Source organism: Cupriavidus sp. 2SB, assembly GCF_005503625.1.
GTDB lineage: Bacteria > Pseudomonadota > Gammaproteobacteria > Burkholderiales > Burkholderiaceae > Cupriavidus.
In genome coordinates this window covers 56629-156509 of record NZ_SCMX01000004.1, presented here as the reverse complement: position 1 = coordinate 156509, position 99881 = coordinate 56629, and the positions used below count along the sequence as shown (strand labels likewise).

The window sequence follows — 99881 nt, the reverse complement described above, 5'->3', positions numbered from 1 at the left end:
TTTCTCACGCGCCCCCACGCCCCACGCCCCATGACCGCCGAACTTCCGTCCACCGCCGACCTGCGGGTTTTTGTCCTCGTCGCACAGCAAGCCAGCTTCACGCAGGCGGCACTGCGCTTGCAGGTGCCGCGCTCCACCGTATCCACATCGATCAGCCGGCTGGAGAAGCAGCTCGGTGCGCGCCTGCTGCAGCGCACGACGCGTCGCGTAGTGCTGACGAGTGAGGGCCAGGAACTGCTCGGCCGCAGCGAACGGTTGCTGGAGGAATTCGAGGAACTGGCAACGCTGTTCAGCACAAGCCATCAGCAGGTGAGCGGCCTGCTGCGCGTGGATATGCCGCTCGGCATGGCTGCCGGTGTCGTCATGGCCGCGCTGCCTGAATTCATGGCGCGGCATCCCGCCTTGCAGATCGATGTCTGCAGCACGGATAGGCGGGTGGATGTCATTGCAGATGGGTTTGACTGTGTGGTCCGGGCCGGGAGTGTCGTGGACGAGTCACTGGCATGCCGGCCGATTGGCCAGATGCCGCTGGTCAACGTCGTCAGCCGCAGCTATGTGGCAGCGCACGGCGTGCCCGAGAAGTTGGACGATCTCGCCATGCACTGGCTGATCCATTACATGCCCAACCCGTCGAGCACGCCCATGGGATTCGAGTACGAGGAAGGCGGCGTGACCCGCAGCGTGCCGATGGCCCATCGGGTGACCGTGAACAACAGTGCCGCATACAGCGCGGCATGCCGGGCAGGATTCGGCCTGGCCCAGATTCCGCTTGCCACGGCGGCTCCCGATCTGGAGACGGGTTTGCTTGTCGAAGTGATGACGCGCCACGTACCCGCACCGATGCCGATCAACCTGCTGTATCCACATCGCCGTAATGTTCCGGCCCGTGTCCGTCAGTTCGGGGATTGGTTGAGCGAGAGGCTCGACAACTTGCTGTCCTGAGTGTTAAACCGGAAAGCAAAAACGCCCGCAGCATTGCGGGCGCCTTGTCATGGCGAGGTGGGTCAGGCGGCCTGACTCACACGCTCCGCCCCAGACAACTGGTTCGCATAGTCATGGTTGACATCCCTGTGCCCGACCTCATCGGCGCGCACTGCCAGGACCACATCGCCCGGATAGGGAGGAAAAGGGCAGGAAAATGCCCCGGCCATTCAGCCGGGGCGCCAGACTCACTCGGGCATGATGTCAGGCCGGTCGCGCGGGAACTGCGCGAGGGTTTCGGCGCTGATGTTCAGCGTCTGCATCACCATTTCCGGCGGCGTGTGGGCGAGCCAGTCGGACAGCGAGACTTCCGCGAAGTGATCGGCCTTGAAGACCTCGACGAAGATCAGGTCGGTATCGCCCACGTTCTGCACGTAGTGGCCCAGGCCCTTGCGGACATAGCCGATATCGCCCGCACGGAAGTCGGCAGTCATCGCCTTCGGGCCCGTATCGAACACGGTCACGCGGCCCTTGCCCTTGACGTAGTACTGCCATTCGTCGGCATTCGGATGCCAGTGCAGTTCGCGCAGCCCGCCGGGATGCACGGTGACCAGCGCCGCCGCGATGTTCTTCGAGATATGGAAGTTGCGGCTGTCTGCGATCTGCACCTGGCCGCTGCGGGTTTTGCGCACCGGCACGGAGTCAGAGAGCGAGAACGTCACGGGGAGCGCCGGCGGACCCTTCTTCGACGACGCCGCGCGCTGGGCCGCGGCAAGGGGGCCGGGCTGCGTGCCCTGGAAGATCCACAGGTTATCGACCGGGATGTTCTTGAACGCTTCCACGGGCACGCCGAAGTTGGCGGCCAGGATCTCGGGCGGTGTGTGCGCAACCCAGTCTGTGAGCAGCAGCGTGTTGAATTCCGATGCCATGCCGCTATCGAACGCGATCAGGAACTCGGCGCCCGTGGTGCCCGCCCCTTGCAGCGAATGGGGGAGTCCGGGTGGGAAATACCAGAGGTCGCCGGCCTTCACGTCCTGCACGGAAGGACGGCCTTCCTCGTCGAGCGTGGTGATGCGGCATTTGCCGTCGAGCATGATGGCCCACTCGGCTTGCTGGTGCCAGTGCATCTCACGAATGCCACCTGCGGAGAGCCGCATGTTGACGCCGGAGATGTCCTTGGAAATCGCAAAGTCCTCCTGCGTGACCTCCCGCGCCCAGCCGCCGTTCTGCACGCGCTTGTGCGCGTTGTTGAACGACGCCCAGAACTGCGGCATGCCGTTGACATCGGTAGGCGGCGCGTTCTGCGCGGACGGGAACTGATCCGCCAGCGCGCGGTTCTGCGGGCCTGGGTCAGTGAGGTCCTGCGGATTGCGTGCGTTGATCGCGCCTTCAGGCGGACGATCGGGGTTGCCGAATGTCGCGGCATGCGCCGTGGCGGCCGCGGCGAGCGCGGCGGCCGCCGCACCCATCATTACGTTGCGTCTGGCCAGGTTGGTCATGGTGTACCTCGCGGGAAAGTCAGAGGAGGACAGGAAGCCCTGCGCGGGCTGCGCCGATCAGGCCCCGTTGTAGTTGATCTTCAGCGTCTGGTCCTGCAGCGACTTCTTCACGTGCGTGGCCAGCTTCTGGCCAGGGGCCTTCTTGCAGGCTTCGACAACGTGTTCGACGGTGCGCGGCGTGTCCACCGTGATCTCGTCGTTCTCGCGCACGCCGAGCTTGTCCTTGCTGGCGATCCAGTACACCACGGCGGGCTTGTAGGCCTCGCTGACCGACAGGAATTCCTCGCAGGTCATCTTGAACGGCTTGACGGTCTTCACGTCTGCAGGGGCTGCGGCGCTGGCGATCAGCGGCGTGGCGAGCACGGCGGCGAGCAGGGAGGCGAGGATCGGAGTCGAGGCTTTCATTTGCAGTTCCTTGAAAGTGAATGAGGGAATCTTCGAAGGGAAGGGCATGTCTGCATGGCCATTCCTTGAGACCGATCATAGGAGCGGCGCCGCCACCGACATTGCCCCAATACATGAGCGATTGCCGAAACACATGGTGGTGCCGGGCACGAACCCTGCTATACCTGGCCAGACGTGATTTGATAGGCTGTGGCACGGGTATGTGCGCATTGCAGTGGTGCGCGAGCGCGATACCGTGTTGAAAACAATGACTGAACTGGCGCCGCCATGGCCGCCATCCGCCCCCGAATGGATACACCTGATCGCCTGCTTCGCTGTTTTCTTCGCATTGCCGAACTCAAATCGCTGTCACGGGCCGCCGAGGATCTGGATCAGACGCAATCGGGTGTCAGCAAGCAACTGTCCACACTGGAGGCGCAACTGGGCAAGCCCTTGTTCGTGCGCACCGGGCGCGGCGTGGCCTTGACGGAGGCCGGGCAGAAGCTGCAGGAGGCCATCGAGGGACCGTACCGCGCCATCGATCAGGCCGTCGATGCCATACGCCAGGCGCATGGCACCACGCAGGGCACGGTCAGGCTGGCCATCGTGCATACGGTCAGCTACTACTTCATCGCCGATGTGGTGGCGAGCTTCGTCAGCACGCATCCGAACGTGAACCTTTCGCTGATGGGGCGCAGTTCCGCCGATGTCGTGGCGTTGGTGGAGGGGGGCAAGGCGGATCTCGGCGTGGTCTACGACACGGCCGTGGACACCGCCGCGCTGACCGTGCATCCGCTCTTCGAGGACGAGATGTGCCTGGTGACGCGGCAACCTTCCCATGGCACACCGGCGGAAGACGGGGTGGACCTGCGGGACCATTCGCTGCGTCTCGTCGGTTTTCCGCAAGGCTATGCCTTGCGTCGAATGATCGAGAGCGCGGGGCTGCGGCCCGTGTACGTGACCGAGGCTGAGACCGTGGATGCGATGCTCAAACTGGTCTCCACCGGCGTGGGCGAGTGCATCCTGCCTTGCCGCCTGCCCGAGCGCCTGCTCAATGAATACGGGCTGCACAAGATGAAGATCCGCGCACCGCTGCTGCGCCGCCGCATGGTGGCGGTCACGCACGCCGCGCGCCACGCGCTGCCGCTGGCCGATACGCTGCTGGAATGCGCGCTGCAGGTCGCACGCTCGCTCGACACGCCGACGCAGCCGTGAAGGCTGCTGTGGTGAAAGCCATGACCAACCTGTGACCAGATGAGATAGCTGCTATGAACACCACGTCATAGCACGTGCGAGGTCTGGTTTTCATACTTCTTCCTGCATCGCCGGGTTTCATGCCGGCGAGCCCACCACGGAGAGAAGACATGAACGCCCCCCTCAGAGACAAATCCTATTTCGACACGCGCGCCACGACCGAAATGGCGCAGCACCTGCGCAACAAGCCGCGCACGATGCAGGAAACCATGGCCTATGCCTGCCGCATCCTGGCCATGACCGAGCAGGAAGCCGGCCTGGCCGGGCAGATCAGTGTACGTTCCGAACGTCCGGGCGCCTACTGGACGCTGCGCTTCGGACTCGGCTTCGACGAAGCCACGCCAGCCGATTTCATCGAAGTGGACCGCGATCTCAATACGCTGACCGGCGACGGCATGCCGAATCCGGCTACGCGTTTCCACCTGTGGGTCTATGACGCAAGGCCCGATGTCCATTCGATCATCCACACGCACTCGCCCTGGGCCTCGGCACTTGCCGCCGCGCGCCAGCCGCTGGTGATCGCGCAGATGGACATGACGCCGCTGCACGACGATTGCGCGTTCCTGGGCGAATGGCCCGGCGTGCCCATTGCCGACCAGGAAGGCGTGATCATCTCCGAGGCGCTGGGTGCCAAGCGCGCCATCATCCTCGCGCATCACGGCTACCTCACGGCAGGCAAGAGCTGCGAGGAAGCGACCTACCTCTCCGTCTACCTCGAACGCGCCGCGCGCATGCAGATCCGTGCGCAGGCATTCGGTGCGCTCACACCCGTCGACGACGCACTCGCTCGCGAGGCGCACGACTACCTGCTCAAACCATCCATCGTCAACGCCACGTTTGCGTACTGGGCACGGCAGACGCACGGCATTGCGCCGTTGCCTCCCGCCTGAACCGCCGCTGTTCACCCAGAATCCAAAAGGAGCGTCACGATGAACACCATACCGACCACGCGCTCACGTCGCGCGTATGTCACGGCGGGCCTCGCCAGCATGATGGGCACCACCATAGAGTGGTACGACTTTTTCCTGTACGGCACCGCTGCCGCACTGATTTTCAACAAGATCTTCTTTCCCGCATTCGATCCGCTGACCGGTACGCTGGCGGCCTTCGCCACGTACTCGGTGGGATTCTTCGCCCGGCCGCTCGGCGGCATCGTCTTTGGCCACTTCGGAGACAAGGTGGGCCGCAAGTCGATGCTGCTCATCACGCTGTTCATGATGGGCATTCCCACCATCCTGATCGGCCTGATCCCGTCGTACGAGAGCATCGGATACTGGGGCGCCGTGGCGCTGGTGCTGCTGCGCCTGCTGCAGGGCGTGGCAGTTGGCGGGGAGTGGGGCGGCGCCGTACTGATGGCCGTGGAGCACGCGCCGGAAGGCAAGAAGGGCTTCTTCGGCAGCCTGCCGCAGGCGGGCGTGGCGCCGGGACTCGTGCTGTCCTCGCTCGCGCTGGGCATGGTGGCGACGCTGCCGGAGAAGGACATGCTGACGTGGGGTTGGCGTATCCCGTTCCTGGCCAGCGTGGTGCTGTTGGCAGTGGGCTGGTTCATTCGCGCGAAGGTGGCCGAGTCGCCGGACTTCGAGCAGGTGCAGAAGAAGGGCGACAACGTGGAGATGCCAGCGCTGGTAGTGCTGCGCCGCTACCCGCGCCAGGTACTGACCGTGGTGGGCGGTCGGCTGGCCGAGGTGACGTGGTTCTACACGGTGGTCACGTTCTCGCTGGCCTATGCCACCGGCACGCTCGGTATCCCGAAGACCGTGATGCTCGATGCCACGGTATGGGGAGCCGCCATCGCGCTGTTCACCATGCCGCTGTTCGGCATGCTGGGTGACCGCATCGGTTTCAAATGGGTATTCATGGCGGGTACCGCTGGCATCCTGCTCTTCGCACCGCAGTTCTTCGCGCTGCTGCAGACACTCGATCCGCACAACATCACGATTGCGCTATCGATTGCCATCGGCCTGGTCTACGCTGCCTTGTACGCGCCGGAAGGCAGCCTGTTCTCGGCGCAGTTTCCGGCGGAGGTGCGCTACAGCGGGATTTCGATCGCAGTGCAGGTATCGGGCGCCATCGGCGGGGGTTTGGCGCCTATCGTGGCCACGTCATTGCTGGCATACGGCGGCGGCAATCCCACCTATATCGTGTGGTATCTCGGCATCCTGAGCGTCATCGCCTTCTTCAGCGCGGCCTGCATGCGTGGCTCGGATTTCGTCAGTGCGCCCATCGCGGCAGTCCCTGGGAGCAAGCGCGTATGAACCGGCCCGCCATCGACTATTACTTCTGGATGAATTCGGACTGGGCCTACCTGGGCGCGGACCGACTCGATGCACTGGCCCGTCGCCACGACGTGGAGATTCGCCACAAGCCCGTGGACCTGCCCGATGTGTATGCGCGCACTGGTGGCATGCTGCTGGGAAAGCGCTCTGCGGAACGGCAGCAGTATCGGGTGACCGAACTGGCACGCTGGTGCCGCAAGCTCGGTATCCCGGTCAATCCGCAGCCACGGTATATGTGTCCCAACGCCGATCTGGCATCGCGCATCGTCATCGCCGTGGACGCGCAGAAGCAACCCGTGCTGGAGTTGTACAAAGCGATCCTGCGTGCGGAGTGGTGCGAGGAACGTGACATCTCCTCGGAGCAGACGCTGCGCGAGGTGCTGGCCGATCAAGGCTTCGATGCGGATGCCTCGATTGCGCGCGCAAACCTGCCGGAAATCGAGGCAACGTATCGCCGCAACACGGACGAGGCCGTGGCTGCAGGGGTGTTTGGGTCGCCGTCTTACGTGTTCGAAGGCGAGTTGTTCTGGGGGCAGGATCGGCTGGAGATGCTGGAGGAAGCGGTGGTGGCGCGGGTTTGATGTCCTTGCTCACCGCTTGTGTTGCTCCCCTCTCCCGCATGCGGGAGAGGGGTTGGGGGAGAGGGCGAGCGGTGCAATCACCAACAGGTCGCAATTTGAACTGCATGCCCTCTCCCCCACCCCTCTCCCACTCGCGCGGGAGAGGGGAGCGCATAGCGGCGGGTGTTGGCTTATACGACGTACGCCCTTACCGTCCCCGCTCCAGGATCTTGTAAAGATGCGAGCGCGAGATACGTAGTTGTTCCGCGGCGCGCTTCTTGTTGCCGCCGTTGCGGGTGATGGCGTCGAGCACCGCCGCGTGGGCAACCTCGTTCATGTCCGTACCGATGATCTGCAACGCATCGGCAGGCGGCGTGATCTGCGGTTGCACGACCTCCGTCACAGCGACGTTCCGCGCTGCATCGCCTCGCGCAAAATCCGCAACCCGAAGTGTCTGTCCATCGCAGAACACCAGCGCTTCCTCGATGCGTTGCCGTAACTGCCGCACATTGCCGGGCCATGGTTGCCCCGCGAGGTGGCGTGCCACGTCGTGATCGATCTGCGGCGCCGGCATGCGGTTGCGCGTGCAGAACGCTTCCACGAAGTGCTGCAGCAGCGCCGGGATATCCTCGCGCCGTTGCCGCAGCGCCGGAATGCGCAACACCACGCCGCTGAGGCGGTAATACAGGTCGAGTCGAAAGCGCCCTGCGTCGATCAGTTCCGAGATATCGCGATTCGTGGCCGACACGAGCCGGAAATCCACGCGTTGCGCGCGGCGGCTGCCGAGCCGTTCCACCATATGGTCTTCCAGCACGCGCAGTAGCTTGACCTGCATTTCCATGGGGATGTCCGCGACTTCGTCGAGGAACACCGTACCGCCTGCTGCCTGTTCGAGCTTGCCCGCCTGTCCCTGCCGCTGGCTGCCCGTAAACGCACCGGGCGCATAGCCGAACAACTCCGATTCGATCAACGTGGCGGGCAGGGCGGCAAGGTTCAGACTGACCAGCGGACGCTCACCTTGCTGTGCGTCGTTGCCCGCCGCATGAATCGCACGCGCCACCAGTTCCTTGCCCGTACCGCTTTCTCCGAGGATCAGCACGGGCACATCGAGCCGTGCGACGGTCTGTATTTCTCGCCGCAGCCGCTGCATCGGCGCGCTCTCGCCGATCAGGCCGAGGGAGGGCGCATCGTTGCGCACGCCCGGCACGCTGGCGAGAACGTCGCGCAGCACGGTCTCCGGTTCCGCGCGATGCAACACGATCAGCCGGCAAGCGCTGTCTTCGAGACACACGCCAACGTAGCGTTGGTCGTTCACCGTGACGGAGAAAAGCGTGCGGCCATCCTCCGCGCGATCTGCAGTGCGGAATGCTGCTTCGGTGGCCGCCGCAACGGTGGCGTCTGCGCAGAGGCCCATGGCAAAGCGCGGCTGCTGCGGATCGAGGGGATAGGCAAGCACGCCAAGTGCCGGTGCGGCCTCCTGTGTCGATGTCTTCGGTGTAGTCAATGCGGACACCGTGTCTCCTGAAGCGTCCTGTGCGCGGACACTTTTCTGTCGTTGTGGCGGACATGGTAGCGGCGGCTGGCAGAAACCTCAATGAAATCAGCACACCGCACGCCTGGCATGACTCATGCGCTATATGGCAGACGGAAGATCGTGAAGACAGGGAGACACATGTGAGCTGGCAGCCTGAAGTCGATGAACTGGCCCACCGTAGGCGATTGGCCGCGCGCATGGGTGGGGAAGACAAGGTGCAGCGCCACCGTGAAGCCGGCAAGCTCACCGTGCGCGAGCGTATCGAGCAGTTGGCCGATGCAGAGTCGTTCCGCGAGGTAGGTGGACTGAGCGGCAGTGGACGTTATGACAGCAACGGCCGCCTCATGGACATGACCCCGTCGAACCTCGTCATGGGCCGTGCGTGCGTGGATGGGCGCCCCGTGGTGCTGGTGGGCGACGACTTCACCGTACGCGGCGGTGCCAACGACGGGGCCGTGGGCGACAAACTGGTTCACGCCGAGAAGATGGCGCACGACCTGCGGCTGCCGATGGTGCGGCTCGTCGATGGCACAGGTGGCGGCGGGTCGGTGCGTAACGTCGAGATCAAGGGCCATACGTTGATTCCGACCATGAAGGTGTGGCAGCACGTGGTGGAGAACATGGCGGTGGTGCCGGTGGTATCGCTCGCGCTGGGTTCCGTGGCGGGCATGGGTGCGGCGCGCGTGGCCGCCAGCCATTACTCGGTCATGGTCAAGGAGACCTCGCAGCTGTTCAACGAGGGGCCGCTGTCCGTGGAGGCGCGCGTGGGCCAGACCGTGACCAAGCATGAACTGGGCGGCAGCCAGGTGCATACGCGCAATGGCGTGGTCGATGACGAGGTGGCCACGGAGCAGGAGGCCTTTGCGCGGGCGCGGCGCTTTCTCTCGTACCTGCCGCCGTCGGTGCATGAACTGCCGCCGCGCGTGGCCGTCGAGGACAGTGCGACGCGTCGCGACGACTGGCTGCTGTCAGCCATTCCCCGCGACAGCCGCGCCGACTATGCGATTCGCCCGATCATCCAGGCACTGGTGGACCACGGATCGTTCTTTGAAATGGGGCGGCAGTGGGGCTGCGCCGTCGTGACCGGGCTCGCGCGCCTGGATGGCTGGCCCGTGGCCGTTATCGCCAGCGATCCTTCCTTCCATGGCGGCAGTTGGGATAGCGCCAGCGCAGACAAATTCACGCGCTTCGTCGATCTGGCGCAGACGTTCCACCTGCCCGTGGTGAACCTCGTCGATACGTTGGGGTTACAGGTCGGTCTGGAAGCGGAGATGGCAGGCGTGATGCGGCAGGGTGTGCGTGCGCTGGCCGCCGTCTACCAGACCACGGTGCCGTGGTGCTCCATCCTGCTGCGCCGTGCCTATGGCGTATCGGCCGCCGGCCACCAGCATATGGGCCGCTTCAACTTCCGTTACGCATGGCCATCTGCCAACTGGGGCGCGCTGCCCATCGAGGGTGGTCTCGACGTGGCCTACAAGGCCGAGATCGAAGGCGCCGATGATCCCGTGCAGAAGCGCGCAGAGATCGAGCAGCGCGTGCGCAGCCTGAGTTCGCCATTCCGCAGTGCAGAAGCCTTCGTCATCGAAGACATCATCGATCCGCGCGATACCCGCACGTTGCTATGCGAGTTCGCCAATCTTGCGGCGCCATTGCGCGAGGCCGGCGAGAGCCGCTTCGGCATCCGGCCCTGACACACACATTAGAAAAACGGAGACAACCGAATTGAAAAAACTCTTGATTGCCAATCGAGGGGAGATCGCCCTGCGCGTGATTCGCGCCGCGCGCGATCTCGATATCGCCACCGTGGCCATCTACTCGCAGGATGACGCCACGTCGCTGCACCGCATGCTGGCCGACGAGGCCGTGGCGCTGAACGCATCCGGGCCTGCGGCCTATATCGATATCGCAGCCGTTATCGCTGCGGCGGCATCCACGGGTTGCGACGCAGTGCATCCCGGTTACGGCTTCCTGAGCGAGCGCGCGGACTTTGCGCAGGCGTGCAAAGCCGCGGGCATCCGCTTCGTGGGTCCTGATGTCGAGCACCTGGCGCTGTTCGGTGACAAGGGACGTGCGCTGGAACTGGCTGCGCAGAACGATGTGCCGGTGATGCCGGCCACGCATGGCGGGGCATCGCTGGACGAGATCGAAACATTCTTCGATGCCCAGGGCGGTGCGGGTGTGGTGATCAAGGCCGTGGGCGGCGGCGGTGGCCGTGGCATGCGCGTGGTGCGCAAGCGCGAGGATCTCGCGGAAGCCTATGCACGCTGCCGTTCCGAGGCTGCATCCGCGTTCGGTGTGGAGGCGCTCTATGCAGAGCGCTTGGTGGTGCGTGCACGCCATATCGAAGTGCAGATCGCGGGTGATGGTGAACAGGTCATCGCACTGGGCGAGCGCGACTGCACATTGCAGCGGCGCTTCCAGAAACTCGTGGAAATCGCACCGAGCCCGGTACTGAAGCCGGCGTTGCGAGACGCCATCATCAAGGCGGCGTTGCGTCTGGCCCGTCGCGTGAACTACCGCAGCCTGGGCACGTTCGAGTTCCTGGTGGAAGAGACCGAGCGCGGCGAGCAGAAGGATTTTGTCTTTATCGAAGCGAATCCGCGCTTGCAGGTCGAGCATACGATCACCGAGCAGGTGACTGGCGTGGACCTCGTGGCGCTGCAACTTGCCATCGCCGCAGGCGGCACGCTGGCCGATGCGGGCCTCGATCCCGCTGCGCCGCCGCAACCGCGCGGCTTTGCGATTCAGGTGCGGATCAACGCCGAGACGACCGATGCGCAGGGATTGGCGCGTCCGGCGCACGGACGACTGGAGCGCTTTGACGCGCCTTCGGGTCCGGATGTGCGTGTCGATTCGCACGGTTATGCGGGCTATGCGCCGTCGCCGAACTTCGACACGCTGCTGGCCAAGCTCATCGTGCGTAGCGCCACGCCAAAGTTCGAAGCGGCCGTCCGGCGCCTGCAGCGCAGCCTTGCCGAGTTCCGTATTGCCGGTGTGCCGACCAACCTGGAGTTGCTGCGTGCGCTGGTGCAGCGCGATGACTTCCTCGCGCAGGATGTCCACACGCGGCATTTCGAGGCGATCCTGCCCGAACTGACCGCAGCCGCCGAAGCGATTGCCAATGCGGATCGCGCGCAGCATTCGCTGTTCAATGCCCCGGATCGCGCACAAGCGACGACGCACCACGCGCATCCCGAAGAGACCGTGGATGAAGGACTGGTCGCCGTCCGCGCGCCACTGACGGGCCGCGTGGTCGAGATCACGGTGCAGTGGAACGATGTGGTCAAGCCGGGCCAGACCGTCGCGGTGCTCGATGCGATGAAGATGGAACACGCGATCGTTGCCGAGGGCCATGGCCGCGTGGTGGATCTTCGGCTGGAGAAGGGCGCCATGGCGTCCGAGAACCAGATCCTGATCGTGCTGGAAGAGGCCGAAGGCGACGGCGTGGCCGTGGACGCCACGGGCAAAGTGGATCGCAATGCCATCCGCGCGGACTTGCAGCGCGTGCTGGATCGACACGCATGGCTCGACGATGCCAATCGTCCGCAAGCCGTGGCGCGTCGCCGCGCACGCGGGCAGCGCACTGCGCGCGAGAACGTGGCCGATCTCTGCGATGCGGATACGTTTGTCGAGTACGGTGGACTGGCGCTGGCTGCGCAGGCATCGCGCCGCAGCCATCAGGACCTTGTCGAGAACACGCCGGCCGATGGCCTGATCACCGGCATCGGCAATATCAACGGCGATCTCGTGGGACGCGAGAACGCGCGCAGTGCGGTGATGGCCTATGACGCCACGGTGCTGGCAGGCACGCAAGGCAAGCGCAACCATATCAAGACCGACCGTATCGTCGAGGTGGCATTGCGCGACGAACTGCCGCTCGTGCTGTTCGGCGAAGGTGGTGGCGGACGACCCGGCGACGTGGACTTTCCCTCGGTATCGGGCCTGTATCAACCTTCGTTCGCCGCGTTTGCCGAGTTGAGCGGCAACGTACCGGTGGTGGGCATCGTGTCGGGCCGCTGCTTCGCAGGTAACGCCGCATTCGTGGGCTGCTGCGACGTGATCATTGCCGACAAGTCCACGAACATCGGCATGGCAGGACCCGCGATGATCGAGGGCGGTGGTCTCGGTGTTTATCGTCCTGAGGACGTGGGGCCGGCTGCCGTGCAGTATGCAAACGGCGTGATCGACGTGCTTGTCGAGAATGAAGCCGAGGCGGTGCGCGTGGCGCGTCACTACCTGTCGATGTTCCAGGGACGCGTGGCGGACTGGAGCGCGCCGGACCCGATGGCATTGCGACACGTGGTGCCCGAGAACCGGCTGCGCGTGTATGACACGCGCAAGGCCATCGAAGGCATTGCCGACGTGGGCAGCGTGCTGATGCTGCGCGGTGGTTTCGGCGCGGGCATCCACACCGCGTTGGCGCGTGTGGAGGGGCAACCCGTTGGTGTCATCGCCAACAATCCGTACCACCTTGGCGGAGCCATCGACGCCGATGCGGCAGACAAGGCCGCGCGATTCATGCAACTGTGCGATGCCCATGGCCTGCCCATCGTGTCGCTGATCGATACACCGGGATTCATGGTGGGCCCGGATTGCGAGGCACAAGGCCAGGTGCGCCACGTATCGCGCATGTTCCTGACGGCGGCCAAGTTGCGCGTGGCGCTGCTGGCAGTGACGTTGCGCAAGGGCTACGGGCTGGGCGCGATGGCCATGGCGGGTGGCGGATTTCGCTCGGCGAGCTTCACGGTCTCGTGGCCGACGGGCGAGTTCGGGCCGATGGGATTGGAAGGTGCGGTGCGCCTCGGCTTCAAGAAGGAACTGGAAGCGGTACCGGACGGCCCGGAACGCAAGGCGCTGTTCGATCGATTGGTGGCGCAGTCTTATGAGCGCGGCCACGCAGTCAACACGGCGGCTGCCGTGGAGATCGATGCCGTGATCGATCCGGCCGAGACCCGCAAGTGGATTGCGCAGGGCATGGCATCGGCGGCATTGCGCGGCAAGCGGGAACGTCGCGGTTTTGTCGACGCCTGGTAAGCGGGGGCGATGCCATGACACATCAGGTTCCTGATCTGGATGCGCTCGCACTTGGCGGCCTGCGCGTGCTCGAAGTGGGCACCGGTCCCGCGCTGGCCTATGCGGGCAAGCTGTTCGCGGACTTCGGCGCCGAGGTCATCAAGGTGGAAAGCCCCGCCGGCGATGACTGGCGCGGCATGCCGCCGTTGATCGATATACCCGGTGCCCAGCCGCAGAGCGCGCTGTTTGCGTGGCTCAACACGAACAAACGGAGTGTCACGGCCGATGCGAAGGATCGCGCGTGGCTGGCGCAACTCGCGCAGACCTGTGATGTCGTGCTCGATGGTCGTGCGCTGGGCGAGGGCTTGCAGGTGCTGGCCGCGCCCGTTTGGTCGGACGCCGAAGCGGCGCCACCACGGCACACGCCAATCGACATCATCCTGACGTGGTTCGGGGAAACCGGACCCTACAGCGAGTACAAAGGCAGCGAAGCCATTTGCCGCGCGCTGGCGGGCGCGGTGCATGGCAGTGGTCCGGTGGAAGGGCCGCCGCATATGCCGCACGACATGCAGAGTGCGATCGTGTTCGGTCTCACGAGTTTCTCCGCTGCGGTGGCGGCGTTGATCGGGCGGGCCGATGGCAGCCGCCGCTACGTGTTGAGCGCGCACGAATCGATCTTCAGCGTTGTGGAGATGGAAGCGGGCATGGTGCAGGACAATCGCCACCCGCTGCGGCGTCTTGGCGTGAACCGTTTCTGCGGCACGCATCCGGCCGGCATCTACGAGACTGCCGAAGGGTGGATCGGCATCTTCACGCATACGTTGCCGCAATGGCAGGCGCTGTGCGAAGCCATCGGTCGTCCGGATCTGGCCGGCGACGAACGCTACAGCAACGGGCCGGAGCGCATGGCGCGCGCCGACGAGATCGATGCGCTGCTACGGCCTGCGATGTTGCATCGCACGGCCCGCGAGTGGTTCGAGATGCTTGGGGAGATGAAGCATCCGGCCGTACTCGTGCCGACCATGGCGGAACTGCTGCAGCAGCAAGTTCACAGGGAACGGGGCGCCTTTGTGCCGGTGGAGACTGGCGGCGTGGCGTTTGAAGGTCCGGTAGTGCCGCTGCGGCTCGACACGGCCGGTCCGCTGCCGGGTGGCAAGGTGCCGAAGCTGGGCGCTCACGACGCGCTGTATCGCGCCACGGGTCTGGATCACACCCCATTTGCTGCACTGCAACGCACGGCGGCCGGAAAGCTCCCGCTCGAAGGTATTCGCGTGATCGACCTGACGATGGGATGGGCGGGGCCGCTGGCATCGCGCACGCTGGCCGATTTCGGTGCCGAGGTCATCAAGGTGGAGAGCACGGGCTATCCGGACTGGTGGCGCGGCGCGCATTTCACCGAGGCGTTCTATCGCGACCGGCTTTACGAGAAGAACGGCAACTTCAACCTGATGAACCGCAACAAGCGGGGCATCACGCTGGATCTGACGCGTCCCGAAGGCAAGGCGCTGCTGCTCGACCTCGTGGCGCAGGCCGATGCGGTCATCGAAAACTACTCCGCCGAAGTGCTGCCGAAACTGGGCCTCGACTACGCCGCGCTGCGTGCGCGCAACGAGAGACTGGTGATGGTATCGATGCCCGCGTTCGGCCTGGGCAACGCGTGGAGCAATACGCGCGCCTACGGCGGCACACTGGAGCAGGCCAGCGGGTTGCCGCTCTATACGGGGCATCCGGATGGCCCGCCCGCGATGACGTCCTACGCTTATGGCGACCCGGTCGGCGGCCTCAATGCCGGCGCAGCCATCCTGCTGGCGCTGTTCGCGCAGCAGACCACGGGCAAGGGGCGGCACGTCAATCTGTCGCAGGTAGAAGCGATGCTGTCGATGGCAGCACCGTTTATCGTCGAGCAGTCGGTCACCGGGGGCGTCGCGCCGAGACAGGGCAATCGGCATCCGGTGAACGTGCCGCACGGTTGCTTCCGGACGGCTGGCGACGATGCATGGGTGGTCCTGAGTGTCACCGATGCGCAATGGCCCGCGCTGTGCGAGGTCATCGGTCGCGCCGATCTGGCGGCGGATGCTCGGCTGGCGAGCGCATCGCAAAGACGGGAAGCGGCACGCCGGATCGATGAAGCCATCGGTGCATGGTGCGGCACGCTCGGCGCCGATGCAGCCATGCAGCGCCTGCAAGGTGCCGGCGTGCCCGCTGGCGTAGTGCGGCCCATGTGGCAGGTGCTGCAGGACCCGCATCTGGTGGCGCGGGGCTTCTGGTGCGGGCTTGAACGCCAATACGGCGGCCCCTATGCGGCCAGCACCGCATGGTTTCGCGAGACGACCGAGGCCATGCCCGTGCGGAATCCGGCGCCGACGCTGGGCGAACACTCCGTCGAGGTGCTGGCACGCGTGCTTGGCCTGAATCCGGACCAATTGGCGGCACTCGACGCAAAGGGCATCACAGGCACGGCCGCGCGGCCCAAGGGCGCCCGTAACGCTTGATATCCGTATTGCACATAACAACGAAGGAGACAAAAGATGAGCGAGAAAGCACTGGCACGGAAGTGGGGCATGGCGATGGCATCGGCACTGGTGCTCGGCGGGATGATGCCGGGGGCAGTCATGGCGCAGCAAGCCGCCTGGCCCGGCAAGCCGATCCGGCTGATTGTGCCGTTTCCTGCGGGGTCGTTCACGGACACCGTGGCGCGCGTGGTGTCGGAGCGGCTGACGAAATCGCTTGGCCAGCCCGTGGTGGTGGAGAACAAGGCGGGCGCCAACGGACTGATCGGCGCCACCGAGGTGGCCCGTTCGGCGCCGGACGGGTACACGGTGATGGTGACCAATTCGAGCAGCGTCACGATCAATCCGCAGGTGTACAAGAAGGGCGGCTACAAGCCAAAGGACTTTGCACCGGTCACGCTGATCCTCGAAGCGCCGTTCATCCTGGTCACCAACCCGGACTGGGCGCAGAAGCATGGGGTGAACACGGTGCAGGACCTGGCGCGATACGCGGCGCAGCAGCCCGGCAAGATCAGCTACGGCTCGGCGGGGCCCGGCAACATCGCGCATCTGAGCTTTGCCATGCTCAACAACCGCGCGAAGATCCAGACCACGCACATTCCATACAAATCGGCGGCGCAGGCACAGATGGCGGTGATCAGTGGCGAACTGGACACCGCCTTCGATACCTGGAGCGCGCTGCCGCAGATCAAGGCCGGCAAGCTGAAGCCCATTGCGGTCAGCGGCGTGAAACGTATGGCGCAGCTTCCGGACGTGCCCACCGTGGAGGAAGCGGGCTACAAGCCCTTCGACGCCACGTTCTGGATCGGCCTGCTGGCCCCGGCCGGCACGCCGCCGCAGATCGTGCAGAAGCTTTACTCCTCAATGCAGGGCATTCTGGAGGATGAAAAGGCCCGCGCGGCCTTGAGCCAGCAGGGCGAAGTGGTGATGATCGATCCCGCCCGCTTTGCAAAACGCGTGGAGCAGGAGGAAGCCAGTTGGGGCGCCGTGATCCAGAAGGAGGGGATCACGCTGGATTAAGGCGCGGCTCCGCTGATCCATCCTCGATCGCCGCGCCAGTGTGCGAGAATGTGCGCGTCCTGGCGCTGGAGCATTGCCTCCGGGCGATTGAGAGAGGCGTTCGTGGAAGTATTTCGTTTTTTCCGCAGGAAGCGATCCAAGCCTGCACCCGTGTCCAAGCCCAGACCGGCAATCGTGCCGGCTGCTGGGACGGAGAGCCGTTCCCGGGATTTCCAGGACACGGCAGGCTCTTATGACCGCGTCTTTGCGCGGGTCATGGCCACGGTGGAGGGCATCTCCGAGGCCGAGTCGCAGGAAATCCTGGCGTTCGTGAAGAGTAGCGGTTCCGACGGCCTGAACCTTGCCGGCTACTTCGAGCAGGTCTATGCGCGCTATTTCAAGGGCCGCGCGTGGACCTGGATCGAGTACGACGACTGGGCGCGCATCTTTGCCCAGATGGGCCAGTTTCCCTCCACCTGGACGGATATCGACAAACCACGCAAGCCCAAGACCCGTGCCGAGGAACTGCTCGGGCAGCGCACGGCGGATATCCGGGCCTTCCTGGATGCCGAGGGCGTGCAGTACCTGCCGACGGCAAAGAAGGAACAGCTTGTTGCTATCGTGGAACTGACGCCGGCGCTGGCGGACTCTGCGCTCTGGCAAGCGGTGCTGGCGAAAAGACGCGAGGAGGCCGATGCCGCGCTGGAGCGACGGCCCCGCCTGCTCTACGACCTGCTTATGCGGACGATTGCCTATCGCGCCAAGAGCGAGCGGGAGCTGCAGCGCGCCAAGGCGGCCGGTGTCAAGCGCTTCGACGTCATGCTGGCCATCGAGGCGGACCGCAAGTTCGTGGAGATCGCCCGCCAGAAGGACCCCCTGGCCGTGCCCCCTTTCTATCCCAACGATTTCACCTTGCTGCGGCCCATCATCGATAACAACAATACCGGCCGATAGTTAGGTCCAATCGTTCGGCCCAACAGTTTTTTTACGTGATCGCGCCGAGCGTCACGCGTGTGGCAGTTACAATTTGGCGATGCATTGTTATCTCGCCGCCTCTCGCCTTACCTGCCCCCGCTGACACATGGATCACAACCTAAGCCTCATCACCACCCTCGCTGCCGGCTTCGGTATTGCACTCGTCCTGGGATTTCTCGCCGAGCGCATGAAGATTCCGGCCCTGGTCGGCTATCTTGTGTCCGGCATCATCATCGGCCCCGGCACGCCCGGTTTTGTCGCCGATGTCGACCTCGCTTCCCAACTTTCCGAAATCGGCGTGATGCTGCTGATGTTCGGCGTGGGCCTGCATTTCTCGTTGCGTGACCTGCTGGCCGTGAAGCGTATTGCGATTCCGGGTGCCGTGGTGCAAATGGGCATCGCCACCGCGCTGGGCATGCTGATTGCCTGGGCGTGGGGCTGGAGTTGGGGCACCGGGCTGATCTTCGGCCTGTCGCTATCGTGCGCCAGTACCGTGGTGCTGCTCAAGGCGTTGGAAACCCGCGGTGTGCTCGAAACGATGAACGGGCGCATTGCGGTGGGCTGGCTCGTGGTGGAGGATCTGGCCACGGTGCTGGTGCTGGTGTTGCTGCCGCCGCTGGCGGGGTTGCTGGGCGGATCGACGGAAGGGCATGCGCAGAGCACGCACGGGATCGGCATGACGATCGTGCTCACGCTGCTGCAGGTGGTGGCCTTTATCGCGCTGATGCTGATTGCTGGCCGACGCGTATTGCCGTGGCTGCTGTGGCAGATCGCCAAGACGGGCTCGCGCGAGCTGTTCACGCTGTCGGTTGTGGCGGCCGCCATCGGCATTGCCTTCGGCGCGGCGCAGATTTTCAGCGTGTCGTTTGCGCTAGGTGCATTCTTCGCGGGCATGGTGATGCGCGAATCGGAGTTCAGCCATCGGGCCGCCGAGGAATCTCTGCCGCTGCGTGACGCATTCTCGGTGCTGTTCTTCGTATCGGTCGGCATGCTGTTCAAGCCGGCGATCCTGCTGGAGCAGCCGCTGCATGTGCTGGCCGTGGTGGCCGTGATCATCGTGGGCAAGTCGCTGGCCGCGTTCGGTCTGGTGCTGGCCTTCCGCTATCCGCTGAATACGGCGCTGACCGTATCGGCCAGCCTGGCGCAAATCGGCGAGTTCTCCTTCATCCTGGCCGGCCTCGGCGTGGCGCTCAAGCTGATGCCGCCAGACGCCATGAGCCTGATCCTGGCCGGTGCGCTGATTTCGATTGCACTGAATCCGCTGCTGTTCGCGGCGATCGAGCCGGTACGGAACTGGATTCTCTCGCGCTCGGCCCTGGCGCGCGACCTCGAGCAGCGCGAAGACCCGTACGCTGAACTGCCGATGACAACCGAGCGCCGGTTCCTGGAAGGTCAGGTTGTGCTGGTGGGCTATGGCCGCGTAGGCAAGCGCATCGCCAAGGCCATGCAGGAGCGGGGCATTCCGTTCGTGATCGCCGATGAGAACCGCGAACGCGTGGAGGGCCTGCGCAAGGCCGGGTTTGCGGCAGTATCGGGCAATGCGGCGGACCCTGCCGTGCTGATCCAGGCTCACATCGCCAATGCCGCCATGCTGGTGGTGGCCGTGCCCGAGCCGCTCTATGTGCGGGCGATGGTGGAGACGGCGCGCACGCTGAACCCTGGTATCGAGATCGTGCTGCGCACGCACAGCGAGGATGAATCGGAGCTGCTGCGCAAGGAGAATCTCGGCGCGGTGTTCTATGGCGAGGAAGAACTCGCCAAAGGCATGACCAGCCATGTGCTGGGACGTTTCGTGCCCGCGGAAGCGGCGGCCGGCGCCCATTGAGGGACTGGCATCGAGCCTTCAACGATGACGGCGGCTGACGAATTCCGCCGTCATCACTCTCCTGTCATCTAAGTCGTTCACCATGTGCGCCCGTAGAACCAGCCTTGCCAGCGCGGCAGGACCGGCGGGCGACTGATGCGAGGGACCCCCTGGCCGAAGACGCGCGGCACTACGGGTCAATCAGAACTCAAGCATCAGGGAAGTCTCAATGCGTTACCTCAAGTCTGCAATCGGCATGGCAGCAGCCATGACCGTCGCCTTTGCGTTCTATGGCTGCAATGGCAGCGACGACAACACCAGCAGCAACAGCGGTACCACCACGCCGCCTGCAACCACCACGCCCACCCAGCCGACCAATCCGGCGCCCACGCCCGAAGTGACGGGCCGCTGGACCACGGGTGACCTGCACGTGCACACCACCCAGTCCGACGATGCGCGCAGCAAGCTCGTCACCGTGCTGGACGAGGCGCTGGTGAAGAACAGCCTGGACTGGACCGCAATCACCAATCACCTGCGCACGGCGCTGCGCGACGACAACGACGTGGCTATCGTAGGCGGCCCGGTGGCGTTCTCGAAGGCAATGGCCGATATCGAGATTCCCGCGGTGAAACAGTTGCAGGCCAACGGCAGCTATCCGAACAAGCTGATTTTCTCGGCGTTCGAATGGGACATGCCCACGCACGACCATATGAACGTGGGCATCTTCACGGGCGCGCCGCTGGCCACCGCCACGAAGGCCGCCAACCAGTTCGAGTACTACTTCACGAATCGTGCCGCTTCGTTCTTCAATGCCGCTGACGTCGCCGCCTGGGATGCCGCCGGCACGCGTGCCTACACCACGCATGCGGATGCGGTGAAGGCCGTGGCCTGGCTGCGCGACAACTATCCGGACACCAGCTACGCGCTGATCAACCACCCGTCGCGCAATACCGGCAAGTACACGGCGGCGGACTATCGCGAATTCAACGATGCCGCGCCGCGCGTGGCGTTCGCCGTGGAAGGCATGGTCGGCAACCAGATGGAGCCGGATCGCGGTGGCTACACCACAGCCTACGTGGATGCCAATCTCAAGAATCGCGTCTACGGTGGCGTCGATTACGTGGTGGCGCAGGTCGGCGGCATCTGGGATGCCCTGCTGGGCGATGGACGCCGTTTCTGGAACGTCGGCAACTCGGACCACCACTTCAAGACGGTGGGTACCAACAGCAGCGGCTATTTCCCGGGCGAGTACTCCAAGACCTATGTGTGGCTGGAAAACAAGTATTCGGGCGTGCAGGCTGTGTTGGAAGGCGTGCGCTCGGGCCGCATGTTCTCCGTCTACGGTGACCTGATCAATGCGCTGGACTTCAACGCTTCGGGTGCTGCAGGCAAGTCCGAGATGGGCGGTGAACTGAAGGCCAAGGCTGGCGAGACGGTCACCATCACCATCCGCTTCAAGAGCCCCGAGCGCAACAACTACCAGTATCCGATCGACAGCGGCATCAATGTCAACGTGAAGCCCACGGTAGACCACGTCGACCTGATCGCCGGCGATGTCACGCCGCGCGCGGCAGTGGGCACGCCAGGCTACAGCAAGGAGACCAATGATTCGACCAAGGTCATTGCCACCTTCACGTCTGCCGACTGGAAACTCGATAGCGAGGGGTACAACACGGTCACGTACACCTTCAAGGCAGCCAGGAATCAGTACTTCCGCCTGCGCGGCACGAACCTGGGCATGAACGTGGCCGGTGAAACGCTCAACGGCAATCCGCTGCCCGATGCCAAGGTAACGGTGGCCGAAGATCCCGCACGCTTCAACGCGATCAACGCGCGTAACTACAACGACCTGTGGTTCTATTCGAACCCGGTGTTCGTGAGCATCGGCTCGTAAGATCGAGTCTGACTGTTGGCGGCCCGTTCCGGTTGCACCGGGGCGGGCCGTTTTGCTTTCCACGACGCAATAAGCGAACGGCAACGGACCGCTTGCCAGTTTGCAACCCGCCTGGCGCCTCGTCCGCGCATCCTTGAAGCGTTGGCCCCCTCGCCGACGCATACCCATAACGACCACCGCATGGAAGTGGGCGCATTGCCCCTGCCATCGATCCGGGTCGAACATTCAAGGAGACATCCATGAGAGACCGACATGGTTGCGGGCTACGTGCGCGCGCCAGTTCCCGCGTGCGCCCGCTGCTCGCGTATTTCGCGATTTGCGTGCTGACCGTCGCGGTCAGCGCATGTGGCGGCGATGACAATAGCAGTAGTACATCGGGCACCAGTACTTCGACCGGATCGGATTCTGCCGGCACCACGACGACAGCCACGACGCTGGCGGTGGTCAAGCCCGTAGTGGACTGCGCGCAGCTTGCTGGCGTCGATCTCACAGGAATCGGTGGTGTGGGCAGCACGATCACGTCGGCCACGGTCACCACGGCCACGATCAACGGTGCGGCGGTGCAGTACTGCATGGTGAAGGGCACGCTGGCCCCTGCGAACACCTTCCAGGTGGCACTGCCGGTCAGTACGTGGACACAACGATTTGCGGCGCTGGGCTGCGGCGGCCTGTGCGGCAGCGTCAGCGATCCGAGCAAGGATACGTCGTTCAGCTTCAGCTACAAGTGCCCGCTGGTGCAGCAGGGCGGCTTCGTGACGGCGGCGACCGATATGGGGCATACCTCGTCCGATGCAACTTGGTCGTCCGATCCGCAGAAGCAGGCGGATTTCGCCTATCGCGGACAACACGTCACCACGCTTGCGGCCAAGAAGCTGATTCAGGCGTACTACGGCCAGGTGCAGAAATACGCGTACTTTGTGGGTTGCTCCGATGGCGGTCGCGAGGCACTGATGGCTGCGCAACGTTATCCGTCCGATTACAACGGCATCATCGCCGGTGCGCCGGCCGCCCACTTCCAGACGCAGAACTCGCTCTATCACGGCTGGAACGTGATCTCGAATAGCACGACCGGCGACAACACCGGTAATGTGGTGCTGTATGCCGACAAGGCCAAGGTGCTGCACCAGGCAGTGGTGGCAGCGTGTGGCGGCACGAGCGGTGCGCCGGACGGTCTGCTGGCAGACCCGCGCGTCTGCAACTTCAACCCCGTCTCGATCCAGTGCGCGGCGGGTGCAACGGATACCAGCAACTGCCTGACCGCGGCGGAAGTCACGACGGCCAGCCGCATCTATAGCGGTCCGCTTGACACCACCACGGGCAAGCGCATGCTGGCGGGCTCGCCGCAGTTCGGCTCGGAGGCGAACTGGATCGGCGTGGAAGTGCCGAACTCCAATTCGACTGCCGCAGCCGTACCGGTGACCGGCCTGTTCAGCAACATGATCGTGGCGGGTGCGTACAACCTGATCTTCACGGGTTCGCCGACGATGCCGAACATCAACACCTTCGGCTATCACGACGGGAATTTCTTCCTCGACTACCTGCAGGCGAACCACTCGCTCAACGATGCCACCAATCCGGACCTCTCGGCATTCAAGCAGGCGGGCGGCAAGCTGATCTTGTGGCACGGCTGGGCAGACCAGCACATCTCGCCGCTGTTCACGATTGCCTACTACGAGGCGATGCAGGGCGCCATGGGCACGTCGACGGTGGACGCGTTCACGCGGCTGTATCTCGTGCCGGGCGTCAGCCACTGTGGCGGCGGCGAAGGGCATCCGAACATCGACCTGGTATCGCGCATCACGGCATGGGTGGAGCAGGGCACCGCACCGAGCGATGTGATGACGTACCAGACCGATGCGACGAACGTTGTCACCGCATCGCGCCCGGTGTACCCGTATCCGGCCGTGGCGAAGTACAAGGGATCAGGCGATTGGCACGATGGTGCGAACTACGTCTCGGGAGCTGCGCTGTATAACGTGGCCACGGCAGCGTGGGCGGGTTCGAGTTTCTACACGCCGTACTCGGCGAAGACGCAGGGCGTGGCAGCGCCTTAATTGTTGGGCTTGTTTTTCTCCCTCTCCCGCTTGCGGGAGAGGGGCGGGGGAGAGGGCCAGCAGTGCAAGTTGCGACGATTTTGGCAAGCAGAGCCTCCGGCCCTCTCCCCCAGCCCCTCTCCCATTTCATGGGAGAGGGGAGCCCAACCCCAACCGCACCATCATCCCCGCAAGCACCAGCATCGTCACGCCGATCAGTCCATCCAGCACTCGCCATGCAGCGGGACGCGCAAACCAGGGCGCCATCCAGCGTGCGCCATATCCCAGTGCAGTGAACCACAGCACACTGCCGCTGCTCGCGCCCGCGATGAACCAGCCGCGCATTGCAGCGGGCTGCTGCGCACCGATGCTGCCCATGAGCAGCACGGTATCGAGATAGACGTGGGGATTCAGTAGCGTGAAGGCCGCCGCCTGTGCCAGCGCTGCGCCACGGCCGATCCGCTTGGCGCCGGATTCCGCAGTGGCCTGCATCGCCTGTGGCCGACGCGCGCGCCGGAGTGCCTGCCATCCATAGCACGCGAGAAATGCCGCGCCCGCGAACGCCAGTGCCCGCGCCAGCCCGGGCCGCTCTCCAAGAGCTGCCGCCATCCCCATCACCCCAGCCGCGATCAGCAAGGCATCGGCCACGGCACACCAGAGCACAACGCTTCCCACATGTTCGCGGCGCAGTCCCTGGCGCAGGACGAAGGCGTTCTGTGCACCGATGGCGATGATCAGGCCAAGGCTCAATACGAGCCCTTGCAACATCACGGCAGAGGCAGAAGGCAGGAAATCAGGCAAGTTCATGCCACGCAGCTTGCTGTGAGCATGCGCTTCAGTCCAGCGCCCGGTTTCGCGATTCCACATTGACCGCTGCCACCGCAACGGCTGCCGCCAGCAACATTGCCGAGATCATCGCCAGTGCCAGCGTGAAGTGGGTCGCCATCACAGGCGCGATGATCGACGGTGCGAACAGCCCGCCAAACCGCGCGACCGCGCCCGCCGTGCCCATGCCGGTTGCGCGCAAGGATGTGGGAAATACCTCGGGCGTGAATGCGTAGAGCCCGCCCCAGGTGCCCAGCAGCGCAAAGCTCATCAGCAGCGTGGAGCCGATGACCACCACGGGCGATGTACCGAGGCTGTACAGCAGGCAGCCCAGCGCACTGAGCAGCAGGAATCCGATCAGCGTGGGCTTGCGTCCCCAGCGTTCCACGCCATACGCCGCCAGCGCGTAACCCGGCAGTTGCGCCAGCGCCAGCACCACCAGGAAGACCTGTCCGCGCATGAACGCGAAACCCTGCGTGCTCAGTCGGATCGGCAGGTAGACGAATACGCCGTAATACGCGATGGAAATCAGCAGCCACGCCAGCGCGAGCGCAATCGTGCGGCGTCGCAGCGTCGTGGTGAACAGCGCGAATACCGATTGTTTGACGCTCGTATCAGCCTGCAGTGCCGGGATGTCTACCGTGCGTCCGTTCTCGCGGGCCACGCGTTCGAGCACGCTGCGCGCCTTGTCCGGTTGCCCATTGCGATTCAGGAACAGCGGCGATTCCGGCACGTGAATGCGCAGCACGATGCCGATCAGCGCGGGAATCCCGGTCACGAAGAAAATGATGCGCCACGCATCGTTGCCATAGTCGCTGGCCACCAGGGCGAGGACGGCGAGACAGATCGTGCCAAGTGCCCAGAATGCCTCCAGCAACACCAGCCAGCGTCCGCGCCGATCCTTCGGCAGAAACTCGGCCATCATCGTGTAGTCCACCGGCAGCGTGCCGCCCACGCCAATGCCGGTCAGCAACCGCAGCGCCAGCAGCCAGGTGAGATCCGGCGCGAAGGCCGATGCCACGCCACTTACCGCGTCGATGCAAACCGCAAGCAGCAGCGCAGGCCGGCGACCCACGCGATCGGCCAGTCGCCCGAACGCAAAGGCGCCCAGCACCATGCCGATAAAGAAGAACGTGCCAGTCTGAAGCGCCTGCGGCACCGTGATGCCGAATGTCTTGGCGATCGACGGCGCGCTGAAGCCGATGGAAAGCACCTGCATGGCGTCCGCCGCCCAGACGAGTCCGAAGATCACGAAGAGGCGGCGCTGGAATTTACCGACACCAGCGGTTTCAATGGCCTGGTCGAGGCCCATCAGGGTAGATGACATTGGAGGCGGCATGTCAGGTTGTTGCGGCAGGCAAACATTCTAACTCGCGCCCCTTACATCGGTTTCATCACCATCAACGCAAAGACAACCACCATGGCGATGAAGGCCGGATAGCCCAGCAGTTCCCAGCGGCGCGCGTAGCGCCAGTACAGATCGGGCAGTGCGGTACCCTGCGCGTGCGCCTCGACAGCCATGCGATGCATGCGGATCTGATACCAGACCACGGGCAGCCAGCAGATGCCAGCCAGTGCATACAGTGCGGCTGAAGCCACGATCCAGAACGCGTTCAGTGGATACCCGGCCAGATGAAGCATGTAGGCACCGGACAGCGGCTGGATGATGACGGCCGGCGTGGTGAACCACCAGTCGGCCCGCACCACGAGCCGTGAGACGACGGCAATGGCTTCCACGGATCGCGAGCGGTTGGCAAAGAACAGGTAGAACGCCGTGCCGAATCCCGTACCGACCAGCAGCACCGACGAAATGATGTGAACGACCTTGATGGCTAGGTATTCCATGATGGTTGCTCCGTGTAGAGGATCAGAAGGATGGCGAGGATCGGCAGGTTCTTGAGCACGGGTCCGAACGGGTGCCACAGGAACTCGGGCATTGCGATGGCGATCACGAGCGAGTAGCCCAGCACGATTGCCGCCTGCAGCGCCCAGAGTCCGCGGCCCCGATAGAAGAGACAGGCGATGCCCATCGCGGCGTCCACACCCACCGCGCCGTAAAGCGCCACGGTGGCTAACGTGCCGTCGAGTCCCACGGCGTGGAGCATCGCGAGGCTGTCTGCAATCGGATAGGCGAACAGCGTGACGAATGCGGTTGCCAGCCAGATCATCGCCATCACGGCGCGCAGCATCGGCAATCGCCACGCGGCCATAGCGTGCTGGCGCAGTGCCGGTGCGTCGTTGCACGATATGAATTGATCGATTGCCAGCGGCGGACGGCCGAGCGTTTGCGTCATCGGTGCAGCATCGGCATGACAGCCGTACTGCAGCATCCGCCAGTTGTCAGTTGTGAGCTTCGAGCCAGGTACGAATCCCGCCACGCGGGCTGCAATCGTCATGACGGGGCGCGGGATCGTGATCCAGCGCGCAGGCGGGAATTGCATGCCTGCGCGGTAGGCGTCGAGCATCGCGCGATAGGAAACCGGGTGCAGGCCTACGACGTCAATCGATGAGGCCGAGGCAGTTGAGGATGCAATCGCCAGCATCGCAGCGTCCACGACATCGTCCACATGGACCGGCTGGAACTTGGCATCGCCCAATGCGGGCACGGGAATCAACGGCAGGCTGGCAAGCGTGCGGAACATCCGCGCGGAGTCACCGTCTTCTGCGTAGACGAGCGAGGGATACAGGATGCGCGACGACACCGGCAACTGGCGCAGCACATCGTCGGCGGCGCGCTTGCTCTGGAAGTAGGGCGTGTCACCGTCGATTGCGCCAAGCGCCGACACCTGGACGATCCGTGTGACGCCGGCTTCGGCACTGGCACGAAACAGGGCGGCCGGTGCGCGGTGATGGATGGCGTCGAAGCGATTGGCGCCTGTCTCCACGATGATGCCCACGGCATTGACGACGACATCCATCCCTTTCACGCGCGGCAACCAGTCTTCGACGCTGAAGTCGCTGGTGTAGTCGATCGCTATGTCGTTCGCAAAGATCGGCGTCCGCATGCCGCGAAATACTTCATGACCGCTTGCTTCCAGGCGCGCACACAGTGCCCGACCAATGAGGCCCGTCGCCCCACACACCAGAATCCGAAGCCGTCCGTCCGTTGCCATGTTGGCTATCCCCTGAAAATACTGTTGTTTCTGTAAAGACAGAAATCTATCGACAAAAAGAAACGGGCTGACCATGCCCGTTACCGCTGTTTCCGTGTCTTCAGTTTCGTCTGCGTACCGCGTTGCTGATCTTCGCCGTCAGGCCCAGCGTCTTCATCAACGTCTCGGGTTTCAGACGCAGCATTTCGTCGGACAGCGTGCTCATGGTGTCGATGAACTTCAGCGTGTCCTCGATCCGCTCGCGCGTGCCGTCGTCTTCATCGGCCATGCCGGGATTGTCGAGACATTCACGCAACGCCACGGCAGTGGGATCGATTTCGCGCTGCCGGCGACCTGCCACGATCAGCTTGAACAACTCCCAGACATCCGTCGACGTCTCGAAAAAATCGCGCCGCTCACCCTTGATATGCACCACCTTGACCAGATGCCACGACTGCAACTCCTTGAGGCTCGTGCTGACATTGGAGCGCGCCACACCCAGCGTATCCGTGATTTCTTCGGCATCCATGGGACGCGCGGCCAGGTAGAGCAGGGCATGAACCTGCGCCACGGTGCGATTCACACCCCAGCGCGAACCCATCTCTCCCCAGTGCAGCACAAAGCGTTCGGCAATCGGTTTCAGTTCCATGTGCTGAAGTCTATACCTTCAGTTGTTTCTGTCAAGACTGAAATTACCAACTCCACCGCACCCCCAGATTCCCGCCGATGTTGTTGCGGCGTACGCCATCGCCGCTCGCTCAAGCGGTCACGCGTACCCGCCCATCCTCCGACCACAGCAGTTGCACGCGCTGTCCCGGGTAGAAACTGCCTTCCGATGCCGGCTGCGTGATGGCCTGCAGGCGGCCGTCGGGAAGCCGGACGGTGATTTCGTAGCCGGGATGACGATCCACGGCGGATTCGATTTCGTGCCCGGCGAGGCCGCCGGCGAGTCCACCCGCCACGCCTGCCAGCAGCGAACCATGGCCGTGACCGATGGCGCTGCCCGCGACCGCACCAAGCAGGCCGCCGCCGAGTTCGCCGACGAGGCTTGAGCCCTGGCTGCTGTCGTTGATCTGCACGCTGCGCACGCGTTCGACCGTGGCCATCGTCACGGTTTGGGGCAGCGAGGTTTGTCCCGCGCTGTAGACGCTGCCGGGCGGCGCGAATTCGGCGCAGCCTGTGGTGAGCAGCGCGCTTGCCACCAATGCGGCAGCAAGCGGCAGGTTCAATGATGCGAGGCGACGTGTGGAAGGCATGACCGGCTCCTATCCCGATGATCCGATGTTTGATAGGAACCACTCTACGGCGCGTCGTTGCGCCGACATTTCCGGAACGCCGGGGTTTTGCGCGTCTGCCGCATGCATGGCGATGCATCGGCAACAAAAAAACCCCGGCGCCAGGCCGGGGTCGGTACGACGGATTATCGGTGGATCAGGCGCGGCGTGCCGTCAGCCACTGGTTCGACGCCAGCGGCTCGGTGCACATGCGCACTTCACCGATCTGGCCGAGGAAGCCATTCGACGTCACGTTGTTGTAGACACCACCGCCAATCAGGAAGCGGCTTGCGGCGCTGACGGTGGCAATGCCGCGCGTGTTCGACGTATTGCGCAGCACAGGCGCACCTTCCACGTACATCACGGTCTCGTTGGTCGCGGGATCGTTGACCACGGCCACGTGTACCCATTTCTCGGCAATGATCTCGCCGGACCAGCTTGCCGCAGCGTTCCTGGTGCCTGCCGTGCTGGGCGTGACTTCCCACTGCACTTCGCGCAGGCTGGAAATCGCGAAGATCAGCGGGCTTTCGTCGCCATCGCCGCTGACGGAGCCGGCGATATCACCGCGCCGGCCTTCGCGCTCCATGATGTTCATCCACGCGTTGTTGCCGGCTGTCCACGAAGCGGGCACCTTGATGAAGGCTTCGATCGTGTAGCCGTTGTCGAAGGTCTGCGCGTTGAGCGCCGCAGTGGTCTGCGTGGCGAAGAAGCTCATCCGCTTGGGTGAGTTCGTCGAGTTGGCAAACTTCACGCTGCCCGGCGCCGCCGACAGGTAATGGTGGTCGTTGGACCACGTCATGTCGCCCAACTGGGCCGTGCCGCCGTTTGCCAGGGCTTCACGCGAGATCGGATTGGCACCCGTCTCGTCGTTGATGACCTGCCCCACCGGCACTGCTGCACCATCCGTGCCGCCGAAGAAGCGCCAGTGCGCCACGGTGGATGCCACAAGCGGGTAATCGCTGCTATCCGCAGGCGCTTTCTTGTCCGTGGTGCTGGGCTCCGTGTAGTTGGCCAGGATGGCGGCCTTGGCGCGATCGTTGATCGGATCGTTGCCGGCAGTCGGGGTGGTGAAGTCGGGGTTGAAGCGTGCGAAGCGCTTGCGGAAATCGAAGTCGATCTCGAACTGCTGGTTCTTGTCCGTCAGCACTGCCACGTCGAACTCGTTGAGCGTCTCGGTAGGTTTCTGCGGCACCCACGGCGAGAACGAGATCACCTTGATCTTGTTGTGGGTGAGATCGAATTCGTAGAGACGCATCAGGCCGTTGCCGCCCATGTACGCCATCTGGTAGTCCACCACCATTTCCTCGACGGGGTTGCCGAAGTCGTTGGTCTTCGTGAGATGCGCCGCGCCGTGGTAGTGGCCGTTCAGCGTCATGAAGATCTGGTCGTTGTCCTTGATGAGCTTGTCCCAGAGCATCAGGCCATAGGGCACTTCCAGCGGGCTGACGCCATCCGGACCGATGTTGAGCAACTGGTGCGTGGACAGGATCACCGGGACTTTCGGGTAACGCTTCAACACATTGCGTGCCCACGTGATGGCCGCATCGGAGGCGCGCCACGACATCGACAGCACCATGAAGCGGTTGCCGTCCACTTCGAAGAAGTGATATTCGTGGAAGCCCGACGGATCGCGGCCGCCGAAGGTAGCCTGACGCTGCGCGCGCGTGGTCGGGAAGGTCTTCAGGTACGGCTCGTTGGCGAGGTTGCGCTGTGCATCGGTGTTCGATGCCTGGCTGCCCGCGTTGACGTAGTCCACATCGGAGATCACGTCGTGGTTGCCGGCCAGGATCGAGTACGGCGCGCGAGCCGCCTCCATGACTTCCATGGCTTCGTCGGCAATCTGCCATTGCAACGGCTTGGACTGCTGGTCTACCACATCGCCCAGGTGAATCGTGAACGGGATACGCAGGGCAGAAGCGTTCTGCGTGATCCACTTGGTCTGCGCGAGGAACGGCGTGGAGCCGTATTTACGCTGGAACTGCAGGTTCTCGTCGGTGGTGGCGTAGCGCGAATAGAACTGGGTGTCCGGCAGCACGGCCAAGGCGAAGCTCGATACCTTGCCATTGGGTGCAGTGCCGCCCGGGGTCGTACCCGGCGTGGTGGCCGGCGTACCCGGTGCCGCATCGTCACCGCCGCCACACGCAGCCAGCAGTGCCGAGCCGCCGAGCGACAAGCCCAGACCCGCCCTCAGCAGCAGACGGCGCTGCCGGTCCGGAATGCCTTCGAGCGTTGCGGTATCGATGGCGGCGTGCTGCTTCCCCGTTGTCTTGCTTTGCATTTCAACTTCCCTGTTGACCCACGAAAACCGAAGATTCTGTGTGGCTTGCGTGACAGGGTGTTGATTGGAATGTGAAGGTTTGGTTGCGGTGGGCTTTCGGTTTGCTTGTGTTTGTTTCCCCTCTCCCGCGAGCGGGAGAGGGGTTAGGGGAGAGGGCAGGAGGTTCTGCTTGCCGACTTGTCGAAATTTGAACTGCTGGCCCTCTCCCCCGCCCCTCTCCCGCAAGGCGGGAGAGGGGAGCAAACAATCGGAGTACGAATATCACTCCGGCTGAATATTCGCCTCCTTCACAACCTTCCCCCACTTGTTCAGGTCCGACTGAATCAGCGCTGCATACTGCTGCGGCGTGCCGCCCTGAACCTCGATCCCGGCAGACTCCAGCTTCGCGCGGACTTCAGGCAGCTTCAGCGCAGCATTGATCTCGGTGTTCAGCTTCGCGACGATGTCCTTCGGTGTACCGGCCGGTGCGAGGAAGCCGCCGTTGGTGTTGGCATCGTAGCCCTTGAGACCCTGCTCTTCGGCGGTCGGAACGTTCGGCAGCGTCTTGGAACGATTGCGCGTGGAAACGGCCACGGCGCGTACGTGTCCGGCGCGTACCTGTTCCTGGATGGCGCTGATGGTGTCGATGTAGAGCACGGTGCGCCCCGCGATCAGGTCGGGATGCGCGGCGGACGAACCCTTGTACGGCACCAGCAGCGTGGGCGCGCCGCTGACCATGTGGAACATCTCGGCGGCCATTTCCTGTGCGCTGCCACGGCCCGACGTGGCGACCTTGGCCTCATTTGGATTGGCCTTCATCCACGTGACCAGTTCGGGCAGCGTCTTGGCGGGCAGCTTGTTGTAGACCGCGAACACGAGCGGAATCTCGTGCGTGTAGACAATCGGCTCGAAGCTCTTCTGGGGGTCCCAGCCCAGATTCTTGAACAGGAACTTGTTGATGTTGTGGCTGCCGCCGACGATGCCGATGGTGTACCCATCGGGCTTGGCATTGGCGAGCAGTGCAGTGCCCAGGTTGTTCGATGCGCCGGGGCGGTTATCCACCACGAACGGCTGGCCCATTTTCGTCGTCAGCTTCTCGGCTACCACGCGCGCAACGAGGTCGATGCCGCCGCCTGCCGGTGCGGGCACGATGATCGTGACGGGGCGGGTGGGATAGCTGCCTTGTGCTGACGCGATGCCAGCGGCCATGCACAGTGCGGCGGGCAGGGCCAGGGTCTTGATGAGGGGAAGGATTCGCATGGTTGTCTCCGATTGCGTACTGGTGTTCTGGTCAACTTGTGTCAACTCTGGTCTGCGCATCGGGCTCACCCGATGCGCATGAATAGGGGTGCGGTGCGTCAGCCGCGTCCGACGTAAGGCATGTGGCTCGCCATGACGGTCATGGTCAGCACATTGGCATCGAGCGGCAGCGATGCCATGTGGCGCACGGCGTTTGCGACATGGCGTGCATCCATCATCGGTTCCGGTGCTGTCGTGCCATTGGCTTGCAGCACACCGCGCGTCATGCGCTCGGACAACTCCGTCAATGCGTTGCCGATGTCGATCTGGCTGGCGACGATGTTGAACGCGCGGCCATCGAGCGCCAGCGCCTTGGTGATGCCGCTCACGGCGTGCTTGCTTGCGGTGTAGGGTGACGTGAACGGACGCGGCACATGGGCCGAGATCGATCCGTTGTTGATGATGCGGCCACCTTGTGGCGATTGCCGGCGCATCAGGCCGAACGCGGCGCGTGCGCACAGGAAGACGCCGGTGACGTTGGTGTCGATCACGCTGAACCATTTTTCCAGCGGCAGCTCGTCGATGGGTACGGCGGGTGCGTTGACGCCAGCGTTGTTGAACACCATGTCGAGCCGTCCGAATTCGCGTTCGATGGTGTCGAACAGTGCCTGCACGCTCTCGGGATTCGTGACATCGGCGGGCACAGCCATGGCGGTCTGGCCGCGCGTGGCGGCATCGGCCACCAGTGCCTGCAGCGGTTCCGCGCGACGGCCCGCCAATACGACGGTCCATCCATCGTCGAGCAGGGCCAGCGCGGTGAGCTTGCCAACGCCGCTGCCGGCGCCGGTAACGAGTGCGATCTTGCGAGGGGTGTTCAAGGGTGTCTCCTGAATTTGTTCTGGATGTTCTGCAAGGTTGTCAGTGGCCCACCGTCATCGACAGGTCGCCGATGCCTGCCACGCAGGCGGTGATCACATCGCCGGGTTCCAGCGCGGCCACGCCCGATGGCGTACCGGTGAAGATCAGATCGCCGGACATCAACGTCACGGAGCGCGACAGCATCGCCACGAGTTCGGGTATCGGGAACAGCAGTCCCGACAAGTCGCCGCGCTGACGCTCCACGCCATTGACCGCAAGCCGGATCGTCCGCTCGCGCGGATGTCCGCAGACGGCCGCGGGCACGATGGGGGTGCAGGGCGCCGAAGCATCGAATGCCTTCGAAGGCTCCCATGGGCCGCCAACTTGCTTGGCTTCGAGCTGCAGGTCGCGCCGCGTCATGTCGAGCCCCACGGCGTAGCCCCAGATATGGCGGGCTTCCACGTGCGAAGGATCGATGTCGCGTCCGCCCTCGCCAATCGCGACGACAAGTTCCACCTCGTGGCAGAACGATGTCGTCTCGGGCGGATAGGGCAGCGTGCCTTGCGCGGGCACGATGGCCGTGGCCGGTTTCATGAACCACGCAGGCATTGCCGTGGGTGCGGGTTCGTCGGGCTGCCAGCGGTAGTTGCGGCCGATGCAAAAGACGCGCGCCAGCGGAAAGCGCGCAGTGCTATCGGCCACGGGAAGCCAGGGCTGTGCGGCGGGCGGAAACACGAAGTCGGTCATGTTGATGTGTGCCGTGCGCGTCAACGTATCAAGTGGTCAGGCTCATGGCCGGACGCTCGCCCGCAAGCGCCTGCGCCACGCTGTCGAGCACCATCTGCGCCATGGCGCCGCGTGTTTCCCACGTGGCGCTGGCGCGGTGCGCCTGCAGCGTGGTGCGGTCGGAGTCGCGCAGCGTCTGCGGTACGCGCGGTTCGTCCACGAACACATCGAGACCGACACCGGCGATGCGGCCACCTTCGATGGCTGCCACCAGATCGGTTTCATTGACCAGTCGTCCACGTGCCACGTTGACGAGGAAGCCTTGCGGACCCAGTGCATCGAGCACGGCGGCATCGACGATGCCTTCGGCCTTGTCGGCGGCAGCGCATAGTACGAGTGCGTCGCTGGCACGGGCCAGCTCGCGCAGGTCGGCCACGAATTCGTACGAGAGATCGTCCATGCGACGCAGGTCGGTGTAGCGGATCGGGCAGCCAAAGGCTGCAGCGCGTGTGGCCACTGCACGGCCCACACGCCCCATGCCGACGATGCCGATGTTCATGCCGCTGAAGCGGCGCGCCAACGGAATCGCGCTCGGCTGAGGATGCAGTTCCCACTGACCGTCGCGCACGAATCGATCGCCCGCTGCGATGTTGCGGCACGCGGCAATCAGCAGGCCGATGGCGAGATCGGCCACGTCCTCGGTCAGCGCGCCCAATGTGGCAGTCACCGGCAGACCGCGCTCGCGGCAGTACGCCAGGTCCACCGCATCGGTGCCCACGCCGTTGACCGCCACCACCTTCAGGGCAGGCAATTGTTCGAGCATGGCCCGCTGGATACCCGTATGGCCGCCCGTGATCACGGCTTCGATGGCGCTGCCATGCTCGCGCAGCCACGCTGCCTGATCGGCGATCTCGAAAAACTTGTGGACGGTATAGCGCGCGGCCAGTTGTTCGTTGGCGGCCGGGATGAGGATGGGATTGAGCTGCAGTACCTGGGGCTTCATGTCTCTCTCGTGTGGATCGTGGCGTCTTGCACGTTGAGGGACATAGTAGTGATGACTTGATTTATGAGGCAATATTGATCTATAAAATCAACATAACTTTTTTTTGGCGAGTGATGGGATGAGTTCCTGGATTTCGATGGATGAGGTATGCAGCCGCCTGGGTGTGCGCCCGCAGACCATCTATGCGTATGTGAGTCGCGGCAAGCTCGAAGTGATGTCCGATCCATCTGATTCCCGCCGCAGCCTGTATCGTGCGGAGGATGTGGCGGGGCTCGCCAGGCGCAAGCAGGCGGGCCGCAAGCACGAGACGCTGGCAACCAATACGCTGTTCGGCGCGGAGCCGAGCATTCCCACCTCGATATCGACCTTCCTGCGTGAGCGGCTCTACTACCGGGGGCAGGATGCGGTGGCGCTGGCAAAGACGGCCAGCGTGGAAGAGGCGGCGCAACTGTTGTGGAGCGCGGGGCAGCCCGTGGATTTCTCGTGCGCGGATCGCGTCACTACGCCGGGACGCGTCGCTGCGTTCACGATGCTCGCGGGCCTCGCCGCGACGGGACATTCGACCCATGGCCGCATGACTCGGGTGCTCCATCAGGAGGCGCAGGGTCTGGTGGGGAAGATCGCCAATGCATTCGGCGCGGCAAAGGTCGCGCAGCCGCTGCATCTGCGATTCGCGCAAGGCTGGAAGCAACCGGCGAAAGTGGCCGAACTCCTGCGGACGGCCATGGTGCTGCTCGTCGATCACGAACTGACGAGTTCAGCGTTTGCATCGCGCATCGCGGCGTCTACGGGTGCCTCGCTCCCGGCGTGCTTGTTGTCGGGCATGACCACGCTCTCGGGTCCGTTGCATGGCGATGCCTCAGGGCGGGTCAAGGCATTGTTCGACGAGGTGGAGCGGCAGGGCGAGGATCACGTGATCGCGCATCACCTGTCCACAGGCGTGCCACTGGCCGGCTTCGGCCATCACCTCTATCCGGATGGCGATCCACGCGCCACGGCGCTACTGGCGATGATCGATTTGCCTGAAAACATTGCGCGCTTTATCGAGAAAGCCAGCGGCCTGACGGGCCTGCAACCCAATATCGACGTGGCACTGGCCGCGCTGGTCACGCACTACGGATTACCGGATGACGCGGCGTTCGCACTGTTTGCCACGGCGCGAAGCGTGGGGCTGCTGGCGCATAGCCTGGAGCAACTGGGCGTGGGGCAGGTGATACGGCCACGAGGGCGGTATGTGGGGGTGATGCCGGAGCGGTGAATGAGTAATGCGAGGAGGGGGTTTTGCTCCCCTCTCCCACTTCATGGGAGAGGGGAGCAAACCTGCAGCGGGGGCAAGCCTGCAGGTTCGCGCTATCAATATTTCGCCACAACTCCCAGCCTGAAACTACGCGGCGAACCATAAAACGCCGAGCCGGTGCTGGTGTAGTAGTTCTTGTCGAACAGGTTGTACAGGTTCAGCGTGACGGCCACCTTCTTGGTGATCGGATAGCGCGCCATCAGGTCGACGATGGAGTAGCTGCCTTGCGTGAAGCGCACCTTCTGCGGGCCCTGGTTGTTGGCGTAGATGCTGCTCTGCCAGCGCAGGCCGCCACCCACCGTCAGGCCATTGCCGATGGCGGCGATACGGTAGGTGGTGAACAGCTTGAACGAGTCTTGCGGAATCGTGGTGTTCAGCGGTGCGCCGTCGCGGTCTGACGAGATGTTGCGCGTGAAGCCGGCGGACGCTTGCCAGTTGGTGGCGAGGCGGCCCGACAGTTCCAACTCATAGCCCTTGGTCTTGGCGCCCGATGCCCCGTAATAGGCTTGCGAGCCGTCCGGTGCCAGCACGCCCGGCAATGCCACGGCCAGGTTGTCCTGCTTGACCAGGTACGCGGCGGCGCTGGCGTTCAGTGCGCCATCGAAGAAGCTGGCCTTCGTGCCGACTTCGTAGCCATTGCCGACGAGCGGATCGAGGAAGCCGCCGTTGACGTCGCGGTTCGACTGCGGCTTGAAGATGCTCGTATAGCTGGCGTATGCGGAGAAGTTCTTGTTGAAGTCGTAGACGATACCTACGTACGGCGTGATCTTGCCGCGCTCGGAGCGGTTGCTGTTTTCCGACGGCGAGCCGTCGAGGTACGACTGGGTCGTATCGTTCTTCCACGAAGTGATCCGCGTACCCAGCAGCACCGACAGCGAATCGGTCGGACGCAGACGCGCCGTGGCGTAGGCGCTGGCCGTCTGTTCGAAGAAGTCATAGGTGCCCTGGCGCGGGTTGTACGGAGCGGCCGGGTCCGTGCCATTCCACGTATAGATGTTCGGTACCGCGCTGCTCCAGTCATCGAAGAACCACGCGCCGAAGGTCGGCGCAGCAAACACGGTACGCGCCAGCGTCGTCCCCACCACCAGTTCATGCGTGCGGCCGAACAACTGGAACGGACCCGTGGCGTAGAGGTCGAGCGAGGTCTGTTCGGGTTTGCCCATCCAGCGCGATGCCCACAGGTTGACACCGGAGCCCGTGGCGCGGTCCGGATAGCCGCCGGCTGCGTAGCCGAGCACTTCGTCAAAGGTGTTGCGGTCGTGGCTCAGCGTGCCCTTGATGCGCCAGCCATTCGTGAAGCGATGTTCGAGCGAGCCGAAGAACGTCTGGTTCGAGCGGTACGAGTAAGCCCAGTCCGCGGCTGCCGATTTGGAGCGTGCCCAGTTGGTCGTGCCGCCATCGGCAAAGAACAGCGGCAGTCCGGAGCGTGCGTGGCCGGTCAGGTCGAAGCTCTGCCAGGAGAAGCCCACTGTGGCCAGCGTGCGCGGTGTCAGGTCGGCTTCCACTACGCCATAGAAAATTTCGCGACGTTCGTGCAGGCGCTCGATATAGCTGTTGTTCTCCTGATACGCGGCAACAAATCGGCCGCGTACGGAGCCGGACTTGTTCAGCGGCGTGGAGACGTCGGCCTCGGCGCGGCGGTAGTCCCATGATCCGCCTTCCACCGAAGCGGATGCCTCGAATGTCGACGTGGGTTTCTTGCGTACGAGGTTGATGGTAGCGGCGGGCGAGCCCAGGCCGTTCATCAGGCCCGTGGCGCCGCGCACCACTTCCACGTGATCGTAGATGGCCATGTCGGCCGACTGGAACAGCGAGTTGTAGTTGCTGTTCAGTTGCGGCACGCCATCGATCTGATAGTTCTCGACGGCAAAGCCGCGTGAATAAATGGCGCTCGAATCCGAACCCAGGTTGCCGCTCTGGTTGATGGTCAGGCCGGGCGTTTGCGCAACCACATCGGCCAGTTGCGTGAGGCCCTGGTCCTGCATCTGCTGGCTGGTGATGATGCTGATGGACTGCGGCGTTTCGCGCGGCGAGAGACCGAGCCGCGTAGCGGTGCTGGAATAGTCGCTGGTGTAGGAGCCGGTGCCCTCGGTTACGCCGTCGCGTAATCCCGCCGCGCTGACCGTCACGGGCGCGAGCATCACGCCACCTTCGCCGGACCCCGCACCCGCACTGGCATCCACGGCACCGCTTGCGGCTTCCGTGCGGCGCAGGCGATAGCCGCCGCTGGCGCCATGCACGGCCTCCAGTCGATGTCCAGCCAGCAACGCGGACAAACCGGCATCGACGGAATAGCTGCCCTGCAGCCCGCCGCTTTGCAGGCCCTGCGTGAGCGCGGGATCGACAGCGATCAGGATGCCGGCTTCCCGGCCGAAGCGTGTCAGCGTCTTGTCCAGCGGACCCGCCTCGATGGCGTACGAACGGGCGCTCGGCTGGGCGTCCTGGGCCATTGCCACGGCGGGCAGGAGCGCCGCGCCGCCAACGGGCATGGCCAGCAATGCCGCCTGCAAGGCGCGCACGATCGGCTTGCGGGCAAATCCGTGGCCGGGAAGTCGATGAAGCATGGTGCAGTGTTCCTCTGTGTTTGGGTGTCGGCGACCTGCGTGGCTCCGCAGAGAGGTCGCTATGTACTTGACCCGCGAATCGAAGAAACCTGCCGAAGAAAATGAAAAATTCTTGAACGCCGCCTAGCGCGGCAGCACCGTGACCCAATACCGCGTCACCGAACGCGTGCGCACGGGCAACGCTTCCTGCAGCAGCGCGAGCACTGCGTCGGTATCCTGCAGCGGAAACGCGCCCGATACCGTGAGGTCGGACAGCGCGGGATCGCAGCGCAAGATGCCACGGCGATAGCGTCCCAGTTCGGCGATAAAGCGCGGCAATGGCATGTCGCTGGCGACGATCATGTCGTCGAGCCATGCGGCGTTGGCGGGATCGAACGCTGCCGGAGGCTCCACGGCAGTCGCCGTGAAGCGCGTCTGCTGACCGGCTGGCAGGCGCAGTGTGGTGCCGCCGAGTTTGGGCGAAATGGCTACCGCACCTTCGGTCACGGCCACCAGCACGGGATTGTCGTGCGACTGGCCCGCGTCCTGGTTGACATCGCGCACAGTGAAGCGCGTGCCAAGCGGCGCGATGCGGCCGAGCCGGGTGGCCACTTCGAACGGACGCCCACGCGGATCGGGCGCAGTGACGATTTCGATTTCGCCCTCGCGCAGCACGAGCTGGCGTTGTGTGGCGCTGAAGCGGACATCGATTGCGGTTGCCGTATTCAGCGTGACGCGTGTGCCATCGGCCAGGGTAACAGTGCGCTGCTCCCCGGCGCGCGTGGCGTGATCGGCCATCATCTGCCCGAACGGCAGCGGGTCTGCCACCACCCATGCACCGGCGCCCGTCAACGTCAGCGCGCCGAGTCCGGCCAACGCTTTCATGGCCTGACGGCGCGATGCCTGGTTCTTGACGGCGCCCAGTGTCTGGCGCGCCATTGCGGGCGGGACGTGCCGGAGCCCGCTGCGAAGCTGTTCTCCCATCCCCGACATGCGTTGCCAGGCAAGTTCGTGCGACGGATCGGCTTCGCGCCAGCGCGCGCAAGCCGCTTCATCGTCAGCGGAGGCTTCGCCCGATTGCAGCACGGCCATCCAGTGCGCGGCCTGGGCGATAACGGTGGGGGCGGGTGCGTTCATCCGCTCAACCGTACACCGCGTGATAGCAGTGTTCGAATGCCTTGCCCATCGCCTTCTGCACCACGTTGACCGTGACGTCGAGCACTTCGGCAATTTCGCGATAGGTCATGCCATCGAGTTGCGACATCAGGAAGGCGTCGCGCGTGCGCGCCGGCAACTGGTCGAGCACGCAACTCACGGCGGTCAGCGCTTCGAGGACCAGCGCACGGGTCTCGGGGGATGGGGCAGTGGCTTCCGGTTGCAGCGCCAGCGCATCCAGGTAGGCACGTTCGAGCGCGAGCCGCCGGAAATGATGGGCGGCCAGGCGGCTCGATACGGTAGTCAGATAGGCGCGCGGTTCGCGCAGCGCCGAGGCATCGTTCGCGAGCAGCAGACGCGCGAAGGTGTCCTGCGCGAGATCTGCCGCATTGTCCACATTGCCGAGCTTGCGCCAGAGCATGTTCACCAGCCAGCTGTGGTGATTGCGGTAGATCGATGTGAAAGCATGCCCCGCGGATGGGGCGCTGAGGTCAGCCAAGGCCATGGCGCACGTAACGATACCGGCGTCAGGCGCCTGTCGTAATTGAGAATTATTTGCATTCTAATTCCATCGTTCCGATGCCACAAGCGCCGTGCAGCCGGTGTCGTAAGCAGGTGACAGACGCCATGTTTGTCTTGTTGCTTCAGACCGGACGCTGCCATCCGCCGCCAAGTGCCTTGTACAGCAGCACGGATGCCTGCAGAGCGGACAGACGCAACGTTGCAGCGGCATCCTCGGCATCGTGCAGCGTGCGCTGGGTGTCGAGCAGCGTCAGCAAGGTTTCGGCTCCGGCGCGGTAGCGATGCTCGGCCAGCACGAACGCGCGCTGTGCCTGCCTCAGTTCCTCGTCCTGCTTCTCGCGCTGTGCGGCGACCCCGTCGATCGTATTGAGCGCCAGTTCCACGTCGGCCGTGGCGGCGACGATGGCACCCCGGTAATCGGCGAGCAGTTCCTCGCGGCGAGCTTCGGCCCGATCCTTGCCCGCCGACAGCCGGCCGGCGTTGAAGATCGGCGCGAGCAGGCCAGCGGCGAGAGCGTAGGCCGGCTGGTCGAACATCATGCGCGGACGATCCGCAGAACCGGACGCGCTGGCCGTCAATGTCAGGCGCGGCAACATCAGCGCACGGGCCACGGCGATATCGGCCTGCGCCGAGGCCAGCCGTGCTTCGGCAGCCGCCAGGTCGGGACGGCGAGCCATCAAGGTGACCGGCAGGTCCGGCGAGACGAGCGGCGCGCGCAGACCATTCAGCGATGCGGTTTGCATCTCGATCTGCGTGACGGGACGGCCCAGCAGCGTGGCCAGTGCCACGAGGCTGTCGTTGGCGCGCTGCCGCAACAGCGCTTCCGAACGCGCCTGACGCGCCACGAAGCCACGCTGCTGCGCGAGTTCGAGCAACGTGGCTTGTCCTGCAGCGCGGCGCGCTTCGACGATACCGAGCACACGCTGCGCGTTTTCCGTCAGACGCTGGGCGATCACCACGCGTTCGCGCAGGCTCGCGGTTTGCAGCCATGCCAGTGCCACTTCACTGGTCAGCGCCAGATGCGTGGCGTCGCGGTCGAAGCCGCTGGCACGCCATGTTTCCAGCGCGGCAGTGCGACCCGCGCGCACGCCGCCCCAGAGATCCACTTCATAGCTGGCCGCCAGCCCCAGCCGGAAATCATTGGACGTGGTGCCCACGGCATCGGAGCGATAGTAGTTGCGACCCGCGCTGGCCTCGGCATTGAGTTCCGGCCAGAGCGGCGCGGCAGCGATGACCACGCCGGCGCGTGCCTGTCGCAGGCGCGCTTCGGCGGCGGCGAGTCCGGGATTATCGGCCAGGGCCTGCTGCACAAAGCCATCGAGTTCAGGGCTGCCGAGCGATTGCCACCACGCGGCGCTGAGTGCATCGCGTCCGCCTGCCGCACCAAAGCGCCAGGCGTCAGGCAGGGTGACGGGTAGCGGAGCAGGATCGGCAGCCTGCGTGGCACAGCCCGATACTGCCGAGAGGAGCGCGGCCATTGCCGCCGTCTTGCGCAGGAACATCATCATCAATCTTCAATCGCTGTTGAGTGCCTGCACGGGGTCCAACCGTGCGGCATTGCGGGCCGGCATGTAGCCAAACAGGAGTCCCGTGGCCACGGCGCAGCCGAACGCGCCGAGGATGGCCGTCAGGGAAAGGATGGCCGGAATGCCCGCCAGTCGTAGCGCGATGCCGACCAGTGTGCCGCCCACCACGCCGACCACGCCACCGATGACGGAGACCACCACGGCCTCGGTCATGAACTGGCGCAGGATGTCGCGCTGGCGCGCACCGGTGGCCATGCGGATGCCAATCTCGCGCGTGCGTTCGCGCACCGTCATCAGCATCACGTTCATGACGCCGATGCCGCCAACGAGCAGCGAGATCGCGGCGATCAGTCCGAGCATCATCGTCATCGTGCGTTCGGTCTCCGCGCTGGCGCGGATCGATTCCGCACGGTTGTAGACGCGCACATCGCGCTGGCCGCGCTGCACGGCCATGGCGTCGATGATCGCGTCTTCGGTCTGCTTGGCAAGCTGGAGCTTGCGAATGGCCACGGCCACCCACGTGGGATATGGCGTGCCGAAGATGCGCGCGCTGGCCGTGGAATAGGGCACCACCACGCGGTCGTCCTCGTCGGCGTTGCCGGCCAGCGCGCCTTTCTCCTGCAGCACGCCAATGACCTGGAAGGGCACGCTGTCCAGCAGGATGGTCTGGCCTACCGGATCGGTACCGTCTTCGAAGAGCGCTGTGCGAACGCGCTTGCCGATGATTGCCACCTTGGCCAGTGTGCGTTCGTCTTCGTCATCGAAGAACACGCCTGCGGCCAGGGGCCAGTCAAGTGCGGCCTCGAACTGCGTGGTCACGCCGCCCACCTCGGTGCGATGGTCGATATTGCCGCGACGCGCGATGGCGAAGCCTTCGAGATACGGCATGGCGATATCGACATTCGGTATCTCGCGCATGGTCTCCACATCGGCCAGCGACAGTGGCCCGGTGCGGTCGCGGCTCGTGGCCGGTGTGGCCGCCACGTACATCTTGTTGGCGCCGAACACCGCCATTTTCTTCATGACCTGGAACTGCGAACCGCTACCCACCGCCAGCATCACGATCACGGACGCCACGCCGATGATGATGCCGAGCAGCGTCAGGCCCGTGCGGAACGGGTTGATCCATAGCACGCGCCACGCCGCGCGCAGCGCTTCATGCAGGTCGCCAACCAGACCGGTGAAGCGTGTATCGGACTGGCCTGATGTACCAAACAGCGGCGGCCATGCCTCGGCGGCGCGTGCGGCGGTGTCGGCCACGGGCGCAGGGCCGGAGTCCGCAATGATCTCGCCGTCGCGGATCTCGATCACACGACGCGCCCGCGCGGCGATATCGCGGTCGTGCGTGATCAGGATGACGGTGTGGCCGGCATCGGCCAGTTCCACGAGCAACTGCATTACCTCGGCACTGCTGTGCGAATCGAGTGCGCCCGTTGGCTCGTCGGCCAGGATGATGCGGCCACCATTCATCAGCGCGCGAGCAATCGATACGCGTTGCTGCTGCCCGCCGGACAACTGGCCCGGACGATGATCGAGTCGCTGTCCCAGTCCCAGTCGCGCCAGCAGTGCGGTGGCGCGTGTCTCGCGTTCGGATGCGGGCGTTCCTGCGTAGAGCGCGGGAATTTCCACGTTTTCGCGCGCGGATTCCGTTGCGATCAGGTGATAGCCCTGGAACACGAAGCCGAATGCTTCGCGCCGCAACCACGCAAGCTGGTCCGCGTCGAGTGCAGCCACATCGCGGCCAGCTACCTGATATGTGCCGGAAGAAGGACGGTCCAGCGCGCCGAGCAGATGCATCAGCGTGGACTTGCCCGAGCCGGAGCTGCCGACAATGGCGACGAACTCGCCGGCATGGATATCGAGCGACACGCCGCGCAGCACTTCGGTGGCCGGCGCGCCATCGTGCCCGCCATAGTGCTTGCGCAGGCCGCGCAGCGACAGCAGGGGCGTGGAATCGGTATCGGTCACAGATTCGGTCACAGGCGGAACCCCGGCATGTCGTCGTCGGGCTGGCGCTCGCGTACCACGACCTTGTCGCCTTCGCGCAGGCCATCAATGATCTGCCCGTTCAGGCGATCGCGCACGCCCACGCGCACGGTGCGCTCCTGTGTGCGTCCGCTGGCATCCATGACGCGCGCGGTGAAGGTGTCTTCCTTGCCGGTGACAGGACGCAGCGCCACCATCGGCGCCACGGGCACGTCGCGCGCTTCGTTGACGACGAACGATACCTGCGCAGTCATCTGCGGCATCAGCGCGTCGTCGGCATTGTCCACATCGAAGAGGGCCGTGTAGAGCACCACCTTGCTGGCCGGCGTGGCGGGTTGCGAGGTCTGCGTGGAAGCGGCCGGTGTGGCGGTAAGCGGCGGGGCGGGCAACACCTGGCGCACGGTGCTTTCCCATTTGCGCGTGCTGGCGCCCAGCGTGTTGAAGCGTGCGCGCATGCCGGGCCGCACGCGGCGCACATCGGCTTCGGACACTTCGGTCCAGACGGTCATCGTGGAAAGATCGGCCACGCGCAGCAGCGTGGGCGTCTGGTACGTGGCGTTGAGCGTCTGGCCGAGGCGCGCTTCCAGTGTGACCACCGTGCCCGACATCGGCGCGTAGATGCGCGTATAGCCCAGCCGCGCAATGTCGCCGTTCAGCGTGGATTGTGTCTGCTCGATCTGCGCGCGCAGGCGGTCGATGCGTGCGGCGGTGGCGCGCATGTTGGCCGTGGCGGTCTGCACGTCTTCCTCGCGTGTGGCGTCGTGGCTGGCCAGGCTGCGCTGGCGCGTGTCCTGCTGCGTGGCCAGCCAGTGCAGCGCCTGCTGCTCGGCGAGTTGTGCCTTGAGTCCTGCAAGCTCGGCGCGGCCTGCATCCACCGTGGCGCGCGGCACGCTGGGATCGATCTCGGCCAGCAACTGGCCTTTCTTGACCTGATCGCCCACCTTGACGTGCAGTTGCGTGATCTGGCCGGAGACCTGCGCGCCCACATCGACATAACTCAGCGGATGCAGCGTGCCGATGGCGGTGACGCTTTGCGTGACGGTGCCCTTGGCGATGGTGGCGGTGTCGTAGCTGGTGCGTTGGCCGTTCTGCCACCACGCGAGCGCGCCGGCCGCTGCCAGCAACAATGCCGCGCCGAAGGCAAGGCGGACGGTCTTACGGGAGGTTCTGATGTTCTGCATGATGGGTAGCTAGGCGGCAAATACGGGCTGCAATTACGGGCGGCAAATTCGGATAACAGGCTCAGGCGGCTAACAGCCATCCGCCACAGCCCAGCGCCGCGGCCACGGCGCCAGTAAGCGGAACCAGGCGCGGCGTCCACGTGAGCAGCGAGGTAGCGGCGAGCGCGCCGAGGGACACGCTGCTCACCCAGACGATGGCGCCGATGCTCAGGCCCCATCCCTGCACGCAGGGCACCGCGAGCGCGGCCAGACAGGTCCATGCCGCCACCCGCAGGCCGCGAATGGTGGTGTCGGCGGGAGGTTGCCCATAGACGCGTTCGAAATGGCGGTCCATGGCCAGCGCGAAACAGACCATGCCGGCCACGGCGCCACTGAGTACGCTGACGATGTGAAGGGTGTTGGCGCTCATCGGCGGCCTCCGGTGGCAAGACGGGGTGCGGACGCGTCCGTACCCAGGCGGCGGCGCAGATACGTTGCGATCCACAGCAGCGCCACGCCGCACGCCAGCGCGCCGAGTTCCACGCCCGCAGCCCGCCAGTCTCCGTGATAGAGATAGCGTCCAAGATGCCACGGCGTGGTGATCGCGTTCAGCACGGGCAGTGCCACGCAGAGCAGGCCTGCGCCGCCGAGCTGGAGCCGCCACGCACGCGCGGGCGGCGTTACCGCAGCATGGAGCGCGGCGGCCAGCCAGATCGCGAAGAACGCGCCGATCTCCCACTCGTGACGTTCGTCGAGCGACACCGGCAACAGCCGGTTGGCCCAGAGAAAGCCGATGCACGCGATGCACAGGCTGGCCACGACGGCCACGTTCAGGCGGTCGATGGCGTCGTAGACACGTGCGCTGTGGCGGCCGAATTCTTCGAGTTTGCGATTGCGCCGCTTGACCGAGAACAGCAGCAGGCCGGTGGCCATCACGCCCGCACCCGCCAGGCCGCTCAGGAAGTAGAGCCAGTCCACCATCGTGCCGCCGAAGCGCGCCAGATGCAGCGATCGCAGTACGGAGCCGGCGATCAGCGGCGCTGGCGCGTCGCCGTTGCCCACCATCTCGTCGTCGAATTCGGCGGAGCGGAAGGCGCCGGTGGCGGCGTCGTAGTGATAGTGGCGCGCGGCGGCAAAGTCGATGCCGTCGTAGTGGTAGGGGCCGCTGAACTCCACTTCGGCATTGGCATGGCCCGGGTGCGTGATCGATACGCGCTCGATGCTGTCGTTGCCCTGGCTGTCACGCGAGAGCCTGGCTTGCGCGTCCGCGAGCATCGCCGGCAGATTCGGCAGCGTACCTGTCCGCGTGCCTGCGGATCTTGACGCGGCTTCTCGGAAGTGCGCGCCACCCATTTCGTCGAACAGGGCGCGCTGGTCGGTATAGAACATGCGCACGCCGGCCGGCATCGTGTCTGGCCACCAGATGATCAGGCCCGTGTACGAGATCACGAACAGGAAGGGCAGCACCAGCACGCCTAGCGCGTTATGGGCGTCGAGCCACGAACGCTGCCCCTTGCGCGGCCGGAACGTGAAGAAATCCGCAAAGAAGCGCTTGTGCGTGACGATGCCGCTGACCAGCGCCACGAGCAGCGCCATCGTGAAGAAGGCGACGATCCAGACGCCCACCATGCCGCTGTGCAGCTCGTAGTGGAAGGTGATGAAGTGGCGTCCGCCTGCCGTATCCCGGGCGGGCGGCAACAGTGCGCCCGAGTCCGGGTCCATACGGATCTCGGGGCCACGCTGGCCATCGTAGTGCAGGTGAACGGCGTAGTCCTCGTCGCCCGGCAACTCGATCTGCCAGTGCCCGGCATCGGCGGCGTTGAGTGCCAACAGGCGCTGGGCATTGGCCAGCGCGCGCGGGATATCGACGGCAGGGCGTGCCACCGTCTGGCGCTCGGGCTGCATCCAGTGCGTGATCGGTTCGTAGAACACGCTCAGGGCGCCGGTCAGGAATACGGCGAACAGCAGCCAGCCCATCCAGAGTCCGACCCACGTATGCAGCCACGCCATGCGCTGGCGGAAGCCGCCGGTCATGCCAGCCCCCGCGCGATCCAGGCCACGGCGGCAACAGCCAGCACCAATACCGATGGGGCCAGCACGCCGAACCAGGCGCCGCGCGTGGTGCGGGCGGCGAAGGCCCAGATCACCGCTGCGGTGTAGATGGCGTAGCTTGACAAGCTCGACGCCATCACGGCACTGGCGCGTTGGCCGGGTAGCAGCGCGGCGGAGGCAACGATAATCGACGAAGCCAGCAGATAGCCGCCGAATACAGCGGAAAATAGTCTGGAAATGACAGGAAACGCAGGGTTGGACGTCATCGCGGGAGTCAGGCGGCACCCGTCGATATGACGGGTCTCACCTTACATGACCCGCGAGATGGCGAAACCTGCCAACCGTTCTTGAAAAAAGTGGTGCCCGGCGCGCTCGGTGCGGTGTTCCTTCATTCCAGATTCAGCGCGTCCGGGTAACATTCGCGCTGACATAGATATCGGGGCCAACGTCCGTATCGATCCCGCACCCATGAAAATCCTTATCGTTGAAGACGACCCCATGCTTGGCGACGGCCTCCAGCGCGGGCTGAAGCTGATCGGGCATGCCGTGGACTGGTTCCGCACGGGTGCGGAAGCGGACAGTGCCATGGCGGTGATGCACTACGACGCGGTGGTGCTGGACCTCGGCCTGCCCGATGACGATGGCGTGGCGCTGCTGACACGCTGGCGCCGCCAGGGGCGCCTGACGCCGGTGCTGGTGCTGACGGCGCGTGACGCCGTGGCGAGCCGCATCGGCGGGCTGGACGCCGGCGCTGACGACTACCTGATCAAGCCGGTGGCGCTCGACGAACTGGCGGCACGCTTACGCGCGGTGAGCCGTCGGACGGCAGGAATGCCCGAGCCGGTCTGGAGCCATGGTCCGCTCGAATATCATCCGGCCGCGCGGCTGGCGCTCTGGCACGGCAAGTCGGTGGACCTGACGAGCCGGGAGTCTGAACTGCTGGAAATCCTGCTGAGTCATCCGAATCGTGTGCTGACCCGGGATTTCCTGCGCGACAAGCTCTATGCGTGGGACAAAGGTACGGAGAGCAATACGCTCGAAGTGCATATCCATCATCTGCGCCGCAAGATCCATCCGGCCATCGTCCGCACGCTGCGCGGCGCAGGCTACACGCTGGGCGCGCTCGATACGCTTGACGCGCCGCCAGCGGACCTTGCCGAGGGAGGCAAGACATGACGCTGCAGCGCCGGCTGATACTGGCCGTGCTGGCGGCGGTGGCCTTTGCATGGCTGCTGACGAGCGCGCTGGTCTACCTGAGTGCCCACGAGGAAATCAACGAGTTGTACGACACCGCCATGGTGCGCATGGCCCAGCAGATGCAGGCGGTACTGCCGTTGATGAACGCCAACGCGAAATCGCCGCTGCCATCGAGCGGGCCGCAACCAGGCGATACGGATCTTGGCGATCTGGGCGACGCGGGGCTGGGCGACCTCGCCATTGCCGCATGGCGCCCGGGCGGCGAAGCCCTGCACATCGATCCCGATGGCGACCGGCTGCCCCGCATGCCCGCGATTCACGGTTTCACCAACATGACGATCGATGGCGCGAAGTGGCGCCTGTATTACCTCGACGATCCCGTTGCCGGCTGGCGGGTGTGCGTGGGGCAGATCGTGGCCGAGCGCAACGAGCTGGTGGTGTCCTATGTGCAGGCGCAGGCCCTGCCATGGCTGTTCGGTCTGCCGCTGCTGACCACGCTGCTGGTCTGGGCGATCCGGCGCATGTTGCGTCCCCTCCTGGCGCTCTCCCACGCCATTGCCGCACGCACGCCGGGCGATCCCACGCCGATGTCGCTGGAGGGTGCGCCCCCCGAATTGACGCCATTGGTCCGCGCGATGAACACGCTGCTGGAGCGGGTTTCCACGCTGCTCGAACATGAGCGCCGCCTGACCGCCGATGCCGCGCACGAGATGCGCACACCGCTGGCCGCGCTGAAGGCGCAGTGGGAGGTGGCGCGCCGCTCGCCCGATGCGGAAGAACGTGCACGCGCTGCGGTCAATGTGGAAGTCGGCATCGAGCGGCTGAGCCATCTGGTGTCGCAGTTGCTCACCATGAGCCGGCTGGAGGACGAGGAAGCGCTGGCTGCGGGCGAAGCCGTGGATTGGCAGCAGATTTCGCAGCAGGTTTTCAGCGATTGCCTGCAGCTCTCCGACCGGCGCCATGTCGATATGGAAATCCTCTGGCCCGCGGATGGCGGCAAGCCGTTGGAAATCTGCGGCGATCCGGTGCTGCTGGGTACGATGCTGCGCAACCTGCTTGACAACGCGCTGCGCTACAGCCCGGCCGGGTCCGTGGTGACGCTGGCCTTCGGGACCGACCATATCGAGGTGGCGGACCACGGCCCGGGCGTGGCGCCCGAACATCTGGAGCGTCTCGGCAGCCGATTCTTCCGGGCTGCTGGCCAGCAAGAGCAGGGCAGCGGGCTGGGTATTTCGATTGCTCGGCGCGTGGCCTATCTGCATGGGCTGACTGTCGAACTGTCGAACCGGCCGGCTGCGGCGGGCACCGGGCTGGTGGTGCGCATACGCCGGCTACTCCCGGAAGCCACGTAACCGCTGTGCCTCCGGGCCGGCGGGTGCTCTCGATGTCCGTCAGTCCGGCTTGATACCCGCGCGTGCCACGATCGGCTTCCAGCGCTGCTGCTCGGCCGCAATGAATCGGGCGAATTCCTCGGGCGTGCTGCCTACCACCAGCGCTGCGTCGGCGCCCAGGCGCTCCACGGAAGACGGGCTCCTGACCGCCTTGATCGTGGCTTCGGCGAGCTTGGCGGCAGCCGGTTGCGGCAGCGTCGCGGGCGCCATCAGTCCATACCATTGCGTCATTTCAAAGCCGGGATACCCTTGCTCGGCCACGGTGGGCACGTCCGGCAGTTGCGGGATGCGCTGGGCCGTGCCCGTGGCGATGCATCGCACCTTGCCCGTCTTGATGAACTGGAGAATGGCCGGTGCACCGATGGCGGCGGCATCGAGCCGGCCCGAGAGCAGGTCGGTGATCTGCGGACCGCTGCCGCGATACGGCACGTGCGTGATAAACGTGCCCGTGGTTGCTTTCAGGTATTCGAACGCCAGGTGCCGGGCGCTGCCATTGCCCGCGGAGCCGTAGTTCAACTTGCCCGGCTTGCTCTTGGCGAGCGCGACGAACTCCTTGAGGTTTTTGGCCGGCACGTCCGGATGTACCACATACAGGCTTGGCACCTTCGACAGCAGCGAGATGGGCCGGAAATCCTTGACCGGGTCATAGGGCAGCTTCGGAAAAATGTACGGATTGACGGCGAGCGTGCCGATATGGCCGAGGATCAGCGTGTGGTTGTCGTCGGCGCGTGCGACTTCGCCCATGGCGATATTGCCTGCACCGCCCGGCTTGTTCTCGACGAACACGGACACGCCAAGCAGCTTGGTCAGTTCGGCGGCCGTGGAGCGCGCCACGATCTCTGAGCTGCCGCCCGGCGCGAACGGCACGACTAAGCGGATGGTCTTGGACGGCCACGCCTGCGCGCGGACCAGGGACGGGGCGAGGGCGCTGGCGCCAAAGGCGGCGAGCAGCGACAGCGCGTGCCGGCGATCGGACTGGAAATTGGACATGGTTGCTCTGCCAGGTTGTCTTACTCGGGTTTGACGTTGCCGTCCTTGATGACCTTCGCCCATTTCCGGGTCTGTGCGTCGATGAAGCGCGCGGCTTCGGCCGGAGGCGCGGCCACCACCTCTCCGCCGAGTTCGGCGACACGCTGCTTGATTTCCGGGCTGCCCATGACCTTGTGGAGCGCATCCGAGAGCTTCGCCACCACGGCATCGGGCGTGGCGCTGGGCAGGAACGCGGCGTTCCATTCGTAGACTTCGTAGCCGGCCACGCCGGCCTCCTGCATAGTCGGCACGGACGGCAGCGCGCTGGTGCGCGTGTCGCTGGTCACCGCGAGCGGGCGCAGTTTCCCGGCCTTGATGTGTTGCAGGCTCGAGGCCACGTTGGCAAAGAACAGCGGCACCTGGCCCGCGATCACGTCGGTCATCGCGGGACCGCCACCCTTGTACGGCACGTGTAGCAGATCCACGTTGGCGCGCTGCTCGAACAGCACGCCGGAAAGGTGCTGCGCCGATCCATTGCCCGACGATGCATACGCCACGGTGCCGGGCTTTTGCCGGGCCAGTGCGAGCACTTCCTTCACGCTGCTCGCGGGAAACGAGGGGTTGGCGACCAGCACGTTGGGATAGCGCGCGAGCACGCCTATCGCGCGGAATGCCTTGGCCGGATCGTAGGGCAGGCGCGGATAGAGGCTCGGATTCACCGCGTAGGACGACGCATCGACCATCAGCGTGTAGCCATCGGGCGCCGCCTTGGCTACGTAGGACGCGCCGATCTGGCCGCCCGCGCCGGGACGGTTCTCCACCACCACGGTCTGTCCCAGTTCGCGTCCCAGCGCAGGGGCGATCAGGCGCGCCATCAGGTCCGCACCACCGCCGGGTGGGTAAGTCACCACGATGGTGATGGGGCGCGCTGGCCATGGTGCGTCGGCGGCATGCAGCGGGGCAGCAGGCAGCGCCAGGCATGCGCCGCTGGCGAGCGCGAGGTGGGTGAAGTAACGCATGGTGTCTCCGTTGGTGTTCTGTAGTGCGGTGGGCGTCGGCGCGTCAGCGGATATCGGCCGTGTAGCGGAATGCGTAAGCGTCGCCTCGGGTCAACCGGTACTCGATGCATTGGCCCTGGATGTCATAGGCCTGCCGGGTCACGAGCGCGCAGGGGTGGCCGTCGGGCAAGGCGAGCGATGCGGCCTCTTCGGCGCCGAGCGGGCGGAACGTCACCTCGTCCATCGCGCGATGCACGGTGATGCCGCATTGCTGCCACAACAGCGGATAGAGCAGATCGCCCCAATCCGAGACGGGCAGGTCCTGCAAGCTGGCGCAACGCGGCAGCGGCAGCCAGATGGATTCGATCAGGCGCGGTTGCTCCGCCACCCAGCGCCGCCGCGAGATGGCCAGGCCACGCGCACCGGTCTCCAGCCCGAAGCGGCTGGCCATGGTCTTGTCGAGGCGCACCGCGCGGCACGACAGGATTTCCGAACGCGGGATGGCGGCGGATGCCGTTTCGGCTTCGCTGCGGAAACGGAAGAAGCGCATCATGCTCGCGCCACTGAGCCCCGTGCGCACGAAGGTGCCCTTGCCCTGCAAGCGTTCGAGCAGGCCCTCCTGCACCAGCACGGCGATGGCCTGGCGAATGGTGCCGAGTGCGATGCCGAACTCGGTGGCCAGCGCGCTTTCCGCAGGAATGGCCGCGCCGGGCATCCATTCGCCCGAGACGATCTTCTGCTGTAGCCGGGCAGCAATCTGCCCATAGCGGCTTAATCCGGCGGCAGGGGTGGCGAGGTCTGGCATAAGGTTGGCGTTGTGAAGTCTGGAGCGTCCGTGTTAGATTCGACTCCTATAGAGGACTAGAGTACCCGGATGGGCCATCGACGCCATATCAGGGCTTACCCGCACAGGAGATTTCCCCGTGTCCGAGACGAAAGACGCCACGCTGCTGGTGGATTGCCATTTCCATGTGTTCCACGCCGGCGTTGCCGTGGCAGGCGCGCGCTATCGCCCCCCCTATGGCGCTACGCTGCAGGGCTGGCAGGCGGCGATGGGTGGGCATGGCGACCTGCATGGGGTGGTGGTGCAGACCAGTTTTCTGGGTACCGACAATGCCGCCTTGCTTGCTGCGCTACGCAGCATGCCGGAGCGGTTGCGAGGCGTGGCAGTGGTCGATCCCGGCGTGGATGACGCGCAGTTGGCGGTGCTCGACGAGGCCGGAGTGCGAGGTATCCGGCTGAACCTGTACGGCGACGATGGCTGGCGACGCATCGCTACTGCGCCGTGGCACGCGTTGTTCGGCCGGATTGGCGAACTCGGCTGGCATGTGGAAATGCATACGGGCAATGGCGAGGGCGCCGCCGTGTTGTCCGCGCTCGATGCTGCATTGGGCGCGACGCGCGTACCGGTGGTGCTCGACCACTTTGGCCGGCCCGGTCCGGCGGGCGCGGATGACCCTGTGTTCGACGTGGCGGCTGACGTGCGCACGCGCCGCGCGCTGTGGGTCAAGATCAGCGCGCCCTATCGACTGGCGGATGTGCAAGGCTGGCCGATGCTGATCGGGCGATGGGCCGAGGTGGCCGGGACCAATCGTCTGCTATGGGGCAGCGACTGGCCGTGGACCAACCACGAAGCGCCGGCCCGCGCCGACGAATGCCGCGCCGTACTGGCGTGGATCGCCGCGCAGCCTGAACTGGTCGACGCACTGCGCTGGCGCAATGCCGCCGCGCTGTACGAATTTAGCGGATTGGCCGGATTTGCGCCGTGTGGGGAGGCGCAGCGCCTATAATGCGCCGGCTCCCCGATTCCCCTTCGCGCCATGCCTGATTTGCCCGTTTCTCCCATTCGCCATGATGGCGCCATCGTCATCGGTGGTGGCCCGGCTGGCCTCATGGCGGCCGAGATGCTCGCCGCGCAGGGCGTGTCGGTGGAGGTCTACGACGCCATGCCATCGGTGGGACGCAAGTTCCTGATGGCAGGGCGGGGCGGGATGAACATCACGCACGCCGAGGCTGCCGACGCCTTTCTTGGCCGCTACGGTGCACGCGTGGACCGGATCGCGCCGCTGCTGGAGACTTTCGGCGCCGACAAGCTGCGCGCCTGGGTGCATGACCTTGGCATCGACACCTTCGTCGGCAGTTCCGGGCGCGTGTTCCCCACCGACATGAAAGCAGCACCGCTGCTGCGCGCATGGCTGCATCGCCTGCGTGAAGCGGGCGTGGGCATTCATACGCGGCATCGCTGGATCGGGTTTGCGGATGCTGTCGATGGCTGGCACGTGCTGCGTTTTGCCAGCCGCGACGGCGAGATCGAAGTGCAGGCGCGCGCCGTGGTGCTCGCGCTGGGCGGCGGCAGTTGGGCCCGGCTCGGCTCCGACGGCGCATGGCTGCCGATGCTGGCCGCGCGTGGCGTGGATGTGGCACCGCTGCAGCCCGCCAACTGCGGCTTTGATATCGCGTGGTCCGAACTGCTCCGCACGCGGCATGCGGGCGAGCCGGTGAAGGCCGTGGCGATGGATGTGACGCTCGACGATGGTACGACGCTGCATCGGCAAGGCGAATTCGTGATCAGCGAATCGGGTATCGAAGGCAGTCTTGTCTACGCACTCTCCGCGCCGATCCGCGATCTCATCACGGCGCACGGTTCCGCCACCATCACGCTCGATCTCGCACCGGGACGATCCGCCGAGGCGGTAGCTGCCGAAGTGGCCCACCCGCGCGGATCGCGCTCGGTGTCGAGCCACTTGCAAAGCCGGCTGGGCATCACCGGCGTCAAGGCGAGCCTGCTGCGCGAGGTGCTGTCGAAAGAGGCCATGCACGATCCCGTGGCGCTGGCGGCCGCCATCAAGGCACTGCCCCTGCGGCTGCTGCGCGCACGGCCCATCGATGAAGTCATCAGTACGGCCGGTGGTGTTCGTTTCGAAGCGATGAACGACCAGTTGATGCTGACCGCGCTCCCCGGCGTGTTCTGCGCCGGAGAAATGCTCGATTGGGAAGCGCCGACTGGCGGCTACCTGCTGACTGCCTGCTTTGCGAGCGGGCGCGTGGCGGGGGCTGGGGCCGGACACTACCTGCGAGGGTGATGCCGACCCGCAGCCGTTAGCGCACCGGACGGAACGCTTTGCGCAGTTCCTCAGCGAACAGTTGCGGCTGCTCCCATGCCGCGAAGTGGCCGCCCTTGCTCACCTGGTTGTAATAGTTGAGCGAAGGGTAAGCCTGCTTGCTCCAGCTCTCCGGCGCCCGGTAGATTTCATGCGGGAAGACGGTGATGGCAACTGGCACCTTGATCTCGCGTGTCTTCTGCGCATCGGCGCTGAAATTGTTGTTGTTGTTCTCCCAATAGAAGCGCGACGACGCGGCGCCCGTGTTCGTGAGCCAGTACAGCGTGATGTCGTTCAGGATGGCATCGCGCGTCAGCACATTTTCCGGCACGCCGTTGCTGTCGCTCCAGGCGGCAATCTTTTCGTACGTGAACGATGCGAGGCCAGCCGGCGAGTCGGAGAGCGAATAGCCGATGGTCTGCGGACGCGTGACCATCATCGCGCCATACGCGGCGTTGCGGCCGAAGAACGTGCTCAGCGATTGGAAGGCGTCGCGCTCGGGTGCCGTCAGGCTAGCCGGCGCCGGATCGCCCGCGAGGATCGACTTCATCAGCGGGCCGGGCACGGTAGCCGGCATGTTCAGGTGAATCGCCAGCAGCCCCGGAGGCGCCAGACGCGCCAATGCATCGGAAACCACCGAGCCGTGATCGCCGCCCTGCGAGACGTAGCGCGTGTACTTGAGGCGCTTCATCAGCACGTCCCAGGCACGCGCGGTGCGATCCGGACCCCAGCCCAGTTCACGCGGAATGCCCGAGAAGCCGTAGCCCGGAATCGACGGGATGACCACATCGAACGCGTCTTCGGCTCGGCCACCATAGGCTGTCGGGTCCGTGAGCGGGCCGATCGTCTTGATGAACTCGAAGATGGAGCCGGGCCAGCCGTGCGTCAGGATCAGCGGCATGGCGTTGGGATGCTTCGAGCGGACGTGGATGAACTGGATATCCACGCCATCGATCCGCGTGACGAACTGGGGCAGTGCATTCAGTTGCGCCTCGGCCTTTCGCCAGTCGTAGTCCTTGCCCCAGTACTCCACGAGCGATTTGACCCGCGCAAGCTGGATACCCTGCGACTCGTCCGCAACGGTTTCCTGGTCAGGCCAGCGGGTGGCGGCGATGCGGCGGCGCAGATCGTCGAGCTGCGCTTGCGGGACATGAACCTTGAACGGGCGGATGCTTTCGTCGCCTGCCGCTACCTTGCTGGCGGGCGGCGTGGCCGAGTTGGCGGGCTCTGCCGCGTGAGCGTGCGGTGCGTGGGCAACCAGCGCCAGGCTGGCCAGTGCGGCGCTGACCGCGAGGGCAAAGCGGGTGGAAGACGTGCGAGGGATGCTGCGGATCGAGACGCGTGACATGGATGGGCTCCTTCCTGAACTGCGCGTTGTGTTGGTGTTGGTTTTCGACCGTTGGGATCGTTCACGAACTGTCGTGACGGACGGAGTCTAGGGAGCCAGTGGTTGTTGAACGTGTCGTGTTACGCACGATTTGAACCGCTGTGTATCTATCCGAGGCCGAGATACAGAGCGATACGGAAGTGCAATGGCAGGCGGTCGTTTCGCCATAGGGCAACGGGATTTGGCTTTTCGCAACGCTCTTGGATCTCCATCCTTTATCTGTAAATGAGAATCGGTTACATTGTCGGGACTTGTCTCAGGTTGTCCTGTCATGACCGCCATCGATCCCGGCGCGCACTCCCACGTTGAATCCCTGTACGGACGCCATCACCAATGGCTGCAAGGCTGGCTGCTGCGAAAGATTGGCAATGCCTGCGATGCGGCCGACCTGGCGCAGGACGTGTTCGTACGCGTGCTGCACCGGAAAGTGGCCGACATCCGCGAACCGCGCACCTATCTCGGCACCATCGCCAACGGGCTGGTGATCGATTTCTGGCGGCGGCGCGAACTGGAACAGGCATGGCTGGAAACACTGGCGCATCTGCCCGAGGCCCACGCGCCATCTCCCGAGAGCCGGCTGCATTTCCTTCAGACCCTGATGGAAATCGATCGCATGCTCGACACGCTGAAGCCGCGTGTCCGCACTGCCTTCCTGCTTGCACAACTGGATGGGCTGACTTGCCCGCAGATCGCCGAGCACATTGGCATGTCCTTGGCCACCGTCGAGCGCTATATCGGCCAGGCATTGCGCCGATGCTACGAACTGCGGTTCGGCAGCGAGTAGATGCCGGCTTCCCAGGCAGACCTTCCGTCGGAGATCGTCGATCAGGCCATCCAGTGGGCCGTGCGACTACTCTTCAATGATCCGAGTGATGACACGCGGCAGCGCTTCCTGGCATGGGAAGGCGCGGACCCTCGCCACAAGCTGGCGTGGCAGCGCGTGCAGTCACTGCGCGAAGATTTCCCGCGCATCCCCGCACCGCTCGCGCTGGAGACGCTCCAGACCGCCGATGCCATCCGTGGCCGCCGCCAGACCGGGCGCCGGCAGGCGCTCAAGGTGCTGGCACTCGGCGGTGTATCGGTACTGGGGCTGTCCACCGGCTACCACTACACGCCATGGCAACGCTGGCTGGCGGAAACCAGCACCGGCGTGGGCGAGCAGCGCACGCTAACGCTGGATGACGGCACGGTCATCGTGCTCAACACGGACACCGCAATCGATATCCGCTTCGATGCCGAACGGCGGGACGTCCTGCTCCGTCGCGGCGAAATCCTCGTCACCACCGGCCACGACGCCACGCGACCCTTCCGCGTCCGCACAGCGTTCGGCACAATGCGCGCGCTTGGTACACGCTTCACCGTAAGACTCGATGAGGACGTGGCGCGCGTGAGCGTGCAGGAAGGCGCCGTGGCATTGCATGACGGCACCGCTGCGAAGGCCGTTGCCCAGACAGGTACGACCTGGGACATGTCGCCGGTCACCAGCACGGAACGCCCCGCCTCCGCCATATCGCCCGATAGCTGGGCCAACGGCCAACTCTCCGGCAGCAACATGCGCCTGGCGGATGTGCTGGCCGAACTGGCGCGATACCGGCATGGCCGCATCGATTGCGATCCCTCGGTAGCAGACCTGACGGTGTCAGGCGCCTACCGCATCGACGACACGGACCGGACATTGCGCTTCCTGGAGAGGGCATTGCCGATCCGGGTGTCTTATTTCACGGGGTACTGGGTGCGGGTGGGGCGGTTGTGATGGCCGTCCGCATGGACCAACGCCTGTCGCCATGCGCTCCCCTCTCCCATGAAGTGGGAGAGGGGTGGGGGAGAGGGCAGGAGGTTCTGCTTGCCGACCACGTCGCAATTTTCATCGCTGGCCCTCTCCCCCAACCCCTCTCCCGCACGCGGGAAAGGGGAGCAAACAGGCAGGAAGCTCCAGCGTCGTTACAAATTTATTCGCTATGAATTGAGGGGATTGGCTTGGCTGTCCGGCTTGGTAGGTAGGAACACCCTTCAACCTGCCTGGACTCCGAACCATGTCGCAACCGCAATTCCGCCGTCAGCTTTCCCGTTTTCCTTCCTCATGCCGCTTTCCCCTGAAGCCTGTCACCGCCGCCGTGTATCAGGCGATGCTCTGCCTTGCCGTGGTCGCGGGTGCCGTGTCTTTCAATGCCTACGCGCAGACCACGGAAGCCACGCTGCCTACGGTCACAGTGAGCGCCACCGTGCCCAATGAGGCCAGCGAGTTGCCCGCACCCTATGCCGGTGGCCAGACCGCGCGCGGTGGCCGTCTTGGCATGCTGGGGAATCGGGGCAACATGGATACGCCGTTTTCCACAAGCAGCTATACCGCGCAGCGTATCGAGGACCAGCAGGCTGTGACGCTGGCCGATGTCCTGAATGCGGACCCGTCGATTCGATTCACCGGCCAGACCGGTGGCGTGACCGATTCGTTCATGATTCGCGGCTTCCCGATCAACGAGGGGAATCTGTCGGAGATTGCGTTCGATGGCGTGTATGGCGTCTCGCCGAACTATCACCTGTTCCCGGAATACATCGAGCGAGTGGAAGTGCTCAAGGGTCCGGCTGCGTTGCTCTATGGCATGTCGCCGAATAGCGGCGTGGGTGGCGTGGTGAACGTGGTGCCCAAGCGTGCCGGCGATGTCGATCTGAACCGCTTCACGCTCGACTATGGTTCGGATGCGCAGGTGGGCGGTGGTGTCGATCTGAGCCGTCGATGGGGCAAGGACAAGGAGTGGGGCGTGCGATTCAACGGCCTGCATCGGCAGGGCGGCACGGCGCTGGATAACCAGAAGTCGCGCAGTGAAGTGGCTGCCGTGGGGCTCGACTATCGTGGCGAACGCCTGCGAGCTTCGCTGGATCTGATCGAGCAGTATCAATGGATCGATGCACCGACGCGGCCGTTCCTCGTGGCGTCCGGCATCAAGGTTCCTGCGGCGCCGGACGGGCGGCGCAATGTCACCCAGCCGTGGACCTGGTGGAAATCCAACGATGTCTCCACGCTGCTGCGTGTCGAGTATGACGTGGCCGACAACGTGACTGTCTATGCCGATGCCGGCGGCACGCGCTCGGACGTCTCCCGTCTCTCGGATCAGACCCCGACCATCCTCAACGCCGCTGGCGATACGTCTGCAGCGGTGCAGAACTGGCGCTTCCAGATCAACCGGATGTCGTTCGATACCGGTGTGCGTGCGAAGTTCGATACGGGTCCGGTCAGGCATTCGTTCGCCGTGCAAGGCAATTTCTATTCAGACCGTATCGCCAATGCGAACGTGGCGGGCACGCCGGTCCAGTCGAACATCTACAACCCGGTGGTACGCCCGGCGCAGTCCATTGCGCCGCCGAAGTATGTGCCGAAGGTGTCGGACTCCACGCTGTCCGGCGTGGCGCTGGTGGATACGCTGAGCGCGCTCGACGACCGCGTCGCGCTGACGCTCGGCCTGCGCTATCAGCAGGTAGAGTCGAGCAACTACAACACGGCGACGGGCGCGAAATCCGCCAGCTACGATGAAAGCGCCGTGACGCCGCTGGCCGGCATCGTCTTCAAGCCGTGGCGCAATGTGTCGTTCTATGCGAACTACGTGGAAGGGCTGAGCAAGGGCGATATCGCACCGGCCACGGCGTCGAATGCCGGGCAGGTGTTCGCGCCGTACAAGACCAAGCAGCAGGAGGTGGGCGTCAAGGTGGATTCTGGCTCGCTGCTGGCAACCCTGTCTGCGTTCCGCATGACCAAGCCCAGCGGCCAGTTGTACGGCACCGTCTATGCGATCGACAGCGAGCAGCGCAATCAGGGTCTGGAGTTGACCGTGGCCGGTGAAGTGGTGCGCCGCGTTCGCCTGCTCGGTGGTGTGACGTGGATCGACGGCAAGCTGACGCAGACCAATAGCCCGACAACGCAGGGCAATCGTCCGGTCGGCGTGCCAAACGTCATGGCGAACCTCGGTGCCGAATGGGATCTGCCGTGGCTGCAAGGGCTGACGCTGACCAGCGCGATGAACTACACGGGCCGCGTCAACGTCAACCAGGCCAATACCCAGCAGGTGGCATCGTGGACGACGTTCGATTTCGGTGCGCGATACCGGACGAAGGTGGCGGGCAAGGCCACCACGTTCCGCGCCACGGTCATCAACGCCTTCGACAAGAACTACTGGGGCGGCGTGGCGTCGTACAGCACCATCTCGCAAGGCGCACCGCGTACGTTCCTGGGTTCGATCACGGTGGACTTCTGATGCAAGGTCCCTGTCGATGAGCTATCGCGCGGTCTTCGGCGCGATCGTTGCCACGATGCTCGTTGCCGTGGGCACGCCGGCATGCGCGGCTGCGGAATCCGTGCGCGACGGTGCAGCGGAGGTGCGCTTGTACGCGATACCGCCGGGGCCACTCGACAAAGTGCTGATCCAGTTTGCGTCGGCTTCGAAGATCGATCTGGTCTTCGAGGCTGACGCGCTGCCCAAGCGCCAGAGTGCCGGGCTGGCCGGGCGCTTCGGCGTGCTCGAAGGCATACGCAAGCTGCTGGAGGGCACGGATCTTGGTGTAGTCGATCTGCGCGACGGCGGTTATGCGATCCGCAGGAAGGCGGGTGCTTCCGCCAATGGTGTGGACGCACCCGTGATACTCCCTACCGTGACGGTGTTTGGCCGGCGCACGCCCGTGCGGGTTGTTGAAGGAGGCGAGGCTGGTCTGGGACTGCTGGGCAATGTCGATGCATTCGACGCGCCCGTCAGCACGCGCAGCTTCGATGCACGTGCCATCCAGGACCTCCAGGCGTACAGCGTTGCCGATGTGGTCGAGACTGATGCGTCGGTGCGCTCGGTCAGCAAACCAGGCGGCATTCTCGACGCCTTCACGATTCGCGGATTTCCCTATAGCAACGGGAATTTCGGGGAGATCGCTTTCGATGGGGTCTATGGCATCGCATCGAACTATCGCGTGGCCACCGGCTATGTCGAGCGCATCGAACTGATCAAGGGGCCGACCACGCTGCTGTACGGCATGTCGCCGGGCGGTGCCATCGGCGGAGCCATCAACATCGTGCCGAAGCGCGCGGAAGAAGATCGTACCGAAGTCGGCGTGGACTACGGCTCGGCCAATCAATTCGGCACCTCGGTCGATGTCAGCAAGCGGTTCGGTGACGATCGGGAAATCGGGGTGCGTGTGAATGGCGGGTATCGGGCGGGAGACACCGCGCTCGACAATCAGCATCGCAGTGCAGGCTCGGGAGCGCTGGCGCTCGACTATCGCGGCAGCCGCCTGAAAGCGAGTCTCGATGTGATCGGCCAGCACGAAACAATCTCGGCGCCGTTCCGGCTGGTGCATATCGTGCCCGGTATCGCAGTGCCGGCCGCGCCCGACGGACATCGCAATATCTCCCAGCCTTGGGAGACCTCGCGCATCAACGATGGCTCGGTGCTCGCCCGCGTGACCTACGACGTGGACGATCGCTTCCAGCTCTATGCCTATGCGGGCGGTGGCCGCACGCGCGTGGCCCGTGTGTTCCCTATCACGCCGACCATCCTCAACGGGACCGGCGATGTGTCGGTCTTCGATACGAATTACCGGTTCGAGGTGGATCGATCCAGCGCGGAGGCCGGTGGACGCTGGAACTTCGACACCGGCCCGCTGAATCATCGGCTCGCGCTCGCGCTGAGCGGCTACCGGGATCAGCTCAACCGGGGGCTGGTGAATTCATCGATCACCTCGCTCACCAACCTCTATGCGCCGGTTGCCTTGCCGCAGCAATTCATTCCCGAACCGGCCAGCGTCCCCAAGGTGTCTTCGACGTTGCTCACCGGCATCTCGCTGGCTGACACCATAGCCATGCTCCATGGCGCGTTGCAGTTCACGGCCGGTTTGCGCTACCAGCGGATACGGTCCGACAACTTTAGTCCGGATGGCGGCACCATCGCCCAGTACGACAAGGGCGCCATCTCGCCAATGTTCGGTATTGTGTTTTGGCCGAGCCAGTCGGTATCGCTCTATGCCAACCGCGTCGAGGGCCTGAGCAAAGGCGAAGTGGCGCCGACGAGTGCCTCGAATGCAGGAGAGGTGCTTGCCCCGTATCGCACGACGCAATACGAAATTGGCGTGCGGTTTGCGCGGCAGCAGTTGGCGGCCAGCTTGAGTGCGTTCCAGATCAGTCGGGTTAGCGGCGTGATGTCGGGCACGCGCTACGGTGCCGATGGAGAACAGCGTAATCGTGGACTGGAGTTCGCGGTGCGCGAAGAGTTGCTGCCCGGTGTGCGCCTTAGTGCCAGTGCCATGTGGGTGGATGCCGCGATTACCGAAAGCCCGGCATTGAGCGGGAAGCGCCCCATCGGCGTGCCGTCATGGCAAGCCAACGTTGGCGTGGAACTGGATGCGCCACCCGTTCCGGGACTGACCTTCACGACGTTCCTGACCTACAGCGGATCGCAGTATGTGGAAGCGTCCAATACGCAGCGCATCCCGTCGTGGACGCGATGGGATCTCGGCCTGAGATATCGGCTGGAAGGCGGGCGTTATCCCACTACGCTGCGCCTTGCCGTGCGCAATGTCATGAACCGGCGTGGATGGGTGGCCGTGGATGCGTATGGCGGGTTGGCGCAGGCTGATCCGAGGACGGTGTTGGCTTCGGTGACGGTGGGGTTTTGAGGTGGGTATTCAAACACTGCTGGTTTGCTCCCCTCTCCCATGTCATGGGAGAGGGGAGCAAACCGAGAGATGACGTCGAACGTCTTCTGGCGGAGCGCCGCGCGCAGCGGTCAAATGTCCAAAGTGTCCATACACGACATTTGTACCGTGCCGTTCAATTGCCCCCCACCAACGTCCGCGCTTCCACCACCTTGTCGCGATACGCTTCGAAGATCCGGCGCAGCGCCTGTTCCATGTTCAGTTCAGGCTTCCAGCCCAGTTCCTCGATGGTGTTGTCGATCTTCGGCACGCGGTGCTGCACGTCCTGGTATCCCTTGCCGTAGAACTCGCCCGACGAGGTTTCCACAATCCTGGTCTGCTGCGCGTACTCGGCGTACTCGGGGTATTCGGCAGCCATCGACAGCATCATCTCTGCCAGTTCGCGCACGGAGTGGATATTGGCCGGGTTGCCGATATTGAAGATCTTGCCGCTGGCCACGCCGTTCTTGTTCTCGATGATCTGCATCAGCGCCGAGATGCCGTCCGAGATATCGGCGAAAGCCCGCTTCTGGGCGCCACCATCGACGAGCTTGATTGGCTCGCCGCGCACGATGTGACCCAGGAACTGGGTGACCACGCGCGAGGAGCCTTCCTTCGATTCGAAGATCGAGTCCAGCCCGGCACCAATCCAGTTGAACGGACGGAACAGCGTGTAGTTCAGGCCCTGCTCCATGCCATAGGCGTGAATCACGCGGTCCATCAGTTGCTTGGAGCAGGCGTAGATCCAGCGCGGCTTGTTGATCGGGCCGTAGACCAGCGACGAGGCTTCGGGGTCGAACTCGTCGTCCGTGCACATGCCGTAGACCTCGGAGGTCGAGGGGAAGACCAGGTGCTTGCCGTACTTCACGGCGCTGCGCACGATGGGCAGGTTGGCTTCGAAGTCCAGCTCGAACACACGCAGCGGGTTACGCACGTAGGTGGCCGGGGTGGCGATGGCCACGAGCGGCAGGATGACATCGCACTTGCGGATGTTGTACTCGACCCACTCCTTGTTGATGGTGATGTCGCCCTCGGAGAAGTGCATGCGGGGGTGGTTCACCAGATCGCCAAGGCGGTCGGAGGCCATGTCCATGCCGTAGACCTCCCACGAGGTGGTTTCGAGGATGCGGCGCGTCAGATGGTGGCCGATGAAGCCATTGACGCCGAGGATCAGGACTCGCTTTTGCTGCATAAGAAATTCAAAAAAATGGAGTGAACAAAAAAGAATTCAGCGGGAGGGGAGCGGTACGGGCCTGTTGCTCACGACCACCCGGCGCCAGTCGCGGTCCACGACGTAGAAGCGCAAGGCTGGCGAGAGTTCCAGGTAGGTCTGGGGCGACATCACGGCGAGCGCCGGAGCCTTGCCGGCCCAGTCCTTCGCAAACGTGGCAATGTCAGGCACCGCACGTTGCGGTTCCATCTCGGTGCCGAAGGTCAGTTCGTCCGCCGAGCCCACCATCGTCAGCGGATGCCCCACATAGAACGGCAGCGTATGGTCGAGCATTTCCACAGCGTACAGCTTCATGCCGGGTCTCAGCACCTGCTTGATCTGTGGCGCGAGGCTGGCGCCGGACGCCGGGCCGCCGACCGTTTCATGGCCGAGCAGCGCCACGGTGAAGCCGACGTACATCCCGAGCGCGTACACGGCCACGCTGCGCAGCACGCCACGATGGAGCAAGAGGAACGAGACGGCGATGGACAACAGCATCAGCACAAATGCCAGCGCGGCCCAGATCGCATAGGCGCGCCAGAACATGTTGGGCGTGTGGTTGGCGTTGAGCGTGGCCACCACGGGGCTGGCCAGCAGGCCACAACTGGTCAGCACGGCCATGCCCATCAACTGCTTGCGCCATGCGCGGGCGTCGATCTTGTCGAGCGCCACGCCCGCCAGGATGCCCAGTGCCGGAAACACGGGCACGATATAGCCGGGCAGCTTGGAATGCGACAGGCTGAAGAACGTGAAGATCGCGATGGCCCAGACCCCGGCCATCAGGGCCGGGCGGAACGTTGTCCGGCGATGCGCGGCGGGCAGGCGGATGGCGGCCCAGATGCGCGGAAACAGGCCGACCCATGGCAGGAATCCACCAAGAATCAGGGGCACGAAGTACACGATCGGTCCGCCCCGCGCATGCAGGTTGGAGGTGTAGCGCTGCCAGTGCTCGTGGATGAAAAAGAAGTGCAGGAACTCGGGATTGCGGGTGGAAACCAGATAGAACCACGGCGCACTGATCGCCACCATGAGCGCGGCACCAGGAAGCAGGTACAGGCGTCGCCACAGGTTCCAGTCGCGCGTGATGCAGGTATAGACCACAAGGACCAGGCCCGGCAGTGCGATACCGACAAGACCCTTGGTCAGGATCGCCACCCCCATCGCCGCCCAGCTCGCCAGCATCCATGTCCTGCGTTGGGACGCGGTGTTATCGGGGTGCTGGGCGATCAGCATGCAGGCCAGGATGCATGACATGACGCCGGCCAGGGTCATGTCGAGCGTATTGAAGTGCGCCGCCACGCTCCACATGGGCGCGGCCAGCAGTGCCAGTCCCGCAAACGCTGCGGCACGCACGCCGAACCAGCGCCAGGTGGCAAGCATCGTCATGACAATGCCCAGCAGCCCGGCCAGTGCCACGGTCAGACGCGCCTGCCATTCGCCGATGCCGAACAGCGCGTAGGCGACCGCCGTTGCCCACATATGGAAGGGCGGCTTCTCGAAGTACTTGAGTGCGTTGTAGCGGATGGTCACCCAGTCGCCGGTGGTGAGCATCTCGCGCGAAATTTCTGCGTAGCGGCCTTCGTCCGGACCCACCAGATGGCGCAACCCCAGCGTGCCAAACCAGAGTACGAGCGCCACGCCGACAAACACCGCAATCCACATCAGATAGGCGTTGCCCGTTGCGAGCGGCCGATAACGGGGCAACGGTACGTCATGCGAAATAAGCGGGGGGCGCTGGGCCTCTCGTTGCAGCATCGATGCGTGTCAGGAAACGGTGATGTCGATCGCGACGGACCCGTGAGAACACAGGCCGGCACGTTTTTCCCGAGACTATCGAATGGACCTTAATCGAACATTAAGCTGTGTGGTTTCCAACACCAAAGCATCAGACCGTGACAGGAACGGCGCGCTTGCGTGCTCCCTGTACGGCGCCAGGCGCGTCGGCGCGGCATAGTAGTTAAGCTAGAATCGCGGGAAATGATTCTTATTTGTAAGTTCGAGGGGTATGGACGCGCGTCCCAGCATTCTGATCGTCGACGATCACATCAATATTCGTGACCCATTGGCCACATACTTCCGCCGCTTCGAGTTCGAAGTCGAGACCGTGGGCGACGGCAAGGCCATGCGGCAACGGCTGGAGGAACGTTCTTTCAGCCTGATCGTGCTGGACATCATGCTTCCCGGCGAAGACGGCCTGTCGTTGTGCCGCTTTGTGTCCGAGCGTGTGGGCACGCCAGTCATTCTGCTGACGGCGGTGGCCGAACAGGCCGATCGCATCGCAGGCCTGGAAATCGGCGCGTCCGACTATGTGGTGAAGCCTTTTGATCCGCGCGAGCTGGTGGCCCGGATTCGCAGTGTGCTCCGGCGCAATCGACCCGCGGAACATCGCGATATGGCGCTTCCTCCTGCGCAGCCCGAGTATCGATTCAGCTTTGGCGGATGGACGTTTGATACGCGATCCCGCGAACTCCGGAACCCCTCCGACACCGATGTGCCGATCAGCACCGCCGAATTCCACCTGCTCCGCGCGCTGGTGGAGAACGCCAATCGTGTGCTGAGTCGCAGCCAGTTGCTGAATCTCACGCAGCGGTCCGATACCGCCACATTCGATCGCAGCATCGACAGTCAGGTCAGCCGCCTGCGCAAGAAATTGGAGCCGGACCCCCGGCGTCCGGAAATGCTGAAGACGGTGCGCGGCGACGGCTACCTGCTGACGAGCCGGGTGCTGGCCGAGCCGGTATGAAGTGGTTGCCGCGCAGTTTGTCGGGGCAACTGATTGCCCTGTGGCTCCTCGCGCTCGTTGCCGCGCACGTGATTGCCGTGGTGGCGCTGACGTGGTGGCGCGCGGACAACGCGACTATCCATCCGCTATCGATTCGCACCATCGAAACACGCGTGCTGTCGGCCTATCGGGTAGCCGAGCGCTCTGCCGACGCCGAGGCCGTGCTCAAGGACATCAGCCTGCCCGATACCACGTTCACGCTGGCCATCCATCCCTTGGCCGGCTTTCCGGAGACTGGCGAACAGGAAGCGGCGATAGCCAAGCGACTGCGCACGTTGCTGGGGATATCGAACGATGTGCCGGTGTATGTGCGGCTGGAGCGGGTGGGGCCGGGCGCGCTCGAAGGCGGGCGTCCCGCGCACCGGAACGGGCTCGACCATGCGTTCCGGAGCGATCACGCATGGGGACTCGACATCGACGTCAGGCTGCCGAATGGTCAATGGCTGTTGAGCCGCAGTCTGCCGACGATGTTGCCTGCGCACTGGTCGCGCGTATTGAGTTTCTCGTTGCTCGTGGGCATGTTGCCCACCGCGCTGATCGCGCTGCTGTTTGGCCGTCGCATCATGCGTCCGCTCAGGAATCTGACGGAAGCATCGAAGCGCGTGAGTCGTGGCGAACAGGTCATCCTGCCCGCGCCTGACGGACTCAGCGGCATCCGCGAGATTACGCAGGCATTCAACGACATGCAGGCCAGTCTCACGCGCTTCGTGAACGGCCGCACGCAGATGGTGGCGGCCATCGGCCACGATCTGCGCACCCCGCTGACGTCTTTGCGCATTCGCGCGGAGTTCATCGATGATGAACCGCTGCGCGATGCCATGGTGCAGACGCTGGACGAGATGAGCATCATGGTCGAGGAAATCCTGGGCTTTGCGCGTGACGATGCCCTGCGCGAGCCGACGCAAGACGTGTGCTTCGAGGAACTGGTCCGAGAGGTAGTCGATCAGCAGACCATTCAGGGACGATCAGTGAGCTTCAAGAGCGAACTGGCCTCTGACGTGTTGTATCGCTGCCGCCCGGTGCATCTGAAGCGTGGACTGGGCAACATCATCGACAATGCGACGCGCTTTGGCGAAGTTCGCGTCAAGGTCCGGTCCGATGCGGTACCGGGAGCGTTGCGCATCGAGGTGGATGACAGCGGGCCGGGTATCGATCCCGAACATCTGGAGCAGGTCTTCGAGCCGTTTGCGCGGCTCGATGCGGCCCGCAGCACCGAGACCGGCGGTCTCGGCCTGGGCCTGGCGATTGCACGGTCGTGCATTCGCGCGCATGGCGGCGATGTCACGTTGCATAACAGGGAGACGGGCGGGCTGCGTGCCGTCATCGAACTGCCTGCCTAGTCCGGGTGGCGGCAACCGGACTGTGGCGAAAGCTGGCAGCCGTTCCCGTGCTGCCACACTTCGCCACAATTCAACAAATCCCAGCAACACCAAATAGTAATCATTCGCATTTTGACGGGTATGCCCGCTGTCTGGCGGCGTCGATTTGCGGTGATGACCTCTTTTGACGGGGAGGGTGATTGCTCCAGCGAAGGCTCGGCTGCACGTCAAGACCGAATGTCCTTCCTCTGGAGTTTTCCGTGCAGCAAAGAAAAATAGCCAATGCCATCCGCCTGCTGGTCTCGGGTGCGTCCGCCGGTCTCGTCCTGTTCCCGCTCGCCGTCCATGCCCAGTCCGCCACCGAATCGGTATCCGGCGCGGCCAGCGGCAACGTGCTGCCGCAGGTCACGGTCACCGGTCGTGGCATTGAAAACACGAACGATGCATCGCTCGGCATTTCGCGGCTGCCGGAAACGGTCAAGGAAACGCCCAAGACCATCAACGTGGTGCCGAGGGAAGTCATCGAGCAGCAGCACGCCACGTCGCTGGAGCAGATCCTCAAGAACGTGCCGGGCATCACGATCTCCACAGGCGAAGGCAACGGCGGCCAGAACGGCGACCAGTTCCGGATTCGCGGCCTCTCGGCCAAGGGCGATATCTACGTGGATGGCCTGCGCGATTTTGGCGCGTACAAGCGCGATGCGTTCAATACGGAAAGCGTCGAAGTCATCAAGGGGCCGTCGGGCGAGAGCTTCGGCGTGGGTAACGTGGGTGGCCTGATCAACCAGACCACCAAGAAAGCCAACCTCAACACCAGCACCAGCATCGATCAGGGTATCGGCTCCGATGCCACCTATCGCACGACGCTGGACAGCAACTTCAAGCTGAACGACACCTCGGCGCTGCGCATCAACGGCATGTTCCAGAACGGACGCGTGGCCGACCGCAACAACGTGGACGACGACCGTCGCGGCGTCGCCATCGACTTCGGTACGGGCCTGGGCACCAGCACGGAATGGCACCTGAACTATTCGTACCTGCATCGCAGTGGCGCGCCCGATTTCGGCGTGCCGCTGGCAGCGGGTGCCGATGGTGTATTGCGTCCGCTCACGCAGTACGGCATGCCGGGCATCTCGTCGTCCACCTCGTACGTGCGCAACACCGACCGCGATACCACCGATGCGCACATCGTCTCGTCGAACTTCTCGACCCGGCTCGATAACGGCATCACCATCAGCAATGACACGCGCTTCAGCTTCTACGAGCGCGATTTCTCGTCAACCAATCCGGCCTCGCTGACGTACGCCAACCTGCAGACGCTGCTGTCGGGACGCAACGTCGCGCTGCCGTATGGCGCGGGCGGAGGCACCACCTACCTGCAGCGCGGCTGGGGTGTGCAGAACGTGTTGAGCGCCAAGGGCGAGTTCATGACCGGCAGCATCCGCCACAAGGCGATGGTCGGTCTCGACACGATCTACCAGCGAGATCATCGTGACCAGGGTAGCTGGACGGGCCGCAACAACAACCAGACCGTGGTCAACTCGGTGTTCTACAACAGCCCGAATGCGACGGTTGCCTACAACAACACGCGCGACGCCAACGCCACCAACGTGGGCGTGTTCATGAGCGACCGCGTTTACTTCAACGACCAGGTCTCGCTGCTGGGCAGCTTGCGCTGGGACTACTTCCGCAGCGAATACGCCACCAGCGCATCGACGCTGGGCGGCAGCGCAGACTCGAAGAAGCTGAGCCCGGCCATCAGCGCCATCTGGGAGCCGACCAAGGACTACATGTTCTACACGTCGTTCTCGCGCACGTATCGTCCGGTGGGCACCGACATCGCCGTGGCAGTGGGCGGCGTGGGTTCCGAAGTGCCGCAGAACGGCTTCAGCAACGAGCCGGAACGCGCGGACACCATCGAAGTGGGCGCCAAGCTGGACTTCCTCGACAAGCGGCTCGGCCTGACCGGTGCGCTGTTCCAGACCAAGAAGAGCAATGCGTACACGGTGGACCCGGCCACCGGCGACATCACCAATGGCTTCTCCGATTCTGGCGAAGGCCGGCGTATTCGTGGCGTCGAGCTTGGCCTGAGTGGCCGTATCGTCGGTGGCTGGACGGCTAGCGTGGCGTATGCCTATCTGAACGGCGAAGTCACGTCGGCCTCCACGGCGACAACCGTCGGCAACACGGCGCCGGGCGTGTCGAAGCACAACATCACGCTGTGGACGGCGTATGACATTCCGCACACGCTGCTGCCGGTGCCTGGCCAACTGACGATCGGCGGTGGACTGCAGTACGCCACGGGCTACTGGGCGGATTCGGCGAACACCGCCAAGATGCCGGACAACTTCTCGCTCGACGCAATGATCGCGTACAGGCAGGGCAAGTACCGTATCTCGCTCAATGGCTACAACCTGACGAACCATCTGAACTATCAGTCGTCGTTTGGTGCCGTGCGTGCGGTTCCGACTTCACGTCGGACGGTGCTGCTGAACGTTGGCATGACGTTCTGATCACGGGCAACTGCGTGGCGATTGTCGGGCTTTGCGCAGACGCAAGGCCCGGGGGGGCGGAGCCGCTACCATACGGAGTCCGCGCCCCTCCACCTGCTTACCTCCGAACGCATCATGCTCGTACAGATTCCAGATGTCCTGACGCCCGAACAGATCCGCTATTGCAGGGAACGGCTTGAACGCTCGCCATGGGTGGACGGGCGCGTCACGGCGGGCGATCTCGCTGCCAAATCCAAACACAATCTCCAGTTGCCGGTGGACAGCGCCGAGGCCCGTGAACTCGGGGAACTGATCCTTACCGTGCTCGGTGGGAACGCCACGTATCACTCTGCGGCATTGCCGCTGCGCGTGTTGCCGCCGATGTTCAATCGCTACGACACCGCGATGACGTTCGGCAGTCACGTGGACAACGCGATCCGCACCGTGCCGGGCTCGGGCGGCATGCGTATCCGTGCCGATGTATCGAGCACGCTGTTTCTCTCCGATCCCGATGAATACGAGGGTGGCGAACTGGTCATCAAGGATCTCTATGGCTCGCACACCGTCAAGCTGCCGGCGGGGCACATGGTGGTCTATCCTTCGTCGTCGTTGCATGAGGTCACGCCCGTGACCAGAGGTGCGCGCTGGGCATCGTTCTTCTGGGCGCAGTCCATGGTCAAGGATGATGGGCAGCGCAGCATGCTCTACGAACTGGATCTCGCGATCATCGATATTCGCCAGCGGCTCGGCGATGACCAGGCATCCGTGCTGGCATTGGTCAACCACTATCACAACCTGCTGCGTCGCTGGGCCGAACTGTGAGCAGCATGCACATTCCCCCTGACACCGTTTCGCTGAACGACTACGAACGTCGCTTCCAAGAACGCGTGGACGCGCCGATACGGGCCTACATCTCGGGCGCCGCCGCCGATGGCGTGACGCAGCGCGACAACCGCACCGCGTTCGACCGGGTCAAGCTGATGCCGTGTGCGTTGGCCGATTTCTCCAATGCTTCCGCACGATCGATTCTGCTGGGTGAAGTCCTCGAATCGCCCATCCTGATTGCACCCACCGCGTATCACAAGCTGGTGTACCCGGCGGGCGAGCTGGCAACCGCGCAGGCCGCATCGCTGACGCGCACGTGGATGACGGTCAGTACGCAGGCCAGCACGCCGCTTGAGGAAGTGGCGCGCATCGGCAGTGCACCCGTCTGGTTCCAGCTCTATTTCCAGCCGCGATGGGAAGACACGCTGACACTGGTGAGACGGGCGGAAAACGCGGGATACAAGGCGCTGGTCCTGACCATCGACGCCACGATCAGCGGCGTGCGCAATATCGAACAACGCGCGGGCTTCCGGTTGCCGCCCGATGTCCGCCCCGTCAATCTCGATGGCATGGCGCCGATGCCGACATTCGATGCGCGCAACGGCAGTCCGGTCTTCAAGGGGTTGCTCGACAACGCGCCCACGTGGGCCACCCTGCAGGCGCTGTGCCGTGAAACCCGCTTGCCCGTGGTGGTGAAGGGCCTGCTCAATCCGCTGGATGTGCCGCGCGCCATCGAGGCTGGTGCGGCAGGCATCATCGTGTCGAATCATGGAGGCCGCACGCTCGATACCGTACCGGCGACGCTGGATTGCCTGCCGGGTGTGGTGGCGGCGGTCAACGGCGCAGTGCCTGTACTGCTCGATGGCGGTGTCCGACGCGGGACCGATGTGTTCAAGGCCATCGCGCTCGGCGCCTCCGCCGTTATGATCGGTCAGCCCGTGTTGCATGCACTGGCCGTGGGTGGCATGCCGGGCGTAGCCCACATGCTGACGTTGCTGCAAACCGAATTCGAAATCGCCATGGCCCTGATGGGTTGCGCGACGCTCGATGCCATCGATCGGTCGAAGGTCATCACGGCGCTGTAGGTCCTGCCATATGTCGATGCGATCGATGCAATAAAAAAACGCCAACCCGAGAAGGTTGGCGTTTTTCTTGGAACGTACTACCGGAACAGACGCGATCAGAACTGGTTCATCGTGTTGTCCTTGCCCGCTGCCTTCAGGGCGGCGTCGCCGCTGAAGTATTCCTTGTGGTCGTCACCGATGTCCGAGCCGGACATGTTCTGGTGCTTCACGCAGGCGATGCCCTGGCGGATTTCCTTGCGCTGCACGCCAGCCACGTAGCCCAGCATGCCCTGGTCGCCGAAGTATTCCTTGGCCAGGTTGTCCGTGGACAGTGCGGCGGTGTGGTACGTCGGCAGCGTGATCAGGTGGTGGAAGATGCCGGCTTCGCGTGCGGCATCGGCCTGGAACGTACGGATCTTCTCGTCGGCTTGCTTCGCCAGTTCCGTGTTGTCGTACTCCACGCTCATCAGTTGGCTGCGCTCGTAGGCCGACACATCCTTGCCTGCGGCTTGCATCGCGTCATAGGCTTGCTGGCGGAAGTTCAGGGTCCAGTTGAACGACGGGCTGTTGTTGTACACCAGCTTGGCGTTCGGGATCACCTTGCGGATTTCCTTGACCATGTTGCCGATCTGCGCGATGTGCGGCTTTTCGGTTTCGATCCACAGCAGGTCGGCGCCGTTCTGCAGCGCGGTGATGCTGTCCAGCACGCAACGTGCTTCGCCCGTACCGGCGCGGAACTGGAACAGGTTGCTCGGCAGGCGCTTCGGACGCAGCAGCTTGCCATCGCGCTTGATGATCACGTCACCGTTGCCCAGTTGGTCCGGGGTCAGTTCTTCGCAATCGAGGAACGAGTTGTACTGGTCGCCCAGGTCGCCCGGCGTGTGGGTCACGGCGATTTGCTTGGTCAGGCCGGCACCCAGCGAATCGGTACGCGACACGATGATGCCGTCGTCCACGCCCAGTTCCAGGAACGCGTAGCGAATGGCGCGGATCTTGGCCAGGAAGTCCTCGTGCGGCACGGTGACCTTGCCGTCCTGGTGGCCGCACTGCTTCTCGTCGGACACCTGGTTTTCAATCTGGATGCAGCAGGCGCCGGCTTCGATGAACTGCTTGGCCAGCAGGTAGGTAGCTTCTGCATTGCCGAAACCAGCGTCGATGTCGGCGATGATAGGCACCACATGCGTCACGTGGTTGTCGATCTTTTCCTGGATCGCAGCCTTGGCAGCGCCGGTGGCAGCGTCCAGTTCGCGGAACAGGCCACCCAGTTCGCGGGCATCGGCCTGGCGCAGGAACGTGTACAGCTCGCGGATCAGCGCGGTCACCGACGTCTTTTCGTGCATCGACTGGTCCGGCAGCGGGCCGAACTCCGAGCGCAGCGCAGCGACCATCCAGCCCGACAGGTACAGGTAACGGCGTTCGGTGCTCTTGAAGTGCTTCTTGATGGAGATCATCTTCTGCTGGCCGATGAAGCCGTGCCAGCAACCCAGCGACTGCGTGTACTTGGACGAGTCAGCATCGTAGGCGGCCATATCGGCGCGCATGATCTTGGCCGTGTACTTGGCAATGTCCAGACCCGTCTTGAACTTGTTCTGGGCGCGCATGCGTGCGGCGTATTCGGGATTGATGGCATCCCAAGCGCTGCCCTGCATTTCCTTCAAACCAGCAACTGCCTTGATGTCGTCTTGATATTGGGCCATGTGTCTCTCCTAAGGGCTTGAGCGCTTCCGCAAAAAGTTTTTGGGGGTGCTTCACGGTTTGTCGAAGCGAACCGCATGGACAAAATTGTAGTCCTCGCTTGATGCGTTGCAACAAGGTCTTATATAAGACATAAGACTTAATTTATCGTTATATTTCAACGGGATAGCTCTTGTATTTCGCGATGTGGAACGATTTTTCAGGCCACGAAAACATCGCGCCGGAGAAATCCGGCGCAAATCCCGCAATGTGAAACGTACTTTCAGGTGTCGAAGCGCGGAGGTCAGGCGGCCATGCGTTCGGTCACCTCGCAGGAAGGTCCGTCGGTAAGGGCGAGCTGGTCGGCCAGTTTGCGCAATTCGAGCGGATCGGGGCGAATCCGCAGCCAGAGTGAACGGCTGCGCGGCTAGTGAATGTGGCTGCGCACGAGGAACGATCCCCAGACCCAGCCTCCCTCGACGCGGCACCAGTCGTCGGCCTTGCATTCGTAGAGGCGCAGGATCTGGCCTTGTCTGAGGATGCCGATTACCCGACCGACGCCGCCTGGGATGTCATAGAGATCGACGTCCGAGATGATGGACGTGTTCGTCTGGGGCGAGGTGCTTCGGCCCAACGCCATCATCGGGGCCAGTCCCTGGATCGGTTTCGGCACGTTCTGCGCCAGCACGCCAGGTTCTGCGGCATTGAAATTTCCGGTCGGGTCATATTCGCAGGCCCAGAGCGTGCCTTGCGTCTGACCCTGCGAGCAGGTGTTCTTGGCGCAGCCCAGCTTCGTGGTCGCGCGCCATATCACCTGAGTAAAATGGCCAGTCACTTTCTTGGGGTTGTTCGCAGGGTTGCAGGCGTCTCCGAATACCGATCCCGAATCGTCTTCCCCCGCCAGTTTCGGGGAGGGGTTGTCGAAGTTGTAAACATTGCTCTCGCAATACCACTGCCGGGCAGCTTCCTTCGCGGTGCGGCTGGGCCAGCCGAACGAGAGATTCTCGCCATAACGATAATTGGGATCGGTCCCACATCCGCGCGGACTCTGGTGGCAGAAATACTCGTCGTTGTTGGCGTTCTTGGCCTTGTGACAGCCGGCCACCCATGCCTTCGCGTTATTGGCCAGTTCGGTCGACCACGTCAATGGCGCCACGCCGTGCCTGGCGCGATAGGTATTGTGCTCGGTGCACATTTCCAGGTCGTCGCCGGACAGGCCCGCGCATCCTGTTCCGGTCGACCCGGTTGATCCGGTCCCAGGTCCTGTACCGGGAACCACCTGCGCGAAAGTGCCGCAAATCAATCCCAACGCATTGACGTGCCGGCCGTATCGACCTTGCACACCGACGGCCGCCTCGCCGTTCGGGCACGGCTGAATCTCGGTGGGGAAACGGGAAAATCCCGGAGGCTCCTGACCGAGCCTGAAATTGCTGCGATCCGGGCCAGTGGTGGAGCGGCAATTCAGATCGATGGTCAGGACCTGACGATTCCCCTCAGTGAATAACATGCCGAGGCCCGACACGATTTTGCCGGCGCCGCACGTACCTTGAGAGGGGCCGCCCCCATTTCCGCCGCGCGTTGGCCCATTCGACTGCGTGCCGATCGAACCGTCAGGGTTGATGGCGCCGCAGGTAATCGACATCTGATCTATCCACGCACCCGAACGCACGCGCATGCCAATCAGGAACTGGCCGGCAGGGCATACATCCCGGGCACTGGAGTCGCCGCCTCCGCCCACCGGCGCATATTCCTTGGCGGCGAGGGCGGGAATGGAGTGGAAGGCCGTGAGCCAGACCAGAAGGATCATCGAAACGATCGCAATCCGGTTTGGCGAGGTGGTGTCTGCTGCCGTGCGCGTTGTCATCGCAGGCCCCCCATTTGTTGTTTCTTGTTCTTGCACGCGGGACATGTGGATGCGGGTCCGGGCAATGGCTCCAGCCTAGAAACGCGCGTTCGAAATGCAAATGCACTTCGCTTCCATCTGATCTGCAAGACGTTTCAACGATAGATATCTGTCGGGGTGTTGCTGTGCGGTGAACGGCGCATCAAATATCGTGCGGCGGTTCTGATACCGAATCATTCTGTGTAATATCGCCATTACTCAATTTCTGACCTGACCGGGGTATGGCGGATCTTTCAGGCGAATCGTCGCTGCTCGAGATCGCGGATCGTTCGATCCAGAATGTCTTCCTGGTAGATGCCTCCGGGAAGATTCAGTACGTCAACCGGAACTGCTCGGCCACGCTGGGTTTTGCGGCGTCCGACCTCATTGGTCTTCCCATCCTTGATCTCGTGGTCCCGGGCGATCGTACAAAGACGCTGAACGAGGCCCAACAAGTCCTGGCCGGCAAGCGTCGCGAGGGATTCGAAAACCGCTATCAGCACCGCAGTGGTGCCGATGTTCATTTCCGATGGTCCGCGCGATGGCTGGAAGCCAACCAGCTACGACTCGGCATCGCCCAGGATGTCACGGACCTGCACCACAATCGCTGCGGCTTGCTACTGCCCGATACCGTGGTGGACGCATTGGCGTCTTCCGAACGCGATGTGCTTTTTCTATTATTGACGTCGGCATCCGAAGCGCAGATTGCGGATCGGACAGGCATGAACCAGCGCGAGGTGCTGACGTGTGTTGCCAGCATCTATCGCACGCTCGGTGTCAGAGGCAGGCTGGGATTGTTCACGCTCTGCCTGGGCGGACTGGAGTCCGCGTCGCCGCATGGTGGCTAGCGTGATCGATGGTTGTGCTTCAGTAGTGACGCATTTGGCGGCCTGACGCATCAGGCAAATCAAGCGGACCGAACGCGGAAAGGCCATGTGTCCTGTCCCATCGCCGCACAGAAAGGATGGATATGGACTATCAACTTCAAGGCAAGTTGGCGCTGGTCAGCGGATCGAGCAAGGGTATCGGATTTGCCATCGCGGCAGGACTGGCACGCGAAGGCGCGGAAGTCATCCTGAACGGGCGATCGGATCGTTCCGTGGCCGAGGCGCTCGATAAACTGGCGGCCACGGTGCCCAACGCGCGCGTGCACGGCTATGCAGGCGACCTGTCGACCGTTGCAGGCGTGGAAGGTTTGGTCGCAAAGTTTCCCACGGTCGACATCCTCGTCAACAACCTCGGGATGTTCGACCCCAAGCCGTTCGAGGACATCCCCGACGCTGACTGGCAGATGTTCTTCGACGTCAATGTCATGTCTGGTGTACGGCTGTCGCGCGCCTACCTGCCTGCGATGAAGAAGAAAAACTGGGGACGCATCGTATTTATCAGCAGCGAGAGCGGCGTTCAGATTCCCGTCGAGATGATCCACTACGGCATGACCAAGACCGCACAGCTAGCCATCTCGCGCGGCTTGGCGGAATCGTGCGCGGGCACGGGTGTCACGGTGAATGCCGTGCTGCCAGGACCGACAAGCTCGGAAGGCGTCAGCGATTTTGTGGAGAAGCTGTCCGGTGGCCAGTCGTTCGAAGCCTTCCAGAAGCAGTTTTTCGAACAGGCTCGTCCCTCGTCGCTGCTGAAGCGCTTTATCACACCGGAGGAAGTGGCGAACCTGGTCGTCTATGTCTGCTCGCCCGCATCGGCGGCCACCAATGGCGCGGCATTGCGTGCCGATGGCGGGGTGGTGCGCTCGGCGTTCTGACGTTGGCCCGAGTCCGCGCCGAGGCCATCGGCGCGGGTTACCCCGCGGTGCGCTTCATGCGCGTGGTGACCGAGAACGTCTCTGCCGGATGGATCGTTACGGATACCTCGAACGTTTCACCGGCCTCATCGAAATAGCGACGCACGATCTTCAGGACCGGCGCGCCCAGTTCGAGCCCAAGCGCATCGCCAATGCGCGCATCCTGCAGCGTCGAGGCGCGCACCTCCTGTTCGATCTCCGCAATCGGGCGGCCATGACGTGATTCGATCAATGAGCTGACCAGCACGTCGGGTGTATCACGCACAGTGGCTCCGATATCGGCATAGCTGGCATCGACATAGATGTCGGTCCACGCCATCGGCGCAGCACTGTCACCATCGTCCAGCCGGACGCTGGAAATGCGCAGCCACTGCGTATCGGGTGCGCCGCCCAGGTCGGCTGCCACTTCGGCTGGCGCGGTCACAGTCTCCACCGACTGCACCACGCGGCGGTGCGCTTCACCAAACTGCATCAGGTCTTCCACCGACGCCAATGTCGGCTTGAACACGGCTTTCGGCCGGGTGGCCTCCACGCGCGTGCCCACGTTCTTGCGGCGCGACACCAGCCCCATGTCCTGCAACTCCTGCAACACCGCCCGAATCGTGTAGCGGCTGGCCTGGAATTGCTCGCATAGCTCGAACTCGGTAGGCAGCAGGGCGCCTACCGGGAAACGGCCCGTGGTGATGCCGTCCAGCAGCGCGCGGCTGATCTCTGCGGAATTTGTCTTGCTCATTGGCCCTTTCACTGCACGTGCACCATTTCAGGGTTAACACTGATTTCTCAAATATGTTCGAACATATTTAATGGCGTATATGTTCGAACATATACGAATTTCTGCACGATTGCCACAAGGTCGCACCATGCCCAACTACACGATTCCCGCCGCCAGCACCGTTGTCGATTCCGCGTTGTTCCGAGATGCCTTCGGCACCAAGGCCATGCGCGAGATTTTCTCGGACGGCGCGCTGGTCCAGCGATACATCGACGTCGAAGTCGCCCTGGCCAAGGCCGAGGCCCGCGTCGGCGTCATTCCCGCGGATGCCGCCGAAGCCATCGCCCGGGAATCGCGCATCGAGCGGATCGACTTCGACCACATGCGCGAGGAAACCGACATTGTCGGCTATCCGATCCTGCCGCTGGTGCATCAACTGGTGGAAATGTGCGGTGAAGCCGGTCGCTACGTCCACTGGGGTGCCACCACGCAGGACATCATGGACACCGCCGTGGCGCTGCAGGTGCGCGATGCGCTCGACAGCATCGATGCCGATATCCGCGAGCTGCGCCGCATCCTGGCCGACCTCGCCGTGAAGCATCGCGATACCCCGATGGCTGGCCGTACCCACTTGCAGCAAGCGCTGCCGGTGACGTTCGGCTACAAGGTGGCGATCTGGCTGGCGATGTTCGATCGCCATCAACAGCGACTGGCCGAACTGCGCCCGCGCGTGGCCGTGGTGGAGTTTGCCGGTGCTGCCGGCACGTTGGCGTCGCTGGGTGACAAGGGGTTCGACGTGCAGCGTGCGCTGGCTCAGGAACTGGATCTTGGGGTGCCGGCAACCACCTGGCACGTAGCACGTGACGGGTTTGCCGAAGCCGTGAACCTGCTGGCGCTGATCACCGGATCGCTCGGCAAGATTGCGCTCGACATCATGATCATGGCCTCCACGGAATTCGCGGAGGTCTACGAGCCTTTCGTGAAGGGGCGGGGCGCCAGCAGCACCATGCCGCAGAAGCGCAACCCGATTTCGAGCGAACTGATGCTTGCCGCATCCAAGGCCGTGCGCCAGCACGCCGGGCTGATGGTGGATGCCATGGTGCAGGACTTCGAGCGCGCCACCGGCCCGTGGCATGCCGAGTGGATCGCCATTCCCGAGAGTTTCATCCTGACTGCCGGCGCACTGCATCAAGCGAAATTCGCGCTGGGCGGCCTGATCGTCGATGTGCCGCGCATGGCGCAGAACCTCGGCATTTCCAAGGGTTTGATCGTGGCCGAGGCCGTGATGATGCGCATGGCGCCCCATATCGGCCGCCAGCAGGCGCACGACGTGGTCTACGACGCTTGCCGCACCGTGAACGAGAAGGGCGGCACGCTGGCCGAAGCACTGCTCGCATTGCCCGCTGTCACGCAGCACTTCGACCGTGCGGCCATCGAACACATGGTGGACCCGGTGAACTATCTGGGCCTGGCACCGCAAATGGTGGATCGCGCCATCGCGCTGTCTGGCGAAGTGGCCTGAGGGCCGGCATTCGGCTACCCGTCCAGAGGAGACAGACATGAATACCGCATCCACACAGATTCCAGACGTTCCAACACCCAGGCGCCTGCCCTGGTATCGCCGCCTTGGCATGCAGGTGCTGGTGTCGCTGATACTCGGCATCGCGGTGGGCTTCGCGTTTCCGGCATTCGCGGCCAAGCTCAAGCTGCTGGGCGACATGTTCCTGTCGCTCATCAAGGCCGGCGTCGCGCCGCTGGTATTCCTGACCATCGTCCATGGCATTGCTTCGGCGGGCGACGTCAAGAGTGCGGGGCGCGTGGGCTGGCGATCCATTCTCTACTTCGAGGTGATCTCCACCATCGCGCTGATCATCGGCATGGTGGCTGGAAACCTGCTGGAGATCGGCAAGGGCATGAGCAGCGTTGGCGCGGCCAGTGCGGCGCCAGTGGTCAAGGCGGCTGCACCGCAGGGCTTCCTGGAGTTCATGGCGCATATCGTGCCGGACAACTTCGTGGGCGCATTCGCCAAGGGCGAACTGCTGCAGGTCGTGGTGCTGGCCGTGATGGTCGGTATCGGCATCCTGGCCATTCCCGAGACACGTCGCGTCAAGATCAATGAAGGGCTCGACAACATCTCCGAGGTGCTGTTCTCGTTCATCAATCTCGTGATGAAGCTCGCGCCGATCGGCACGTTTGGCGCAGTGGCCTACTCCGTGGGCAGCAACGGCTCCGCCGTGCTGCTGGCGCTGGCCGAGTTCGTGCTGAGCTTCTATGCCGTGGTGATCGTGTTCATTGCCGTGGTGCTCGGCCTTGTGGCGCGACTGGCAGGGTTCAGCCTGTGGCGATTCCTGCGTTACATCAAGGACGAGATCCTGATCGTGCTGGGCACGGCATCGTCGGAGAGTGCGCTGCCTCGCCTGCTGATCAAGCTGCAACGCCTGGGCTGCGCCAAGCAAACGGTTGGACTGGTGCTGCCCACGGGTTATGCCTTCAACCTTGATGGCACTTCCATCTTCATGGCGATGGGGGTGATGTTCATCTCCCACGCCTACGGTGTGCCGTTGTCGCTCGATCATCAGCTTGGCATTCTGGTGCTGATGCTGCTGACGTCGAAGGGGGCTGCAACGGTCTCCGGTGGTTCCTTCGTCGTGTTCGCCGCCACGGTGACCTCGACGGGCGTGTTGCCGGTGGAAGGGCTTGCGGTGATCTTTGGCGTCTACCGTTTCCTGTCGATGGCGATCTCCACCTGCAACACCATCGGCAACAGCGTGGCGACGGTGGTGGTAGCCAAGTGGTCCGGCACGTTCGATGCCGACACTGCGAAACGTCATCTATACCCGGAGCTGTATCCGAATACCGCGCAGGCCGATGCCGCACTCGACGACGGCAACCTGCTGGGCGAGGACGCCGATCAGGTCGGCCCGCATTCCAGCGGCATACCGCTGGCGCGCGCCACGGCCCGCTAATCCCATTTCATAAAAAATTCAGGCAGGAGACAACCCATGCAACCCTTCACTCCCTTTGTGCGCGCCGCACTGGCCGTCGTTACGCTTGCTGCCGCTACGTCGGCCCACGCACAGGCGTGGCCCAACAAGCCGATCACATGGATCGTGCCGTTCGCGGCGGGTGGTCCCACCGATGCACTGGCGCGCAATATCGCCGAGCGCGTGTCACGCGAGGTGGGGCAGTCGATCATCATCGACAACTCGCCTGGAGCGGGCGGCACCGTTGGCGCGACCAAGGCTGCGCGCGCACAGGCAGATGGCTACACGATGCTGGTGGGCCATATGGGTTACATGGGCGCCGCACCCGCGCTGTACAAGAAGCTGCCCTACGACCCGGTGAAGGATTTCGCGCCGGTGTTTCGCTTCCCGGACACGCCGATGGTGCTGATGGTGCGCAAGGACCATCCTGCCAAGGACGTGAAGGCGCTGGTCGAGTACGGCAAGCAGAATCCCGGCAAGCTGTTCATCAGCAATGCGGGCATGGGCTCGACGTCCCACCTCATCGCGGCGATGTTCGCGTCGGCGGCGGGCATCAAGGTATCGCTGGTGCCGTACAAGGGCGCAGGACCGGCGCTGATCGATGTGATTGGCGGTCAGGTCGATGGCATGTTCGACCAGACCAACACCGCGTTGCCGCAGATCACGGAAGCGAAGGTGCGCCCGCTGGCGGTGACATCCGCCACGCGCGTGTCCCAACTCAAGGATGTGCCGACCCTGGCTGAAACCGTGGTCCCTGGCTTCGAGGCCGCTACGTGGTACGGCATCTACGCACCGAAGGGCACGCCGCAGCCGGTGATCGACAAGGTGCAGGCGGCCTACCTGAAAGTCATGAACGACAAGGCATTCACGGATCGACTATCCGCCCAGGCTATCCAGATGCTGCCGGCTGACAAGTACACGGCCAGTGCGCTGGGAAAGCACACGGAAACCGAAGTGGCGCGCTGGAAGGTGCTGGCAGCCAAGGCGAACATCTCGCTGGATTGAACGATGACGATGACGCGCACAGAGCACGACGCCTTTGGGCCAGTGGATATTCCTGCTGACCGGTACTGGGGTGCCCAGACCCAGCGCGCGCTGGCCGTGTTCGATATCGGCACCGAGCGGCTTCCCGAGTGCCTGATCCATGCATTCGGGCTGCACAAGATGTCGGCGGCAGTTGCCAATTTGCAGTGCGGCCAACTCGACGCCGATATGGCGCAGGCGATTGTTGCGGCAGCGGCCGAGGTGCGCAGCGGTGCATTCGATGCGCACTTTCCGCTGACGATATGGCAGACCGGGTCCGGCACACAGACCAACATGAATGCCAACGAGGTCATCGCCAATCGCGCTAACGAGCGTCTGGGCGAACCGCTCGGCACCAAGCGTCCGATCCATCCCAACGATCACGTCAATCGTTCGCAGTCGTCCAATGACAGCTTTCCGACCGTGATGCACCTGAGCGCCGTGCTCGAAATCGAGGATCGGTTGCTGCCTGCATTGGCTGCCCTGCGCGATAGCCTGCAATCACGCGCGGTGGCGTTCGCGGACATCCTCAAACTGGCGCGCACCCATCTGATGGATGCGGTGCCCACTACGCTGGGCCGCAGCTTCGAGGGGTTCGCGGCGCAGGTCGGGCATGGCATCGAACGCGTGGAAGCCACGATGCCGCGCCTGCTGTCGCTCCCGCAAGGCGGCACGGCGGCGGGTACGGGACTCAACGCTCCCGCAGGATTCGCGGAAGCATTCTGCGCGGAGGCGAGCCGCCTGACTGGACTGCCATTCCGCCCGAACCCGTGCAAGGTGGAGGGCATGGCCGCGCACGATGCGTTGCTGGAGCTGTCCGGCGTGCTGAACGTCATCGCGGTCTCGTTCATCAAGATTGCGAACGACCTGCGATGGATGAGTTCCGGGCCACACTGCGGAATCGGCGAACTGCTGATGCCCGATGACGGCCTGACCTCATCCATCATGCCGGGAAAGCGGAATCCCACCATCCTGGAGGTGATGGTGCAGGCCGGCATGCAAGTCGCTGGCAATCACGTCACCGTCACGATGGCGGGGGCATCGGGCAGCTTCGAACTGAATGTGGCGAAACCAGTGCTGATCCACAACGTGCTGCAGTCGATCCGTGTACTGGCCGACAGCGCGCGCACCGTGGCGGAGCGCGTGATTCCAGGGCTGGAACCGGACCGCGAGCGGCTGGCGCGGCAACTCGACAGCCCGCTGCTTGCCGCTACCGCGCTGAATCCGCACATCGGTTACGACCAGGCGGCACGCATCGTGGCCTACGCGAAGACACATGGCATGGCCGCACGTGAAGCGGCCATCGCACTCAAGATCCTGAGCGGCGACGAGTATGACGCGCTGGTGGATCTGGAGCGCATGGCGCGTGGAAGTGGATGAGATTCTTGGCGAAGGAGTATCTACACTTCCTTCGTCTCGAAAATCAGCAACTCCATCCCGGCCTGTGCGAAGTTTGCCAGGTCAGCCACTGCGGCAGCACCTTCTGGAGAAGCAAGCGATGCCTGAAGGTCTGCCATCGAATCGAAGCTCAGTATCGCTGCCAAATGGAACGGACCATCCCCTCCGATGGGCCCGTCGTTGACCTCGTAGCTGCGCAGGCCGGGCATCGTCTTGGCGATGGGGATGTGTCGGGTGAAGTAGTGGGAATCGAACTCGGCCGTGTCGGCGGGCGTCTTGTATAGCGCGATGAGCTTTGCCATTTGCTTTCTCCAGTGACGAAGCGCACTTGGGTGCGCGCTTCCTGGAGCGAAGCATAGGGGCGTTCACGCGGCTGGCCTATGCGCCGTCCGCATGATGATTGACGATGGTCAGACGAGCCCCAGCGCGCGCAGCCTGGAATGAACGCGATGATGGGCGACGTCATCAATGTGGCCGGATGGACATCGGGTCTGGCACCGCAGTGGAAGGGTGTGGCGAAGGAGGCCAACATCAGCCTCGATTGACTGCCTGCGGCGCGTTACAGCCGATATTGCTGCGCCTGCAGATAAGCGTCGCGGGAGGGCAAGAGATGCGCGGCGCAGAGGGACACCAAGGCATCGATATCTCCCTTCTGCAGCGCTGCGATCATTTGCCAGTGTTCCTTCTGCGCGCGCTCGCGATACTCGGCAGACACGAGCGAGGCAAAGCGGATCGGGTGCGTCTGTCGCGCAAACTCGGCAATCGCCTTTTGCAGCGTCTGGTTGCTGCAAAGGCCGAAGAGTTCGCGGTGGAAGGCCAGGTTGACGCGGAACACGGTGCGCGCATCGCCTGCTGCGACGGCGGCATCGTGTTGCTTCTGGATGGCAATCAGATGCTCGATGCGTGAAGGGACGCGTTCCATATCGATGCGCCTGGCCGCTTCGGTCTCCAGCATGGTCCGGACTTCGTACAGTTCCTTGACCTCCTGAGCCGAGAAGGATCGGACGAGCGCGCCCACATTCTTGCGCCGCTCGATCAGTCCCATGCGATCCATGGCGGCCAACGCATCGCGTACGACGTGACGTTTGACGTTGAACCTGACCATCAGGTCGTCTTCGACCAACCGCTCTCGCGGATGAAGCCGGCCGAAGACGATGTCTTCCTCAAGGGCGGCAACCATGCCGCTCAGCACATCCAGCGTTGTAGGAGAGGCTTCACCGCCCGTTTCGATGGCGGCGCTCAGCGTGTCGGAGATGGACATCGGGCGAGTCGCGCCGGGCCAATGGCCCGGCACAGGATGACGTAGCGGAAGGAAAGCCGTCATTTTGACCTATTTTTCGATGCCCCAAGCGTCGCGAGGTTACTCTGCCTTGCCCGGTACTTTCCCTCGCGCTTCCACCGCTCGCAGGAAATCAAAGTCCACGCCCTGATCCGCCTGGTTCACGCTGGTGAGAAACAGCTTGCGATAACCACGATCCGCAGTGGGTACGGTCACCGGGTTTTCCTGCTGCCGCCGGGCCAGTTCTTCGTCGCTGACATCCAGCGTCAACTCCCGTCGCGCTACGGACAGGCGAATGCGGTCGCCGTTCCGGACCTGAGCCAGCGGACCGCCAATCGCGGCTTCCGGTGTGACGTGCAGCACGATGGTGCCGAAGGCCGTACCGCTCATGCGGCCATCCGAAATCCGCACGATATCCTTGACGCCGGCCCGCGCCAGTTTGCGCGGAATGGGGATGTAGCCTGCCTCGGGCATTCCGGGCGCACCCTTCGGGCCGATGTTCTTCAATACGAGGATGTCGTCGGCGGTGACATCGAGATCATCGCTGTCGATGCGGTTTGCCAGATCCTCGGCGTTCTCGAAAACCACCGCACGACCCTCATGCTCCATGAGCTTCGGATGCGCGGCCGACTGCTTGATGATCGCGCCACCGGGCGCAAGATTTCCTTGCAGCACGGCGATGCCACCTTGCGGATAGATGGGGTTGTCGCGCGAACGCACAACGTCCTGCTGGAACCCCGGGCCGGCTCGTTCGATTTCTTCGCCCAGCGTACGGCCCGTCACCGTTAACGCATCGAGCTTGAGCAGCGGCTTCAACTCGCGCAGCAGCGTTGCCATGCCCCCGGCATGGTGGAAGTCCTCCATGTAGTGATCGCCGGAAGGTTTCAGGTCCAGCAGCACCGGCGTATCGCGCCCCATCCGGTCCAGGGCGGCCAGATCGATGTCATAACCCATGCGCCCTGCGATGGCTGCCAGGTGCACGATGCCATTCGTCGAGCCGCCAATCGCCAGAAGCACCCGCATCGCGTTTTCAAAGGCAGCGGGGGTGAGGATCTTGTCGATGGTCAGCCGCTCCTTCGCAATGCGGACCGCTTCGGTTCCCGTCTGCTCTGCCACGCGGATGCGGTCGGCTGTCACGGCTGGCGGGGACGCACCACCCGGCACGGTCATCCCAAGTGCCTCGGCAATGCAAGCCATCGTGCTGGCCGTGCCCATGACCGAGCAGGTCCCAACGCTGGCCACCAACTGATTGTTCACGTCCGAGATCTCTTCCGCATCGATTTCCTCCGCGCGGAACTTGCCCCAGTAGCGTCGGCAATCCGTGCAGGCGCCTACACGTTCGCTGCGGTGCGAGCCGGTCAGCATCGATCCCGTGATCAGTTGAATGGCAGGGATACCGGCGGAGGCCGCGCCCATCAACTGGGCAGGCACGGTCTTGTCGCAACCGCCGATCAGCACCACGGCATCCATCGGCTGCGCGCGAATCATCTCCTCGGTGTCCATCGACATCAGGTTGCGCAGATACATGCTCGTGGGCGCCGAGAAACTCTCGTGAATGGAAATCGTCGGGAAGTCCATCGGCAGGCCGCCCGCCAGCATCACGCCGCGCTTCACGGCCTCGATCAGTTGCGGCGCGTTGCCATGGCAGGGGTTGTAAGCGCTGCCGGTGTTGACGATGCCGATGACAGGACGATCCAGCGCGGCATCGGTGTAGCCCGCGCCTTTGATGAACGCCTTGCGCAGGAACAGCGAAAAACCGCGGTCGCCGTAGTTGGTGAGGCCCTTCGATATGCCGGTGGCTGCGGCTTCGGGAGCGATGTCATGGCGCGAGGCGGCGCCTTTGCGGTCTTGGTCTTCGTTGGGCATGGGGTTTCCTGCTGGTACTGGGGACAGGCTCGCACCTGATGTTTCGTTGGACTGAAGCATAGCCCATGTCCCCTCAGATTGTCGTCAGTGATATCACCTATATTATTAATAATATGGTTGACTAGGATTCGGCCTAGCCTCGGCGCCTGGCCGAGTGCGCTTCTATACATAACGACATGGAAGGAGATCCTATGCATCGACCATCTAAATCAGGCGGTATTCACCGTCGACAACTGCTGGCAGGGGCCGTTGCCCTGGCCAGCACCATCGCGTTTCCTGCGCTGGCAAGGGCCGACTATCCGGAGAAGCCCATCAAACTGGTGGTGCCCTACACCCCAGGAGGTGCGACGGATGTCATCGCTCGCGTGGTGGCGCAAAGACTGACGGTTTCGCTCGGGCAGCCGGTCGTGGTGGAGAACAAGGCTGGCGCCGCAGGCAACCTGGGTGCTGCCTATGTGGCGCGAGAGAAGCCCGATGGCTACACGCTGATGTTGGGCGCGCTGACCAGTCACGCCATCAACAGCGTGTTGTTGCCGGCGTCCGCAGGTTTCACGATGGACAAGAGCTTTGCGCCCGTTGCGGTGGTGGGGCGCGTGCCGTTGGTCGTGGCGGTCGGGCCTTCGTTCAAGGGCAAGACGCTGGCCGACTTCATCGGTACGGCAAAGGCGAAGCCTGGCGGTTTGAACTATGGGTCGTCGGGCAATGGTTCACCGCAGCATCTTGCGGCGGAACTGTTCAAGCGCCAGGCCGGTGTCGGCCTCACCCACGTGCCATACAAGGGCAGCAGTCCCGCGCTGAACGACTTGATGGGTGGGCAGGTGGACGTGGTCTTCGATACGCTGCCCGCCACCCAGTCGCTCATCAAGGGTGGCCGGTTGCGTGCGCTGGCTTCGGCCACGCCCCAGCGCGTGCTGCCCGATGTCCCCACGGCAGGTGAGGCGGGGCTATCGGGGTTCGAAGTCAGTTCGATGTTCGGCCTGCTGGCGCCTGCAGGCACGCCGCCGCCGGTCATCGGCAAGCTGAGCGCCTCGCTGAAAGACATCATGGCCCTGCCGGAGGTCAAGGCCGCGCTGATTGGCCAGGGTGTCGTGCCGGTCTACACGACACCGGACCAGGCCCGCACGCAGATTGACGAGGAGGTGGGGCGGTGGGCCAAGGTCATCCGGGAGTCGAACATCCGGGCCGACTGAGAGCCTGACCGAGTGGCCGGCTCAGACCGAACGCATGAGTCCACCGTCGATGCGGATGTTCTGGCCCGTGATGTACCCCGCGCCCTCGGACAACAGGAACGATATGGTCGCGGCCACTTCCTCGGCGGTGCCATATCGTCCCATCGGTACGGACTCCCTGCGCGCATCGACCTCGGGAAGGCTGTCGATCCATCCGGGCAGCACGTTGTTGATGCGGATGTTCTTCGGCGCATAGGCGTCGGCGAACAGCTTCGTAAAGCTGGCCAGACCGGCGCGGAACACGGCGGATGTCGGAAACATCGATGCCGGTTCGAACGTCCACGCGCTGGTGATGTTGACGATCGCACCGCGGCCTTGTGCTTCCATGAAAGGCGTCACCAGACGGATGGCACGGACCGCGCTGAGAAAGTACACATCCATGCCGATGTGCCAATCCTCGTCGGTGATGTCGAGTACCGGGCCTCGGGGGCCGTGTCCGGCGGAATTCACCAGCGCGTCGATCCGCCCCCACTTATCCATGGCCAGGTCCACCAGGCGCCGAACATCGTCATTGGACTGGTTCGATCCGGTGACACCGATACCGCCCAGCTCTTTGCCAAGGGCTTCGCCCTTGCCGGATGAGGACAACACGGCAACGTGGTATCCGTCCTGTGCGAGCCGGCGCGCGGCTGCTGCGCCCTGGCCGGAGCCACCGGCAGTAATCAAGGCAACCTTTGAAGCGGTCATTTCCTCTCCTGAAATATTCGAGGATGGTAGCGCTATCCGGCCAGCCTTTCACGCGTCACTCCGGGTGCACACCCGCTTCTCGCGTGACCTTGCCCCACTTTGCTATCTCCGCCTTCTGAAAAGCGGAAAAGGTGGAAGGGGTCATCGCGTCAGGTTCCACGCCGAGCGCGCGCAGCCGCTGCAGCACAGCAGGCGTGTTGACGACCGCGGAAATCTCGGCGGACAACCGCTCGACGATTGGCTTCGGCGTGCCAGCCGGCACGAAGATTCCCTGCCACGACTGCATCTCGAAACCCTTGAGACCCTGGTCGGCCAGCGGCTGGATGCCCGGCAAGCCCGGCAGCGGATGTTTGGATGACACGCCAATGGCTCGCACGCGTTTGCCGTCGAGCATCGGCTTGGCTGCGGCCACTGTCTCGAATACCAGATCGATCTGGCCGCCGATCAAGTCGGTCATCGCTGCGGCGCCACCTTTGTAGGAGATCTGCTGCAGCTGCGTGCCGGTGATGCTCTGGAATAGCTGCCCCGACAACTGCTGCGAGCTTCCCGGTCCTGCCGTGCCAAATGTCAGCGAACCGGGCTTGGCCTTGAGTGCAGCAACAATTTGCTCGACTGACTTGTAGGGACTCTCGTTGGCTACGACCAGCACGTTGCTGACCGTGCCGACCAGGTTCACCGCGATGAAGTCTTTCAACGGGTCATAGTTGAGCTTCTTGTAGAAGAATGGATTCACCGCATGCGTGGTGATCGTGCCTTCGATGATCGTGTACCCGTCCGGCTCGGCCCGTGCAGCCAACTGCGTGCCCAGGATGCCGGACACCCCCGGCTTGTTGTCGATAACCACCGGCTGCCCCAGCCGCTTCGACAAGCCTTCGGCCACGATACGCGCCGTGGCATCCGTCACGCCGCCCGGCGAGAACGGCACGACGAGCTTGATGGGCTTGCTAGGCCAGGTATCGGCCCGGACGCCTGTTGCAACTGTCGCCAGCGACATTCCGGCCATTGCCAGGACAATGCATACGGCACGACGGCCCAGGGTTTTCATGATCAGTCTCCATCTTGTTATAGGAAGGTGTTGAAGGGGTTTGCCCGTCAATACTGTGGCCGTCCGGCGTCCCCGCCTTGCGCGGCCTGGCGGAACGCCTGCGTGATCAGGCTGGTGGCGACCGTGGCGAAGTAGCGGGCGCCGAATGCGCCGTAGTGCCGTTCGTCCTCGGGGGTGAGCGCAATGATTCCCGCGCATTTGTCCTGCGCCTGGATGGCACGCAGCGCTTGTTCGATGGCGGCCGCCACGGCAGGGGCTTTCCAATCGTTGCCGTAGCCCATTGCATGCGCCAGATCGTTGGGGCCAACGAACACGGCGTCGATACCGTCCACGGCTGCGATGGCTTCGGCATTCTCGATGCCCGTTGGGGTTTCGATCATGGCGATGATGGCCACGCCCGCGTTGCTGCGCGTCGTGTGTGCCGCGCCGGGAAAGGCGCCGTAGCCTGCCGCCCGTCCACTGAACGCACTGCCGCGTCGGCCGATGGAGGGATAGCGCACGCGTTGCACCAGTTCGCGCGCATCGTCGGCTGTCTCGATCATGGGTATTTGCACGCCACTGGCGCCCATGTCCAGCACACGCGGGATGTCTTCCAGGAAGCAGCGCACGACGGGGATGATGCCACTGCCCCGCGCTGCGCGGAGCATGTGCTCGGTGGTCTCGAAGTCGGCTGCGCCGTGTTCGTTGTCGATGATGACGAATGTGAAGCCGGCATAGGCGCACATTTCAACGATGGCGGGACTGGGCAATGCGGTGAAGATGCCGCGCAGAGGCTGACCACTGCGGAGGAGCGCCGGAAAGCGGTCGTCAATGGGATGCTGGATGGTCATGTCTCGCGCCTTGTCGGATTGCCGCGGCTCGTGGGTGGCCGGGTGAAGGCATTCTGCGACGAGGCGAGTTATATTTCCAATATTACTTCTGTATCTGATTTATACAGTTCCTGTATATGTACAACCCCATCGAACTCCGCGTCCTGACCTCGTTCCTGGTGCTGGCCGACGAACTCAATTTCACGCGGGCCGCGCGCAGGCTCAACATGACGCAGCCTCCGTTGAGCCTGCAGATCAAGCAGCTCGAGGCGCAACTCGGAGCGCAGCTGTTCGAGCGGACCAAGCGCAGCGTGCGGCTGACGCCAGCCGGGCAGGTATTGCGCGCCGAGGCGGAGAAGCTGTTCGACATCGAGCATCGCGCACGTCAGATGGTGATGCAGGCCAACCGCGGCGAGGACGTAGGCCACCTCGGCATTGGTCTGACGGCGATCTCGGCCATCGAACTCGTACCGGACATCCTGCGACGGTTCTCGGCGCGTGTCCCCGGCGTCCTCTACTCGCTACGCGAAATCAGTTCCGAAGCGATGATCGAGGCACTGCTGCGCAACGAACTCGATGTCGCCATCCTGCGGCCACCCGTCACGGACCCTCGCTTGCAGGCACGGCGCCTGATGTCGGAACCGTACGTGCTGGCCGTTCCCGTCGATCATCCGCTGGCGACGCAGCGCAAGGTTTACGCGCGCGATCTGGATGGTCAGAGCCTGGCCACGCTGGAGCGGCGCTTCGGCCAGTACGCCCACGATCTGATGATGACCTGGCTCGCCGAACACAATGTGGTGCCAGCGCGCATGCACGACGCCGCCCGCCACCACGCCATGATGTCCATGGTGGCAGCCGGCATTGCTGTGTCGCTGGTGCCGGCATCGGCAGCAGCGCAGCCGATCAAGGGCGTGATGTATCGCCGGCTGGCGGATCGGGATGTGCCTGCGCTGGAGTTATGGGTGGCATTCCACAAGGAAATCGGCAATCCCATGACCCTGCCATTCGTCACGCAAGCCGTCGAATCCGCGTCAACGTACAAGGTTGCTGCCAAGTAATGGTGTTGATACGGCTTGGCGAGCAGGTGGGATTCGCTAGGAAGCCGACTTGCGACACAGGCAATAGACGAACTCCTGGGAACTACCCCATGGGGTACGGTGGTACTCGGTTTTGTGTTCCACGAGTTCGAACGAATCGCCAAACTGGCTGTGCAGCGCTTCGGCGGAGTACCGTTGGACTGGCAGGCCGCTGCATTGCGCAGGGCCGTTTTCGCCAAACGATCCGACGATGGCCCACCCGCCTTGTCGAAGTGCGCGCATCACTTGTTCCACATACTCGATGCGCTGTGCAGGGTCCGTCAGGAAATGGAATACGGCGCGATCATGCCAGACATCGAAGTGGTTGGCAGGAAGGTCGAGCTTGAGTACGTCGCCTGCCAGCCAATGAACCTGGCCGGCGCGGGGGCCCAGACGCATGCGGCAGACATCAAGCGCTTTTTCGGAAATGTCGTTGACCGAAACATCGCTGTAGCCGTTGTCGAGCAGGTCATCCACGAGTGTCGATTCACCACCGCCAATGTCCAGCACGCGGGCAGCAGTCGACGGGCTTGCGGCGCGAATGTAATCCAGCGAGGTGTACAGGTGCGGCGCATACCAGCTCACTTGGTCGGCCGCCTTGTGCTCGTAGACATCTTCCCAGTGCGATCGTTCGGTCATGGCGTTTTGAGTGTGTCCTGGCGGAGTGCAACGCCCTCGTCAGCCTGTTCAATCCTGAGCCAGTCACCCGACGGGCGCCCGTGCCAGCCCTTGCGCCGCTGCGCGGCCAACCAGAGCAGTGCAAGTGCCGCTGCGCCAAGCCACGGTAATAGCAGGAGATTCATTGTCTGCCAGCCGAGTTCTCTCAGCAAGCCTCCCGCGCCGAACGAGCACGACAGTCCGACGGCAAAAATGGTCATGTCGTTAGTCGCTTGGGCTCTGCTCTTCTCGGCGGCCGAGTAGGTCTCGGTCAAGAGGCTGGTGCCGCCGATGAACAGGAAGTTCCAGCCTACGCCGAGTAGTACGAGCGCACCTGCGAACGATGCGAATCCCGTGCCGGTCCAGGTGGCAAACACATGAGTCGAAAGCAAGCAGACGCCGGCCAGCATCACGCGGATGGCGCCAAACCGCGCGATTAACGTGCCGGTGACGAAAGAGGGCAGGAACATGCCCAGCACATGGAACTGAATGACAGTTGCCGCATCGCTGATCGCATGATGATGGTGGATCATGGCGAGCGGCGTCGCTGTCATGGCCAGGATCATGATCCCGTAGCCAGTCGCGGCGCCGAACAGCGCCACCAGATAGGCCGGTTGGCGAACGATCTGGCGCCACGTACGCGCGGCGGTGGCGCCCACCTCACGCGTTGCGATGTCCGGCGGCATATGCAGGAAACCCAGCACGCCGATGGCCACGGCGGAAACCGCTGAGAGCAGCACGAACGATCCAGCGTACATGACGGGCAGCATCGTGCCGCCGAACCTCGCCAGCGCAGGGCCGAGCAGGGCGGCGACTACCCCGCCCGCCATCACCAGTGCGATGGCCCGTGGACGGAACGCCTCGGTCGCCACTTCGCTGGCTGCAAACCGGTAGAACTGGGCGAAAGCCTAGTAAGCCCCGACGAGGAACGTGCCCAACGCCAGCATCGGCAGCGATCCCGATAGCACGCCATACGCGGCTACCAAGCCGCCGATCAGTCCGCTTGTGGCACCGGCGATGAAACCCTTGCGGCGCCCGATCCGGGCCATCCACGCCGAAGCCGGGAACATCACCGCTGCGGTGCCCAGAAACATGGTTGCCACGGGTAGCGTGGCCAACATCGGTACAGATGTGATCTGGCTGCCTGCAAGCGCGCCGACAGTCATGACAAGGACAGACGCGGTTTGAAATAGCGCTTGCGCGATGGCCAGCAGGAAGACTTGTTGCCGCATGGTTGGGCCGTAGATCCGGATTGCACACTGAGGCTGGCAGTATGCGCAGCGCAGGTTTATTATTCAAACGAATAAATTTACGCCTGAATCTCAAATTTTCTAATGGACCGCATTCCGATAGACATCCGCCATCTGCAGACCCTGGTTGCGCTTCGCGACAGCGGTAGTGTGTCGAAAGCAGCCACCTGGTTGCGGCTGACGCAGGGCGCGCTGTCGCATCACATCAAGAGCCTCGAAGACTTTTATGGGGTGCCGCTTTTTGTGCGGAAGTCCACGCCAGTGACCTTTACGCCGGCCGGCAGACGACTGCTGGAAACTGCGGACAAGGTCATTCCGATCCTGCACCAGACGACCCGCGATCTCGTGCGTCTGGCAAAGGGCACCACCGGGACATTGCGCATCGCGATTGAGTGCCACACCTGCTTCGACTGGTTGATGCCCGCCGTGGACGCCTTCCGCGCCCGCTGGCCCGAGGTCGAGGTCGATCTGGTGTCTGGGTATCAGTCAGACCCGGTGGGGCTGCTGCATCGTGGGGATGCGGATCTGGCAATCGTTTCATGCAATGACGCGGAAGCCGGCGTCGACTATCGTCCGCTGTTCCGCTATCGGATGGTGGGGCTAGTCGCGAACGATCATCCGCTGGCCGCAAAGGCGTATCTGGACGCCGAGGACTTTCGTCATGAGACGCTGATTACGTACCCCGTGGAGGAAGATGCCTTGGACGTGGTGCATCAATTGCTGCGTCCTGCGGGTATCACACCGACACGCCGCACCACGGAGTTGACCGTCGCCATCCTGATGCTGGTGGCCACCCGGCGTGGTATCGCGGTGTTGCCACGCTGGGCCGTGCAGAACTACCTGCAGAGGCAGTACGTCACTGCCAAACCACTGACTCGCGACGGGTTGATGTCAGAGATCTGGGCGGCAACCCTGCCGGCCAGCGACACCCGTCCCTATATCGCGGAGTTCGTGGCATTGATCCGTGAAACCGGTGCAGCGGCGTTGCCGGACATCGAACTGACACACTGACGGGATGCGGCACCACGGCGCCACGCAGCGGGCGGCATAATGAGCGATCGCAACTTTGTCCCGGCCTCCCATGCGCATCCCACCCATGAAGTCGATCATGGCCTTCGAAAGCGTTGCCCGCAACAAGAGCGTGGGCAAGGCCGCGGAGGAACTGGGGCTGACTGCCTCCGCGGTGAGCCACCAGCTTGGAAACCTGGAGGATGTCATCGGTCAGCCGCTGTTCTTCCGGCAGGGGCGTGGTCTGGTTCTCACGCCAGTCGGTGAACAGTATCTACGGGATGTGACGGGCGTCATCGCGGAGCTGAACCGCGCCACGGAACGTGCCGCCACGCCGTCTGCCATTGAAATCCTGCGCGTGCATACCAGCCCGAGTTTCGGGCTGATGTGGCTGCTGCCCAGGCTTGCATCGTTCCAGGCGGACAACGGTGACATCCAGTTGAACCTGTCGTGCTCGTACGAGGATGTCTCGTTCACGGCCGGCTTTTACGATGTGGATGTGCGGCACGGCCACGCGCACTGGCGTGATACGGAAGTCAGGACGTTGCGCAACGAACGCATACTGCCGCTGGCCTCACCGGACTATCTGCGCAAGCATCCGGTGAAAGATCCATCGGCGCTGATCGGACATCGGCTCATCCATTCGGAGACGCCGCTGGTGCGCTGGCACCAGTGGTTCGCGCGCCATGGTGTGGCGGGTGCGCAGAAGACTTTCGATTTCTCGTTCGACCGTTCCTACATGTCGTTGGAAACCGCCGCGCTCGGTCTTGGCGTCGCACTCGAAAGCTCCTTGCTGGCGTCCGTGCTGTTGCGCAAGGGAGCATTGGTGCCAGTGTTCGAAGCCCAATACACGGTGGAAGTCGCCAGCCATCACGTGGTGTACCCCGCTCAGAACGCCGACCTGCCTCGGGTAGCGCGCTTCCTGTCGTGGCTGGACCGCGAAGTCGGCCGGCCACAGGAAGGCGTGGCGATCTAGCGGAGTACTTAGGGTTTTCGCTCTGCTCCGCAACCCTCGATATCTGAAAATTTCTCAACGATAGTTGAGCCCGAATGCGTTGATCGGCGCCCTGCGCCAGACAACACTGGATCCATCGTCAAGTCGAAACAAAGGAGACACGAGATGCTGGTCCAGAACAAGGTGGTGATCGTCACGGGTGCGGCTTCGCCGCGCGGTATTGGCAAGGCCACGGCCCGCGCGTTGGCCGAACAGGGTGCCAAGGTTGTGATCGTCGACCTGCAGCTTGGCGCCGCACAAGATGCCGCGGCGGATCTGGGCGAAGGCCACCTTGGCCTGCGCTGTGATGTGACGGACAAGGCGTCATGCGACGCTGCTGTCCACGCCACGATTGCCCGATACGGGCAGATCGACGGCCTGATCAACAATGCCGGTATTACTCAGCCGATCCGCACGCTCGACATCGGCGCCGTCAATTTCGACGCCGTGGTCGATGTCAACCTGCGTGGCACGCTCTACATGTCGCAGGCAGTGCTGCCGCAGATGAAGGAACAGAAGCGCGGCAGCATCGTGTGCATGTCGTCGGTGTCCGCCCAGCGAGGCGGGGGCATCTTCGGCGGTCCGCACTACAGTGCGGCCAAGGCCGGCGTGCTGGGGTTGGCCAAGGCCATGGCCCGTGAGTTCGGCGGCGATCGCATCCGCGTGAATGCCATCACGCCTGGCCTGATTCAGACAGACATCACCGGCGACAAGCTGACGCCGGAGATGCGCGCGGACATCATCAAGGGCATTCCTCTCGGCCGTCTTGGTGACGCAGGTGATGTCGCCAACGCTTGCCTGTTCCTGGTCAGCGATCTCTCTTCCTACCTGACGGGCATCACGCTCGATGTCAATGGCGGCATGCTGATCCATTGAAGCCACGCGGCCGCGGGCCGCGCCTAACATGTCAACGCACCCGGGACCACCCGGGGCACCGGCAGGAGACATTCCATGAAGACCAAATACGCAGCGTCGCCCGTTGGGGCTGACGCAGTGATGCCGCACGCCGCTCAGGCGTCGTTCGAATCGCGCACCTATGGCAAGGTGATGCGGCGCCTGATTCCATTCCTGATGCTGTGCTATCTCGGCGCATACCTGGATCGCGTGAATGTGGGTTTTGCCAAGCTGCAGATGCTCAATGACCTCCAGTTCAGCGAAACCATCTACGGCCTGGGCGCGGGCATCTTCTTCCTTGGCTACTTCATCTTCGAAGTCCCGAGCAACGTGATACTCCACAAGGTCGGTGCACGTAACTGGCTGGCGCGCATCATGCTGACTTGGGCTGTTATCTCGGCGGGCTTTGCGTTCGTCAGTACCCCTACGCAGTTTTACGTGTTGCGCTTCCTGCTCGGCGTGGCCGAAGCTGGCTTCGCGCCAGGCGTGATCCTTTACCTCACGTACTGGTTTCCGTCGGAACGCCGTGCCAAGGCGCTGTCGCTCTTCTTCATGGCCATCCCGCTCGCAGGGATCGTCGGCGGGCCGCTGTCGGGCTGGATCATGCATGCCTTCCATGGCGCGCACGACCTGGCCGGCTGGAAATGGCTGTTCCTGATCGAGGCATTGCCGTCGCTGATGCTGGGCGTGGCGATCCTGTTCTACCTCGACAACGGTATCCAGGGCGCAAAGTGGCTGACCGACCAGGAGAAGGCGCTGCTGCAACGCAACGTTGAAGGCGACAACGCGCAGAAGGTGCAGCACGTGTCGATCCGCGCCTTCATGGCCGACCGTCGTCTCTGGCTGATGTCCGCGATCTACTTCTGCGTGGTGTTGGGACAGTATGGCCTGACGTTCTGGCTGCCTACCATCATCCGCAAGACCGGTGTGGCCGATCCGGTCTGGGTGGGCATGCTGACGGCGGTGCCGTATCTGTGCGCCATCGTTGCGTTGCCGCTGATCGGCCTGTCCGCAGACCGTCGCCGCGAACGCAGGTTTCACCTCGCCATTCCCATGCTGGTAGCTGCCGTGGGATTCGCGGCGCTCCCGTTGCTCGGCAGCGTGACCGCAGCCATCGTCTGCCTGTGTATCGCTGCAGCCGGAATCATGGCTTCGTCGTCCCAGTTCTGGGCGCTGCCCACCGCCATGCTGGGTGGCATGTCGGCGGCGGCTGGCATTGCCGCTGTGAACTGTGTGGCAAACCTCGCGGGCTTCTTCTCCCCGGCTATCGTCGGCTATCTCAACGATCTGACCGGCAAATCCACCGCGGGGCTGCTCTTCATCTCGGCAACGGTCGTATTCGGCGCGCTGCTGGTGTTCTTGGTGCCGGCCAAGGCCGTCAACCGCTGATCCCATTTTCTGTCTGGAGTCATCATGAGTCTTACCAATCTCGATGTGGAGGTGCCCGTCTCGTTGGCCGAGCGCGCCTACCGTCTCCGCCGCAACGCCATTCTGATGGGAGAGGTGCAAGGGCAGGGCTATGTCGGCCAGGCGCTCGATATCGCCGACGTGCTGGCGGTGTCCTACTTCGGCGCCATGCGCTATCGCCCCGAAGACCCCGAGTGGGAAGGGCGCGACCGCTTCCTGCTGTCGAACGGCCACTATGCGATTGCGTTGTATGCAGCGCTGCTCGAAGCCGGCATCCTGCCCGCAGAAGAGCTTGAAACGTACGGAAGCGACGACAGCCGCCTGCCGATGTCGGGTATGGCGAGCTATACCCCTGGCATGGAGATGTCGGGCGGCTCGCTGGGCCAGGGCCTGACCATCGCCGTGGGTCGCTGTCTGGGCCTGAAGCGCAAGCAGTCGGATGCGTTCGTCTACACGCTCTTCTCCGATGGCGAGCTTGACGAGGGTGCCATCTGGGAGGGCCTGATGTCCGCAAGCCACTGGAAGCTCGACAACCTGATCGCGATGGTCGACGTCAACAATCAACAGGCTGACGGCCCCTCGACGCAGATCATGGCGTTCGAACCGCTCGTGCCCAAGCTCGAAGCGTTCGGCTGGTATGTGCAGCGAGTGGATGGCAATGATATCGACGCTGTAGCCGCCGCTTTCGACAACGCCCGCCATCACAAGGGCAAGCAGCCGCGCATCATCGTATGCGATACCCGCATGGGCTGCGGCGTACCGTTCCTCGAAGAACGCGAGAAGAATCACTTCATCCGGGTGGAAGCCCACGAATGGCAACTCGCGCTGCAGGCGCTGGAAGCCGGGAGACAAGCATGAGCCGCACCGCCGATACGGGTAAGACCCGCCTCAAGACGTCCGCAATGATTGCGTCGATCGCCGCAGAAGGACAGGCCACGCGCGCTGCACCCTTCGGCCATGCATTGACCGCGCTGGCCGCGCAACGTCCCGACATCGTCGGCATGACGGCAGACCTGGGCAAATATACGGACCTGCATCTCTTTGCAAAGGCATATCCCGAACGGTACTACCAGATGGGGATGGCCGAGCAGTTGCTGATGGGCGCGGCAGCGGGTCTTGCGCACGAAGGCGCGGTGCCGTTCGTGACCACGTACGCGGTATTCGCCACGCGACGTGCATACGACTTCATGCACCAGACGATTGCCGAGGACAACCTCAACGTCAAGATTGTCTGCGCATTGCCCGGCCTGACCACCGGATACGGACCCAGCCACCAGGCTGCCGAGGATCTGGCCCTGATGCGCGCGATGCCGAACATGACTGTCATCGATCCGTGCGATGCCATCGATATCGAACAGATGGTGCCTGCCATTGCCGCGCACGATGGGCCTGTCTATGCGCGTCTGCTGCGCGGGAACGTGCCCGTCGTGCTCGATGAGTACGACTACCAGTTCGAACTCGGCAAGGCCAAGCTCCTCCGAGATGGCGCGGAGGTGCTCATCATCTCGTCGGGAATCATGACAATGCGCGCGCTGGAAGTGGCCAGGACGCTGGAAGCGGATCGTGTGGGCGTTGCGGTGCTGCACGTACCGACGATCAAGCCGCTGGACACGGAGACCATCCTGCGCGAAGCGCGC

Annotated in this window: 83 protein-coding genes (1 of these 83 running past the window's edge); 41 read left to right on the top strand and 42 right to left on the bottom strand. The window is 63.8% G+C overall.

All coding sequences use genetic code 11. From position 1 onward, the window contains the following. The coding region (locus FFS21_RS03370) for a LysR family transcriptional regulator (RefSeq protein ID WP_349304710.1) at positions 1-942 on the top strand (942 nt) is incomplete at its 5' end. A gap of 62 nt (positions 943-1004) precedes the next feature. Here the strand turns inward: FFS21_RS03370 and FFS21_RS03365 are convergent. From FFS21_RS03365 to FFS21_RS03355, 3 genes are read right to left on the bottom strand one after another with little or no spacing between them, the layout of a single operon-like run. Further along, positions 1005-1151 carry an alternative oxidase gene (locus FFS21_RS03365; RefSeq protein ID WP_249359094.1) on the bottom strand — a complete coding sequence of 49 codons (147 nt, stop codon included), beginning with the start codon at positions 1149-1151 and terminating at the stop codon, positions 1005-1007. An 18-nt stretch (positions 1152-1169) separates the two neighbouring features. Next, positions 1170-2420 carry a cupin domain-containing protein gene (locus FFS21_RS03360; protein WP_137923518.1) on the bottom strand — a complete coding sequence of 417 codons (1251 nt, stop codon included), beginning with the start codon at positions 2418-2420 and terminating at the stop codon, positions 1170-1172. Between the two features lie 57 nt (positions 2421-2477). Next, positions 2478-2825, bottom strand: a complete 348-nt coding sequence (locus FFS21_RS03355) for an HdeA/HdeB family chaperone (protein ID WP_160473600.1) — start codon at positions 2823-2825, stop codon at positions 2478-2480. A gap of 288 nt (positions 2826-3113) precedes the next feature. On the opposite strand from FFS21_RS03355, the gene FFS21_RS03350 reads away from it, so the two are divergent. The 4 genes from FFS21_RS03350 (at position 3114) to FFS21_RS03335 (ending at position 6915) form a co-directional block, all read left to right on the top strand. Continuing rightward, positions 3114-4019, top strand: a complete 906-nt coding sequence (locus FFS21_RS03350; protein WP_137923533.1) for a LysR family transcriptional regulator — start codon at positions 3114-3116, stop codon at positions 4017-4019. Positions 4020-4168: 149 nt separating this feature from the next. Then, complete coding sequence (locus FFS21_RS03345) at positions 4169-4948, top strand: aldolase (protein ID WP_137923516.1); 780 nt, start codon at positions 4169-4171, stop codon at positions 4946-4948. Between the two features lie 39 nt (positions 4949-4987). Next, the gene (locus FFS21_RS03340; RefSeq protein ID WP_137923515.1) at positions 4988-6313 is read left to right on the top strand and encodes an MFS transporter; all 1326 of its coding nucleotides are present in this window, start codon (positions 4988-4990) and stop codon (positions 6311-6313) included. Then, positions 6310-6915, top strand: a complete 606-nt coding sequence (locus FFS21_RS03335) for a 2-hydroxychromene-2-carboxylate isomerase (RefSeq protein ID WP_137923514.1) — start codon at positions 6310-6312, stop codon at positions 6913-6915. Before FFS21_RS03340 ends, FFS21_RS03335 begins: the two co-directional genes overlap by 4 nt. A 187-nt stretch (positions 6916-7102) precedes the next feature. On the opposite strand, the gene FFS21_RS03330 is transcribed toward FFS21_RS03335, so the two are convergent. Then, on the bottom strand, positions 7103-8407 hold the full coding sequence (locus FFS21_RS03330; RefSeq protein ID WP_249359091.1) for a sigma-54 interaction domain-containing protein: 1305 nt from the start codon (positions 8405-8407) through the stop codon (positions 7103-7105). Between the two features lie 161 nt (positions 8408-8568). Here FFS21_RS03330 and FFS21_RS03325 point away from each other — a divergent pair, with 161 nt between their 5' ends. The 8 genes from FFS21_RS03325 (at position 8569) to FFS21_RS03290 (ending at position 23677) form a co-directional block, all read left to right on the top strand. Next, positions 8569-10119, top strand: coding sequence for an acyl-CoA carboxylase subunit beta (locus FFS21_RS03325; RefSeq protein WP_137923513.1), 1551 nt, complete (start codon positions 8569-8571; stop codon positions 10117-10119). A gap of 31 nt (positions 10120-10150) precedes the next feature. Continuing rightward, positions 10151-13462: an acetyl-CoA carboxylase family protein gene (locus FFS21_RS03320; RefSeq protein ID WP_137923512.1), complete on the top strand. Its 3312-nt coding sequence runs from the start codon at positions 10151-10153 to the stop codon at positions 13460-13462. Positions 13463-13476: 14 nt separating this feature from the next. Beyond that, entirely contained in the window at positions 13477-15933 is a 2457-nt protein-coding gene (locus tag FFS21_RS03315; protein ID WP_137923511.1) for a CaiB/BaiF CoA transferase family protein, read from the top strand. A 36-nt stretch (positions 15934-15969) separates the two neighbouring features. Beyond that, positions 15970-16971: a Bug family tripartite tricarboxylate transporter substrate binding protein gene (locus tag FFS21_RS03310; RefSeq protein ID WP_137923510.1), complete on the top strand. Its 1002-nt coding sequence runs from the start codon at positions 15970-15972 to the stop codon at positions 16969-16971. Positions 16972-17121: 150 nt separating this feature from the next. After that, a complete protein-coding gene (locus FFS21_RS03305; protein ID WP_137923509.1) occupies positions 17122-17904 on the top strand; it encodes a hypothetical protein in 783 nt (260 codons plus the stop codon). 127 nt (positions 17905-18031) lie between these two features. Beyond that, positions 18032-19750 carry a cation:proton antiporter domain-containing protein gene (locus tag FFS21_RS03300; protein ID WP_137923508.1) on the top strand — a complete coding sequence of 573 codons (1719 nt, stop codon included), beginning with the start codon at positions 18032-18034 and terminating at the stop codon, positions 19748-19750. A gap of 208 nt (positions 19751-19958) precedes the next feature. Further along, positions 19959-21623, top strand: coding sequence for an S-layer protein (locus FFS21_RS03295; RefSeq protein ID WP_249359088.1), 1665 nt, complete (start codon positions 19959-19961; stop codon positions 21621-21623). 239 nt (positions 21624-21862) lie between these two features. Continuing rightward, positions 21863-23677 (top strand): tannase/feruloyl esterase family alpha/beta hydrolase, encoded by a 1815-nt coding sequence (locus tag FFS21_RS03290; RefSeq protein ID WP_137923507.1) that lies wholly within the window; start codon positions 21863-21865, stop codon positions 23675-23677. Between the two features lie 126 nt (positions 23678-23803). On the opposite strand, the gene FFS21_RS03285 is transcribed toward FFS21_RS03290, so the two are convergent. The 11 genes from FFS21_RS03285 to FFS21_RS03235 form a co-directional block, all read right to left on the bottom strand. Beyond that, positions 23804-24463, bottom strand: coding sequence for a LysE/ArgO family amino acid transporter (locus FFS21_RS03285; RefSeq protein WP_137923506.1), 660 nt, complete (start codon positions 24461-24463; stop codon positions 23804-23806). A 28-nt stretch (positions 24464-24491) separates the two neighbouring features. After that, positions 24492-25808, bottom strand: a complete 1317-nt coding sequence (locus FFS21_RS03280) for an MFS transporter (protein ID WP_137923505.1) — start codon at positions 25806-25808, stop codon at positions 24492-24494. 53 nt (positions 25809-25861) lie between these two features. Beyond that, on the bottom strand, positions 25862-26326 hold the full coding sequence (locus FFS21_RS03275; RefSeq protein ID WP_202126830.1) for a DUF2269 family protein: 465 nt from the start codon (positions 26324-26326) through the stop codon (positions 25862-25864). Further along, positions 26314-27594, bottom strand: a complete 1281-nt coding sequence (locus tag FFS21_RS03270) for an SDR family oxidoreductase (RefSeq protein WP_137923504.1) — start codon at positions 27592-27594, stop codon at positions 26314-26316. The genes FFS21_RS03275 and FFS21_RS03270 overlap by 13 nt, the downstream gene beginning before the upstream one ends. 100 nt (positions 27595-27694) lie before the next feature. After that, positions 27695-28222 carry a GbsR/MarR family transcriptional regulator gene (locus FFS21_RS03265; protein ID WP_137923503.1) on the bottom strand — a complete coding sequence of 176 codons (528 nt, stop codon included), beginning with the start codon at positions 28220-28222 and terminating at the stop codon, positions 27695-27697. Positions 28223-28331: 109 nt separating this feature from the next. Next, a complete protein-coding gene (locus FFS21_RS03260; protein WP_137923502.1) occupies positions 28332-28829 on the bottom strand; it encodes an outer membrane lipoprotein in 498 nt (165 codons plus the stop codon). Positions 28830-29004: 175 nt separating this feature from the next. Beyond that, positions 29005-31125 carry a LamG-like jellyroll fold domain-containing protein gene (locus tag FFS21_RS03255; protein WP_137923501.1) on the bottom strand — a complete coding sequence of 707 codons (2121 nt, stop codon included), beginning with the start codon at positions 31123-31125 and terminating at the stop codon, positions 29005-29007. Between the two features lie 261 nt (positions 31126-31386). Then, positions 31387-32364, bottom strand: coding sequence for a Bug family tripartite tricarboxylate transporter substrate binding protein (locus FFS21_RS03250; protein ID WP_137923500.1), 978 nt, complete (start codon positions 32362-32364; stop codon positions 31387-31389). A 98-nt stretch (positions 32365-32462) separates the two neighbouring features. After that, positions 32463-33221 carry an SDR family oxidoreductase gene (locus FFS21_RS03245; protein WP_137923499.1) on the bottom strand — a complete coding sequence of 253 codons (759 nt, stop codon included), beginning with the start codon at positions 33219-33221 and terminating at the stop codon, positions 32463-32465. Positions 33222-33261: 40 nt separating this feature from the next. After that, positions 33262-33948 (bottom strand): fumarylacetoacetate hydrolase family protein, encoded by a 687-nt coding sequence (locus tag FFS21_RS03240; protein ID WP_137923498.1) that lies wholly within the window; start codon positions 33946-33948, stop codon positions 33262-33264. A gap of 28 nt (positions 33949-33976) precedes the next feature. Then, complete coding sequence (locus FFS21_RS03235; protein ID WP_137923497.1) at positions 33977-34930, bottom strand: 2-hydroxyacid dehydrogenase; 954 nt, start codon at positions 34928-34930, stop codon at positions 33977-33979. Positions 34931-35048: 118 nt separating this feature from the next. Between FFS21_RS03235 and FFS21_RS03230 the strand changes: the two genes are divergently transcribed. Beyond that, positions 35049-36188, top strand: a complete 1140-nt coding sequence (locus FFS21_RS03230) for a citrate/2-methylcitrate synthase (protein WP_137923496.1) — start codon at positions 35049-35051, stop codon at positions 36186-36188. Between the two features lie 95 nt (positions 36189-36283). Here FFS21_RS03230 and FFS21_RS03225 read toward each other — a convergent pair whose 3' ends face one another. The 9 genes from FFS21_RS03225 to FFS21_RS03185 form a co-directional block, all read right to left on the bottom strand. Further along, complete coding sequence (locus tag FFS21_RS03225; RefSeq protein ID WP_137923495.1) at positions 36284-38791, bottom strand: TonB-dependent siderophore receptor; 2508 nt, start codon at positions 38789-38791, stop codon at positions 36284-36286. Between the two features lie 123 nt (positions 38792-38914). Continuing rightward, a complete protein-coding gene (locus FFS21_RS03220) occupies positions 38915-39907 on the bottom strand; it encodes a FecR domain-containing protein (RefSeq protein ID WP_137923494.1) in 993 nt (330 codons plus the stop codon). Positions 39908-39911: 4 nt separating this feature from the next. Continuing rightward, positions 39912-40430 carry a sigma-70 family RNA polymerase sigma factor gene (locus FFS21_RS03215; protein ID WP_137923493.1) on the bottom strand — a complete coding sequence of 173 codons (519 nt, stop codon included), beginning with the start codon at positions 40428-40430 and terminating at the stop codon, positions 39912-39914. 139 nt (positions 40431-40569) lie between these two features. Further along, a complete protein-coding gene (locus FFS21_RS03210; protein WP_249359085.1) occupies positions 40570-41955 on the bottom strand; it encodes an efflux transporter outer membrane subunit in 1386 nt (461 codons plus the stop codon). A gap of 6 nt (positions 41956-41961) precedes the next feature. After that, the gene (locus FFS21_RS03205; protein ID WP_249359083.1) at positions 41962-43953 is read right to left on the bottom strand and encodes a MacB family efflux pump subunit; all 1992 of its coding nucleotides are present in this window, start codon (positions 43951-43953) and stop codon (positions 41962-41964) included. Continuing rightward, positions 43950-45140 (bottom strand): efflux RND transporter periplasmic adaptor subunit, encoded by a 1191-nt coding sequence (locus FFS21_RS03200; protein WP_137923492.1) that lies wholly within the window; start codon positions 45138-45140, stop codon positions 43950-43952. Before FFS21_RS03200 ends, FFS21_RS03205 begins: the two co-directional genes overlap by 4 nt. Before the next feature lie 61 nt (positions 45141-45201). Next, positions 45202-45549 carry a DUF3325 domain-containing protein gene (locus FFS21_RS03195; protein ID WP_137923491.1) on the bottom strand — a complete coding sequence of 116 codons (348 nt, stop codon included), beginning with the start codon at positions 45547-45549 and terminating at the stop codon, positions 45202-45204. Next, positions 45546-47153: a PepSY-associated TM helix domain-containing protein gene (locus FFS21_RS03190; RefSeq protein ID WP_137923490.1), complete on the bottom strand. Its 1608-nt coding sequence runs from the start codon at positions 47151-47153 to the stop codon at positions 45546-45548. Before FFS21_RS03190 ends, FFS21_RS03195 begins: the two co-directional genes overlap by 4 nt. Continuing rightward, positions 47150-47437 (bottom strand): hypothetical protein, encoded by a 288-nt coding sequence (locus FFS21_RS03185; protein ID WP_137923489.1) that lies wholly within the window; start codon positions 47435-47437, stop codon positions 47150-47152. The genes FFS21_RS03190 and FFS21_RS03185 overlap by 4 nt, the downstream gene beginning before the upstream one ends. A gap of 202 nt (positions 47438-47639) precedes the next feature. On the opposite strand from FFS21_RS03185, the gene FFS21_RS03180 reads away from it, so the two are divergent. Together FFS21_RS03180 and FFS21_RS03175 are read left to right on the top strand one after the other, a co-directional pair. Further along, positions 47640-48347 (top strand): response regulator, encoded by a 708-nt coding sequence (locus FFS21_RS03180; RefSeq protein ID WP_137923488.1) that lies wholly within the window; start codon positions 47640-47642, stop codon positions 48345-48347. Then, complete coding sequence (locus FFS21_RS03175) at positions 48344-49720, top strand: ATP-binding protein (protein ID WP_137923487.1); 1377 nt, start codon at positions 48344-48346, stop codon at positions 49718-49720. Before FFS21_RS03180 ends, FFS21_RS03175 begins: the two co-directional genes overlap by 4 nt. Before the next feature lie 39 nt (positions 49721-49759). Here FFS21_RS03175 and FFS21_RS03170 read toward each other — a convergent pair whose 3' ends face one another. The 3 genes from FFS21_RS03170 to FFS21_RS03160 are packed head-to-tail and all read right to left on the bottom strand — an operon-like array spanning position 49760 to position 52531. Then, positions 49760-50749: a Bug family tripartite tricarboxylate transporter substrate binding protein gene (locus tag FFS21_RS03170; RefSeq protein WP_137923486.1), complete on the bottom strand. Its 990-nt coding sequence runs from the start codon at positions 50747-50749 to the stop codon at positions 49760-49762. A gap of 20 nt (positions 50750-50769) precedes the next feature. Then, positions 50770-51747 (bottom strand): tripartite tricarboxylate transporter substrate binding protein, encoded by a 978-nt coding sequence (locus FFS21_RS03165; protein WP_137923485.1) that lies wholly within the window; start codon positions 51745-51747, stop codon positions 50770-50772. A gap of 43 nt (positions 51748-51790) precedes the next feature. Then, positions 51791-52531, bottom strand: a complete 741-nt coding sequence (locus FFS21_RS03160) for a GntR family transcriptional regulator (RefSeq protein ID WP_137923484.1) — start codon at positions 52529-52531, stop codon at positions 51791-51793. A gap of 118 nt (positions 52532-52649) precedes the next feature. Here FFS21_RS03160 and FFS21_RS03155 point away from each other — a divergent pair, with 118 nt between their 5' ends. After that, complete coding sequence (locus FFS21_RS03155) at positions 52650-53516, top strand: amidohydrolase family protein (RefSeq protein ID WP_137923483.1); 867 nt, start codon at positions 52650-52652, stop codon at positions 53514-53516. A gap of 30 nt (positions 53517-53546) precedes the next feature. Further along, a complete protein-coding gene (locus tag FFS21_RS03150; RefSeq protein ID WP_137923482.1) occupies positions 53547-54809 on the top strand; it encodes a TIGR03862 family flavoprotein in 1263 nt (420 codons plus the stop codon). Positions 54810-54825: 16 nt separating this feature from the next. Here FFS21_RS03150 and FFS21_RS03145 read toward each other — a convergent pair whose 3' ends face one another. Then, positions 54826-56175: an epoxide hydrolase family protein gene (locus FFS21_RS03145; RefSeq protein WP_137923481.1), complete on the bottom strand. Its 1350-nt coding sequence runs from the start codon at positions 56173-56175 to the stop codon at positions 54826-54828. 310 nt (positions 56176-56485) lie between these two features. Here FFS21_RS03145 and FFS21_RS03140 point away from each other — a divergent pair, with 310 nt between their 5' ends. The 4 genes from FFS21_RS03140 to FFS21_RS03125 all read left to right on the top strand — a co-directional run bounded on the left by FFS21_RS03140 (position 56486) and on the right by FFS21_RS03125 (position 62862). Next, positions 56486-56998: a sigma-70 family RNA polymerase sigma factor gene (locus FFS21_RS03140; protein WP_137923480.1), complete on the top strand. Its 513-nt coding sequence runs from the start codon at positions 56486-56488 to the stop codon at positions 56996-56998. Beyond that, positions 56999-57967, top strand: a complete 969-nt coding sequence (locus tag FFS21_RS03135; protein WP_137923479.1) for a FecR domain-containing protein — start codon at positions 56999-57001, stop codon at positions 57965-57967. Positions 57968-58247: 280 nt separating this feature from the next. Further along, positions 58248-60461, top strand: coding sequence for a TonB-dependent receptor (locus FFS21_RS03130; protein WP_502705149.1), 2214 nt, complete (start codon positions 58248-58250; stop codon positions 60459-60461). Positions 60462-60477: 16 nt separating this feature from the next. Beyond that, positions 60478-62862: a TonB-dependent receptor gene (locus tag FFS21_RS03125; protein WP_137923478.1), complete on the top strand. Its 2385-nt coding sequence runs from the start codon at positions 60478-60480 to the stop codon at positions 62860-62862. Positions 62863-63016: 154 nt separating this feature from the next. Here FFS21_RS03125 and FFS21_RS03120 read toward each other — a convergent pair whose 3' ends face one another. Together FFS21_RS03120 and FFS21_RS03115 are read right to left on the bottom strand one after the other, a co-directional pair. Then, positions 63017-64072, bottom strand: a complete 1056-nt coding sequence (locus tag FFS21_RS03120) for a bifunctional UDP-4-keto-pentose/UDP-xylose synthase (protein ID WP_137923477.1) — start codon at positions 64070-64072, stop codon at positions 63017-63019. A gap of 36 nt (positions 64073-64108) precedes the next feature. Then, positions 64109-65845 (bottom strand): glycosyltransferase family 39 protein, encoded by a 1737-nt coding sequence (locus FFS21_RS03115; RefSeq protein ID WP_171020313.1) that lies wholly within the window; start codon positions 65843-65845, stop codon positions 64109-64111. 250 nt (positions 65846-66095) lie between these two features. Between FFS21_RS03115 and FFS21_RS03110 the strand changes: the two genes are divergently transcribed. The 5 genes from FFS21_RS03110 (at position 66096) to FFS21_RS03090 (ending at position 72593) form a co-directional block, all read left to right on the top strand. Further along, a complete protein-coding gene (locus FFS21_RS03110) occupies positions 66096-66833 on the top strand; it encodes a response regulator (protein ID WP_137923476.1) in 738 nt (245 codons plus the stop codon). Then, positions 66830-68212: an ATP-binding protein gene (locus FFS21_RS03105; protein WP_137923475.1), complete on the top strand. Its 1383-nt coding sequence runs from the start codon at positions 66830-66832 to the stop codon at positions 68210-68212. Before FFS21_RS03110 ends, FFS21_RS03105 begins: the two co-directional genes overlap by 4 nt. A 239-nt stretch (positions 68213-68451) precedes the next feature. After that, positions 68452-70704 (top strand): TonB-dependent receptor, encoded by a 2253-nt coding sequence (locus tag FFS21_RS03100; protein WP_137923474.1) that lies wholly within the window; start codon positions 68452-68454, stop codon positions 70702-70704. Positions 70705-70818: 114 nt separating this feature from the next. Next, the gene (locus FFS21_RS03095) at positions 70819-71505 is read left to right on the top strand and encodes a Fe2+-dependent dioxygenase (protein ID WP_137923473.1); all 687 of its coding nucleotides are present in this window, start codon (positions 70819-70821) and stop codon (positions 71503-71505) included. Positions 71506-71510: 5 nt separating this feature from the next. Beyond that, a complete protein-coding gene (locus FFS21_RS03090) occupies positions 71511-72593 on the top strand; it encodes an alpha-hydroxy acid oxidase (RefSeq protein WP_137923472.1) in 1083 nt (360 codons plus the stop codon). Positions 72594-72688: 95 nt separating this feature from the next. Here FFS21_RS03090 and FFS21_RS03085 read toward each other — a convergent pair whose 3' ends face one another. Beyond that, on the bottom strand, positions 72689-74269 hold the full coding sequence (locus tag FFS21_RS03085) for an isocitrate lyase (protein WP_137923471.1): 1581 nt from the start codon (positions 74267-74269) through the stop codon (positions 72689-72691). A 404-nt stretch (positions 74270-74673) separates the two neighbouring features. Further along, positions 74674-76110 (bottom strand): CAP domain-containing protein, encoded by a 1437-nt coding sequence (locus tag FFS21_RS03080; protein ID WP_171020312.1) that lies wholly within the window; start codon positions 76108-76110, stop codon positions 74674-74676. A 260-nt stretch (positions 76111-76370) separates the two neighbouring features. Between FFS21_RS03080 and FFS21_RS03075 the strand changes: the two genes are divergently transcribed. Then, a complete protein-coding gene (locus tag FFS21_RS03075) occupies positions 76371-76976 on the top strand; it encodes a PAS domain S-box protein (RefSeq protein WP_137923469.1) in 606 nt (201 codons plus the stop codon). 122 nt (positions 76977-77098) lie between these two features. Beyond that, positions 77099-77887, top strand: a complete 789-nt coding sequence (locus tag FFS21_RS03070) for an SDR family NAD(P)-dependent oxidoreductase (RefSeq protein ID WP_137923468.1) — start codon at positions 77099-77101, stop codon at positions 77885-77887. A 37-nt stretch (positions 77888-77924) separates the two neighbouring features. Here the strand turns inward: FFS21_RS03070 and FFS21_RS03065 are convergent, their stop codons facing one another. Next, positions 77925-78659 carry a GntR family transcriptional regulator gene (locus tag FFS21_RS03065; protein ID WP_137923467.1) on the bottom strand — a complete coding sequence of 245 codons (735 nt, stop codon included), beginning with the start codon at positions 78657-78659 and terminating at the stop codon, positions 77925-77927. A gap of 127 nt (positions 78660-78786) precedes the next feature. Between FFS21_RS03065 and pcaB the strand changes: the two genes are divergently transcribed. The 4 genes from pcaB to FFS21_RS03045 are packed head-to-tail and all read left to right on the top strand — an operon-like array spanning position 78787 to position 84025. Further along, positions 78787-80160, top strand: coding sequence for a 3-carboxy-cis,cis-muconate cycloisomerase (gene pcaB / locus FFS21_RS03060; RefSeq protein ID WP_137923466.1), 1374 nt, complete (start codon positions 78787-78789; stop codon positions 80158-80160). A gap of 37 nt (positions 80161-80197) precedes the next feature. Continuing rightward, the gene (locus FFS21_RS03055; RefSeq protein WP_137923465.1) at positions 80198-81604 is read left to right on the top strand and encodes a cation:dicarboxylate symporter family transporter; all 1407 of its coding nucleotides are present in this window, start codon (positions 80198-80200) and stop codon (positions 81602-81604) included. A gap of 36 nt (positions 81605-81640) precedes the next feature. Continuing rightward, entirely contained in the window at positions 81641-82627 is a 987-nt protein-coding gene (locus FFS21_RS03050; protein WP_137923464.1) for a tripartite tricarboxylate transporter substrate binding protein BugD, read from the top strand. Between the two features lie 3 nt (positions 82628-82630). Then, entirely contained in the window at positions 82631-84025 is a 1395-nt protein-coding gene (locus tag FFS21_RS03045) for a class II fumarate hydratase (RefSeq protein ID WP_137923463.1), read from the top strand. A 20-nt stretch (positions 84026-84045) separates the two neighbouring features. Here the strand turns inward: FFS21_RS03045 and FFS21_RS03040 are convergent, their stop codons facing one another. From FFS21_RS03040 to FFS21_RS03030, 3 genes are all read right to left on the bottom strand, one after another. After that, the gene (locus FFS21_RS03040) at positions 84046-84345 is read right to left on the bottom strand and encodes an EthD family reductase (RefSeq protein WP_137923462.1); all 300 of its coding nucleotides are present in this window, start codon (positions 84343-84345) and stop codon (positions 84046-84048) included. Between the two features lie 257 nt (positions 84346-84602). Next, positions 84603-85223: a GntR family transcriptional regulator gene (locus tag FFS21_RS03035; RefSeq protein WP_137923525.1), complete on the bottom strand. Its 621-nt coding sequence runs from the start codon at positions 85221-85223 to the stop codon at positions 84603-84605. Between the two features lie 180 nt (positions 85224-85403). Then, on the bottom strand, positions 85404-87188 hold the full coding sequence (locus tag FFS21_RS03030; protein ID WP_137923461.1) for an IlvD/Edd family dehydratase: 1785 nt from the start codon (positions 87186-87188) through the stop codon (positions 85404-85406). 191 nt (positions 87189-87379) lie between these two features. Between FFS21_RS03030 and FFS21_RS03025 the strand changes: the two genes are divergently transcribed. Further along, positions 87380-88378 carry a Bug family tripartite tricarboxylate transporter substrate binding protein gene (locus FFS21_RS03025; RefSeq protein WP_249359080.1) on the top strand — a complete coding sequence of 333 codons (999 nt, stop codon included), beginning with the start codon at positions 87380-87382 and terminating at the stop codon, positions 88376-88378. A 21-nt stretch (positions 88379-88399) separates the two neighbouring features. Here FFS21_RS03025 and FFS21_RS03020 read toward each other — a convergent pair whose 3' ends face one another. Genes FFS21_RS03020 through FFS21_RS03010 form a run of 3 tightly spaced genes read right to left on the bottom strand, consistent with a single transcriptional unit; the run spans position 88400 to position 90979 of the window. Continuing rightward, positions 88400-89104: an SDR family oxidoreductase gene (locus FFS21_RS03020; RefSeq protein WP_137923459.1), complete on the bottom strand. Its 705-nt coding sequence runs from the start codon at positions 89102-89104 to the stop codon at positions 88400-88402. Between the two features lie 55 nt (positions 89105-89159). Then, on the bottom strand, positions 89160-90149 hold the full coding sequence (locus FFS21_RS03015) for a Bug family tripartite tricarboxylate transporter substrate binding protein (RefSeq protein ID WP_137923458.1): 990 nt from the start codon (positions 90147-90149) through the stop codon (positions 89160-89162). A 47-nt stretch (positions 90150-90196) separates the two neighbouring features. Continuing rightward, positions 90197-90979: an HpcH/HpaI aldolase family protein gene (locus FFS21_RS03010; RefSeq protein ID WP_137923457.1), complete on the bottom strand. Its 783-nt coding sequence runs from the start codon at positions 90977-90979 to the stop codon at positions 90197-90199. Between the two features lie 116 nt (positions 90980-91095). Here FFS21_RS03010 and FFS21_RS03005 point away from each other — a divergent pair, with 116 nt between their 5' ends. Next, positions 91096-92016, top strand: coding sequence for a LysR substrate-binding domain-containing protein (locus tag FFS21_RS03005; RefSeq protein WP_137923456.1), 921 nt, complete (start codon positions 91096-91098; stop codon positions 92014-92016). 36 nt (positions 92017-92052) lie between these two features. On the opposite strand, the gene FFS21_RS03000 is transcribed toward FFS21_RS03005, so the two are convergent. The 3 genes from FFS21_RS03000 to FFS21_RS32185 are packed head-to-tail and all read right to left on the bottom strand — an operon-like array spanning position 92053 to position 93923. After that, positions 92053-92673 (bottom strand): class I SAM-dependent methyltransferase, encoded by a 621-nt coding sequence (locus tag FFS21_RS03000; RefSeq protein ID WP_137923455.1) that lies wholly within the window; start codon positions 92671-92673, stop codon positions 92053-92055. Then, the gene (locus tag FFS21_RS02995; protein WP_212745208.1) at positions 92670-93563 is read right to left on the bottom strand and encodes an MFS transporter; all 894 of its coding nucleotides are present in this window, start codon (positions 93561-93563) and stop codon (positions 92670-92672) included. The genes FFS21_RS03000 and FFS21_RS02995 overlap by 4 nt, the downstream gene beginning before the upstream one ends. 36 nt (positions 93564-93599) lie before the next feature. Continuing rightward, positions 93600-93923 (bottom strand): hypothetical protein, encoded by a 324-nt coding sequence (locus FFS21_RS32185; RefSeq protein WP_212745207.1) that lies wholly within the window; start codon positions 93921-93923, stop codon positions 93600-93602. Between the two features lie 102 nt (positions 93924-94025). Here FFS21_RS32185 and FFS21_RS02990 point away from each other — a divergent pair, with 102 nt between their 5' ends. From FFS21_RS02990 to FFS21_RS02965, 6 genes are all read left to right on the top strand, one after another. Next, on the top strand, positions 94026-94952 hold the full coding sequence (locus FFS21_RS02990) for a LysR family transcriptional regulator (protein ID WP_137923454.1): 927 nt from the start codon (positions 94026-94028) through the stop codon (positions 94950-94952). A gap of 70 nt (positions 94953-95022) precedes the next feature. Then, complete coding sequence (locus FFS21_RS02985; protein ID WP_137923453.1) at positions 95023-95925, top strand: LysR substrate-binding domain-containing protein; 903 nt, start codon at positions 95023-95025, stop codon at positions 95923-95925. 144 nt (positions 95926-96069) lie between these two features. Next, a complete protein-coding gene (locus FFS21_RS02980; RefSeq protein WP_137923452.1) occupies positions 96070-96819 on the top strand; it encodes an SDR family NAD(P)-dependent oxidoreductase in 750 nt (249 codons plus the stop codon). 75 nt (positions 96820-96894) lie between these two features. Then, positions 96895-98226 (top strand): MFS transporter, encoded by a 1332-nt coding sequence (locus tag FFS21_RS02975; protein WP_137923451.1) that lies wholly within the window; start codon positions 96895-96897, stop codon positions 98224-98226. Positions 98227-98250: 24 nt separating this feature from the next. Next, positions 98251-99102 (top strand): transketolase, encoded by an 852-nt coding sequence (locus FFS21_RS02970; protein ID WP_137923450.1) that lies wholly within the window; start codon positions 98251-98253, stop codon positions 99100-99102. Continuing rightward, on the top strand, positions 99099-99881 hold the 5' portion of the coding sequence (locus FFS21_RS02965; RefSeq protein ID WP_237380470.1) for a transketolase family protein. 222 nt of this gene lie beyond the right edge of the window; 783 of the gene's 1005 nt are visible here — the first part of the coding sequence; its start codon is at positions 99099-99101; the stop codon falls past the right edge of the window. The genes FFS21_RS02970 and FFS21_RS02965 overlap by 4 nt, the downstream gene beginning before the upstream one ends.

Bases quoted from the DNA above. Each gene is read 5' to 3' on its own strand.
- FFS21_RS03365 (WP_249359094.1), bottom strand. From the start codon at position 1,151: ATGGCCGGGGCATTTTCCTGCCCTTTTCCTCCCTATCCGGGCGATGTG.
- FFS21_RS03360 (WP_137923518.1), bottom strand. From the start codon at position 2,420: ATGACCAACCTGGCCAGACGCAACGTAATGATGGGTGCGGCGGCCGCC.
- FFS21_RS03355 (WP_160473600.1), bottom strand. From the start codon at position 2,825: ATGAAAGCCTCGACTCCGATCCTCGCCTCCCTGCTCGCCGCCGTGCTC.
- FFS21_RS03350 (WP_137923533.1), top strand. From the start codon at position 3,114: ATGGATACACCTGATCGCCTGCTTCGCTGTTTTCTTCGCATTGCCGAA.
- FFS21_RS03345 (WP_137923516.1), top strand. From the start codon at position 4,169: ATGAACGCCCCCCTCAGAGACAAATCCTATTTCGACACGCGCGCCACG.
- FFS21_RS03340 (WP_137923515.1), top strand. From the start codon at position 4,988: ATGAACACCATACCGACCACGCGCTCACGTCGCGCGTATGTCACGGCG.
- FFS21_RS03335 (WP_137923514.1), top strand. From the start codon at position 6,310: ATGAACCGGCCCGCCATCGACTATTACTTCTGGATGAATTCGGACTGG.
- FFS21_RS03315 (WP_137923511.1), top strand. From the start codon at position 13,477: ATGACACATCAGGTTCCTGATCTGGATGCGCTCGCACTTGGCGGCCTG.
- FFS21_RS03310 (WP_137923510.1), top strand. From the start codon at position 15,970: ATGAGCGAGAAAGCACTGGCACGGAAGTGGGGCATGGCGATGGCATCG.
- FFS21_RS03300 (WP_137923508.1), top strand. From the start codon at position 18,032: ATGGATCACAACCTAAGCCTCATCACCACCCTCGCTGCCGGCTTCGGT.
- FFS21_RS03295 (WP_249359088.1), top strand. From the start codon at position 19,959: ATGCGTTACCTCAAGTCTGCAATCGGCATGGCAGCAGCCATGACCGTC.
- FFS21_RS03290 (WP_137923507.1), top strand. From the start codon at position 21,863: ATGAGAGACCGACATGGTTGCGGGCTACGTGCGCGCGCCAGTTCCCGC.
- FFS21_RS03285 (WP_137923506.1), bottom strand. From the start codon at position 24,463: ATGAACTTGCCTGATTTCCTGCCTTCTGCCTCTGCCGTGATGTTGCAA.
- FFS21_RS03280 (WP_137923505.1), bottom strand. From the start codon at position 25,808: ATGTCATCTACCCTGATGGGCCTCGACCAGGCCATTGAAACCGCTGGT.
- FFS21_RS03275 (WP_202126830.1), bottom strand. From the start codon at position 26,326: ATGGAATACCTAGCCATCAAGGTCGTTCACATCATTTCGTCGGTGCTG.
- FFS21_RS03270 (WP_137923504.1), bottom strand. From the start codon at position 27,594: ATGGCAACGGACGGACGGCTTCGGATTCTGGTGTGTGGGGCGACGGGC.
- FFS21_RS03265 (WP_137923503.1), bottom strand. From the start codon at position 28,222: ATGGAACTGAAACCGATTGCCGAACGCTTTGTGCTGCACTGGGGAGAG.
- FFS21_RS03260 (WP_137923502.1), bottom strand. From the start codon at position 28,829: ATGCCTTCCACACGTCGCCTCGCATCATTGAACCTGCCGCTTGCTGCC.
- FFS21_RS03255 (WP_137923501.1), bottom strand. From the start codon at position 31,125: ATGCAAAGCAAGACAACGGGGAAGCAGCACGCCGCCATCGATACCGCA.
- FFS21_RS03250 (WP_137923500.1), bottom strand. From the start codon at position 32,364: ATGCGAATCCTTCCCCTCATCAAGACCCTGGCCCTGCCCGCCGCACTG.
- FFS21_RS03240 (WP_137923498.1), bottom strand. From the start codon at position 33,948: ATGACCGACTTCGTGTTTCCGCCCGCCGCACAGCCCTGGCTTCCCGTG.
- FFS21_RS03235 (WP_137923497.1), bottom strand. From the start codon at position 34,930: ATGAAGCCCCAGGTACTGCAGCTCAATCCCATCCTCATCCCGGCCGCC.
- FFS21_RS03230 (WP_137923496.1), top strand. From the start codon at position 35,049: ATGAGTTCCTGGATTTCGATGGATGAGGTATGCAGCCGCCTGGGTGTG.
- FFS21_RS03225 (WP_137923495.1), bottom strand. From the start codon at position 38,791: ATGCTTCATCGACTTCCCGGCCACGGATTTGCCCGCAAGCCGATCGTG.
- FFS21_RS03220 (WP_137923494.1), bottom strand. From the start codon at position 39,907: ATGAACGCACCCGCCCCCACCGTTATCGCCCAGGCCGCGCACTGGATG.
- FFS21_RS03215 (WP_137923493.1), bottom strand. From the start codon at position 40,430: ATGGCCTTGGCTGACCTCAGCGCCCCATCCGCGGGGCATGCTTTCACA.
- FFS21_RS03210 (WP_249359085.1), bottom strand. From the start codon at position 41,955: ATGATGATGTTCCTGCGCAAGACGGCGGCAATGGCCGCGCTCCTCTCG.
- FFS21_RS03200 (WP_137923492.1), bottom strand. From the start codon at position 45,140: ATGCAGAACATCAGAACCTCCCGTAAGACCGTCCGCCTTGCCTTCGGC.
- FFS21_RS03195 (WP_137923491.1), bottom strand. From the start codon at position 45,549: ATGAGCGCCAACACCCTTCACATCGTCAGCGTACTCAGTGGCGCCGTG.
- FFS21_RS03190 (WP_137923490.1), bottom strand. From the start codon at position 47,153: ATGACCGGCGGCTTCCGCCAGCGCATGGCGTGGCTGCATACGTGGGTC.
- FFS21_RS03185 (WP_137923489.1), bottom strand. From the start codon at position 47,437: ATGACGTCCAACCCTGCGTTTCCTGTCATTTCCAGACTATTTTCCGCT.
- FFS21_RS03180 (WP_137923488.1), top strand. From the start codon at position 47,640: ATGAAAATCCTTATCGTTGAAGACGACCCCATGCTTGGCGACGGCCTC.
- FFS21_RS03175 (WP_137923487.1), top strand. From the start codon at position 48,344: ATGACGCTGCAGCGCCGGCTGATACTGGCCGTGCTGGCGGCGGTGGCC.
- FFS21_RS03170 (WP_137923486.1), bottom strand. From the start codon at position 50,749: ATGTCCAATTTCCAGTCCGATCGCCGGCACGCGCTGTCGCTGCTCGCC.
- FFS21_RS03165 (WP_137923485.1), bottom strand. From the start codon at position 51,747: ATGCGTTACTTCACCCACCTCGCGCTCGCCAGCGGCGCATGCCTGGCG.
- FFS21_RS03160 (WP_137923484.1), bottom strand. From the start codon at position 52,531: ATGCCAGACCTCGCCACCCCTGCCGCCGGATTAAGCCGCTATGGGCAG.
- FFS21_RS03150 (WP_137923482.1), top strand. From the start codon at position 53,547: ATGCCTGATTTGCCCGTTTCTCCCATTCGCCATGATGGCGCCATCGTC.
- FFS21_RS03145 (WP_137923481.1), bottom strand. From the start codon at position 56,175: ATGTCACGCGTCTCGATCCGCAGCATCCCTCGCACGTCTTCCACCCGC.
- FFS21_RS03140 (WP_137923480.1), top strand. From the start codon at position 56,486: ATGACCGCCATCGATCCCGGCGCGCACTCCCACGTTGAATCCCTGTAC.
- FFS21_RS03135 (WP_137923479.1), top strand. From the start codon at position 56,999: ATGCCGGCTTCCCAGGCAGACCTTCCGTCGGAGATCGTCGATCAGGCC.
- FFS21_RS03130 (WP_502705149.1), top strand. From the start codon at position 58,248: ATGTCGCAACCGCAATTCCGCCGTCAGCTTTCCCGTTTTCCTTCCTCA.
- FFS21_RS03125 (WP_137923478.1), top strand. From the start codon at position 60,478: ATGAGCTATCGCGCGGTCTTCGGCGCGATCGTTGCCACGATGCTCGTT.
- FFS21_RS03120 (WP_137923477.1), bottom strand. From the start codon at position 64,072: ATGCAGCAAAAGCGAGTCCTGATCCTCGGCGTCAATGGCTTCATCGGC.
- FFS21_RS03115 (WP_171020313.1), bottom strand. From the start codon at position 65,845: ATGCTGCAACGAGAGGCCCAGCGCCCCCCGCTTATTTCGCATGACGTA.
- FFS21_RS03110 (WP_137923476.1), top strand. From the start codon at position 66,096: ATGGACGCGCGTCCCAGCATTCTGATCGTCGACGATCACATCAATATT.
- FFS21_RS03105 (WP_137923475.1), top strand. From the start codon at position 66,830: ATGAAGTGGTTGCCGCGCAGTTTGTCGGGGCAACTGATTGCCCTGTGG.
- FFS21_RS03095 (WP_137923473.1), top strand. From the start codon at position 70,819: ATGCTCGTACAGATTCCAGATGTCCTGACGCCCGAACAGATCCGCTAT.
- FFS21_RS03090 (WP_137923472.1), top strand. From the start codon at position 71,511: ATGCACATTCCCCCTGACACCGTTTCGCTGAACGACTACGAACGTCGC.
- FFS21_RS03085 (WP_137923471.1), bottom strand. From the start codon at position 74,269: ATGGCCCAATATCAAGACGACATCAAGGCAGTTGCTGGTTTGAAGGAA.
- FFS21_RS03080 (WP_171020312.1), bottom strand. From the start codon at position 76,110: ATGACAACGCGCACGGCAGCAGACACCACCTCGCCAAACCGGATTGCG.
- FFS21_RS03075 (WP_137923469.1), top strand. From the start codon at position 76,371: ATGGCGGATCTTTCAGGCGAATCGTCGCTGCTCGAGATCGCGGATCGT.
- FFS21_RS03070 (WP_137923468.1), top strand. From the start codon at position 77,099: ATGGACTATCAACTTCAAGGCAAGTTGGCGCTGGTCAGCGGATCGAGC.
- FFS21_RS03065 (WP_137923467.1), bottom strand. From the start codon at position 78,659: ATGAGCAAGACAAATTCCGCAGAGATCAGCCGCGCGCTGCTGGACGGC.
- pcaB (WP_137923466.1), top strand. From the start codon at position 78,787: ATGCCCAACTACACGATTCCCGCCGCCAGCACCGTTGTCGATTCCGCG.
- FFS21_RS03055 (WP_137923465.1), top strand. From the start codon at position 80,198: ATGAATACCGCATCCACACAGATTCCAGACGTTCCAACACCCAGGCGC.
- FFS21_RS03050 (WP_137923464.1), top strand. From the start codon at position 81,641: ATGCAACCCTTCACTCCCTTTGTGCGCGCCGCACTGGCCGTCGTTACG.
- FFS21_RS03045 (WP_137923463.1), top strand. From the start codon at position 82,631: ATGACGATGACGCGCACAGAGCACGACGCCTTTGGGCCAGTGGATATT.
- FFS21_RS03040 (WP_137923462.1), bottom strand. From the start codon at position 84,345: ATGGCAAAGCTCATCGCGCTATACAAGACGCCCGCCGACACGGCCGAG.
- FFS21_RS03035 (WP_137923525.1), bottom strand. From the start codon at position 85,223: ATGGTTGCCGCCCTTGAGGAAGACATCGTCTTCGGCCGGCTTCATCCG.
- FFS21_RS03030 (WP_137923461.1), bottom strand. From the start codon at position 87,188: ATGCCCAACGAAGACCAAGACCGCAAAGGCGCCGCCTCGCGCCATGAC.
- FFS21_RS03025 (WP_249359080.1), top strand. From the start codon at position 87,380: ATGCATCGACCATCTAAATCAGGCGGTATTCACCGTCGACAACTGCTG.
- FFS21_RS03020 (WP_137923459.1), bottom strand. From the start codon at position 89,104: ATGACCGCTTCAAAGGTTGCCTTGATTACTGCCGGTGGCTCCGGCCAG.
- FFS21_RS03015 (WP_137923458.1), bottom strand. From the start codon at position 90,149: ATGAAAACCCTGGGCCGTCGTGCCGTATGCATTGTCCTGGCAATGGCC.
- FFS21_RS03010 (WP_137923457.1), bottom strand. From the start codon at position 90,979: ATGACCATCCAGCATCCCATTGACGACCGCTTTCCGGCGCTCCTCCGC.
- FFS21_RS03005 (WP_137923456.1), top strand. From the start codon at position 91,096: ATGTACAACCCCATCGAACTCCGCGTCCTGACCTCGTTCCTGGTGCTG.
- FFS21_RS03000 (WP_137923455.1), bottom strand. From the start codon at position 92,673: ATGACCGAACGATCGCACTGGGAAGATGTCTACGAGCACAAGGCGGCC.
- FFS21_RS32185 (WP_212745207.1), bottom strand. From the start codon at position 93,923: ATGCGGCAACAAGTCTTCCTGCTGGCCATCGCGCAAGCGCTATTTCAA.
- FFS21_RS02990 (WP_137923454.1), top strand. From the start codon at position 94,026: ATGGACCGCATTCCGATAGACATCCGCCATCTGCAGACCCTGGTTGCG.
- FFS21_RS02985 (WP_137923453.1), top strand. From the start codon at position 95,023: ATGCGCATCCCACCCATGAAGTCGATCATGGCCTTCGAAAGCGTTGCC.
- FFS21_RS02980 (WP_137923452.1), top strand. From the start codon at position 96,070: ATGCTGGTCCAGAACAAGGTGGTGATCGTCACGGGTGCGGCTTCGCCG.
- FFS21_RS02975 (WP_137923451.1), top strand. From the start codon at position 96,895: ATGAAGACCAAATACGCAGCGTCGCCCGTTGGGGCTGACGCAGTGATG.
- FFS21_RS02970 (WP_137923450.1), top strand. From the start codon at position 98,251: ATGAGTCTTACCAATCTCGATGTGGAGGTGCCCGTCTCGTTGGCCGAG.